At 72.3% G+C, this 115,343-nt stretch carries 85 protein-coding genes and 1 riboswitch (1 of these 86 only partly in view); of the genes, 37 read left to right on the top strand and 48 right to left on the bottom strand.

From position 1 onward, the window contains the following. A protein-coding gene (locus B1759_RS09190) for a ferritin-like domain-containing protein (protein WP_095514712.1) crosses the window boundary here: on the top strand, window positions 1-621 show its 3' portion. It extends 201 nt beyond the left edge of the window; the window shows 621 of its 822 coding nt (coding positions 202-822); the start codon falls outside the window, past its left edge; it ends in the stop codon at window positions 619-621. A 92-nt stretch (window positions 622-713) separates the two neighbouring features. Here the strand turns inward: B1759_RS09190 and B1759_RS09185 are convergent, their stop codons facing one another. The 4 genes from B1759_RS09185 to B1759_RS09170 all read right to left on the bottom strand — a co-directional run bounded on the left by B1759_RS09185 (window position 714) and on the right by B1759_RS09170 (window position 3,728). After that, entirely contained in the window at window positions 714-1,211 is a 498-nt protein-coding gene (locus tag B1759_RS09185; RefSeq protein ID WP_095514711.1) for a DUF4126 family protein, read from the bottom strand. Further along, the gene (locus B1759_RS09180; RefSeq protein ID WP_095514710.1) at window positions 1,211-1,426 is read right to left on the bottom strand and encodes a DUF2945 domain-containing protein; all 216 of its coding nucleotides are present in this window, start codon (window positions 1,424-1,426) and stop codon (window positions 1,211-1,213) included. The genes B1759_RS09185 and B1759_RS09180 overlap by 1 nt, the downstream gene beginning before the upstream one ends. 170 nt (window positions 1,427-1,596) lie before the next feature. Then, entirely contained in the window at window positions 1,597-3,126 is a 1,530-nt protein-coding gene (locus B1759_RS09175; RefSeq protein ID WP_095514709.1) for a S8 family serine peptidase, read from the bottom strand. Between the two features lie 239 nt (window positions 3,127-3,365). Continuing rightward, complete coding sequence (locus tag B1759_RS09170; RefSeq protein ID WP_095514708.1) at window positions 3,366-3,728, bottom strand: hypothetical protein; 363 nt, start codon at window positions 3,726-3,728, stop codon at window positions 3,366-3,368. A 212-nt stretch (window positions 3,729-3,940) separates the two neighbouring features. Between B1759_RS09170 and B1759_RS09165 the strand changes: the two genes are divergently transcribed. Continuing rightward, a complete protein-coding gene (locus B1759_RS09165; RefSeq protein ID WP_095514707.1) occupies window positions 3,941-5,524 on the top strand; it encodes a bifunctional response regulator/alkaline phosphatase family protein in 1,584 nt (527 codons plus the stop codon). Window positions 5,525-5,595: 71 nt separating this feature from the next. Then, window positions 5,596-6,480, top strand: a complete 885-nt coding sequence (locus B1759_RS09160) for an FAD-binding oxidoreductase (protein ID WP_095514706.1) — start codon at window positions 5,596-5,598, stop codon at window positions 6,478-6,480. Between the two features lie 69 nt (window positions 6,481-6,549). Here the strand turns inward: B1759_RS09160 and B1759_RS09155 are convergent, their stop codons facing one another. The 6 genes from B1759_RS09155 to B1759_RS09130 form a co-directional block, all read right to left on the bottom strand. Then, a complete protein-coding gene (locus B1759_RS09155; RefSeq protein ID WP_095514705.1) occupies window positions 6,550-8,361 on the bottom strand; it encodes a potassium/proton antiporter in 1,812 nt (603 codons plus the stop codon). 340 nt (window positions 8,362-8,701) lie between these two features. Next, window positions 8,702-9,574, bottom strand: a complete 873-nt coding sequence (locus B1759_RS09150) for an SdiA-regulated domain-containing protein (protein ID WP_095514704.1) — start codon at window positions 9,572-9,574, stop codon at window positions 8,702-8,704. A gap of 11 nt (window positions 9,575-9,585) precedes the next feature. Then, window positions 9,586-9,912: a PepSY domain-containing protein gene (locus B1759_RS09145; protein WP_095514703.1), complete on the bottom strand. Its 327-nt coding sequence runs from the start codon at window positions 9,910-9,912 to the stop codon at window positions 9,586-9,588. Window positions 9,913-10,045: 133 nt separating this feature from the next. Further along, window positions 10,046-11,476, bottom strand: a complete 1,431-nt coding sequence (locus B1759_RS09140) for an ATP-binding protein (protein WP_143537326.1) — start codon at window positions 11,474-11,476, stop codon at window positions 10,046-10,048. Continuing rightward, window positions 11,457-12,131, bottom strand: a complete 675-nt coding sequence (locus tag B1759_RS09135; RefSeq protein ID WP_095514701.1) for a response regulator transcription factor — start codon at window positions 12,129-12,131, stop codon at window positions 11,457-11,459. Before B1759_RS09135 ends, B1759_RS09140 begins: the two co-directional genes overlap by 20 nt. Window positions 12,132-12,135: 4 nt before the next feature. Next, entirely contained in the window at window positions 12,136-13,290 is a 1,155-nt protein-coding gene (locus B1759_RS09130; RefSeq protein WP_095514700.1) for a porin, read from the bottom strand. A 153-nt stretch (window positions 13,291-13,443) separates the two neighbouring features. On the opposite strand from B1759_RS09130, the gene B1759_RS09125 reads away from it, so the two are divergent. Continuing rightward, window positions 13,444-13,947 carry a hypothetical protein gene (locus B1759_RS09125; protein WP_095514699.1) on the top strand — a complete coding sequence of 168 codons (504 nt, stop codon included), beginning with the start codon at window positions 13,444-13,446 and terminating at the stop codon, window positions 13,945-13,947. 2 nt (window positions 13,948-13,949) lie between these two features. Here the strand turns inward: B1759_RS09125 and B1759_RS09120 are convergent, their stop codons facing one another. Together B1759_RS09120 and B1759_RS19255 are read right to left on the bottom strand one after the other, a co-directional pair. After that, window positions 13,950-15,278: an endonuclease gene (locus B1759_RS09120; RefSeq protein ID WP_143537325.1), complete on the bottom strand. Its 1,329-nt coding sequence runs from the start codon at window positions 15,276-15,278 to the stop codon at window positions 13,950-13,952. 4 nt (window positions 15,279-15,282) lie between these two features. Next, complete coding sequence (locus B1759_RS19255; RefSeq protein ID WP_158225189.1) at window positions 15,283-16,641, bottom strand: DUF2391 domain-containing protein; 1,359 nt, start codon at window positions 16,639-16,641, stop codon at window positions 15,283-15,285. 82 nt (window positions 16,642-16,723) lie between these two features. On the opposite strand from B1759_RS19255, the gene B1759_RS09110 reads away from it, so the two are divergent. Together B1759_RS09110 and B1759_RS09105 are read left to right on the top strand one after the other, a co-directional pair. Next, window positions 16,724-18,097 (top strand): pitrilysin family protein, encoded by a 1,374-nt coding sequence (locus B1759_RS09110; RefSeq protein WP_158225188.1) that lies wholly within the window; start codon window positions 16,724-16,726, stop codon window positions 18,095-18,097. A gap of 64 nt (window positions 18,098-18,161) precedes the next feature. Continuing rightward, a complete protein-coding gene (locus tag B1759_RS09105; RefSeq protein WP_095514695.1) occupies window positions 18,162-19,610 on the top strand; it encodes a pitrilysin family protein in 1,449 nt (482 codons plus the stop codon). Between the two features lie 127 nt (window positions 19,611-19,737). Here B1759_RS09105 and B1759_RS09100 read toward each other — a convergent pair whose 3' ends face one another. Continuing rightward, entirely contained in the window at window positions 19,738-22,536 is a 2,799-nt protein-coding gene (locus tag B1759_RS09100) for a S8 family serine peptidase (RefSeq protein ID WP_143537323.1), read from the bottom strand. Between the two features lie 257 nt (window positions 22,537-22,793). On the opposite strand from B1759_RS09100, the gene B1759_RS09095 reads away from it, so the two are divergent. The 6 genes from B1759_RS09095 to B1759_RS09070 all read left to right on the top strand — a co-directional run bounded on the left by B1759_RS09095 (window position 22,794) and on the right by B1759_RS09070 (window position 29,359). Continuing rightward, window positions 22,794-24,092, top strand: coding sequence for a toll/interleukin-1 receptor domain-containing protein (locus tag B1759_RS09095; protein ID WP_095514694.1), 1,299 nt, complete (start codon window positions 22,794-22,796; stop codon window positions 24,090-24,092). Window positions 24,093-24,219: 127 nt separating this feature from the next. Next, the gene (locus B1759_RS09090; protein ID WP_095514693.1) at window positions 24,220-24,969 is read left to right on the top strand and encodes an electron transfer flavoprotein subunit alpha; all 750 of its coding nucleotides are present in this window, start codon (window positions 24,220-24,222) and stop codon (window positions 24,967-24,969) included. 70 nt (window positions 24,970-25,039) lie between these two features. Beyond that, window positions 25,040-26,026, top strand: a complete 987-nt coding sequence (locus B1759_RS09085; RefSeq protein ID WP_095514692.1) for an electron transfer flavoprotein subunit alpha/FixB family protein — start codon at window positions 25,040-25,042, stop codon at window positions 26,024-26,026. A gap of 145 nt (window positions 26,027-26,171) precedes the next feature. Further along, the gene (locus B1759_RS09080) at window positions 26,172-27,506 is read left to right on the top strand and encodes an FAD-dependent oxidoreductase (RefSeq protein ID WP_095514691.1); all 1,335 of its coding nucleotides are present in this window, start codon (window positions 26,172-26,174) and stop codon (window positions 27,504-27,506) included. A 185-nt stretch (window positions 27,507-27,691) separates the two neighbouring features. Further along, window positions 27,692-28,030 (top strand): ferredoxin family protein, encoded by a 339-nt coding sequence (locus tag B1759_RS09075; RefSeq protein WP_095514690.1) that lies wholly within the window; start codon window positions 27,692-27,694, stop codon window positions 28,028-28,030. 57 nt (window positions 28,031-28,087) lie between these two features. Next, complete coding sequence (locus B1759_RS09070; RefSeq protein ID WP_095514689.1) at window positions 28,088-29,359, top strand: acyl-CoA dehydrogenase; 1,272 nt, start codon at window positions 28,088-28,090, stop codon at window positions 29,357-29,359. A 93-nt stretch (window positions 29,360-29,452) separates the two neighbouring features. Here the strand turns inward: B1759_RS09070 and B1759_RS09065 are convergent, their stop codons facing one another. Beyond that, window positions 29,453-30,700, bottom strand: coding sequence for an amidohydrolase family protein (locus B1759_RS09065; protein WP_095514688.1), 1,248 nt, complete (start codon window positions 30,698-30,700; stop codon window positions 29,453-29,455). 129 nt (window positions 30,701-30,829) lie between these two features. Here B1759_RS09065 and B1759_RS09060 point away from each other — a divergent pair, with 129 nt between their 5' ends. From B1759_RS09060 to B1759_RS09045, 4 genes are all read left to right on the top strand, one after another. Then, a complete protein-coding gene (locus tag B1759_RS09060) occupies window positions 30,830-31,348 on the top strand; it encodes a hypothetical protein (RefSeq protein ID WP_095514687.1) in 519 nt (172 codons plus the stop codon). Between the two features lie 55 nt (window positions 31,349-31,403). After that, window positions 31,404-32,813, top strand: a complete 1,410-nt coding sequence (locus B1759_RS09055) for an MBL fold metallo-hydrolase (RefSeq protein ID WP_095514686.1) — start codon at window positions 31,404-31,406, stop codon at window positions 32,811-32,813. A gap of 34 nt (window positions 32,814-32,847) precedes the next feature. Next, complete coding sequence (locus tag B1759_RS09050) at window positions 32,848-33,192, top strand: hypothetical protein (RefSeq protein ID WP_095514685.1); 345 nt, start codon at window positions 32,848-32,850, stop codon at window positions 33,190-33,192. A 133-nt stretch (window positions 33,193-33,325) separates the two neighbouring features. Further along, entirely contained in the window at window positions 33,326-34,186 is an 861-nt protein-coding gene (locus B1759_RS09045; protein WP_095514684.1) for a hypothetical protein, read from the top strand. A gap of 76 nt (window positions 34,187-34,262) precedes the next feature. Here the strand turns inward: B1759_RS09045 and B1759_RS09040 are convergent, their stop codons facing one another. From B1759_RS09040 to B1759_RS08980, 16 genes are all read right to left on the bottom strand, one after another. Next, window positions 34,263-34,961 (bottom strand): class I SAM-dependent methyltransferase, encoded by a 699-nt coding sequence (locus tag B1759_RS09040; RefSeq protein ID WP_095514683.1) that lies wholly within the window; start codon window positions 34,959-34,961, stop codon window positions 34,263-34,265. A 58-nt stretch (window positions 34,962-35,019) separates the two neighbouring features. Beyond that, window positions 35,020-35,982, bottom strand: a complete 963-nt coding sequence (locus B1759_RS09035; protein ID WP_095514682.1) for an AAA family ATPase — start codon at window positions 35,980-35,982, stop codon at window positions 35,020-35,022. Continuing rightward, window positions 35,969-36,556: a nicotinamide riboside transporter PnuC gene (gene pnuC, locus B1759_RS09030; RefSeq protein WP_095514681.1), complete on the bottom strand. Its 588-nt coding sequence runs from the start codon at window positions 36,554-36,556 to the stop codon at window positions 35,969-35,971. Before pnuC ends, B1759_RS09035 begins: the two co-directional genes overlap by 14 nt. Before the next feature lie 38 nt (window positions 36,557-36,594). Then, window positions 36,595-38,289, bottom strand: coding sequence for an ABC transporter ATP-binding protein (locus tag B1759_RS09025; protein ID WP_095514680.1), 1,695 nt, complete (start codon window positions 38,287-38,289; stop codon window positions 36,595-36,597). After that, the gene (locus tag B1759_RS09020) at window positions 38,286-39,458 is read right to left on the bottom strand and encodes a lanthionine synthetase C family protein (RefSeq protein WP_158225187.1); all 1,173 of its coding nucleotides are present in this window, start codon (window positions 39,456-39,458) and stop codon (window positions 38,286-38,288) included. Before B1759_RS09020 ends, B1759_RS09025 begins: the two co-directional genes overlap by 4 nt. Before the next feature lie 4 nt (window positions 39,459-39,462). Beyond that, window positions 39,463-40,953 carry a hypothetical protein gene (locus B1759_RS09015; RefSeq protein ID WP_095514678.1) on the bottom strand — a complete coding sequence of 497 codons (1,491 nt, stop codon included), beginning with the start codon at window positions 40,951-40,953 and terminating at the stop codon, window positions 39,463-39,465. 179 nt (window positions 40,954-41,132) lie between these two features. Then, on the bottom strand, window positions 41,133-41,249 hold the full coding sequence (locus B1759_RS19980; protein WP_198948800.1) for a class III lanthipeptide: 117 nt from the start codon (window positions 41,247-41,249) through the stop codon (window positions 41,133-41,135). Between the two features lie 128 nt (window positions 41,250-41,377). Further along, a complete protein-coding gene (locus tag B1759_RS19975; protein WP_198948800.1) occupies window positions 41,378-41,494 on the bottom strand; it encodes a class III lanthipeptide in 117 nt (38 codons plus the stop codon). A gap of 123 nt (window positions 41,495-41,617) precedes the next feature. Beyond that, on the bottom strand, window positions 41,618-41,731 hold the full coding sequence (locus B1759_RS19970; protein WP_198948799.1) for a class III lanthipeptide: 114 nt from the start codon (window positions 41,729-41,731) through the stop codon (window positions 41,618-41,620). Between the two features lie 270 nt (window positions 41,732-42,001). Further along, complete coding sequence (locus B1759_RS09010; RefSeq protein ID WP_095514677.1) at window positions 42,002-44,623, bottom strand: DUF5916 domain-containing protein; 2,622 nt, start codon at window positions 44,621-44,623, stop codon at window positions 42,002-42,004. 45 nt (window positions 44,624-44,668) lie between these two features. After that, window positions 44,669-45,412: a hypothetical protein gene (locus B1759_RS09005; RefSeq protein WP_143537322.1), complete on the bottom strand. Its 744-nt coding sequence runs from the start codon at window positions 45,410-45,412 to the stop codon at window positions 44,669-44,671. 315 nt (window positions 45,413-45,727) lie between these two features. Then, window positions 45,728-46,351 (bottom strand): response regulator transcription factor, encoded by a 624-nt coding sequence (locus B1759_RS09000; protein WP_095514675.1) that lies wholly within the window; start codon window positions 46,349-46,351, stop codon window positions 45,728-45,730. Between the two features lie 11 nt (window positions 46,352-46,362). Further along, window positions 46,363-47,433, bottom strand: coding sequence for a sensor histidine kinase (locus tag B1759_RS08995; RefSeq protein WP_143537321.1), 1,071 nt, complete (start codon window positions 47,431-47,433; stop codon window positions 46,363-46,365). Window positions 47,434-47,581: 148 nt separating this feature from the next. Continuing rightward, window positions 47,582-47,872: a hypothetical protein gene (locus B1759_RS08990; RefSeq protein ID WP_198948798.1), complete on the bottom strand. Its 291-nt coding sequence runs from the start codon at window positions 47,870-47,872 to the stop codon at window positions 47,582-47,584. After that, a complete protein-coding gene (locus B1759_RS08985; RefSeq protein WP_095514673.1) occupies window positions 47,869-49,224 on the bottom strand; it encodes a T9SS type A sorting domain-containing protein in 1,356 nt (451 codons plus the stop codon). Before B1759_RS08985 ends, B1759_RS08990 begins: the two co-directional genes overlap by 4 nt. Before the next feature lie 3 nt (window positions 49,225-49,227). Continuing rightward, a complete protein-coding gene (locus tag B1759_RS08980) occupies window positions 49,228-51,183 on the bottom strand; it encodes a TonB-dependent siderophore receptor (RefSeq protein WP_095514672.1) in 1,956 nt (651 codons plus the stop codon). A gap of 94 nt (window positions 51,184-51,277) precedes the next feature. Beyond that, a riboswitch (cobalamin riboswitch) is annotated at window positions 51,278-51,512 on the bottom strand. 371 nt (window positions 51,513-51,883) lie between these two features. On the opposite strand from B1759_RS08980, the gene B1759_RS08975 reads away from it, so the two are divergent. From B1759_RS08975 to B1759_RS08965, 3 genes are all read left to right on the top strand, one after another. Beyond that, the gene (locus B1759_RS08975) at window positions 51,884-53,431 is read left to right on the top strand and encodes a hypothetical protein (protein ID WP_198948797.1); all 1,548 of its coding nucleotides are present in this window, start codon (window positions 51,884-51,886) and stop codon (window positions 53,429-53,431) included. Continuing rightward, the gene (locus tag B1759_RS08970) at window positions 53,428-55,266 is read left to right on the top strand and encodes a multicopper oxidase family protein (RefSeq protein ID WP_095514671.1); all 1,839 of its coding nucleotides are present in this window, start codon (window positions 53,428-53,430) and stop codon (window positions 55,264-55,266) included. Before B1759_RS08975 ends, B1759_RS08970 begins: the two co-directional genes overlap by 4 nt. 99 nt (window positions 55,267-55,365) lie before the next feature. Beyond that, a complete protein-coding gene (locus tag B1759_RS08965) occupies window positions 55,366-56,496 on the top strand; it encodes a hypothetical protein (protein ID WP_095514670.1) in 1,131 nt (376 codons plus the stop codon). Window positions 56,497-56,547: 51 nt separating this feature from the next. Here the strand turns inward: B1759_RS08965 and B1759_RS08960 are convergent, their stop codons facing one another. The 3 genes from B1759_RS08960 to B1759_RS08950 all read right to left on the bottom strand — a co-directional run bounded on the left by B1759_RS08960 (window position 56,548) and on the right by B1759_RS08950 (window position 64,401). Beyond that, entirely contained in the window at window positions 56,548-57,993 is a 1,446-nt protein-coding gene (locus B1759_RS08960; protein ID WP_095514669.1) for a glutamate synthase subunit beta, read from the bottom strand. A gap of 222 nt (window positions 57,994-58,215) precedes the next feature. Continuing rightward, the gene (gene gltB / locus B1759_RS08955; protein ID WP_095514668.1) at window positions 58,216-62,739 is read right to left on the bottom strand and encodes a glutamate synthase large subunit; all 4,524 of its coding nucleotides are present in this window, start codon (window positions 62,737-62,739) and stop codon (window positions 58,216-58,218) included. Window positions 62,740-63,042: 303 nt separating this feature from the next. Then, complete coding sequence (locus B1759_RS08950; protein ID WP_095514667.1) at window positions 63,043-64,401, bottom strand: NAD-dependent succinate-semialdehyde dehydrogenase; 1,359 nt, start codon at window positions 64,399-64,401, stop codon at window positions 63,043-63,045. A 209-nt stretch (window positions 64,402-64,610) separates the two neighbouring features. On the opposite strand from B1759_RS08950, the gene rnc reads away from it, so the two are divergent. Continuing rightward, complete coding sequence (gene rnc / locus B1759_RS08945; RefSeq protein WP_095514666.1) at window positions 64,611-65,435, top strand: ribonuclease III; 825 nt, start codon at window positions 64,611-64,613, stop codon at window positions 65,433-65,435. Window positions 65,436-65,487: 52 nt separating this feature from the next. Here rnc and B1759_RS08940 read toward each other — a convergent pair whose 3' ends face one another. Then, window positions 65,488-70,086 (bottom strand): T9SS type A sorting domain-containing protein, encoded by a 4,599-nt coding sequence (locus B1759_RS08940; protein WP_095514665.1) that lies wholly within the window; start codon window positions 70,084-70,086, stop codon window positions 65,488-65,490. A 429-nt stretch (window positions 70,087-70,515) separates the two neighbouring features. Here B1759_RS08940 and gcvP point away from each other — a divergent pair, with 429 nt between their 5' ends. Further along, window positions 70,516-73,362 carry an aminomethyl-transferring glycine dehydrogenase gene (gene gcvP / locus B1759_RS08935; RefSeq protein WP_095514664.1) on the top strand — a complete coding sequence of 949 codons (2,847 nt, stop codon included), beginning with the start codon at window positions 70,516-70,518 and terminating at the stop codon, window positions 73,360-73,362. A 58-nt stretch (window positions 73,363-73,420) separates the two neighbouring features. Next, a complete protein-coding gene (locus B1759_RS08930; RefSeq protein ID WP_095514663.1) occupies window positions 73,421-74,110 on the top strand; it encodes a hypothetical protein in 690 nt (229 codons plus the stop codon). Window positions 74,111-74,194: 84 nt separating this feature from the next. Here B1759_RS08930 and B1759_RS08925 read toward each other — a convergent pair whose 3' ends face one another. Next, window positions 74,195-76,936 carry an alpha-amylase domain-containing protein gene (locus B1759_RS08925; protein WP_095514662.1) on the bottom strand — a complete coding sequence of 914 codons (2,742 nt, stop codon included), beginning with the start codon at window positions 76,934-76,936 and terminating at the stop codon, window positions 74,195-74,197. 171 nt (window positions 76,937-77,107) lie between these two features. Here B1759_RS08925 and B1759_RS08920 point away from each other — a divergent pair, with 171 nt between their 5' ends. After that, window positions 77,108-78,118, top strand: coding sequence for an LLM class flavin-dependent oxidoreductase (locus B1759_RS08920; RefSeq protein ID WP_095514661.1), 1,011 nt, complete (start codon window positions 77,108-77,110; stop codon window positions 78,116-78,118). 50 nt (window positions 78,119-78,168) lie between these two features. Here B1759_RS08920 and B1759_RS08915 read toward each other — a convergent pair whose 3' ends face one another. Next, window positions 78,169-79,950, bottom strand: a complete 1,782-nt coding sequence (locus B1759_RS08915) for a hypothetical protein (protein WP_095514660.1) — start codon at window positions 79,948-79,950, stop codon at window positions 78,169-78,171. A gap of 118 nt (window positions 79,951-80,068) precedes the next feature. Beyond that, on the bottom strand, window positions 80,069-80,389 hold the full coding sequence (locus B1759_RS08910; protein ID WP_095514659.1) for a hypothetical protein: 321 nt from the start codon (window positions 80,387-80,389) through the stop codon (window positions 80,069-80,071). Window positions 80,390-80,656: 267 nt separating this feature from the next. Between B1759_RS08910 and B1759_RS19250 the strand changes: the two genes are divergently transcribed. After that, a complete protein-coding gene (locus B1759_RS19250; RefSeq protein WP_143537320.1) occupies window positions 80,657-82,081 on the top strand; it encodes an alpha/beta hydrolase in 1,425 nt (474 codons plus the stop codon). 112 nt (window positions 82,082-82,193) lie between these two features. Here B1759_RS19250 and B1759_RS08900 read toward each other — a convergent pair whose 3' ends face one another. The 3 genes from B1759_RS08900 to B1759_RS08890 form a co-directional block, all read right to left on the bottom strand. Continuing rightward, window positions 82,194-83,780 (bottom strand): N-acetylmuramoyl-L-alanine amidase, encoded by a 1,587-nt coding sequence (locus B1759_RS08900; protein ID WP_095514658.1) that lies wholly within the window; start codon window positions 83,778-83,780, stop codon window positions 82,194-82,196. A 38-nt stretch (window positions 83,781-83,818) separates the two neighbouring features. Continuing rightward, complete coding sequence (locus B1759_RS08895; protein WP_095514657.1) at window positions 83,819-84,934, bottom strand: PD40 domain-containing protein; 1,116 nt, start codon at window positions 84,932-84,934, stop codon at window positions 83,819-83,821. A gap of 449 nt (window positions 84,935-85,383) precedes the next feature. After that, window positions 85,384-87,210, bottom strand: coding sequence for a glycoside hydrolase family 13 protein (locus tag B1759_RS08890; protein ID WP_095514656.1), 1,827 nt, complete (start codon window positions 87,208-87,210; stop codon window positions 85,384-85,386). A gap of 83 nt (window positions 87,211-87,293) precedes the next feature. Between B1759_RS08890 and B1759_RS08885 the strand changes: the two genes are divergently transcribed. Continuing rightward, on the top strand, window positions 87,294-87,662 hold the full coding sequence (locus tag B1759_RS08885; protein ID WP_095514655.1) for an FKBP-type peptidyl-prolyl cis-trans isomerase: 369 nt from the start codon (window positions 87,294-87,296) through the stop codon (window positions 87,660-87,662). 42 nt (window positions 87,663-87,704) lie between these two features. Here the strand turns inward: B1759_RS08885 and B1759_RS08880 are convergent, their stop codons facing one another. From B1759_RS08880 to B1759_RS08870, 3 genes are all read right to left on the bottom strand, one after another. After that, window positions 87,705-89,033, bottom strand: a complete 1,329-nt coding sequence (locus B1759_RS08880) for a sugar porter family MFS transporter (RefSeq protein ID WP_233134392.1) — start codon at window positions 89,031-89,033, stop codon at window positions 87,705-87,707. Between the two features lie 136 nt (window positions 89,034-89,169). Continuing rightward, window positions 89,170-90,792: an alpha,alpha-trehalase TreF gene (gene treF, locus B1759_RS08875; protein ID WP_095514653.1), complete on the bottom strand. Its 1,623-nt coding sequence runs from the start codon at window positions 90,790-90,792 to the stop codon at window positions 89,170-89,172. Between the two features lie 114 nt (window positions 90,793-90,906). Continuing rightward, on the bottom strand, window positions 90,907-91,623 hold the full coding sequence (locus B1759_RS08870; protein WP_158225186.1) for a CPBP family intramembrane glutamic endopeptidase: 717 nt from the start codon (window positions 91,621-91,623) through the stop codon (window positions 90,907-90,909). A 70-nt stretch (window positions 91,624-91,693) separates the two neighbouring features. On the opposite strand from B1759_RS08870, the gene B1759_RS08865 reads away from it, so the two are divergent. The 3 genes from B1759_RS08865 (at window position 91,694) to B1759_RS08855 (ending at window position 97,170) form a co-directional block, all read left to right on the top strand. Continuing rightward, window positions 91,694-92,638 carry an MBL fold metallo-hydrolase gene (locus B1759_RS08865; protein WP_095514651.1) on the top strand — a complete coding sequence of 315 codons (945 nt, stop codon included), beginning with the start codon at window positions 91,694-91,696 and terminating at the stop codon, window positions 92,636-92,638. Between the two features lie 233 nt (window positions 92,639-92,871). Then, complete coding sequence (locus B1759_RS08860) at window positions 92,872-95,169, top strand: hypothetical protein (RefSeq protein ID WP_095514650.1); 2,298 nt, start codon at window positions 92,872-92,874, stop codon at window positions 95,167-95,169. Between the two features lie 102 nt (window positions 95,170-95,271). After that, a complete protein-coding gene (locus tag B1759_RS08855) occupies window positions 95,272-97,170 on the top strand; it encodes an ABC transporter ATP-binding protein (RefSeq protein WP_095514649.1) in 1,899 nt (632 codons plus the stop codon). A 39-nt stretch (window positions 97,171-97,209) separates the two neighbouring features. On the opposite strand, the gene B1759_RS08850 is transcribed toward B1759_RS08855, so the two are convergent. Further along, entirely contained in the window at window positions 97,210-97,731 is a 522-nt protein-coding gene (locus B1759_RS08850) for a murein L,D-transpeptidase family protein (RefSeq protein ID WP_095514648.1), read from the bottom strand. A gap of 105 nt (window positions 97,732-97,836) precedes the next feature. On the opposite strand from B1759_RS08850, the gene B1759_RS08845 reads away from it, so the two are divergent. After that, window positions 97,837-99,465 (top strand): alpha-amylase family glycosyl hydrolase, encoded by a 1,629-nt coding sequence (locus B1759_RS08845; RefSeq protein ID WP_095514647.1) that lies wholly within the window; start codon window positions 97,837-97,839, stop codon window positions 99,463-99,465. 103 nt (window positions 99,466-99,568) lie between these two features. Here the strand turns inward: B1759_RS08845 and B1759_RS08840 are convergent, their stop codons facing one another. From B1759_RS08840 to B1759_RS08830, 3 genes are all read right to left on the bottom strand, one after another. Further along, window positions 99,569-100,516, bottom strand: coding sequence for a CAP domain-containing protein (locus B1759_RS08840; protein WP_143537319.1), 948 nt, complete (start codon window positions 100,514-100,516; stop codon window positions 99,569-99,571). Window positions 100,517-100,580: 64 nt separating this feature from the next. After that, window positions 100,581-103,634 (bottom strand): T9SS type A sorting domain-containing protein, encoded by a 3,054-nt coding sequence (locus B1759_RS08835; RefSeq protein ID WP_095514646.1) that lies wholly within the window; start codon window positions 103,632-103,634, stop codon window positions 100,581-100,583. A 322-nt stretch (window positions 103,635-103,956) separates the two neighbouring features. Further along, window positions 103,957-104,775, bottom strand: a complete 819-nt coding sequence (locus B1759_RS08830; RefSeq protein ID WP_143537318.1) for a helix-turn-helix transcriptional regulator — start codon at window positions 104,773-104,775, stop codon at window positions 103,957-103,959. Between the two features lie 109 nt (window positions 104,776-104,884). Here B1759_RS08830 and B1759_RS08825 point away from each other — a divergent pair, with 109 nt between their 5' ends. The 3 genes from B1759_RS08825 (at window position 104,885) to B1759_RS08815 (ending at window position 109,271) form a co-directional block, all read left to right on the top strand. Next, window positions 104,885-105,433, top strand: a complete 549-nt coding sequence (locus tag B1759_RS08825) for an ECF-type sigma factor (RefSeq protein WP_095514644.1) — start codon at window positions 104,885-104,887, stop codon at window positions 105,431-105,433. 6 nt (window positions 105,434-105,439) lie between these two features. Beyond that, window positions 105,440-107,947: a serine/threonine-protein kinase gene (locus B1759_RS08820; RefSeq protein WP_143537317.1), complete on the top strand. Its 2,508-nt coding sequence runs from the start codon at window positions 105,440-105,442 to the stop codon at window positions 107,945-107,947. Between the two features lie 430 nt (window positions 107,948-108,377). Further along, window positions 108,378-109,271: a nuclease gene (locus B1759_RS08815; RefSeq protein ID WP_095514642.1), complete on the top strand. Its 894-nt coding sequence runs from the start codon at window positions 108,378-108,380 to the stop codon at window positions 109,269-109,271. Between the two features lie 42 nt (window positions 109,272-109,313). Here the strand turns inward: B1759_RS08815 and B1759_RS08810 are convergent, their stop codons facing one another. Next, window positions 109,314-110,015: a DUF2993 domain-containing protein gene (locus tag B1759_RS08810; RefSeq protein WP_158225185.1), complete on the bottom strand. Its 702-nt coding sequence runs from the start codon at window positions 110,013-110,015 to the stop codon at window positions 109,314-109,316. Between the two features lie 218 nt (window positions 110,016-110,233). Here B1759_RS08810 and B1759_RS08805 point away from each other — a divergent pair, with 218 nt between their 5' ends. The 5 genes from B1759_RS08805 (at window position 110,234) to B1759_RS08785 (ending at window position 115,138) form a co-directional block, all read left to right on the top strand. Next, complete coding sequence (locus B1759_RS08805) at window positions 110,234-110,878, top strand: ECF-type sigma factor (protein WP_095514640.1); 645 nt, start codon at window positions 110,234-110,236, stop codon at window positions 110,876-110,878. 5 nt (window positions 110,879-110,883) lie between these two features. Beyond that, the gene (locus tag B1759_RS08800) at window positions 110,884-111,837 is read left to right on the top strand and encodes a serine/threonine-protein kinase (RefSeq protein ID WP_095514639.1); all 954 of its coding nucleotides are present in this window, start codon (window positions 110,884-110,886) and stop codon (window positions 111,835-111,837) included. 45 nt (window positions 111,838-111,882) lie between these two features. Beyond that, the gene (locus B1759_RS08795; RefSeq protein WP_095514638.1) at window positions 111,883-113,148 is read left to right on the top strand and encodes an FHA domain-containing protein; all 1,266 of its coding nucleotides are present in this window, start codon (window positions 111,883-111,885) and stop codon (window positions 113,146-113,148) included. Further along, on the top strand, window positions 113,145-113,645 hold the full coding sequence (tssJ, locus tag B1759_RS08790; RefSeq protein WP_095514637.1) for a type VI secretion system lipoprotein TssJ: 501 nt from the start codon (window positions 113,145-113,147) through the stop codon (window positions 113,643-113,645). Before B1759_RS08795 ends, tssJ begins: the two co-directional genes overlap by 4 nt. Before the next feature lie 71 nt (window positions 113,646-113,716). After that, complete coding sequence (locus tag B1759_RS08785; protein ID WP_095514636.1) at window positions 113,717-115,138, top strand: T9SS type A sorting domain-containing protein; 1,422 nt, start codon at window positions 113,717-113,719, stop codon at window positions 115,136-115,138. Window positions 115,139-115,343 lie beyond the last annotated feature (205 nt).

The following is a 115,343-nucleotide window of genomic DNA, read 5'->3' as shown; positions in this document are numbered from 1 at the left end:
ATCCTCAACTACGCGCTCACCCTGGAGTACCTGGAGCGCTCGTTTTACCGCCAGGGGCTCGATCAGGGCTACCTCGGCACCGATCGTCCGCTCATCGAGACGATCGAGCGCGACGAGTCGGCTCACGTGACTGTGCTTCGCACCGCCATCTCTGGCGCGGGCGGCACTCCGGTCGATTACACCGACTCGGACTTCGACTTCGGCACCTTCCTCGACGAGCGGGACGACTTCTTCGCGCTCGCGCAGTCGCTGGAGGACACCGGGGTCCGCGCGTACAAGGGGCAGGCCGCTGCCATCCTCGGCTCGCCGTACCTGACGACGGCGCTCCAGATCCACTCGGTGGAGGGCCGTCACGCCGCCGCCATCCGCCGCATCCGTGGCGAGAAGGGCTGGATTCCCGCCAACCAGGCCAGCGCGCCGGTCCCGGCGGTCTATGGTGCAGGCAACGGCTTCCCGGCGGAGAACAACACCACGCAGGGTGGGGTCTCTCTGACGACGGCGCTCTCGGGCTACACGCCGCAGCAGATCACCGAGGCGTTCGACGAGGGCCTCGACATGACGACCGTTCTCGACATCGCGGGCGGTTTCATCACGGGTTCGGAGGGCGACGGCAACGACTAGTCGCCTTTCCGCTTCGATCCAGACGCCCGGTCTCTCCTCGGAGGGGCCGGGCGTTTTCGGTTGTGCCCGCCTCGGCGCCGAGGCGCATGGGGTCAGCCGGTGGCACTATGGCTCGCTGCCACGCTGATCGCGACCGCCAGCACGTCCTCGACGACGGCCACGGCGGGGTCCGGCACGTCCAGCGCCTCCCCAACTCGCTTCCTGAGGTCCATCATCACGAACGACGAGGCCACCGCGCTGGCAGCGCCGACGAGCGCAGGAAGCACCGGGTTCTGGCGACGGATCGCGGCGACGGTCGCGCCCGCGAGCGCGCCCGACGCGAGCCGACCGAACAGCGCAGGGGGCGAGGTCCGCGGTGGCGCCACGGGCAACTTGTCAGCGGTCAGCTCTCCCGCGGCGGCGACCGTGAGGAGCGTCGCGGCGCGGTCGGTACCGAGTACGCGAGCGGGCTGACGGCGTCGGCGAGCCAGGAGTGGAATGGAGGGCCTCTGGCTGACGAGCGTCCTCGCCAGGACGGCGGGTGGCGTCATGCTGCGCATCCCGGCGGCCCAGCCGAGGCCAGCGGCGAGGAGGGAGGTGGGAGTGCTCATCAGGCTGTGGAGAGCTCGCTCTCGGACTTGAGGACCCGGTCACCGTCCTCCTGCTCAATGAGGTAGGCCGGGTTGTCGGGGTCGGCATCGCGCGTCACCTCGGTGCCGTCGATCGTGCGCGTGACGCGCTCGGTGAAGACCTCCTGGACGGTGCCCGTGCCGGTGCCCGAGCCCCAGTTCCATTCGACCTCGTCGCCTGTCTCGTATGCGGGCATGGTGTGTCCGGTAGGTGAGCGGATCCGACCCTCGCACGCATGGCGAAGGTCCGCCGTGCGGCGGAATCAGGGCCGACCCCATCCGCCTCGGGGCGTCCGCGGAGCGGATAAAACGACGCCGGGCCGACCCCGTGAGGAGCCGGCCCGGCCGAACGGTCTGCCGAGCGGGGTCAGTCGCTCGCCGGGGGCATCGAGGCGCCGGTGCGGTCGGCCGCCATCTGGACCGCCGCCGCCGCGTCGACCACGCCGCCGGTGACGGAGAGCGTCGCGAAGGGCACCAGGTCCTCGGCGCCCGGCCGCGTCGTCTCGACGTCGAGGCGAGCGGACGACGCGAGCAGGATCTGGCGGACCTCCTCGGCCGAGAGGTCGGGGTAGTAGGCCATCACGAGCGCCGCCACGCCCGCCACCACCGGCGAGGCGAACGAGGTGCCGTTGGCCGTCTGGATGCCGCCACCGGGCTTCAGCGACGTGACGTTCTCGCCCGGCGCAAACAGGTCGACGGCCGTCTGGCCGTAGTTGGAGAAGCCGGCCGCGATCGCCGACGCGTCGGACGTGCTCGCGCCGACCTCCAGCCAGCCGTTCGTGACCGTCCCGTCGAGGAGCGTACGCGTCGGGAAGTTGTCCGCCACGTCGATGTCCTCGCCCGAGTTGCCGGACGCGTGCACCAGCAGGACGTTGTTCGCCACGGCGTAGGCCACGGCCTCGTCGACGGCGCCCTTCTGCGGCGAGTAGCTCTTGCCGAAGCTCATGTTGATGACGCGGGCGCCGTTGCCGACGGCGTAGCGGATCGCGTTGGCGATGTCCTTGTCGCGCTCGTCGCCTCCGGGGACGGCGCGCAGCACCATGATGCGAGCGGGCGCGATGCCGTCGATGCCCGTGTCGTTGCCTCGCACGGCCGCGACCAGCCCGGCGACGCCGGTGCCGTGATTCGGGTCCGGCCCGGCCACGTCGGCGTTGCCGTAGAACTGCTCCGTCACGTCCGAATAGTCGTCGCCGACGAGGTCGCGCACGTCGTAGTCCGGGTTGAGGCCGTACTGGAGGCGGCTCTCGACCGACTCGACGTACGTCTTCAGGTCGGAGAGCGACGCGCCCTGCTGGGCGAGGAAGAGGAGCGGGCCCGGGTCGTCGGTGCCGTCGAGGTCCTCCAGCGAGTAGTCGTCGCCGTACTTGACGCGGAGGCGGGCGTCGGCAGCCTCCGCGGCGGCGAGCACCGGCGCGAGCTGGACGGCCTGCTGCGCGAGGGGCGCGCGCTCCTCGTCCAGGGCGGCCTCCAGGGCGTCGCAGTCGGAGTACGTCGCATCCGGCGTGCCCGCGCGGCAGAGCGCCACGAGGCGGGCCAGTTCGTAGGTGTCATGCTCCATGTTGCGGCCGTCCGGACCGCCGAGGAAGCTCCAGCCGTGGACATCGTCCACGTACCCGTTCTCATCGTTGTCGATGCCGTCGCCCGCGATCTCGCCGGGGTTGGTCCAGAGTACCGGCGCGAGGTCGGGGTGCGTGATGTCGACGCCGGAGTCGATGATGGCCACGACCACCTCGGCGGGCGCGCGGTCGGGCAAGGCCGCGTAGGCCGCGGCCAAGCCGATGCCCTCGACGCCGTCGGCGTCACGGTCGAGCAGGTGCCAGTCGGCGGGCGGGCCGTCCTGGGCGAAGGCGGGCGTCGCGAGCACGAGCGCGGCGACGAGCAGAGAGCGGAGGGTCATGGGAGAGGGGGGAGGTCAGGAGTCGGCGTCTGAGGAGACGCCATCGCGATCCCCTCAACGTAGCCGCTGCACGACTGGTGCCGCCGCTCCACGAGCAGTCTGCGAATCCGCGTGTATGCTTCCCACCTCCGCCAGTCTGCGATCTCAGCGAAGCGGCCGGACACGACGCGGCCCGGGCACGGTAACGCGCCAGGGCCGCGAGAGATAGGCAGGGCAGACCTGGCCTCCACGCCCAGTCCCTATCGGGTGAACACGAAGTTGCCAAAATCCTGCCCGGCCGTCGGCCTGCAGTCCAGACTGTCGCCCGTCTCGTCGACGGTGCAACGGAGGCTGACGTCACCGGTGAGCGTCAGCGTGGGGTAGGCGTACGTCGCCGTCTCGATGGCGTCGGGGAAACCGGTCTCGGTGTACGTGAGGGTGAATGTGGCATCCGGGTCGCTCTCCGTGTCGGCGGGGATGATCATCGACACGCGCTGACCCTGGGCCGGGTCGATGCCGGAGTAGGTTCCACCGATGGTCGGGTCGCCGCCACCGAATGCGTCGCAGGCGGGGAGCACCACGAGGGCCGTGGCGAGAGCGAGGAGGAAAGTGAGCTTGTGCATGGGGTAGGGGGGAGTGTGTCATGCAAGCGCAAAACCGCCGCACCGACTGCCACGCTCATCGGCACTTCATCGAACGGGCCGTCGGCGATCTCGCTCGCCTCGGTGCCGAGGCGGGCACTCCCACCGATGTTGTGGCGTTGGGAGGCCACAACGCCCCCGGACCACGCCCGCTCGTCGCTACGCCCCTCCCTTCCGCGCCCCGGCGCTTTCGCATGCCCCGCATCCTCTGGGCCGACGACGAGATCGACCTCCTCAAGCCCCACGTCCTGTTCCTCGAAGCCAAGGGCTACGCCGTCGACACCGTCTCGAATGGCACCGATGCCGTGGACCGCGCCAGCGACGGCGGCTACGACGTCGTCTTCCTCGACGAGCAGATGCCCGGGCTCGGTGGGCTAGACGCGCTCCAGGCCATCAAGAGCCACCGCCCCGAGACGCCGGTCGTGATGATCACGAAGTCGGAGGAGGAGCACATCATGGAGGACGCGATCGGCCGCCAGATCGCCGACTACCTCATCAAGCCGGTCAACCCGAAGCAGATCCTGCTCTCGGTCAAGAAGATCTTGGACGGCGCCCAGATCCGCGGCGAGGCCGTCCAGCGCGACTACCTCCAGGGCTTCGGCGAACTGTCCGGCCGCATCGGCGGCGACCTCGACGTGACCGAGTGGACGGAGGTGTACGAGAAGCTCGTCCGCCACGACCTCGACCTGGAAGGCGCCGACGAGGGCGTCCGCCAGATCCTCGACGACCAGTACCGCGAGGCCAACGACCGCTTCGCGGGGTTCGTCGAGGACCGCTACCCGAAATGGATCCGAGAGGCCATCGCGGGCGAGAAGCCGCGCCGTGACCGCCCGCTGCTGAGCCACGAGATCCTGCCGAGCCGCGTCTTCCCCCACCTCGGCGATGTGGGCGGCAAGCCCGAGCGTCCCGTCGTGTTCCTGCTGGTCGACTGCATGCGGTACGACCAGTGGCTGCTGTTCGAGAAGCACCTCCATGGGCTCTACGACATCGACCGGGGCTGGCACTTCGGGTTGCTGCCGACCGCGACTCCGTTCAGCCGGAATGCCATCTTCGGTGGGCTGTTGCCTATCGATCTCGCCAAGCGGTTCCAGAGCTACACCGTCGACGAGCGCCAGGACGAGTCGTCGCTCAACGCGCACGAGGCGGAGTACCTCGAGGACCTGCTCAAGCGCAAGCACCGCGGCGACATCCGCTTCCGCTACGACAAGCTGGTCTCCCAGTCCGACGGCCTCGGCTTCGCCGACCGCGTGGCGGACTACCTCCAGCACGACCTCTCGGCCGTCGTCGTCAACTTCGTCGACATCCTGGCGCACTCGCGCAGCGACACCAAGATCCTGAAGGAGATCGCGCCCGACGTGCCGGCCTACCGCGCGCTGACGGAGGCGTGGTTCGGCCACAGCTGGCTGCTGGCGGCGCTCCAGGAGCTGGCCCGGCACGACTGCACGGTCGTCATCAGCACCGACCACGGGGCCGTCCGCGCGCTGCACCCGGCCAAGGTGATCGGCGACCGCGAGACGTCGACCAGCCTGCGCTACAAGCACGGCCGCAACCTCAAGGTGGATGCCGACGACGCCATCTTCGTCAAGGAGCCCGAGGAGTACGGCCTGCCGCGCCTGGGCATCAACGAGAACTACATCTTCGCCAAGGGCGACAGCTACTTCGTCTACCCGACCAACTACAACCGCTACGTGAACCAGTACCGGGACACGTTCCAGCACGGCGGCGTGACGATGGAGGAGTGCCTGCTGCCCGTCGTGACGCTGCGGCCGAAGGGGTAGGAAGCCGCCGTCTCATTCCGGGAGGAGCAGCCGTCGGGCGCGTGGTCGTCACGGCTGCCCTACACTGTGGCATGGACGCCCCGCCACCCGGCTATCTCGAGGCGGCCGTCGCGCGTCGCCTCGACGTGACCGACGACCTGGCCGTGTTCTGGCTCCGCCCGGCCGAGCCGCTGTCGTTCGAGCCCGGCCAGTACGTCACGCTGGCCGCGCCCGGCACCCGCGGGTCAATCGTCAAGCGGGCCTACTCCGTCGTCAGCGCGCCCCACGAGCCGCTGGTGGAACTCGTCATCGAGCACGTGGCGGACGGGGCGCTGACGCCGCTCCTGTGGCCGCTCCGCGAGGGCGACGCGGTCTGGGTCCGGAAGAAAGTCGTCGGCCAGTTCGTGCTGGACGTCGAGCGGACGCGGCACGTGATGACCTGCACGGTCACCGGCATCGCGCCCTTCCTGTCGATGATCCGAGCCCACGCCGCGGCGCTCGACACGGGTACGCCCGTGCCAGAGCATCGCTTCCTGGTCATCCATGGCGCCAGCCACGCGGCCGAGCACGGCCCGTACCGCGCCGAGTTGGAACGACTCGCCGAGAGAGGCTGGGTAGAGGCCGTCCCGACGATTAGCCGACCATGGGCAAATCCCGAGTGGGCAGGCGAGGTCGGGCGCGTCGAGGACGTGCTGCGCAAGCACCTCGACCGCCTCGGCTGGGCGGCCGACGAGGTCGCGGGCTATGCTTGCGGCAACCCCAACATGATCGAGGCCGCGCTCGGCATCCTGCGCCGCGCCGGCGTCGACGCGGCGCACCTCCACGAGGAGAAGTACTTCACCATCGGCGAAGCCGGACCGTCTGCCGACGCGGCCTCGTCGTCGACACCGCCGCTGGCCCCACCGCCGGGCAGGCGGTCGTCGGGACGCGGGCCGGGGAGCGTCGTGCTGAAGACTGTCCCCCCAAAGCGTAGCTGATTGCGGGAACGCGCCAGGGCGCAGGCGGTGGAGTCCTGGGAGGCTCGGTGCTACCCCCGCCGCGCACCGTCATCGGCTGAGGAGAGGGGGCAGACCTGGGCCGTATGGAGCCGACTCTTCTGGCTCCACGCCGAGAGCTTCGGGCGCCGGATCGTGTGGGGCGGCATCCGGGTCGGAATCGTCCGCCTCGGTCGCCTCGTCGGTCGCTGCGGCCACAGGGGCGACCGTGAGCCGGGCGAGGTCCGGCTCCGAGCCGGGGGCGAGCATGAACGGCCCGAGGTGAGGTGTGTCGTCGCCGAGGGCGTCGTCCAACGTCCGCTCCGACCACGTCGGGGCGGGCAGCCCGAAAAAGCGGTGGAGCTGGCCGAACGTGGTCGTCCTCACGAACTCGACGGCGAGGTCGGGCGCCAGCGGAGGCGTCCGGGCGTCCGGGTCGAACAGGCGGTCCATGAGAGGCTGGAGGTCCGTCCGCACAGCCATGAACACGTGGTCGCCGGGGCGGAGCGCCGTTGTGCCTCGGGGGACGACGACGGCTTCGCCGCGCACGACCAGCATGACGGCGGCCCCGTCCGGCAGCGCGAGGTCGCGGAGCGTCTGCCCGGCCACACGCGCCGAGGGGGCCACGGTGTAGTCGACGACGTCGCCGTTGAGGTGCCGGAGCGCGTGGACCTCGACGCGGACCGACGGCGGCGGAGCGGCCGGCCGGCCGATGCCCAGCCACCGGGCCACGGCCGAGAGCGACCACCCCTGCGCCAACGCCGACACCAGGACGACGAAGAACACGACGTCGAACAGGAGCGCGGCGCCCTCGACGCCCGCGAGCAACGGGAACGTGGCGAGCGTGATCGGGACGGCCCCCTTCAGCCCGCCCCACGAGAGGAAGGCGATGTCGCGCGTGCTGAACCCGAACGGGAGGACGGACGCGGCGACCGCCAGGGGTCGGGCCACGAACACCAGCACGAGCGCGATCACGAGCCCCTCGGGCGCGACTGCCAGCAGCCGGCTCGGGAAGCTGAGCAGGCCGAGCAGGATGAACAGCGCGATCTGCGACAGCCACGCCGCCGCGTCCAAGACCAGGAGCGTCCCCCGCCGGAACACGAGCCGTCCGTTCCCGAGCACGATCCCGGCGAGGTAGACGGCCAAGAACCCGCTCCCGCCGAGCACGGCCGCGCCCCCGAAGGCGATAAGTCCAAACGCGGCCGCGAGCACGGGGTAGAGCCCGGGCGCGTCGAGTCCGGCCCGCTCGACGGCCCACGACGCCGCGCGTCCCACCCCGAGCCCGACCGCGGCGCCGACGCCAAACTGGAGCGCGAACAGCACGGTGAGCGACCCCGCCGAGTGAGCGGCCCCGGCGGCCAGGCCCGTGAGCCCGACCGTGAGGAAAAGGGCCATCGGGTCGTTCGACCCGCTCTCGACCTCCAGCGTGGCCCCGAGCCGGTCGGGCAGCGTGAGCCCGCTCGACCGCAAGACCGAGAACACGGCCGCCGCGTCGGTCGACCCGACGATGCCGCCCAGGAGCATCCCGTGCAGGAGCGGGAGCCCGAGCACCCAGGCGGCCGCCAGGCCCGTCAGCCCGGCCGTCAGCGCGACGCCGACGGTCGAGAGCGCCAGCGCCGGCCGCCACGCCGCGCGGACCGACGCGAGCGGGGTCTGGAGCCCGCCGTCGAACAGGATGAGCGCGAGGGCGACGGTGCCGACGGCGTTCGCGAGACCATAGTCCTCGAAGGGCACGCCCCCCAGGCCCTCGGACCCCGCTGCCATCCCCACGCCCATGAACAGGACCAGGACGGGCAGCCCGAGGCGGGCCGAGACGCGGCTCGACGCGACCCCGAGGGCGACCAGCGCGCCGACGAGGAGCATTCCGGCGGCGACGGACGGCATGGGTGGGGGGACGTAGAACGGGTCTCCTACGCCGCGCCGCGGTGATGTCTCCCCACCCGGTCTCTTCGCTTCTCGGCCGTCCCGTGAGCGCGCATCGTGCACGGAGCCGAGGGGCGCGAGAGGCGTGGCGATCAGTCAGGGGCCTGCGCGGGGTCACGCTCGGCCCGCCCGCCCGCCTCGGCCTCGGGTGGGGGAGAGGCAGACCTCGGCGAACACCCCTCGTCGCGGGGACGACCGGGGAGGTCCGGCGCGGGGCTCTCCGGCATCGGGCGGGCGGCGTCGACCATCGGGACCTCGTACGAAGTCCCGATGGCAGAGCGGGCGTCGGGGTCGGACGGGCTCACGGGGCGGACCGGTAGGTGAACCGGAGGACCACGGCCGGGCCGTCGGTCCCCTCGCTGGAGACGAGCGCGTCGCCGTTCGGGAGGAACGCCAGCCCCTCCGGCTGTTCGAGGCCCGCCGGGGAGAGGTCCCACACGTCCACGACGGCGCCGTCGGCGTCGAGGACGACCAGGGCCTCCCGCTTCGAGGACAGCACGACGGTGTGGCCGGTGATGGGGTGGACCGCCAGCGCCGACGGACGGAGCTTTTTGTCATCGCCGGGCACGTCGTCCCGGTCGAGCGCCAGGATGGGCGTGGGCACGAGCGCGTTCGCCGCGAGGTCGAAGGCGTAGACGCGGCTGCGGTCGTCGCCGTCGTCCTCCTTGCACGCGATGAGCAGGCGGCCGTCGCGGGCGCCGAGGCCCTCGGCGTCGCAGTCCTTCGCGCCGAGGCCGGTCTCGTACACGGTCGCGCGCGCCTCGGGGCCCGCCCACCCGTCGAGTTCGAGGACGGCCCCGTCGGCGCGGAGCACGAACAGGCGGTCGCCCACGCGTTCGACACCCTCGTAGTCGCCGGGCGGCCCGAACGGGACGACGGCGGTTACCCGGCCGGTCTCGGCCGAGAGCACGTAGAGGTCCCCGTCCTCGTCCTGGACGGCACCGAGGTGGCCGTCGTCCAGGACGGTGAGGGCCGAGATCTCGACAAGGTCGGCGGGCATCTCGAACCGGGCGTCGGGCTGGTCGAAGCGGTACGGGGTGGACGGCTCGGAGACGGCCGACACGGGGGAAGCCGACGGGGCGGACGTGGCGAGCGCGGTGTCGGTGGGCGCCTCGGGACCGCAGGCCGAGAGGGCCAGGCCGAGGCAGGCGGCGAGGAGGGGAGAGACGTTCATGGGATCGGGGGCTAGTCGCGTTCGGAGCACAAGACCTCGCCCGAGCCCGCGTCCACGACCACGTCGAACGCGGCGCGGTCCTGCGCGAGCTCGACCTCGTAGACCAGGAAGCCGTCCTCCTCGTCGAGGTCGACGTCGGTGACGGCGGCGCCGGGCGTGGCCGCGAGGGCGGCCGCACGAGCATCGGCCACCTGGACGCGGGCGAGATCGGCCGTGGCCTGGCCGTCCGCGACCGGGATCGTTCCTGTGATGGGACCGCAGTCCACATCGGGCGACGAGGCGCAGGCGGTTGTGCCGAGGGCGAGGGTGGCGATGGGGAGGAGGGCGGGGAGCTTCATGGGACTGGAGACGTGCAGACGACCCGCACAGGGCCGGGACTCGGTGTACCCTCCTACCCAGGCGCCCTTACCCGTCCCTTGCGAGTCCCTTACAGATCCGACAGCTTTCTCGGGTCCGCTCCTCTCGCGGTGTTCAGGCGGTCGGCAGGCGGAGCGTGAACACGGATCCCTGCCCGGGCACGCTCTCGGCCGTGAGGCTCCCCCCGTGCGCCTCGGCGACGGCGCGGGCGAGCCCGAGGCCGAGTCCGAGGCCGCGCTCGTGGCGCGTCCGCTCGGATCGGTAGAGCCGGTCGAACACGCGGGGGAGCTCAGACGAGTCGATCCCCACGCCCGTGTCGGCGACGGCGACCCACACTGCGGACGCGTCGTGACCGGCCGTGAGCGTCACGCGCCCCCCCGGCGGCGTGTACTTGATGGCGTTGTCGGCCAGGTTGGCGAGGGCGCGGCGGAGGCGCCGCTCGTCGCCCGAGACGGTCCCGGCCCCGCCGGTCTCCACCGTCAGCCCGACGCCCTTCTCGGACGCCGCTGTCTCGTAGAGGTCGACCACGCCCCGGGCGAGGGCGTCCAGCGAGACCGGCGTGAGGTCGAGGGCGAGCGTGCCCGCCTCCGCCTCGGCCGCCTCCATGACCGTGTCGAGCGTGCCCTCGGCGGCCTCCGTCGCCGCGATGACGCGGGCGAGCGCGGCCCGGTAGGCCTCGGGCTCGCGCTCGCGGGAGAGGGCCACCTCGGCCGTGCCCCGGACGGCCGTGAGCGGCGTTCGCAGGTCGTGCGCCACGTCATCGAGTGTGGACCCGAGCTGGACGACGAGCGCCTCGACGCGCCCCAGCGTCTGGTTGAACAGCGCGAACAGGTCGGCCAGTTCGCCCTCGGCCTCCGGTGACGTGACCCGCTGGCGGACGTCGCCGGTCGCCGTCATCGCTTCCAGCGCGCCGACGAGCCGGCGGACGGGGCGGAGCGCCCGGTTCGCCATGAACCACCCGCCCAGGAGCGCCAGCAGCACGAGCGGGACGGCGACGACGGGAAAGACGCGGGGGAGCGCCTCGAGCGTGTCCTCGCGCTCGTCCGAGCTCAGCCCGACCTGGAGCCGCCCGCCTGACGGAAGCCGTCGCGTGAGCACGTCGAGGGTCTGGCCCTCGCGCGCGTTCGCAATCTCGCGCGGGATCGGCGCCTCGGACGGGCCGTCGAGCACGCCGAAGTCGCTCTGCTGCCACGCGTCGGGCAGGACGAGGAGCCGGGCGGCGTTGTCGGCGTCGGCGATCCGGATCAGGACCTCCTCGCCCCGGTCGTCCTCTTGGAGCGCGGCGGCATAGCGGCGGACGCCATCGAGGCCGTCGCGGGCGTAGATCTGCTCGACCGCGCCGAGCTGGTCGCGGAGGTAGGCCGCGTCCTGGCGCACCAAGACGAGCCCGAGCGCGGCGTACGCGATCCCGAGCAGGACGCCCGCGCTGAGCGCGAAGAGGGCCGCGTAGCCGAGCGCCAGGCGGACGCCGAACGGCCGCCGCCGCCACGCCCGCACGACGCCGGGGCGCCCCGGCCGCGGGCGATCAGGGGGTGCGGAGGACATACCCGGCCCCACGGACGGTGTGCACGAGCGCGGGCTCGAACGGCTCGTCGAGCTTCTGCCGGAGCCGGTGAATCAGCACCTCGACCACGTTCGTGGTGGGGTTGAAGTCGAAGTCCCAGACACTCTGGTGGATGGCCGTCTTCGAGACGACACGCCCCGCGTTGCGGACCAGGAGTTCCAGTAGGGCGAACTCCCTTGGCTGGAGGTCGAGCGTCTCGCCCGCCCGCGTGGCCTGGTGCGCCAGCAAGTCGAGCGCGACCGGCCCGGCTACCAGTCGCGTCGGCTCGGCGGTCCCCGTGCTTCGGCGGACGAGCGCCTGCACGCGCGCCAACAGCTCGGCGAACGCGAACGGCTTGGTGAGGTAGTCGTCGCCCCCGGCCTGGAGGCCCGTCACGCGGTCGTCCACGGTCCGCTTCGCGGAGAGGATCAAGACGGGCGTCGCCACGCCAGATCCCCGCATCCGCTCGATGAGCCCCAGCCCGTCGAGGCGGGGGAGCATGAGGTCGACGACCGCCGCGTCGTACGGCTCGTTGACGGAGAGCGCGTAGGCGGCCTCTCCATCGGCGGCGTGGTCGACGGCGTAGCCGGCCTCGCGGAGGCCGGTCGTCACGAAGTCGGCGATGTGAGGGTCGTCCTCGACGACGAGCACGCGCATGGGACTAGAGGTCGAGTTGAGCGCGGAGGGTCACGAACGTCTCGGGCTCCGGGGCGCCTGCTACTCCGAACGGCTCGAACACGGTCCGCTCGGCCGTCAGTCCCAGGCGGGCCTGGGCGACGGGCGACCAGTGGACGGCGACCCCGACCGCGGTCGCACGCCGCGCGCTGGCCGTCGGGGCCAGCGGACCGGCGTCACGATCGAGCGTCAGGCCGTGGACGCGGGCCGAGACCTCCACGGCGCCCGGTCCGCCCTTCGTCACGGAGCGCTGCGGGATCGGCCGGCCGTCGCCCCGGGCGATACCCACGAGCACGACGGACGCCGCGGCCTGCCAGGCCCGGTGCGCGAGCACGGCGGGGCCGTCGGGTGCGTCGAGCCGGTGTCGCGCGAGCGCCCACTCGCCCAGAACGTGGAGCCGCCCGACGTTCAACGTGGCCTGGGGCAGCACGCGGAGACGCGCGCCGTCCGCCCGGACGCCGGGTGCGTACGCGAAGACCGCCCGTCCGCCCGGCGTCTCGTAGTCGTCGAGGGCGGACGCCTCGTCCGTGCCCCGCTCGGTCCCGGCGACGACGGCGAGCCCGAGGCCGAGGCGGACGCCCGTCGCTTCGGAGCCGACCGGGTAGCCGAACACGCGTGCTGCGCCGTCGAGCGTCGTGCTCCCGTCGTCGCCGTCCGCGCTTCCCCCGTCCGCGACGCCGTTGAACACGCCGACCTGGACCTCAGCGCGTGGGGTCTCCCAGGCCAGCATCGCGCCGAGGTCGCGGCGGGGCGAGAGCGCCGTCGGGAGCGCGCGCTCGGCGAAACGGAGGTCCGACGACGACCGGAGCGACTCGTACCCGGCGGGCGTCTTGAACTGGCCGACGCGTGCGGCCAGCGTGCGGCCGAGGTCGGCCTCGACGTAGCCGTCCTTCAACTCCACCTCGCCCTCTCCAAAGTCAGGCTCCAGGACCAGCCGGTACCGGTTGTCGACCTCGGCCGTGACCTCAATGCGGGCGCGGCGGAGGAGGACCCCCGGCGCCTCGCCCACAGGTCCACCGGGGAAGGCGCGGACGTCGGCGTGGACCTTCCCCTCGGCCGAGAGCACGACCGCGGGCGGAGCGGTCTGCGCCGAGACGGACACGACGAGGAGCGTGGAGACGAGGGCGAGGCGGCGGCGCACGACGGGGAGGAGACGTGAACCGGGCGTACGACCCCGGCCTTGCCCGGGCCTTGCCGTTGCCTTACAGTCGCGTAAGGGGGCGAGGCCGTGAACGTCCGACGGCGAGCGGGGACGGCACGTGCGCTACGTTCCTTGCCACCCACTGCTCCGCCCATGCGCGCTCTCCTCGCCCTCGCCCTCCTGCTCCCCGCTGCCTCGGCACAGCCATCGGCCGACCCGGCGGACGTGTCGACGATCGACGGCATCATCGCGGCCTACTACGAGGTCGTCTCCGGCCCGGCGGGCCAGCCGCGCGACTGGGCCCGAGACAGCACGCTCCACCATCCGGCCGCGCTCATCCTGATCCCCGGCACCGGGGCCGACGGCGAGACGACGCTCCAGGCGACGGACCTCGCGGGCTTCCACGCCCAGAGCAACAGTCTGGTCGAGGCGGGCTTCTTCGAGCACGAGATCGCGCGGCGGACCGAGCGGCACGGCGCCGTCGCCCACGTCTGGAGCACCTACGCGTGGCGGCAGACGGAGGACGGGCCCGTCGGCGGGCAGGGCGTCAACAGCATCCAACTGGCGCACGACGGCTCGCGCTGGTGGATCGTGTCGTGGATGTTCGACGGCCGCGCCGATGCGCCGCCGGTCCCCGAACCCTACCTGCCTGAGTGACCTCAGCGCGGGGCGAGCGCCCAGCCGCTCTCGCCCCGGCGCAGCATCCGGCCGACCGGCGTGTCCGAGGCCTCGCTGGCCCCGATGTCGACCGACCGCATCCCCTGCGCCGGGCCGTCCTCGGCGACGAACGCGCCCTCGTAGCTCACGAACTCGGCGACGCGGCCGTCTGGGCCAACGAGGGCGATCCCGTCGGGGTCGCCGTTCTGCAGGCCCGGCGTGTCGGTCCACCGTGTGCCCGAGGGGGGCAGGGTGCCCGAGAGCGAGACCGTGTCGTACACCCGCCCGCCGCTGCCGTTGACGAGCACCAGCCGCCAGCCGTCCAGCGCCGCGCCGGGCGGGCCGAAGACTTCGATCCCCTCGCCGGTGTCCTCGCCCGCGTTGTCGTAGTGGAAGGCCGAGATCCGCAGGTCGTCGGTCGATGACGTGGGAACGGGAGGCGCAGCGGGTGGAACCGGAGGGGGCGCCGACGTGACCGGGCCGCCGCCCCAGATCCGGTCTGCCAGGCGGGGGTCGCGGACGAACGGGTTCTCGGTGCCCTGGAGCGTCGCGATCCACGCGCTCCGGGCGCGCTCGGCGGCGTCGGGCGGATCGGCACGGTTCCAGGCCAGGAGGTCGGCCCGCATCGTCTCGAAAAAGCCCGCCTCGGCGCACTCGGGGTAGACGGCGGCGACGTAGAACACGGCCCGGGCGATGTCGCCCTTCTTCGACTCGGGCGGCTCGAAGCGGCCCTCCCCGCGCTCGGCCCACGCGCCGATGCCGGAGGTCGGCGGGCGCGACTGGCTGTCCGCGTCGCGATACCACGCGTCCGCCCGGTCGTCGCGAACCTCGCCGAAAGGCAGGTTGCCGCGAGACGAGTTGACGGACACGCGCGACGGGAAGAGGTGGTGGAGGTCGCTCTTGAGCGGCTCGGCGCGCGCGCCCCGCGACTGCGGCCAGACGTGCTCGGCGTTGATGTCGAGCGCCATCGCCTGGGTGGACTCGTCGCCCGGCCCGAGCGTCACGCAGAAGTTGGAGTAGACGCCGCACAGCGCACCGTACGTGTCCTGCTCGTAGGCGTAGAGCACGTCGCGGGCGCGCCCGTAGCCGAGCGTCTGGTCCGGCGAGAACTCGCGGTCGATCTCGGCCAGCAGGGCGGCCGCCTCTGACGCCGCGGCGGGCAGTGCGGACTCGTCCACGAACGGCCCCGCGGTCGAGGCGCCACCCTCGTCGAACGCCCCGGCCGTCGATACGCCGTCGCCCCCGCACGCGGAGAGCAGGAGACACAGGACCGCGAGCGACCCGCCACGGGCGATCGCCCTCGTCCCGCGTCCCTGGGCTCTGGTCTTCATCGTCTCACGTCTCCTCATCCACATAGGCCACGTGCCGGAAATAGGTCTGGTCCTCGAACGACGCACCCAGCGCGCCGACGCCGATGCCGAGCGACGACGCGAAGCCCGCGAATGCCATCACCTCCAGCGGACCGACGGAGTGTCCCAGCGATGCTGCCCAGCCGTCCAGGATCGCGCCGTCGAAGAAGAGCAACCGCAGGATGAGGGTGGCCCCGAAGAGGAGCGCCCACGTCGTGGTCATGCCCAGCCCGAGCGCGAGCAGGATCGAGGCCGACTGCACGACCTGCTGCTCGCTCCGCACCTGCCCGTGCCGCCGCGCTAGCAGCCCCTGCTTGCGCACGAGGTAGGCACTCGTCCCGGCCACGGCGACGATCGCGAGCCAGGCGACGTGCCAGAGCGGCTGCCGCGCGCCCAGATCCCACGCCTCCGCCGTGATCACGAGCACGATCAGCGTCGAGGCCGCGGCCGTGGTGAGCTTCGAGAGCTGGAAGGGGAAGCGCCACGGGCGGATCTGGAGCACCGTGTCGGCCACGTCGGACCAGTTGGCGAGCAGCGCGCGGAGGGTGAACGCGAGCGTGCCGAGGCGGGCGACCGACGACATCTCCTCCATGCGCGGGTCGGCCACGTCGGCCACCTCGGCCTCGATCTCGGAGCGGTTGGGCTCGGTGAACGACAGCGACGAGCGGTCGAGGTCGGCGGGCGACTGGGGCGGACACATCACGGCGTCCTCGCGGTCCTCGTGGTCGAGCCCGTTGAGGTGGCCGAAGGCATGGAGCGCGAGCGCCGCGAGCCGGCGGGCGAAGCGCTCCGTGCTCTCCTCGTCGGAGAGGAACGGGTTGCGGGCGCCGGGGTCGAGGCGGGCCAGCGAGAGCGCCGCGACGTCGAGCGCCTGCGAGGGCGTCGCGAGCGTAAACGGTCGGAAGCGGGCGCGCAGGTCGGCGCCGGTCACGACCAGCGCGAAGTCCCACCCCGCCACGCGCCGCTCGGTGGCGCCCGCGTCCAGCAGGTCCACCGGCTCGACCTCCTGGCCGCCCGCGTGCAGGTCCACCCGGCGGATGAGCGGGAACGACCACGCGAAGCCGGGAAGCTCCGCCCGGAGGGACTCCCGGAAGAGCGCCCGCGCCCGGACCAGCGCCGCATTCTGGCTGTCGTCCAGCGGCCCCGCCTGCACCCAGCCGACCACCACCGCAGGCACGTGCGGCGCGATGGGGACCGGCGGGGCGACCGCGTCGGGTGCGGGGAGGGGGGCGTCGCTCGTCTCTGGCATGGCCGCATGGTACGCCCCTGCGCCGACTACCTTCCGCGGGTTCACGACCGGTCCCGCCTCGGCACTGAGGCGGGCGGGCTCGGAGCCTTGAGGCATCCTGCAACCCGACGCGATGAATCGCGTCGCTACGATGCTCCCGATGATGCATCTTCGCCGACCACGGATCACCGACTCCTCCATGCGCCTCCTCGCTGTTCTCGCCCTCGCCCTGCCGCTGGCCGCCTCCGCGCAGGCGCCGCCGATCTCGGTGGAGGTCGAGCGCTTCCAACTCGACAACGGGCTCGACGTGATCCTCCATCGTGACGCCTCCGTGCCAGCGGTCACGGTCAACACGTGGTACCACGTCGGCAGTGGGCACGAGGCGCCGGGGCGGACCGGCTTCGCGCACCTCTTCGAGCACCTCATGTTCGAGGGCTCGGGGCACGTCCCCGAGGGCGCCATCGACACGTGGCTCGAAGAGGCGGGCGGCGGCGCCAACGGCTCCACCACCCGCGACCGCACCAACTACACCACCGACGCGGCGGCCAACGGCCTCGAACTGGCCCTCTACCTCGACGCCGACCGCATGGCCTCGCTCCTCGACGCCATGTCGCCCGAGAGCGTGGACGGGCAGCGCGACGTGGTCAAGAACGAGCGCCGCCAGAGCTACGAGAACCGGCCCTACGGCATGGCCTTCTCAGTCCTCGGCCAGACCCTCTACCCGCCCGGCCACCCCTACCACTGGCCCACCATCGGCTCGATGGACGACCTGACGGCTGCGAGCTTCCAGGACGTGGAGACCTTCTTTCAGACCTACTACACGCCCAACAACGCCAGCCTCGTCGTCGCGGGGGATATCGACCTGACGCAGGCGCGGGCGTGGGTCGAGCAGTGGTATGGTGCCATCCCGCGTGGCCCGGAGCCGCCCATCCAGCCCATCGCCACGCCCGTGCTGGAGCGCGAGCACCGCCTCGTGCTCGAAGATGCCGTCCAACTGCCGCGCCTCTACCTCGCGTGGCACGCCCCGGCCGCCTACGCCCCGGCGGACGCCGCCATGACGGGCCTCGCGGCGGTGCTCGCCGGGGGCAAGAACAGCCGCCTCTACCGTCGCCTCGTGTACGACATGGAGATCGCGCAGGACGTGGCGGCGTTCCAGGACGGCGACCTCCACAGCGGCACCTTCTACATCATCGCGACCGCGCGGCCAGGGCACTCGCTCGACGAGATCGACGCCGTGATCGCGGAGGAACTGGCGGCACTCCGCACCGAGGCGCCTGAGGCGCGCGAACTGCAGCGCGTCGTCAACGGCATCGAGGCATCCTTCCTGGACGGGCTGGAGACCATCGACGGCTTCGCGGGCAAGGCCGACCAGCTCAACGCCTACCTCTTCTTTACCGGCACGCCGGACTTCTTCGAGGAGGACCTCGCCCGCTTCCGTGCGCTCTCGCCCCGGGACCTCTCGGACGCCGCGATGACGTTCCTCGCCGACCGCCGCGTGGCGCTCTCCATCGTCCCCGAGGGAGCGCCCGAGCTGGCGCTGACCGGCTCGGAGACGGCCGTTCCGCTGTTCTAGCCTCGCCCGCCTCGGCCCCGAGGCGGGCCACCCCGACCCGACCCTTCCGATCCGACTTCGACCGATGCGCGCCCTCTTCCTCGCCGTCCTCTTCGCCGGGGCCACCGCGGCGCCCGCCGCCCAGCCGACCGCGCCCGACTGGGGCACCCGCCCGGCGCTGGCCGAGGCGCCCGTGTTCGTGCCGCCCGTCGCCGAGACCCGTGCCCTGTCGAACGGGCTCCGGGTGCTGTTCGTCGAGAAGCCGGGCGTGCCGCTGGCGCAGGTCAACCTGCTCGTGCGCGCGGGCTCCGTGGACGACGGCGCGCAGGACGGTCTCGCGAGCCTCACGGCCGACCTGATGGACGAGGGGGCGGGCGACCTCGACGCCCTGGCCCTGGCCGACGCCATCGACTTCTTGGGCATCGGCCTGAGCGCCGGGGCCGGGCTGCACAGCCTGCAGGTCCGTCTCCACACGCCGCTCTCGAAGCTCGACGACGCCCTCGCGCTGATGGCCGATGTCGCGCTCCGGCCGACGTTCGCACAGGCGGATCTGGACCGCGTCCGCACGAGCCGGGTGACGGCGCTGGAGCAGCGGCGCGACGAAGCCCGCTCCATCGCCTCGGTGGCGTTCGACCGGGCCGTCTTCGGGCCGGACCACCCGTACGGGCGCTCCGGCGACGGCACGCCCGCCAGCCTGGCGGACCTCTCGCGGGACGATCTCGCCGCCTTCCACGACCGGGCGTTCGAGCCCGACAATGCTGCCCTGGTGGTGGTCGGCGCGCTGACGTGGGAGGCGGCCGAGCCCCGGCTGGAGGCGGCGTTCGGCAGCGAGGCGTGGCCTGCGAGGCAGGGCGCGGCCTCGGCCATGGGCATCGCCGAGCCGGCGCAGGTCGGCCCGCGGGCGATCACGTTCGTCGACAAGCCCGGCGCGGCGCAGTCGGTGATCCGCATCGGGCGCATCGGCGCAGCGCGGTCCACACCCGATTACGAGGCGCTCCTCGTCCTCAACACGATCCTGGGGGGCAGCTTCACGAGCCGCCTCAACCAGAACCTCCGCGAGCGCAACGGCTACAGCTACGGCGCCCGCTCGTCGTTCGACTTCCGGACGGTCTCGGGCCCCTTCCTCGCCTACGCCGACGTGCAGACGGACGTGACGGCGCCCGCCCTCACCGAGTTCGTCCACGAGCTGACCGCCATCCGCGAGCCCGTCCCGGCCGACGAACTGGCGAAGGCGCGCGACAACCTCGCGCTGTCGTTCCCCGAGCCGTTCGCCACCGTCGCGGGCACGGCGGCGATGGTCGGCGCGCTGTGGCTGGACGGGCTCCCGCCCGACACCTACGCCACCTACGCCACGGCCGTCCGCGCCGTCACGGCCGACGACCTCGCCCGCGTCGCAGCCCGCTACATCGACCCGGACCGGATGGCGATCGTCGTCGTCGGCGACTGGTCGGTCGTGGGCGACGAGGTCCAGGCTCTCGGCCTCGGTCCTGTCGAGGTGCTGTCCGTCGAGGACGTGCTGGGCCCGATGCCGTAGGGACGGATCGCGTCCGCTCGTCCACCCGCCTCGGGCACCTCAGCGAGGGGGGCGGAGCCGCACAAAAAAGCGCGGGGCGCGACTCGAAAGCCGCGCCCCGCGCCGGGTCCTTCCCCAAGGACGATCGTTAGCGCGTCACGGTCATACGGCCGGTGAGCGCCTCGGTGCCCGCCTGGAGGCGGTACACGTAGGTGCCGGAGGCGAGCGCGCCCGCGTCGAGGCGGACCTCGTGGCGGCCCTCCGCGAGCTGGCCGTCGGCGAGGATGGCGACCTCACGGCCGAGCAGGTCGTAGACCGCGAGACGGGTCGGGCCGGCCTGGGCCAGCGTGAACGCGATCCGCGTGGCACCCGCCGTCGGGTTGGGCGCGGCGCCCTCCAATTCGAGGCCGGACTCGGCGGCCGTGGCCAGCGCGGGGACGCCCGGCAGCACGCTCTCGCCGTCTCCGGCGGAGGCGGCCGACGGGTCGGCGCTGTCGTAGAGGCCGAACAGGCGCACGGCGGCGACGGCGTAGTCGGCGCGGGTCACCGTGGTGGCTGGGCCGAACGTCGCCGTGACGGTCGGCTCCAGGTCGAACGGACCCTGCGTGATGCCGAACTGGGCGTTGAGCAGGCCCGCGTCGAGGGCGAGCTGGACGTAGCCCCGGAGGTCGGCCGGGATGGCGTCCGAGTCGGTCAGCGGGACCCGCTCGCCGTTGAACGTCGCCGAGACGGTGCCGCTGTAGCCGGACGCGACCTCGTGGAGGCCGAGCGCGGCGACGAGCGAGGTTGCCAGCTCGGCGCGGGTCACGGTGCCCGCGGCGTCGAAGGCGCCGTTCCGCAGGCGGATGAGCCCCGGGGCGCTGCCGCGCAGATCCTTGAGCGCCGCGCCCTGCGCCGTGACGGCCTCGGCGAACGGGCGGAGGTCGCCGGTGGCGTCGGCGAAGGCCGGGACGGCGCCCGGCGTGGCCTGGCGGACGCCCGTGCCCATCACGAGGTAGTCGGCCAGGTCGGCCCGCGTCAGCGGGGCGTCCGGCGCGAAGCCCGACGCAGTGGCGCCGTCGGCCAGGCGCTCGATGATGGCCGTCTCGATGAAGCCGCGCGCCGGGTGGCCCGCGATGTCGCCGAGGCCGGCGAAGCCGCCCGTCTCCACGAGCGTGATCCGCGCGGTGACGGTGCCGGGGACGGCGTAGCCGTTCGTCACGCCCAGCGGGTCCACGTCCTGGCCCGACAAGCCGCCGATGCCAGACACCGAGTAGGTCCACGTGCCAGCCTCGCCGGGGGCGGAGACGGACGCGATCTCACCGAGGACGGGCAACGTGATGCCCGAGCCGTACCGCTTGCCGCTCGGCGAGGTCAGCACGATCGCGACGGTGTTCTCGGACACCTGCGCGCGGGCCTTTACAATCGCCACATCCGCACCGACCTCGAAGGGGACCGTCTCCGGCTCGCCGACGGGCACGAAGAAGACGCTCGCGTCGAACGAGGCGCCCTCGACCAGGATGGCGTTGGCGTCGAACGTCCGGAAGCCGTTGACGGTGGCGAGGCTGCCGACCGGCTGGCCCAGCACGTGGGCGACCGCGGCGTGCGCGTTGACGTAGCCAGCGCCGGTCTCCCAGCTCTCGCGACCCGGCATGTTGGTCGCCGTCGTCTGCAGGATCCGGCGGACGTCGTACACGTCGAGCGTCGGGTCGGCCTCCAGCATCAGGGCGACGATGCCGGAGACGTGCGGGCAGGCCATCGACGTGCCGCTGAGCGACGCGTAGAACGGCGCGAAGCCGGGCTCGATGTCGGTCGCAGGCTCCGTGGTGCCCGCCGAGGCCCGCGCTGAGACCACGTCCACGCCGGGCGCGACGACGGTCGGGCGGTCGGACCACTCGAAGGTCTCGCCGCCCACGACGACGGTGCCGCCGTTGTCCTTGAGGCCGCGGCTGGAGAAGCTGGCCAGCGCGCCCAGGTCGTCACCGGCGCCGACCATCACGACCCAGGGGGCCTTCTTGAAGTTGCCCGTCACCGTGCTCTCGCCCGGCCCGGAGTTGCCCGCCGAGAAGACGACGATCACGCCGCGATCGGCGAGCGCCTTCGTCGCCACGTTGGTCGGGTCGTTGGGGTCGAAGTCGGTCCCGATGTCGCCCGTGTTGCCGAACGAGTTCGAGATGACGCGGATGTTGTACTGGAACTGGTGGGTGAGGGCGTAATCGAAGCCGCCGATCGTGTCCAGGATGAACAGCCCGGCGCCCGAGCCGTAGCCGATGATGTCGGCCCCGGGGGCGACGCCCTCGTACGTGCCGGCGCTCTGCGCACCGTTCCCGCCGATGATGCCCGCGACGTGCGTGCCGTGGCCGCCGCCGATGTCGGTGTTGGCCACGCCCTCGGTGTAGGTCACCGGGAGGAGGTCGGAGAGCGAGTGCAAGTTGGTCTGCGCGAGCACGTTCTGGACGACGTGGTCCGGGTACTTGATGTCCGGGTGCGTCCCGTCGATGCCCGAGTCGTTGACCAGCACGCCGATGCCGCGGCCAGAGTACGGCATCCCGAGCGCGTTCCGGAGGCTGGCGTCCGTCCGCAGGCGGTCGACGCCGGTGAGGGCCGTCGGGCCGTCGTTCTCGTACTGGAGCGCGTCGTTGTGCCAGACGGAGCGCACGCCCGGCAGGCCGACGATCTGGCTGATCTGGGCCGGGGTGGCAACCACACCCGCGATGGGCAGGTTGTTCATCAGCACGCCGCCCAGCCCGAGGCCGCTCAGCGCGGCGCGTTGCTGGACCGTCAGCGGGCCCTCGCCCTCGAACGTCACGATGACCTCCAGAAGGTCGGCGGGGGCGGCGACCGAGAGCGCGTTCTGGAGCGACCGCCCGAGCTGCTGCGCGTTGGCGGCGGTCGCCAGCGCGACGACGGCCAGGGTGAGGAAGAGGGCGCGGCCCAGACGGCGGGCGCGGGAGTAGAGAGAGTCCATCGGGGTGAGCGTGTGGGAGGCGAGAGGGAGTGAGCCCAAGAACCAGGGTCTCGGGCCCGCCGACCATCGGTCAACCCGACCGCTCTCGCGTCGGAGCCCGACCACGCGCCACCGTGGGGGATGTCCTACAGTCGTAGCACGTTGGCCGACGCCGCCCGCCACCCTGTCCGCCTCGGCGGACTCGTGGATGGCCGCACCGGCTAGATTCGCTTTGCCCCCTGGGCTGATTCGATTTCGTCTCTCTCCTCTCCGACGCCATGCCGCACGATGTCTTCGTCAGCCACGCCTCTGCTGACAAAGAAGCCGCGGCGGTGGTCGTCTCCGGCCTCGAGTCGGCGGGCGTCCGGTGCTGGGTCGCGCCGCGAGATGTCCCGGTCGGGGCCAACTACCAGGGGGCCATCGTCCGAGCCGTTCGAGACGCCGGCCTCCTCGTTCTCATCTACTCGGCCCGTGCGGACGCCTCCCGCCATGTGCTCCGCGAACTCCAACTCGCCGACGACTCGGGCAAGGCCGTCCTGCCTCTGCGGATCGAGGACGCGCCGATGGGAGACGACATGGCGTATTACCTCGGGACGCCCCACTGGCTCGACGCGCTTAGCGCTCCTCTGGCGCCGCACGTGGACCGGCTCGCGCGAGCCGTCCAGAAGCGTCTCGGTCTGCAGGGGCCCCGCGAGGTGCCTCCTGTGTCGGAGCCGCCCCCCGGTGCCTCTCTGGTCGCGCAGGCGGAGACAGCCTTCCGACTGCGTCAGGACACGGAGGCCGAGCGGCTCTGGAGACGCGCGGCCGACATGGGAAACCCGGAGGCTCAGACTCGCCTTGGAGACTTGTACTACAGCCGGTTCGCGGAGCGGGACCCCTTCGCGTACCTCGAAGACCCGACAGCTCCGGAGCGAAGCGCCCAACTCGCCATCGAGTCCGTCCGCTGGTACGAGAAGGCCGTCGCGCAAGGAGACGTCGTGGCGATGTGCAATGTGGCTGCTGTCTACCGCGACTCCGACTACTGCAGGTACAAGCGCGACGATGCAGTGGGAGGCGACGAGGCGGCAGCGGCGATGTACGCCGAGGCCTGCAATCGTGGGAGCATGGACGGGTGCTTTCGCCTCGCGACGATGTACCTGACCGGCGTCCGGCAGTGGGAGAACCCGAGCGAGGCCGAGCGTCTCCTGCGAGTAGGCGCTGAGCAGGGGCACGAGCCATCCAGGAAGCAGCTGACGAGCCTCTACCTGGACGGGGTGTTCGGAGTGGACCCGCGACCGGCGATGGCCCTCCCCTACCTCACGGCGACGGCCGAGACGGGCGACGTCGAGGCTCAATGGCAACTGGCACACCTGTACGAGACGGGCTACGGGATGTCGGTTGACCTTGAGGCAGCGGCGCGGTGGTACGAGAAGGCCGCGAGCCGGGGAGATGCGTCCGCCCAGTACGCCCTGGGTCGGCTGGCGGAAGCCGGTCAAGGCACCTCCCGTGACCTCGAAAAGGCGCGCGAGCTGTTCCGCCTGGCAGCGGGTCAGGGCCACGAGAAGGCGGTGGCGGCTTGCGCGCGGCTCGGCGGCTGAGCCGGTCGGCCTGCCTCTCCCTGGAGAGGAACGGAGGTCCGCCTCGGCGCCGAGGTGGCGGAGGTTGGGTTTTCGTGGCGGCTCCGCCGCGCACGGCGCTACCATCCGAGCCCCCCCGTGCTCTGCCATGCGATTCAGCGTCTGCATCAACCAGGTCCCCGACGTCGCCGCGCCGTCCCAGGTGCGCGACGGCCAGCTCATCCTCGACGCCGGACGCGTCGTGCTCGACGCCTACGCGGCCTCGGCCGTCGAGGCCGCGCTCGTGCTCCAGGAAGCTCACGGCGGAGAGGTCGAGGTCGTGCTGGTCGGGCCCGCCAAGGCCTCCGAGACCATCCGCAAGGCCCTCGCGATGGGCGCCGACACCGGCGTCCACCTGCTCGTGGCGGACGACGCGGCGCTCGACTCAGGTACCGTCACGGCGCTCCTGGCCGACCACCTCCGGGACGCCACGCCCGACGTGGTGCTCCTCGGCAAGCAGTCCCAGGACACCGACGCCGGACTCGTGGGCGGGATGCTCGCCGAGGCGCTCGGACGGCCCTATGCGACCAACGCTGTCGCGCTGGCTCAGGAGGGCGACGCGCTCGTGGTGACGCGCCAGGGCGACCGCGGGCAGGAGGTGATCCACCTCCCCGCGCCGTGCCTGGTGACGTGCTCGAACGACATGAACGACCCGCGCATCCCGAAGCTCAAGAACATCATGGCGTCGAAGAAGAAGCCGGTCGAGACGCGTGAGGTGATGCCCGGAGCGCCCGCGCTGCGGACCGTGGCCTACGAGATGCCGCCCGCCCGCGAGCCCGGCCGCACGATCCCCGGCGAGCCCGCCGACGCCGCCCGCGACCTCGTCCGCCTCCTCGCCGACGAGGCCCGCGCGATCTAACCCGTCGTGCGTGGGACGTCGGTTCGTGGGATTCCCACGTCCCACGCTCCACGTTCTACGCCCCTGCCCCATGCCCTCCATCCTGACCTTCCTCCCCGTCGCCGACGGGCAGCCGAGCCGGACCGGCCTCGAAGCCCTCGCGCGTGCCCGCCAGATCGCGACCGCCCAGGGCTGGACCTGCGCCGCCGTGGCGCTCGCGCCCGACGCCACCGCCGTCGCCGAGACGCTCGGCCGCTACGGCGCCGAGACCGTCTACGCCGTCTCCGACCCCGCCTTCGCGGAGCCGCTCAACGCGCCCGTCGTCGAGGCGCTGGCGACCGTGATCGCGGAGGCCGGGCCGTCGGTCGTCGTCTTCCCGTCGAGCGAGGGCGTCAAGGACGCGCTCGGGGCGCTCGCCCAGCGGCTCTCCGCGCCGACGCTGCCCGACGTGGCGGCGTTCGACGTGGCCGGCTCCACCGTCGAGGCGGTGCGCCCGGTGATGGCGGCCAAGTTCCGCGCCCGCGTCCAGGCGGACCTCGCCGACGGCACGCCGGTGCTGGTGTCGCTCCGCGCCGGGTCGGCCACGGCTGAGGAGGCGCCGGTGACGCCCGAGGTGATCGAGGTCGCGCTGGCGATGGATGCGGGCTCGCTCCGGCAGACGCTGCGCGAGATCGTCAAGGCCGCCGGCGGGGCGGTCGACCTGAGCGAGGCCCAGGTCGTCGTGGCCGCGGGCCGCGGCGTCCGCGACGAGGCGAGCAAGGCGCTCGTCGAGGAGCTCGCCGACGTGCTCGGCGCGGCGATCGGCGCCAGCCGCGCGGTCGTGGAGCTCGGCCTGTTCCCGCCGGAGGCGCAGATCGGGCAGACCGGCAAGGTGGTCGCGCCCGACCTCTACGTCGCCGTCGGCATCTCGGGCGCCATCCAGCACGTCGCCGGCATGACGGGCAGCCGCACCATCGTCGCCATCAACAAGGACGCCGACGCGCCCATCTTCGACGTGGCGACCTACGGCATCGTGGGCGACCTGACCCAGGTGCTGCCGCCGCTGATCGCGGCACTCCGCGAAGCGAAGGCGGCCTAGGCCAGCGGGAAAGGCCAGTGTGTGGGGGCCAGTCGCCAGTGGCACGCGACTCCCTCTGCCTCGGCGCCGAGGCGGAGGGAAAGCGCTTCCGGGTGTTCGGCGACGGTAACTTTCGGCCCCCCGCGATCGCCCCCGACGGCCCGACATGGACGACGACGACCTCTTCGACTGCATCATCGTCGGCGGCGGCATCGCTGGGCTCTCGGCCGCGATGACGCTGGCGCGCGGCGGTGCCAAGTTTTTGCTCGCCGAGCGTGGCGAGTGGAGCGGCGCCAAGAACGTCTCCGGCGGCGTCCTCTGGGGCACCGACCTGAACCGGCTCGTCCCCGAGTACTGGACCGAGGAGGACGGCGGCTGGGAGCGGTTCGTCAACCACCGGCGCCTCTCGCTGATGGACCCCGGCGCGTCGTTCTCGCTCGACTTCAAGAGCGACCACTTCGACACGCCGCCCTACACCGGCGTCACCGTCCTGCGCTCGCGCTTCGACGCGTGGCTGGCCGGCAAGGTGGACGAGGCCATCGCCGAGAGCCCGCACCCGGACGAGTCGTTCCTGGCGACCGACGTGCTCGTCGAGCGCATCCTGCTCGACGACGCCGGGCGGGCCGTCGGCATCCAGGCGGGCGGCGAGGACTTCCACGCCCGGTGCGTGATCCTGGCCGAGGGCGTCAACAACCTGCTCACGCGGCAGGTCGGGCTGGAGAAGGACTACGTCCCGGCCGACCACGTGGCGGTCGGCGTCAAGGAGGTCATCCGCCTGGGGCGCGAGACCGTCGAGGACCGCTTCCAACTCCGCGGCCGGAGCGGGCTCACCAACGAGTTCGTCGGCGCGGCGACCGACGGCATCGACGGCGGCGGCTTCTTGTACACGAACCTGGAGAGCCTGTCCGTGGGCCTGGTGATCGGCATGAAGGCGCTCCGCGAGTCCGGGCGGACGCCCTACGACCTGCTCAACCAGTTCAAGGCCCACCCCGCCGTGGCTGACATGGTGCGCGGCGGCGAGGTCGTCGAGTACAGCGCGAAGGTGGTCTCGACGGGCGATATCCGCGGCGTGCCCAAAGACCTGACGATGGACGGGCTGATGATCGCCGGCGAGGCCGCCCACCTCGTCCTCAACGCGGGCCGCGCCATCCAGGGCATGGACTACGCCATGCGGACCGGCATCCTGTCGGCCGAGACGGCGCTCGCCGCCGTCGCCGCGGGCGACACCTCGAAGGCCGGGCTCTCCGGCTACCGGGACGCGCTCGACGCCAGCTACGTGATGCAGGACATGACCGGCTTCCAGAACGCCGTCCACCTGCTCCACTCGCCCCACATGACCGGCGCGCTCCCGCGCATGGCCTGCGACTTCGGCCGGGAGTTCTTCACCGTCGACAACCGCCCCACGCGCAAGGCGACCGCCATCCTGCGCGACGTCCGCAAGAAGCACATCGGCCTGCTGGACTTCCTCAAGCTCGGCGCGAAAGCCGGGCGGAGTCTCTAAACCCACACCTTGTCATCCTGAGTGGAGGCCGCAGGCCGGAATCGAAGGATCTCTGCCGGGCACACCGCTCCATTCGCGCTTGTGTCGTCGATCCAAGACACCGTCCCACCAGAGATCCTTCGACTCGCTCCGCTCGCTCAGGATGACACGAGTGAGCCCTGTGCTCCCTCATACTTCTCGCTCCGATGACGCCCGATCCGACCGCCAGTCCCGTCCACCCCGTCGAGACCCTCAGCCTCGCCGAGCGGCTGGGCCGCGTCGCGTACCGCAACCAGGGCCGCAGCGAGGCCGAGCCCCACATCGTGGTCGACACCGCGATCTGCAACTCGGTCTGCCCGCACAAGTGCACGACCTACGTGTGCCCGGCCAACTGCTACACCCTCGACGAGATGCAGCAGGTGCACTTCCAGTTCGAGGACTGCATCGAGTGCGGCACGTGCCTCTACGCCTGCGACCAGGGCGCCGTCGCCTGGTCCTACCCCGACCCCGAGGCGGGCCGAGGCGTCAACTGGCAGCGTGGCTGACCCCTCGGGCCACGTGCCTACCTTCCTCCACTGACTCAAAACTGAACCCCGACCGACATGGCCAAGCAGCCCTTCAACCTCGACGACGCCTTCCTTTTCGAGTCCATGCTCGGTGAGGAGGAGCGCCTCATCATGGAGTCCGCCCGGGAGTACGCGCAGGCGAGCCTGGAGCCGCGCGCGCTGGAGGGCAACCAGGACGAGGTGTTCCACCCCGAGATCCCGCAGGAGATGGGCGAGATGGGCCTGCTCGGCATCACCTGTGCCGAGGAGCACGGCGGCGCGGGCGCCAGCGCGACCGCCTACGGGCTCGTGGCCCGCGAGCTGGAGCGCGTCGACTCGGCGTACCGCTCGTTCGCCTCCGTGCAGTCGTCGCTGGTGATGTACCCCATCGAGACGTTCGGCACCGAGGAGCAGAAGCAGCGCTTCCTGCCCAAGCTGGCGACCGCCGAGATGATCGGCTGCTTCGGCCTCACCGAGCCCGACCACGGCTCCGACCCCGGCTCGATGGTCACGACGGCCCTCCGTGCCGACGGCGGCTGGGTGCTCAACGGCGCCAAGATGTGGATCACCAACTCGCCCGTGGCGGACGTGGCGGTGGTCTGGGCCAAGGCCAAGGAGACGCGCGACGACCCCGGCGTCATCCGCGGCTTCCTGGTCGAGAAGGGCATGGAGGGCTTCTCGGCGCCCAAGACGCACAACAAGATGTCGCTCCGCGCGAGCATCACCGGCGAGATCGTGCTGGAGGACTGCTTCGTGCCCGAGGCCAACGTCTTCCCCGAGATCCGCGGGCTGAAGGGACCGTTCATGTGCCTCAACAGCGCCCGCTACGGCATCGCCTGGGGCGCCGTCGGCGCGGCCGAGGACTGCTTCCAGCGCGCCCGCCAGTACGTGATGGAGCGGAAGCAGTTCGGCCACGCCCTCGGCTCGATGCAGCTCGTCCAGACCAAGCTGGCCAACATGCTCACCGACATCACCCAGATGCAGCTCCTCGCGTGGCGCCTGGGCACCCTCAAGGACGAGGGCCGCCTGCACCCGTCGATGGTGTCGCTGGCCAAGCGCGCCAACGTCGGCAAGGCGCTGGAGATCGCGCGCGTGGCGCGCGACATGATGGGCGGCAACGGCATCACGGGCGAGTACCGCGTGATCCACCACATGGTCAACCTGGAGTCGGTCAACACCTACGAGGGGACCTACGACATCCACGGCCTGATCCTGGGCCGCGAGCTGACGGGCATCCAGGCGTTCACGCCGCTGGGCAACGACCTGCCCTCGGGCGACGGCGCGGCCACGGCCCCGCCGCAGGTGGCCAAGGAGGTCGGCTCGAACTGACCCCGCCCGCCTCGGTGTCTCTGCGGAGGTGCCGAGGCAGAGCGTCTCGCGCCCCGTCGGCTTCGGTCGGCGGGGCGCCGTCGTGTCTGGGGACTACCGCATCACCCGCCCGCCCTGCACCACGCGCCGGACCTGCCGCAACGCCGCCATGTCCACCGACGGGTCGCCCTCCACCACCACCAGGTCGGCCAGCATCCCGACGCGGACCGACCCGATCCGGTCCTCCAGCCGCAGCATGGCCGCATTGCCGCTGGTCGCGGCCCGCAGCACGTCGAGCGGCGCCATGCCGTAGCCCACCATCAGCTCCGCCTCGACGGCCTGGTCGCCGTGGTCGAACACGCCCACGTCCGAGCCGACGCACATCGGGACGCCCGCGGCCAGCGCGGCGGTGAACTGCCGCCGCTTGACGGCGATGCGGCCGGGCGCGGGGTCTGAGCCGTCCCACCCCTGGTAGCGCGAGATCGCGTCGACGGCACCCAGCGTCGGGCAGAGCCAGGTGCCGCGCCTTGCCATCTCGGCCCACACCTCCGGCGTCCCGGCGTCGCCGTGCTCGATGGAGCGGACGCCCGCGCGGACGGCCCGCAGCATCCCCTCGGCCGTGCTCGCGTGCGCCACCACGTCGCGCCCTGACGACGCAGCGGTCTCGACGACGGTCCGGATCTCCTCCTCCGAGAACGTCGGCCGGGCCTCGCCGTTGGGGCCCCAGCGGTAGTCGGCGTAGAGCTTCACCCAGTCGGCCCCGCCGCCGATCTGCTCGCGCGTGACGCGGACGAGGTCGGCGCCGTCGGCCTCCTGGGCGCCCAGCGGCACCTCCATGTCGGGGCGGAAGCCCTTGGGTCCGTACGAGCCGGTCGCCACGATGGCGGGCCCGGCTACCAGGAGCCGCGGACCCGGAATGACGCCCTTGTCGATGGCATCGCGCAGGCCCACGTCGGCGTAGCCCGCGCCCTCGGAGCCCAGGTCGCGCGTCGTCGTCCAGCCCGCCATCAGCCCCGCCTCGGCGTGGACAACCCCCCGCGCGACGCGCTCGGCGACGGACTCGTTGAGCACCTGCTCGGTCCAGCCGGTCTCGTCGTACGGGTGGAGGAGCAGGTGGCTGTGGCCCTCGATCAGGCCCGGCAGCAGCGTCGTGCCGGGCATCTCCATCGTCTGCGCGCCGCGCACGTCGCCCAGCGTGCCGGGCGGCCCGACCGCCGCGATCGTGTCGGCGCGCACGAGGACCGCCCATCCCTCGTGCATCGCCTCGCCGTCGAACACGCGGTCGGGGACGAGCAGCAGGCCCCGCTCCTGCGCCGAGGCGGGCAGGGCGAGCAGAAGGAGGGCGGCAGCGAGGAGGCGCATCGGGGCGTGGAAGGGGGCGCAGACAGGGTACCCGTTCGCGGTCGGATCTGCACGACGAGATCCCCGGTGCGGGGGAGGTGGTGCCGGTCTCGGGGCGGTCACCTTGCGGCCCCTCTCTCCCCGTCCCCGATGCGCCTGGTTCTCTGTCTCGCCGCCTTGCTCCTGGCCCCGTCGGCCGCTGCCCAGGGCGTCATGGTCGACTACGGCATCGGCGAGGCGGGCAACCTCGCCGACCTCACCAACCCGTTCACCGGCGACGACGGCGCCTCGCATGGGCGCCACGAGTCCATCTCGCTGCTGCTCGGCGTCCCGATGGACAGCGGGACGGCGGGCATCCGCATCGACTACACGCGCGTGACGGACGACAGCACCGGCGACGTGCAGCAGTTCCCGGGGCTCTTCCTCTACGCGGTCGGTGCGCCCCGCGACGGCAAGAACCTCGACCTCGTGTTCATGGGTGACATCGGCTACGGCATGTACAACCGCGAGGCGCTGACGTGGCTGGCGTGGCTGCCGACGGTCGGCGTCGGGGTAGGGCCGGCCGTCAACGTCGGGCCGATCCAGGGGACGGTCCTCTTGGGCGGGCAGCTCACGTCCATCGGGCAGGGGCTGGCGATCTACCTGCGCGGCGTCGTGACGGTGCGCTGAGCCGAGGCGTAGGGGCCGGCGGGAGTACGTTGGGGCTTCTCCAGCCCGCTTTCTGATGACTCTCACCTTCTGGGGCGCTGCCCAGACCGTCACCGGCTCTCTCCACTTCCTGGAACTGGACGACGCCGGGCCGGGTGGCCGGCCGACGCGTCTCTTCCTCGACTGCGGCCTCTTCCAGGGCCGCCGCTCCGAGTCGCGCGCGCGCAACCAGGACTGGCCCTGCGAGCCGTCCACCGTCGACGCCGTCCTGCTGTCGCACGCCCACATCGACCACGCGGGCCTGCTGCCCAAGCTCTACCGCGACGGCTTCCGGGGGACCGTCTATGCGACCCACGCGACCGTCGACCTGTGCGGGCTGATGCTGCGTGACAGCGCCTACATCCAGGAGAAGGACGCCGAGTTCTTCAACCGCAAGATCCGCGACAAAGGGGAGCCCGAGGTCGAGCCGCTCTACGACATGGCCGACGCCGAGGGCGTAATGGGCCTGTTCCACGGCGTCCCGTACGACCGCACGTTCCAGGTGCCCGGCGGCATCGACGTGGTCTACCGCGACGCGGGCCACATCCTGGGCTCGGCGTCGATGACGCTGGACCTGCCCGGCGGCAAGCGCCTCGGCTTCACCGGCGACCTCGGCAACCCCGGCCGCCCCATCCTGCGCGACCCGACCCCGATGCCGCCGGTCGACTGGCTGATCTGCGAGAGCACGTACGGCGGCAAGACGCACGAGCCGGCCGACCTGACCAAGGACCGCCTCGCGGCCATCGTCACGGAGACCGCCGCCCGGGGCGGGCGCGTCGTCATCCCCGCCTTCGCCGTCGGGCGGACCCAGGAGATCGTTCACACCCTCGACCAGCTGTGGAACGCGGACCGCCTGCCCGCCATCCCGGTCTTCGTCGACAGCCCGCTGGCGGTCAACGCGACGGCGGTCTTTCAGACGCACCCCGAGTGCTACGACGCCGACCTGCTGGCGTACCTGATGACCGACCCGAGCCCGTTCGGCTTCGAGCGGCTGGAGTACGTCCGCGAGGCGAAGCGGTCGAAGGAGTTGAACGGGCTGCGCGTGCCGTTCGTGGTGATCTCGGCGAGCGGGATGTGCGAGGCGGGGCGCATCCTCCACCACCTGCGCAACACCATCGAGGACGACAAGAACACCGTGCTGATTGTCGGCTACCAGGCCGAGCACACGCTGGGGCGGCGCATCGTGGAGCGGCGTGACACGGTCAAGATCTTCGGCCGCCCGCACACGCTCCGCGCCCGCGTCGAGGTCATGAACACGTTCTCGGCCCACGCCGACGAGCCTGGCCTCGTGCACTTCGTCGGCTCCCTCGACCGGGACCGGTTGAAGACCGTCTTTCTCGTCCACGGTGACCCGGACCGCCAAGCCCTCCTCATCGACGCCTTCGCCGAGGCGGGCCTCGCGGCCGACGTGGAGGCGCCCGCGCGCGGCGACGGCGTCACGCTGTAGCGGCGTACGTTCCAGCCGTACCGCCCTCGCCGTCATGGACCCCGGAACGCTCGCCCTGCTGATCCCCATCGTCGCCATCCTGGCCGGGGCCTACCAGCGCGTCACCAAGATCAAGGCCGACACGGCCGCCTCGCTCAAGGACGCCACCGGCCACCTCGACGACGAACTCGCCGACGCCCGGGCTGACCGCGACCGCCTCCGCCGGCGTGTCGAGGCGCTGGAGGCCATCGTCACGAGCGAGGGCTTCGACCTGGAGCGCGAGGCCCGTCGCGCGGGCATCACCGACGCCGCCGGACGCATCGACCCGGCCCTCCTCCGCGACGACCCCGAGGGCTTCGGCGCCGAGGCCGACCGCGCCGACCGTCGCCGCACCCGATGACGCGACGCCGCACTCGACTGAATCGGAGCGCCGAAACGGAACGAGGACGGCCCATCGCCTGAATCGCGACAACTCCGACACACGAATCGCCGGGCGGCGGCCCACCTTGCGGCACGCTTCCCTCCCTGAGCCCATGTCCCGACTGCTTCCTCTCGCCGCCCTCGTCCTCGCCCTCGCGGCCTGCGACGCCTCCGCGCCCGAGCCCCAGCTCGCCACCGCCGACCTCGATGACGCGGCCGTCACGCTCGCCAGCGCCGTCGCCTTCGACGCGGGCGGTCTGCTCGAAGACGCCGCCGCCAGCGCCGCCCTCGCCACGTCGTTCTCCGGCGCCGCCCGCACGTCCGCCCTCGACCGCCCCGGCTGCCGCGCCGACCGCACCTACGACGCCGCCACCGGCGCCTGGACCGCCGTCGCCGACTGCGAGCGCGGCGACCCCGACGGCCGCTTCTACGTCGCCTTCGCGCGCACCTCGACGTACCGCTTCCTCGACGGCGACGGCCAGCCGCAGGAGACCCGCCAGGGCGCCGTCACCGCCGAGCACGCCGTCCTCTCCGGCTCCAGCACGTTCCGCTCGCCCTTCGGCGTCCACGTCCTCCAGTCGCTCACGACCGACCTGACCGTGTCGGACCTCGACGCCGAGTTGGTCACCATCGACGGGACCGTCCAGCGGGCGGCCACCGACACGCTCCGCGGCCCGCGCGGCGAGCGCACGCTGGCCTACGAACTCGACGCCACGCTCGACGGCATCCAGGGCCCGCGCGGCCTCGCCAAGCGCTGGCGCCGCGCCGTCGACGGCACCATCACGGGCACCCTGCGCGCCACCCTCACGCGGACGCCCCGCGACGGCGAGACCTCGCTCGTGGAGATCGATGAGGCGTTCACCATCGAGTTTCCCGTCACCGGCTCCGGCGACCGCGTCGCCGAGATCCTGCTCGGCGGGCGCCGCTACCGCGCCGACATCGACACAGGCGAGATCGGCGGCCTGGCGCTCTAACCTTCCCGCCTCGGCCCCGAGGCGGACAGGCCGACGGCCGTCTCCAGCGCGGGGCGGCCGTCGCTGTGTCGCCCGGCTATCGCGCCCGCTTCGCGCACCACGCGTGGAGAAGCCCGGCCTGGAAGACCTGAACAGGAGGCTCGAACCCGCCGGACACGATGATGGACGCCACCTCTGCCGGAGGCAGGACCGCCACGTCGCGTGCGTATGCCGCCCGCGCGTTCTCCATCCGCTCCGGCGACACCTCCGGTCCAGCCATCAGCACCAGCCAGGCATGGAGCAAGGCGTCGAAATCCGCTGGGTTTGCCCCTGATGCCAGGTCCGCGCTCGCCAGCAGGCCGTCCGGCCGCAGGCGCTCCGCGATCCCGTGGAAGAACGCCGCCCGGTCCGCCCGGTCGAGAATGAACTGGGACACCAGGAAGCACGTGGCCGCGTGGTACGGCTCGCTCGCGGGCAGCGAGTCCAGGTAGCCCTCGTGGAAGACGCATCGGGAGGCGACGCCTTCGCGCTCCGCCCGCTGGCGGCACACGTCGAGCATCGGCCCCGAGGGCTCGACCGCCGTCACGTGCCAGCCAGGAAACCGGTGGGCCAGATGCGTCACTTCCGCCCCCGTCCCCGCGCCGACACAGAGCACGCGAGCGTCGTCGGGCAGGTCCGCGAAGGACCCCGTCACGAGGAGGTAGAGCCCGGCGCGAATCGGCGCCATCGCCTCCCACTGTGCGTCGTAGCGCGCCGCCTGCTGGTCGAAAGCGGCCCGGAGTTCGTCGTCGGTCATGGATGTGGAGGCTGGCGAGCCGCTACGATACCCCGCCTCGGCGCCGAGGCGGGCCTCCTCACGCCCCTAGGGCCGCCCGCACCGCGGCCACCCGCTCCGCCAGCGTCCCGCCCACCACGGTGTACGGAATCCCGCGGATCGTCAGGTCGTTGCGGATCGCCCCGTCCATGTACTGCTGCACCTGCGGATGCACCCGCGTCCCGTCCTGGTCGAACGGGATGTCCGCCGCGCAGACGAACACGTGCGTGTAGCGCTCCCGGCACCGGTCGGCATACGCCTGGACCTCCGGGGGACACGTGCCGAAGAAGAAGAACGCGTACTGCTGGGTCGTGATGGCGTTCGTGTCCACGAACACGAACCGCCGCGCCCGCTCCGCCGCCGCGTCCTCCAGGGCCACGTGCTCGCGGCAGATCGTGACGTAGTCCGCCAGCGGCAGGTCGCCGTCGGCCGCCACCCAGAGCGTCCGCCCGACTTCTTCGACGTACGGCTCGTCCAGCGCCTCGGCCACCGCCTGCGCCAGCGTGCTCTTGCCTGTCGACTCGGCGCCGAGGAAGACGACCCGCTCGACGAAGTGGGCGCGGACGACGGGATCGAGGTGCTCCATGTGGCCCGGAAGATCGGCCCGGATCTGCGTCCCCGACAACGGCACCCGCTCCCGGGCCGGGTCGACGGAAACGTGCACGGCGCCGAGGTGCGCCGCCAGCGCCTCGCCGTAGGCCTCGCTCGTGAACACCGCGTCGACGGGATGCGGAAGGCGGGACGCTGTGAAGGCCCGCTGCACCGCGTCCGGCGCGTCGTCCGGCGGGCACTCGGCCGCCTCGAACGCGAGCACCTCCACGTCCGGGTAGAGCCGCCGCACCCACCCCGCGCGCACCGAGGTGGGCATGGTCGCGATGTCGGGGTTCGCCCACGTCATCACCGTCACCCGGTCGCACGCCGCCCGCGCCGTCTCGATCACGAGCTGGTGCCCCGGGTGCAGCGGCGCGAACGAGCCGACGACGAGGCCGCTAGCGTACCGCATCTGCCGGGGCGATGCCCTGCGCCGCGTAGAGCCGCCGCCACTCCACGACGCCCTGCACGCACAGCACCAGCAGCACGCCGTACACCGCCGAGGTCAGGTACAACCCCTTCAGCGCGTACACCCCGATGGCGACCCCGTCGACCGTGATCCAGATCCACCAGTGGTCCCGCTTGCGGCGCATCATCAGCAGTTGCGCGACGACGCTGCCGCCGAGGATGTACGAGTCGGCGTAGGGCAGCGCCGCGTCCGTGAACTGCCCGAACATCGTCCCGAAGAAGAGCGCCGCGCCGAGCACCGCCGCCCCGGCGATCCACCGCTGGCGGTCCGTGAGGTCCGAGATCGGCAGCTCCCCGCCGCCCGCGCCACCGTGGAGCCACTGCCGCCACCCGACGACGCACGTCCCGAAGAAGAACACCTGCAGCACCACGTCGGCGTAGAGCTTGACGCCGAAGAACATGACGCCGTAGAGCGAGACCGCCACGAGCCCCGTCCACCACGTGTGGACGCTGTTGCGGCGGGCGAGGGTTACCGACGCCAGCGTGAACACGTTGCCGGCGACTTCGAGAGGCTCCATGCGCCGAAGCTACCCCGCCTCGGCGCCGAGGCGGGAGATCAGGCGGACTCCGAGGGCGTCCGCACGCGCCGGGCCCGGGTGCCGCCGCCCCACGCCGCCGGGCGGTCGGCCTCGCCCGCATACGTCGCCGTCTCGCGGACGGCTCCGCCGTCGATGGCGAGGTGGCGCTCGAACGCCGCGTGGTAGCGGTCGCCGCCGTGCAGGATCACCAGCAGCGCCGCGCCCTCGGTCTCCTCCAGGATCGTGTCCATCAGCAGGTCGCGGCCGCGGGCGTCTACGTTGGAGAGGGGCTCGTCGAACACGTAGAGGGCCGCGCGCTTCGTGAGGGCCAGCAGCACCTGGACGCGTCGCTTCTCGCCCTGGGAGAGCCCATCCGGGTCGCGGTCCAGGAAAGGGTCCAGCCCGAGCCGCGACGCGAGGCGCAGGATGCGTGCCTGCTCGACGCCGGACCGCTCGTCCAGCTGGAGGTACTCGCGGACCGTGCCCGGCGGGAAACCGAACGGCAGCAGCACCGAGCTGATCGACGCCAGCGGCGGCACGATCGCGTGGCCCGCCGTCGGGGCGAGCGCGCCGACCAGCAGCCGCGCCAGCGTCGACTTGCCCGACCCGTTCGGGCCGGAGATCAGCACCCGCTCGCCGGGGCGGACGGCGAGGTCGAGGTGCTCGAACAGGGCATCGGCGCCGTGTCCGAACGAGACGTCGCGGAGCAGCGTGACCGGCGTGTCGGCCTCGTGGAAGGGGCTCGGCGCCTCGCTCGCTGCGTCGGTCGTGTACGCGAGGTAGCGCTCCACCTGCCCCTTCGCCGTCGCCACCTCGGGCAGCAGGTCCACCAGCTTGCGCGTCGCCCCGACGACGTGCCAGAACGCCTTCGTGAAGCCGAACAGGCCGCCCACCGTCAGGGCGCCGCGCAGCACCTGGATGCCCGCGCCGACGAGCACGAGGTTCTCGGCGTAGGACAGGAAGAGGGCGCTCGCCGACCGCAGCCGCGAGGCCTCGCGCGTCCGCCGGTAGCGCGTCGCCAGGAGCCGGTCGAGCGCGCCGCCCACGTAGCGCTTCACCACCGCCCCCAGCCCGAACGTCTGCGTGGCCACGTGGCCGCGCACCGAACGGCCCACGTGGGACCGGAGCGTCGCCTCCTCCTCATCGCCCCGGACGGTCTCGGCCGCCACGCGGCCCCCGTACCGACGCGACAGCGCGACGAGCACCGGCACCACCACGGCCAGGCCCAGCGCGACCTCCCACGCGAGGTACAGGCACAGCCCCAGCGCGCCGACCGCCAGCAGCGCGCTCCGCACGATCGACGTCGCCACGCGGACCGTCTCGGCCACGCGGCGCGGCTCGTCGAAGATGCGCGAGAGGTGGTAGCCGGGCTCGTGGGCCGCGACCTTCGCCGGGGCCCGCTCCGAGAACGACTCGAACGCATTTCCCACAAGGTCGGCCGTGAGCGCGTTCGTCAGCTTCCGGTGGACCACCGACGAGACGTAGGTCAGCCCGCGCAGCACGGTCGAGACCACGACCGCGGCCACGATCAGGCGCACGAACAGGCCCGTCGCGCCGTCGGTCAGGCTCTCCACGATCCCCGCCATCAGGAGGGGGTCCACGATGCCCGCCGTGGCCGCCGCCAGCGCCTCGACCGTCAGCACGACGGCGAGGAGGCCCTTGTGCGGGGCCAGGTGGCGCGCCGCCCAGCGGGCGAGGTCGCGGGTGGACAGCGAGGGGGGAGTCGGGCTCACGGGAGGTCGAGGAGGTCGCGGGGGGTGTCGGTGGCGACGCGGTGCAGGAACAGCCCGCACCCGGCGGCGCCGGTGGAGAGGTCGTTGGAGAGGCGGCGGAGGTGGCGGCTCGGGAAGGCGAGCCCCTCGGGCCGCTCCACGCGGTAGCAGAGCACGCCGTCGGCCGCAGCGCAGGCGCGCTCCCGGTAGACCGCCTCGCCCGTCGCGTGGGCCAGGTCGAGCAGGAACTCGCCGATGCCGGAGAGCCCCCACATGCGCCCGTGCGTGGGCGTCAGAAGCGCGCGGGTCCCGTCCGCCGCGCGGCGGGCGGCGTCGAGGTAGGCTGGCTCGTCCAACTCCCGGGCAGCGTGGACGAGGACCTGCCCCACGCCTGCGGTCCCGCCGAACCAGTACGGGCGCGACCCGGCGTACTCGACGTCGCTGCCCCACCGCAGCGCGCCGTCGACCGACGTGGCGTGGGCCAGCTCGAAGTCGAGCGCGTTGCGCGCCGCCTCGCCGTAGCGGACGGCGTCGGTGGCGCGGGCGAGGGCGAGGAAGAACAGCGCCGGGCCGCTGGCGCCGAGGCCCAGCCCCAGCGGCGTCGGGACCGGCCCCTCGGGGCCGTCGGGCGAGGGCCAGCTCCAGCCGTCGTCCGACCGCTCGGCGCGGTCGATCAGGCGCTCCGCGGCGTCAACGGCGCGCTGGAGGGCGTCGCCGTGTCCAGTGCGAGTGTGGTGCACCACGTTCGCCCAGCCCCAGCCCGCGAGCCCCTGGAAGAGGCTCGGGTCGTCGAGGACCGCGGCGGCGGGGGCGGCTCGGGCGAGCAGGCGCTCCGCCTCGGCGCCCTCCCCGAGGCGGGCGAGGACATGGGCGACGCCCGCCGCGCCCGTGTAGAGGCCCGGCGGCAGCGACACCTCGCGGACGCGGTCGAGCATCCAGCTCCGAGCGGCGTCCGGAACGCGCCCGGTCACCTCGTCGAGAAACAGGGCGATGCCTGCCGCGCCGTAGACGAGGTTGAGCGGGTTCGTGTCGTAGACCCGCGCGTCGGCGGGCCACAGGCGGTCCGTACGGTCCGGGTCGGCGGTGGCGAGCACGAAGTCGACCGTGCGGCCGACGGCGTCGGGCAACGCGGGGACCGGGTCGGGCGTGGCGCGGGTGAGGGGGCTGGGAGGGGCGGAGGCGACGGGCATCGGTTCAGGCATACGAGGGGACAGAGAGCGTGGGCGCCCAGGTGTCGAGGAGGTCGCTCGCGCGGTCGGCGTCACCGGCGGCCAGCGCCGCGATCACGTCGCGGACCTCCTCGGGCAAGCCCGCCGCCACGAACCGGTCGATGAAGCGCGGGGCGGCCTCGGGGTGGAGGCGGAAGAAGTGCTGGACGGGCATCACGAGGCTGTAGAGGGCCATCCCGGCCGCGTACAGGTCGTCGGCGGGGGTGACGGCGCGGCGGCCGGCTTCGTCGAGCGGACGGAAGCCGGGCGTGTACCAGCCTCGCGCCAGCGTCGCCACGCGGTCGTCGGGCCGGTGCGCGCTCTCCACGTCGATCAACGTCACGCCCAGCGTGTCCGCGTCGACCATGATGTTGTTCGGCGACAGGTCGCCGATCACGTAGCCCGCCTCGTGGACAGCGCGGACAGCGGCGAGCAGCCCACGGGCGACAGTGTGGAACACGCCGCAGAACTGGCCGACCCGCTCGGGGTCGTCCATGTGGGTCGTCAGGATGATCTCGGGGCGCCCGCGGAACGACCGGAGGGGCTCGCCCGGGGCGAACGACTGGGCCAGGAACGTGTGCTCCCAGGCGCGGTGCAGCCCGAGCGGCTGGACCGTCACGCCGGTCCCGGCGAGGTCGGTCAGCACGGCGTGCTCGTGCTCCAGCATCCCGACGGCGTCGAGGTAGCCGTCCTGCATCGACCACGAGCTGGTGTGCGGGCGGGCTTCCTTGAGCACCGCGTCCGCGCCGGTCGCGAGGTCGGTGGCGAGGTACACGCCGCCGGTGTTGCTGAACGCGAGCGCCTCCCGGATCTCGAATCGGTCGCCGATACGGAGGTCGCCCCCGCTGGCGGCGTCCTCGGGCGGGAAGGGGTCCGCGATGCCCTCGGGGAGGGCGAAGAAGGGCTGCCGCCGGTCGGGCAGGTCCGAGCCGTCGACGCCGCGGATGAGGTACTCGCGCGTCCCGTCGGGGCGCATCCGCGAGCGGCGCGAGAACCCGCCGTAGCGGTAGAACACGCACCGGCTGCCGGGGACGCGCCGGTCGGACAGGATGTAGGGCCCGTCGAACTCCGCCGTCGCCTCGGCGAGGCGCGCGGCCAGTCCTTCGAAGGCGTGGTCGGACTCCGGGTAGAGGGTCATGAACTTGCCCGACGAGCCTCGGCTGGCGCGCTTCGAGTTGATGTGGCTCAGCAGACGCGGGTCGGCGGCGCACTTGAACTCGGTGGCCGTCTCGCCACAGATCATGGCGACGCGGCGAAGGATCTCTTCGGCGTCGTCGGGGACGGCCGAGACGTGGAGCTTGAAGCCCTGGTCCGGGTACCGTCGCCAGGGCGGCCGGGCGGCCATCCAGACGCCGCTCCGCTCGACGGACCAACTCTCGAGGAGCACGTCGGTCAGGACGCGCTCGAACTCGGGCGAGTGGGCGTACCGGCCGATGGGCTCGTGGTAGAGAGGGTCGACGAAGGGAAAGGCGCTCATGGGGCAGAGAGAGAAAGAAGGGGGCCTGCGACGGGCGCGGGGCGAGTGCCGGGGGGCGAGGAAGGATCCTGGCCCCCCGGCACCCGCCCCACACGCGGCTATGAAAAGGCGCGGTGGGGCGAGAGCGGCCGACGGACAGCGGCGCGGGAGCGCCGGGCGTCCGGTGGCCTCGGGGCGTCTTAGCGTCCCACCTCAGCCTCGGCCTTGGTGTTGTTGCAGTTGACGCTGACGGTGCTCCAGCCGGCGTCTTCGTCGGTGTCGATGGCGAGGCGCTGGAGGTCGAGAATGTTGCTCATGGTGTAGAGGGGGTTGATTGAAGGGTGGCCGTCCCGGCGAATCCGGGAGACCGGTCTGGACAGGCAGTCGCCCGTCACAGGGGGGGTGGCGATGGCGCCCGGAGTGGGCGCCCGCCAGTCAGGGCGCCTTACCGGCCCACCTCGGCCTCAGCCTTGGTGTTGTTGCAGTTGACGCTGACAGTGCTCCAGCCGGCGTCTTCGTCGGTGTCGATGGCGAGGCGCTGGAGGTCGAGAATGTTGCTCATGGTGTAGAGGGGTTGATTGAAGGGTGGCCGTTCCGGCGAATCCGGTGGGCCGATCTGGGCGATCACTCGCCGCAGGAGGGGTGGCGATGGCGCCCGGGATGGGCGCCCGCCAGTCGAGGGGGTCTACTGACCGATCTCCTCGGCCTTGGTGTTGTTGCAGTTGACGCTGACGGTGCTCCAGCCGGCGTCTTCGTCGGTGTCGATGGCGAGGCGCTGGAGGTCGAGAATGTTGCTCATGGTGTAGAGGGGTTGATTGAAGGGTGGCCGTCCCGGCGAATCCGGGGGACCAGTCTGGACAGGCAGTCGCCCGTCACAGGAGGAGGCGCGGAGGGAAGGCCCTCTGCGCACGAGGGGGGTTAGTAGCGCGTGCAGGTCTCGGTGCAGCCGATGCTGACGTCGCTCCACACGGCGGTAGAGGTGTCGGTGTCGAGGACGAGGCGCTGGAGGTCGAGGACGTGGGTCATGGAATCGAGAGTGGAGAGGAGGGGGGACGAGAGGGGCGGTGGGTCAGCCGCCGAACCAGTAGCTGAGTTTGAGGAGGACGGTGTCGCGAGGCTCGGCCAGGAACAGGTCCGGGAAGCCGTTGAGGGGGTCGAGGGTGCCCGAGGGGTCGAACTGCGACTGCCCGCGGCTCCAGACCAGGAAGAGGGCCGAGCCGGGCCGGTACTGCCAGCGGAGGACGGCATTGGTGTTCATCTCCGCGACGGAAAAGTCGGGGCGTCCGATGGCGTAGTCGGCCGTGCCATCCGCGTCGGCGTCGACGGCGTAGGCCGCGCCGTCCGTGTCCAGGGTGGCGTCGAGGGCGCGGTAGCGGTCCTCGGGGCGCCGGGCGCCGGGGTCGGCGACCCGGGCGAATCGGTCGTAGCGGCCCGCAGCGAGGAACGGCTGCGCGTAGAGCTGCACCGTCAGGTCGGGCGTGAGGGCGATGTCGCCGCGGAGCGTGACCGAAACCGAGGACTGGTCCAACTGGCCGACGACGTAGTCGAGAGCGCTCGCCCGGCTCCGGGTGGTCACGTACTGGTCTGGGCGGGACACGTGCGCGCCACTCAGGCGGAGTGAGAGGGTCGCGTTCGGGGCGGGGCGGTACGAGGCCTCCAACCCGGCCGAGAGCGACCGGCCGGTCGTCCCGAGGCGCCAGTCAGCGGCACCATCGGCGATGAGGCGGAGCGGGCGGCGGCGGTCGGTCGCCACGGAGCCCGAGACGCCCACCGAAGGGTCTGTGCGGAGGGCCGGGCCGCCGCGCAGCGCGGCCACGTCGAGGGCGCCGGTGCGGAAGTCGCCGCTGATGGCCGCGCTCCACAGCGAGGAGAAGGTGGTCGAGACCGAGGGCGCGAGGCGGAGCAGCGTCTGCTCGCCGCCCCACGTCCAGCCTGCGCTCTGGTAGAGCGCGAGGCGGAGGTAGCGGACCGCCGGGCTCGGCTGCGTCAGGGTGTAGGCGACCGACGCCTCCTGGGCGATCTGGTCGGCCTGGCGGAGGTAGCCGATGTCGTTGAGCTCGAAGCCCGGCGACGTCCCGAGCACGAGGCCGCTGTAGGTGAACGCGCCCCGGATCTTCGAGACGCCCGCCAGCGCGCTGACGCCGGAGAGGCGGGTGCGCTCGGGGTCGTACGCGAGGTGGTCGGCGTCGGGACGCTGGTAGTAGCGGGCCGAGGCGCGCTGCAGTCGGGCGATGGACGCGGCCGAGCCGCTGACGGAGCTGCCGAAGGCGGCGGCGAAGGCCTGGTAGGTGCCCTGGCCGAAGCGGTGGTTGACGTCGACCCCGCCGGCGACGGCGTCGCCCGGCAAGCGGTCGGCGAGGGACGGCGTGTCGAGCTGCATCCGGTGGACGCCCGTCCCGATCGCGCCGACCGTGGTGGCGCCGTCGCGGAAGCGCCGCTGGGCGCGGACGACGTTGTAGGAGGTCGCGGGCTCGACCGCTGCGACGCCCTCGACGCCCGCCCCCGTCACGAACGGGGCCGACTCGCGGGCCGTCAGCGCGGAGAGCGCGCCGACGCTCCAGTCGCCGACCTGGCCGGAGAGCTTCGTCGCCCCCAGGATGGTCGACGCCTCCGGGGCGTCGAGGTAGCGCGCCTCGGGCACGATGGCGGAGGGCTCGCGTCCGATGCGCCGCGAGTAGAAGAGCGTCGCGCCCGTCGTCTGGAAGATGTCGGTGCCCTCCTGGAAGAACGGGCGGCGCTCCGAGAAGAAGGTCTCGTAGGCCGAGAGGTTGACCTCCGAGGGGTCGGCCTCGACCTGCCCGAAGTCTGGGTTCACCGTCGCGGTCACCGTCAGGCCGGAGCCTAGCTGGTAGGTCAGGTCGGCGCCGACGGAGCTGGCAAGGGCGGCCCGCTCGTCGAACGGGTTGCCCTCCACGACCGGCGCCCGGGTGGCGCGGGTGACGGCGTACGGCCGGACTTCGAGGCCGCGACCGGGCTCGGCGGTGGCCACGCCCGCCAGGGTGCCGAAGAGCGACACGTAGCGGTCGTCCTGGACCGAGAGCGGGCTCCACGAGCTCGTCTCGCCGAGGCGGGCCGTCCGGCGGGTGAAGTTGATGCCCCACTCGGGCGTGCCGCTCTGGAAGCGGATCTGAGAGAGCGGGATGCGGATCTCGGCCACCCAGCCGTCGGCGTGGACCGCGGCGGCGCCGTCCCAGACGGCGTCCCAGTCGTCGTCCTGCTGGGTGTCGTTGGAGAGGAGGTAGTCGCGGCGGACGCCCCGCGGGTTGAGGGCGAACGCGAAGGCCGAGCGGTCGTCGTCGTAGCTGTCGATCTGGACCGTGAACCAATCGGAGTAGCCGTTCGTGTCGCGGCGGAAGAGGCGGGCGACCACCGAGTCCGGGGCGCTGTCGTGCATCCGGGCACCGACGTAGAGCGCGTCGGCGTCGCGGACGACGCGGACCTCGGTCTGAAACGCGGGCGCCGCGCCGGGCTGGGGCGTCTGCTGTCGGAAGCCATCGGCCGGACGGGCGGCGGCCCAGGCAGCGTCGTCGAGGCGCCCGTCCAGGGTGGGGGCGACGTCGACACGGGGGGCGCGGACCACGAGCGACCCGTCGTCCGCTCGCACGGCCTCCGCCGCGGAGGGCGCAGGCGCCTGGGCGGTCACGCCGAGGGCGAGGAGGAAGGAGAGGGAGAGGAGGAGGGCGCGGGTCATGGTCGAGGGGCGGTCAGAGGCAGAGGAGGCAGGTGGGGACAGCGTTTAGCGAGCGCGAGACAGGACCCGGTGGGTGTCCAGGCGCCGCGCGGACCCGTCGTCCAGCTGCACCTCGTCCCAGCCGGTACCGCTCAGTCGGAGGGCGGGGCGGTCGAGGGGGGGCACGGCGGCGTCGAGGCGGACGCGGATCTCTGTACACCGCTCGACGGGCGTGCCGCCGGGCGTCGTGACCGAGGCGGGCTCGTCGGCCGTGAAGTCGTAGACGATCACGTAGACGTCGCCGTCGCGGTAGTAGTGGACCGACTCGGTGGAGTCGTCGGACTCACCGAACGAGGCGGAGTCGGCGTCCACGTGGCGCTCGGTCTGGACGACGCGGCCCTCGACGACGTACTCGACCGTCAGGTCGGTCCGGGTCGGTGGCAGGAAGTGGAGGTCGTGTCCGGTGTCGGTCGGGGTCTGGCGGAGACGCACGGCCCGGCGGTCCGGGCGGTCGGCGTCGACCAGGTCCAGGTCGAGGACGCCCTCGGCGCGAAGGGCCACGTCGAAGTAGGCGTCGAACGTCCCGCGGCGGGCGGCGTCGAGGACGACGGGCAGGCCGCCGCTCCGGCGGACCGTCAGACGCGCCGGGGGCGCATCGGCGGTCGTCTCCTGACTCCGAACGACGATGTCTCCGACCTGGGCGGGTCGCGCCTCACTCGGACCCATCGGAGAGGTGCCGCACGCGGCGAGCACGAGTCCTGCGAGCAGGAGGGAAAGCGAGGCAGGAGAGCGTCGGCGGGGGGCAGTCATGCGGGGCGTGCTGGAGGGGGTGGCGTGGGGACACCCTCAACAAACCGACCTGCAGGACCTCAAAACAGGGCGGTATCGGCATCGCCCCCTCAGCGTCATGCCCCATGCGGACTAGTCGGATTCTCCTGGTTCCCAGCGTGGAGCTCGATTCTTTGCTCGTGCTATGAATTCGTGCAGGTCAAGTCGGCACTTCAGATATCAGGTGTGCCGTGTTTGCCACTGCCCCTGGCCGCAGGTCGAGGCATGGGCGGCGTCCTGTGACGCGTCCCGATGCGAGAGGCGTGGCTGTGTCTCTGCTGCCCGGCTCGGGCTCGTCTATTTCTCGCCGATCCCGTGTTTCCAGGCCCAGGCGACGGCCTCGCGCGACGACGTCAGGTCGAGCTTCTCGTAGACGTTCGTGAGGTGGTTGCGGACGGTGTGTTCGGAGATGTCCAGCTCGTCGGCGATCTCGGTATTGGAGCGTCCGCCCGCGAGCGACCGGAGGACCTCGGCCTCGCGGTCGGTCAGCTCGGCGAGGGCGTCCTCGGGGGGCATCACGAACCAGCGGGTCTCGCCCCGCGAGACGGCCCGGACCGCCTCGGCGATCACGGCGGCAGGCTTCTCCTTGGTCAGGAAGCCCGCGACTCCGCATGACTGGAGGCTGTGGAGGTAGGCGGCATCGTCGTAGGCGGACAGGACGAGGACCCGAGTCGGGAGGGCCTCCTCGTGGATCGCCCGCGCGAGGTCGACGCCGGACATGGCCGGGAGGTCGAGGTCGGTCACGACGACGTTCGGGCTCAGGCTGCGCACGAGGTCGAGGCCCCGCTCGGCCGTCCCGGCCTCGCCGACGATCTCGACGGCCCAGCCGCCGCGCTCGGCCTCGCGCTCGATGAGGGCCCGAATGCCGGAGCGCATCGGCGGATGATCGTCGACGAGGACGACGCGGATGGAAGCGAGCATGGGGGGGGGAGTCAGGCGGGGCGGGGCGTGCCGTCGAGGCGGAGGCGGGTGCCGTGGCCGGGGCGAGAGGCGACCGTGAGGCGGGCGTCGACCGCCTCGGCACGCTCACGCATCCCGAGGAGGCCGAAGTGGCTGCGGTCGTCGTCGGGGTGGCGCTCCGGGTCGAACCCGGCGCCGTCGTCGCCGACGGTCAGGGCGTACCGGTCGGCACGGGCGTCGAAGGCGATCTCGACGTGGTGCGCTCGGGCGTGAGCCCCGATGTTGTTGAGTGCCTCCTGTGTGAGCCGGTAGAGGGTCAGGCGAAGCTCGTCCGAGTAGGCGTCCACGGCGTCTGAGTCGGCGGCGAGCGTCGCATCGACCTCGATGCCGGGGTTGTGGCGCTCGAACCGGCGGATGAGGGAGCGGAGGGCGTCGGCGAGCGAGTACCGGTCGAGCGCGGGGGGACGCAGGTTCTCGACAACCCGCCGCAACTCGCGGACGATCTCCAGAAGGTCCTGCTCGAAGGCCGTGTGGCCGTCCGCCTCCAGGAGGCGGCGGAGGGCGTGGAGGGCCTGGAGGGGGCCGTCGTGGATCTCGCGCGCGATGCGGAGCCGCTCGCGCTCGCGGGCGGCGGCGAGCGTCTGGCGGTACATCTGGAGTTCGGTCTTGCGGCGGTCGTCGCGGGCGATCCGCCGGAGCGCCCAGACCGCGAAGGCGATCCCTCCCAGAGTGAGGAGGCCGAACACGCCGAGCGCCACCGGGACCGGGATGCGGCGCGCGTAGTAGAGCGACAGGTCCCCGCCGTCGATGTCGACGCCGCTCCGGACCTCGGCGCCCGAGCCGGTGAGGTCGCCTCCGTAGGCCGCCGAGATGCGTCGAAGGGCCGACGGCTCGATGCGGAGCGAGTCGCCCCGGCTGGAGCGGATCAGGACCGACGAGTCGGGACGGGTCTCGAACTCGTACAGGAGTCCGCTGCTGACCTCCCCCACTGCGCCCCGCGTCGGGAGGTCCGTCGGCTGGGCGGCCGGCGCGGCGGCGAGCAGGCCGAGCGCCAGCCACAGGCCGAGTCCGGGCGCGTGCAGAAAGGGAGAGAAGCGGGGCACCATCGGGTCGCCTGGGGAGCGAGGCCGCATACACCCCTAATGAACAGCGATGTATGCGGCGGACATCGTGCGTCGAAGAGCACGGGGCTCCGATGCAGACTCCCCGTGCTCACGGATGATCCCTCGCACGCGCGGGCCTGCGGTGCCGTCACCGATGCGTCGGTGCTCGCGTTCCGGGGCGGCACGCCGGCGTGCCGCCCTTCACCTCGGCGCCGAGGCGGGGGGCGGCTTCTGGCTCGTCGGCCTCGGTTACGATCTCGTGGAAGACCGTCTGGCCGGTCCGCAGCATCCGCCGGGCATACGGGTGGCACAGCTTGCACTTCTGCCCGAACGTGGCGCAGGCCTGCAACTGGGGCACCGTCTCGGCGCCCGTCGCGTCGGCGACCTCCGCCAGCGCGGCGAAGGTCGTGTCGAAGCAGAAGCAGCGGTCGATCCTCATCGGGCGACCGTCAGCGGCAGCGTCACCACGCCCGCCTCGGTGGCCGCGCGGACGAGGTAGGTGCCCGGCGCGAGGCCGCTCGCGTCCACGCTCAGGCGGTGCGTGCCTGCGCCGAAGCCGCCGTCGGCCAGCCGGGCGACGGGGCGGCCGAGCACGTCGAAGAGCTCGACCCGGACGTCGGCGTTGCGGTCGAGCGTCAGCGCCAGCGCGGTCCGCGTGTGGGCCGGGTTGGGGCCGTCCAGCGCGAGCCCGAGGCCGGAGGCGTCGACGGTCTCGACGGTCGTGCCGAAGCCGTTGGGGCTCGTGGCGACGTACGACGGAAAGACGCCTGCCGCGAACGTCTCGACGAGGGTCCCATCGTCGCGGTGCAGCGTGACCGTCCCGTTCGCGCCGAACGGGTTGTCCGGGTCCGGCCTGCCGAGGATGAAGCCGCTGCCGTCGGCCGAGGCCGCCAGCGCCGTGATCGGCAGCGTGTCCGCGTCGTCGATCTCCACGAGCCGGTAGTCGCCGTCGGAGCTGGTGAGCACGATCACGCCCCGCTCCGACGAGATGGCTGCGAAGGCGCCGTCTCGTGTGAGGCCGCGACGGGTAAGGATGCCCGGCATCGAGGCCGCGTCCTGCCCGATGCCGTTGGGGTCGCCGATCTCGAACCCGAACGCGATCCGGCGCGTGACCGTCCGCGTGGCCGGGTCCACCAGGACCGCCTCGTCGGTGTCGGTGCAGACCGCCCACGCCGACGGCGACACCCCCACCACGAACCGCGCCGCACACTCGATGTCGATGTAGCCGGTCAGCGTGTCCGTGGCCGGGTCCAGGACCGCGAGCGAGTCTTTGCCTCCGAACGCGCCCAGTGCGACGATGGCGTACGTCGCAGTCCCCACCGAGACCGTCGTCACGTCCTCCGGCGTGCCCTCCACCGGGATCGGCGTCCCGGCCGTGTTGGTCGCCAGGTTGAGGGGCGTCACGAACGACGCGCCGCCGCTGTAGTCCTGGTTCGTGACGTAGGCCTTGTCCGTGCCCACCTCGGCCAGGTAGCGCGGGTTCTGGACGTTCTGCGTGATCTGCCCGACGAGCGCGCCCGTCCCGAGGTCCAGCACGTCGACGCGGCTGGTGCCCGAGAACGAGTCGCCCGCGGTCAGGTAGAGGTGGTCGCCGATGATCTCGGCGCCCTGCGTGTAGATCCGCCCGCCGGCGAGCGTGGAGGACGACGGCGGCGCGAACACGCCTGAGACCCGCACGACGGAGCTGTTGTTGGCGCCGAACGCGCCCTGACTGAGGACGAGGCCTTCGAACTCCTGTGCCCACGCGGGCGCGGCGAGGAGGACGAGGAGGAGGAGAAGCGAACGAGACATGGTCTAGAGAGAGGAGAGGGTGAGCCGCACGCGGACGTGCCGCGGCGGCATGGGGTACTGGCGGACGAGCGCGTACCGCGCGTCCAGGAGGTTTTCGAGGCGCACCGCCAGCACGGCGGCGGCGGGGCCGACGCGCAGGCGGCCCGACAGCCCGGCGTCCACGACGGTCGCGGGCGGAAGGCGGGCCGTGCCGTCTGCGGCGGTGGCGCGCGTGCCGGTGTGCTCCAGCCCGGCGTCGAGGCGGAGCGGCCCGGCGCCCAGCGCGAGGTCGGCGCGGACGAGGCGGGCGGGTACGTACAGCAGGCGCTGGTCGAAGGACGACGCCTCGGGGTCGGTGCGGTCGCGGGCGTCGGTCCACGTCATCAGCCCGCCCACCTCGGCGAAGCGGCGGGCGGTGCCGAGGCGGAGGCGGGCCGACAACTCGGCGCCGCGCGTCCGGGTCTGGCCGATGTTCTGGGGCGCCCAGTAGAAGCCGTCGTCGAACCGGCCGGGCCTCCAGACGATCTGGTCGGCCAGCGCGCTCGCGAAGACGGTCGCCTCGGCGGTGGCGGCGAGCGGACCGAGGTGGGCCTCGGCGGCCGCGCCTGCGTCGGCCGTCCAGCCGCGCTCGGGGCGCAGGGCGGGGTCGCCGCCGGGCATCCAGAAGCGGTCGTTGAACGTCGGCGCGCGGAAGGCGCGGCCCGCGCTCGCCTTCAGCCACAGCCTGCGCACGACGTGCAGGTTGACGCCGGCCTGCGGGCTGAGCGCCGTCAGCGTCTCGCCAGTCGGCGCGGCGACGCGGTCCAGGCGGAGGGCCGGGTAGAGGTGGAGCGGCCCGTGCTGGCCGACCGCGCTCGCGAAGACGGCCTGCGCGGTTTCCTGCGCGTCCTCGGTCAGGCTCGGGTGCTCGGCCCGTCCGCCGCGCGCCTCGACGCCCGCCGCGAGGTGCCAGCGTCCGCTTCCGAGGCGGACCGCCCGGTCGGCCTCGATGCGAAGCGACGCGGCCTCGGTCTGCCCCGTCTCGTCGAGGCCCGACGCCGGGCTGAGGTAGCGGAGCGACGACCGCTGCGCCAGCCCGCCGACCCGCACCCGCGTACCGCCGAGGCGGAGCGCGTGGTCGGTCCAGACGCGCAGCGCGCGGTCGGTTTGGCGGGCCTGCGAGACGCCCGAGAAGGCGAAGATCCCCCGCTCGGCGTCGGTCGCCAGCAGGCCCGCCGTGCCTCGCCACCGGCCGATCTCGGACGACACGCGTCCGAACAGAGCGTCCCGCTGCACATCGGCGTTGGCGCGCGGCGCCGTCACGCCGACGGTCTGGGTGGCCGGGTCGAAGCGCGTCGAGTCGACGTAGAGGTAGTCGCCGGTGGCCTCGTCGTGGTCGAGGGCGAGGACGGCCGAGAGGCGCGCCGAGCCACCCGAGAGCAGGAGCGCGCCGCCGCGCTCACCCCAGGCGCCGGTCCGCAGGTCGAGCCGGGCGCGGGGCTCGCCGGGGGCGGGCGTCCGGACCTGCACCACGCCGCCGACGCCGTCGGTCCCGTACAGCGCCGACGCCGCCCCGTGGGCGACCTCCACGGCCTCGACGACCCCGGCCGGGAGCAAGCCGAGGTCGAGCTGCCCGAGCTGCGGGTCGGCGATGCGGTGGCCGTCGAGGAGCACCAGCGTCTGGGCCGCGCCCGTGCCCCGCAGCGACAGGCTCGCGAGCCCGCCCGGCCCGTAGCGCTTCACGAACACGGCGGTGCGTGCTTCGAGCGCGTCGGCGACGGTGGTGGCCCCGGCGGCGTCGAGCGCGTCGCGGCCGAGGACGGTCACGCGGGACGCGGCCTCGCGCGTGGCGACGGCCTCGCGGGCGGCCGTCACCGTGACGGCGCCGAGCGTCGAGTCGGGCGCGGCCGTCGGTGCGGACGGTTGCGCGGCGACGGCCGACGGCAGGAGGAGCGAGAAGAGGAGGGCGCGGAGGCGCCCCGCAAGCGGGCCTTGCAGCATCAAAAAACCCCGCGCCTCAAGCAGGCACGGGGTCACACGCGCGCGGGCCGGTCGGTCCGCGTCGGGCACACCGCACCTCTGGTCCCGGAGGCGGTAGGGAGCGTCGCGCTCGGGCAGGTCTCCTGGCTCACGGCCCGGTCCCGCCATGCGGGACGTGCGTCTGGCTCGGCCCCGACCTTCCCCTCCCGAGGGAGAGTGGTCGCGGGCGTCGTCGCCGACGGCGGGCCGCCTACAGTTGCGGGGACAGCTCCGGAGTGGCCGCGAGGCGGCGTCACCGGATTCCCTTTTCATCCGCGCCGACGCGCGGAACCCGAGGCGGGGTGAAAGAGCAGGCTCCAAGGTAGGTCTGTCCGTCCGCCAGCGACCGGCCCCCCATCGGATTCACACGCATCCCCGTACGGAGTCGATGCCTGCGCGCCCCGCTCTGATCGTCGCCCGTGTCCTCCCGAGCGGTAGAGGACCTCGGCCCCGGCCACGAGCCCGTCCTGCCGCCGGTCGTGAACGGGAGGGCGACGCAGGGGGGGGGCGCCAGACCCGGGGTGACACGCGCGAGGTCGCGAGGACTCGTTGTCGATGCGGTACGCTCTAATCGTGTAGTCCCCCGACGCATGATTGGGGTGTGGGTGCGGTATTGGAGGCATCCGTTCGCCCGACAGGTCGTCTCGGCGGAACGGTCCTGTTCCTCACCCGCAGGTAGCCCATGTCGCTCGTCTCTCGCCGCTCCTCCGCCCTGGTGCGGAGTGTCCTCGCCGCCTCCGCGCTCCTTCTGGTCGCCACCGGCTGTGACCGGGACACTCCCGCCCCCACGCCCGATACCGACCTCGACGCGTCGGTGTTCGCCTTCGCCGACGCCGTCGGGGAGGCGCCGGAGGGGTGGACGGGCCCCGTCTTCGAACTCAGCCACGACTACCCGACCGCCGACCCCGGTCCCTGTGCCCCGGCCGACTGCCCCTGGCTCGGTCTGACTGCCGCCACCGACTTCGAGTCCCAGAGCGACTCGTCGATGGCGCCGGGCGCCTGGGAGAACTCGATCTGGCCGGAGTGGATGGAGACGGTCAAGACCGTCATCCGCCAGGGGCAGGACGACCAGCTCTCCAACGAGGCGGGCTTCCGCAGCACCGTGAACGGCCAGACGGCGTGGTACCACGTCCCCTGGATGGCCTACGACCCGACGGTCGGGCGGGAGTTCATCCACGGCACCACCAACGAACGGACGGCCCACCTCTCGGACCTGCTCGGCGCGAGCGCGCGCATCGCGGTCCACGAACTGCCCCCCTCGGTCGCGACCCGGGACGGGAGCCCGGGCCAGGACCCCATCGGGGCCGATGACTGCCCCGAGGCGAACGCGGCGGGCTTCGAGACCTGGGCTGTGGGGATGTACAACACCTACGGCGGCTACGCGCTCGGGCAGGCGTTCCCCGCCAGCGGCGAGGCCCAGGTGGTACAGGTCGACGGGCGGCCCGCGCCCGCCGGGCTCCCGTTCCCGACCGGGACGCTGGTGACCAAGTTCCTCTTCACGACCGCCCCCACCTCCTGCGTCCCCTACCTCGAAGGCGCGCCCGAGTGGACAGTCGACCGCCACACGCTCGACGAGAGCGACTCGACGTTCGCGTGCCGCCGGACGCCCCAGACGGTCCGCCTGGTGCAGGTCGACGTGGCCGCGGTGGACCCGAAGTCGCCGACGCGCTGGATCTATGGCACGTTCGCGTACAACGGTCTGCTGCCCGGCGACACGATCTGGGACCGTCTCCAGCCGGTCGGCATCCAGTGGGGCAGCGACCCCGACACGTTCCCAGCGGTCGAGGAGGCCGACAGCGTGCCCGCGCGCCAGGGCGTCCTGAACGTGGCGATGACCGAGGACTCGACGGCCATCTACGAGCACTTCGGGTGCCGAGGTCGGCTGGCCGGGCCAGTCGACAACAAGCTATCGTCTTGCATGTCGTGCCACGCGTCGGCGTACGCGGCGGCCTCGGGCATCTCCGAGATGGGCACCAACGTGCCGCCGTCGTTCGGCTACTCGGGCATCTGCGAGGAGTACTCGGCCGAGAACGCGGACTACTTCTTCAACAACCTCTTCCCGGACGCCTACCACGGCGGCCAGTACCCCGACGCGCTGAACCTCGACACGTCGATGCAGCTGTCGGTGGCCTTCACCCAGTACCAGACGTTCACCGTGAATCAGGAGCCGAAGGGCTGCACGCTGGACGGTGGTGCCACCCCGACGGTCGCGTCGGCCTGGCGTCCATGAGCCGCTACTCCCGCCGCTCGTTCCTGAGCACCGTCGGCGGGGCCGCTGCGGCCGCCCCGCTCCTGCCGCTCGCCGGCTGCCAGGCCGTCGAGGCGGCCACCGCGCCCACCTCGGGCGACGGCTCGGCCGGCGCCGCCCCCGAGGTCGTCCGCTCCGGGCGCGTCGTGGACGTGACGCTGACGGCCGAGCGCGTCGAGCGCACGTTCGAGGCCAGCACGGGCACCGAGACCCGGGCCCGCCTCCGCGCCTACAACGGCCAGATCCCCGGGCCGCTGCTCGAACTCCGCCCCGGCGACCACCTCCGCGTCAGGCTGGAGAACCGCCTCCCGCCGACCGACTCGGCGGGGTGGACGGGCGACCACAACGTGCCGCACGCGCTCGACACGACCAACCTGCACTTCCACGGGCTGAGCGTCATCCCGCACCTGTTCCAGCCCGTCGGCACGAGCGACCCGACGGCGGAGATGATCGCGGTGCGGCCCGGCGAGGACCTCGTCTACGAGATCCCGATTCCGGACGACCAGCCGGACGGGCTCTACTGGTATCACCCCCACCACCACGGCTCGACGGTGGTGCAGGCGGTGACCGGCATGGCGGGGGGCATCGTGGTCCGCGGGCCGGTCGACGAGGTGCCCGAGGTGGCCGCGGCCGCCGAGCACTTCCTCGTGTTCAACGACATCGGCCTGTTCCCCAGCGAGGACGGGTCGGACGTGTGGGAGTACGAGCCCAAGCAAAACAGCCTGTGGGACACGCTGGGCAACCAGGTCGAGATCTGGGATCCGTCCACCGAGACCATGATCCCGGCGCCCGACCTCAAGGGCGGGTTCTCGACGGGCGACTACAAGCGGCGCTACTACCTCGTCAACGGGGAGCCGTTCTTCCGCGAGGACCACAACTTTGGGACCGGTCCCAAGGTGACGCCGCCCGGCTGCCCGCCGACCGTCCAGTTCGACCCGGCGGCGATGCCGCTGGGCACGCAACTCGCGGTCCCGCGCATCACGATGCGGCCGGGCGAGGTGGCGCGCTTCCGGCTGCTGAACGCGATGTCGGACAACGTCATGCCGATCGCGGTGGAGGGGCACGACCTACAGGTGATCGAACTCGACGGCGTCAACTTCCCGACGCCGCAGCTGCGGCCCGCGGTGCCGATCACGAACGCCTACCCGGACCAGCAGCTCCTGCTGGCCCCGGCCAACCGCGCCAGCTTCATGCTGCGCGCGAACGCCACGCCGGGCGTCTACAAGGTGATGCAACTCGCGCAGTGCGCGCAGTTCCTCTACAGCAGCCCGCGCGTGCTGGCCGAGATCGAGGTCGCGGGCGACCCGGTGACGATGGCGATGCCGACGGCGCTCCCGGTCCCGACGCGGGAGTACCCGCTGATCTCGCCCGACGAGGTCAAGCGCGTCCGCAACGTGGTCTTCAGCATGCAGTTCGAGGGAGGACTGAACCCGCTCATCAAGCTGGACTTCATGATCAACAACGCCGTCTACGACGAGCGCTCGGTGCAGGCGGTCGTGAACGTGGGCGACGTGGAGGAGTGGCACCTGACCGTGCCCAGCATGATGGAGGGCGGCTCGGAGGGCCACCCGTTCCACATCCACGTCAACTCGTTCGAGGTGATCTCGATCAAGAACCTGTCGACGGGGGTGGTGACACCGTTCGCGCCGGGCACCATCCAGGACACGATCTGGATTCCGGCCGACCACACCGTGGTCATCCGGTCCAAGTTCAAGCAGTGGACGGGCAAGGCGGTGTACCACTGCCACATCCTGCCGCACGAGGACACGGGCATGATGCAAAACTTCCTCATCCTCCCCGAGCACTCCGGTCACTGACCTCATCCACCTCGGTGGCTGTCGGGTCGGCGTGGGGCGTGCTAAGGACACGCGCCGCGGCCCGCGCCCCCGTGGCTCGTTCCTCTTTCTCCCTCTCCAATGGCCCGCTCCGCTCCCCACCCGTCGAAGAAAGCCTCCGACTCCGGCTCGTTCTACCCGCCCGAGGACGGCCTGCCGACGCTCCCGGCCATCGACTGGGGCAGCATCGGGGCGACGGCGCCGACGGTTTTCCCCGCCTCGGGCGACGCGCTCCCCGAGGCGGACGTGGTGGTGATCACCTGGGCCGAGGCCGAGTGGGCGGCGCTCCAGCACGTCTTCGTGAGCAGCGGCGAGGCCATGACGCACGACCAGTCCAAGGACGACCACGAGTGGACCCAGTGGACTCGGTACGACAAGGGCATGCCGCCGTACTCGGGGCACGACGCGGAGTCGTGGACCTACTGGGGCCTGTACTGCCTGGTGCAGATGGGCTCGACGCGGGTGCTGCTGTTCAAGTCCAACACGCACCTCGACTGGCCGGGCGCGGCCTACCTCGGCTCCATGATCGAGCAGATCGTCAAGGAGTCGAGCCCGTCGATGCTGTTCTCGATCGGGACGGCGGGCGGATCGCGGCTGACGGACCACCTGGGCGCGGTCAACGTGGTCAACGCGGGAACGCTCTACAGCGCGTCGGACCCGACGAGCGACTGGCCGACCTACGCGAGCGACTACACGCCGGACTGGACCACGATCTCCAAGAGCGGCTTCGATGCGCTGCTGGTGGACATCCCGGCGACGGAGGACCGGCTCCAGGCCCTCGCCGATGCCTTCAACGCGCACTACGGGACGGACACTCCACTCCACGGCACAGACCCCGACACGCCCAGTTTCGACCCGCTGGACCTGTGCACGCCGACGAGCCCGGTGGCGCTGAACGATCTCGTCACGCCGACCAACGTCCCGCTGCTGACGACGGCCACGTTCGTGGTGGGCACGACGGACGGGCAGTACGCGGACTACGCGGTGATCGAGATGGACGACGCCGTGATCGGGAAGGTGTGCCAGGAGAAGGGCGTGGCGTTCGGGTTCGTCCGCAACGTGTCGGACCCGGCGCAGAACGCGGTGCTGCCGTCGGAGGTGCAGGGCAACTGGGGGAGCGCGGTGTACGAAACGTTCGGGCTCTACACGAGCGTCAACGGCGCGCTGGCGACGTGGGCGCTGATCGACGCGATGGCGTCCAGCGATGCGTGACCCCGTTCCACCTCGGGGACTCGGTCGGCCGGGCGCCCGAGGTGGGAGGTCTCAGGCGCGCGGTAGGTCCCCCTCGCCCTTGAGCGGCAGCGGCGAGGCGCCCCGGAGGTACACGTCCACGGCCTGGGCGGCCTCGCGGCCCTCGGTGAGCGCCCACACCACGAGCGAGGCGCCGCGCTGGGCGTCGCCCGCCACGAACACGCCCGCGTCGGCGGTCGCGTACTGCGTCGCCTGGACGCGCCCGCGCGGGTCGAGCGTCACGGCGGTCTGCTCCACCAGCGCCTCGGTCTCCGGTCCGGCGTAGCCGATCGCCATCACCACCAGGTCGGCGTCCCAGACGCGCTCGGTGCCCTCGATCACCTCGACGTGGAAGCCCCGCGACAGGTCCACGGTCGCGTCGAGGGTATGGACCTGCTGGACGTGGCCCTCGCCGGAGAACGCCTGGGTGGCGACGGACCAGACGCGGTCGCCGCCCTCCTGGTGGGACGACGAGGTGGACAGGGCCGGGCTGCGGAAGGGCCACGCGGCGCCCTGCGGCACGCGCTCAGGGGGCTGCTCGGTGATCTGGAAGCTGACGACCGACGCTGCGCCCTGCCGGTGCGCCACGCCGATGCAGTCGGACGCCGTGTCGCCGCCGCCGATGACGAGGACCCGCTTGCCCGCCGCGTCGATGGTGGGTGCCTCCGCGTCGCCCGCGGCGACCCGGGCGTGGCTCGTGAGGAAGTCCCAGGCCGTGTGGATGCCGCCCAGCTCGCGGCCGGGAACGGGCAGGTCGTGGGCGCGCGTGGCCCCGGTCGCGATCACGACCGCGTCGTGCCGGGCGCGGAGGTCGGCATAGCTCAGGTCGCGGCCGATCTCGACGCCGCACGCGAAGGCGATGCCCGAGGCGCGCATCACGTCGAGTCGCCGGTCGACGACGCCCTTGGCGAGCTTGAAATCGGGGACGCCGTAGCGGAGGAGGCCGCCCGGCTTGTCGTCGCGCTCGTAGACCGTGACCGCGTGGCCGACAGTCGCCAGCTGGGCCGCCGCCGCCAGCCCGGCCGGTCCGCTCCCGACGACCGCGACGCTGTGGCCCGTCGGCGGGACGCCCACGATGGGCTGCACCCAGCCCTCCTCGAACGCGCGCTCGCCGATGGTCCGCTCGATCTGCTCGATGGTCACCGGCTCGGCCAGCAGCCCGAGCACACAGGCCGACTCGCACGGCGCGGGGCAGATCCGCCCGGTGAACTCGGGGAAGTTGTTGGTGGCGCTCAGCAGGTCGTACGCCTCCCGCCAGCGTCCCTCCCGGACGGCCTCGTTGAAGTCGGGGATCGGGTTGCCGAGCGGGCAGCCAGACTGACAGAACGGGACGCCGCAGTCCATGCAGCGCCGCGCCTGCACGGTCACCTCGGGGGCGAGGAGCGGCAGCTCGACGGGCAGGTTGTCGGCGATGCGCTCGGCGACGGGCCGGTAGGGAGCCGTTCGGCGGGGGAGGGCGAGGAAGTCGAAGGTGGACATGAGGCGTAGAGCGTCGTGTGTCGTGCGGACTCGGTGTCCGGTTCATGTCATCCTGAGCGGAGGTCGCAGGCCGGAGTCGAAGGATCTCTGGTACGACGGGGTCTCGTCTCGTTGGCGAGAGCGTTGGTCAGCGCTCGTGCTCGTCAGAGATCCTTCGACTCGCTCCGCTCGCTCAGGATGACACGGTGGAGAGGCGTGCCGAGGCGGGGGAGGTCGGGGGCGTCAGGCGGCGCGGGGCGTGCCGTTGAGGACGAGCGCCTCGGCGTGCTCGGCGGGGCGGTCGGGGGCGTGGTCGAGGGGCGTCCCGGCCTCGGCGGCGAGGGCGCGGCGGTACTCGGTGGGGAAGACGAGCACGAAGCGGCGGAGCGCGGCGGGCCAGTCGTCCAGGAGGAGGCGGGCGAGCTCGCTGCCCGTCTCGGCGGCGTGCGCCTCGATGAGGTGGCGCAGTTCTTCGGCCTCGGCGGAGGCACGCGACACCGGCAGCAGGTCCACGGTCTCCGGGTTGACGTGGTGGCTCACGAAGCGGCCGTCCACGTCGAGCACGTAGGCGCGGCCGCCGCTCATGCCCGCGGCCACGTTGCGGCCGGTCGGCCCGAGGATGACGACGCGTCCGCCCGTCATGTATTCGAGCGCGTGGTCGCCGGTGCCCTCGACCACGGCCGTGGCGCCGCTGTTGCGGACGGCGAACCGCTCGCCCGCGCGCCCGGCGGCGAAGAGAGCGCCCGAGATCGCGCCGTAGAGGGCCACGTTCCCGATCAGCACCTGCTCACTCGGCACGAAGGTCGACTCGCGCGGCGGCACCACCACCAGCCGCGCGCCCGAGAGCCCCTTGCCGACGTAGTCGTTCGCGTCGCCCTCCAGGCGGATCGTCAAGCCCTGCGCGCCGAAGGCGCCGAGGCTCTGGCCCGCCGACCCGCGGGCGCGGACGGTCACGGTGTCGTCGGCGAGGGGGGGCGCCCCAGCGACGGTGCGCCGCGCGATCTCGCCGCTGATGCGGGTGCCGAAGGCGCGGTCCGAGTTCCTCACGTCCAGGGCCGCCTCGGTGCGCTCCCCGGCGTCGAGCGCGTCCAGGATGGAGCGCCGCGCCTGCTGGCGGACCGCCGGCGATACCGGTCCGGCCTTCGAGTGGCCGGTGAACGGCTGGAGCAACGCGGGCGTGGGCACGTCCGAGAGGACCGCCTCCAGGTCGAGCCCCGCCTCGGCGGCCGCGTCGGCCGCGCGGAGGAGGTCGACCCGGCCGCGCGCCTCGGCCAGCGAGGCCAGCCCGAGGCGGGCGAGGAGCGCGCGCGTCTCCTCGGCGACGGCGTGGAAGTACTCGACCACGTTCTCGGCCGTCCCCCGGAAGTGGGAGCGCAGCGTCGCGTCCTGCGTCGCGATGCCGACCGGGCACGCGTTGAGGTGGCACTTGCGCATCATGATGCAGCCCATCGCCACGAGGGGGGCGGTCGCGAAGCCGAACTCGTCGGCCCCGAGGAGGGCGCCCACGACCACGTCGCGGCCCGTCTTCAGGTGGCCGTCCACCTCCAGGCGCACCCGCTCGCGGAGGCCGGTGGCGAGGAGGGCCTGCTGCACCTCGGCCAGTCCGAGCTCCCACGGGAGCCCGGCGTGGGCGATGGAAGTCTGCACCGCGGCTCCCGTCCCGCCGTCCGAGCCCGCCACCAGGATCGTATCCGCCCCGGCCTTCGCCACGCCCGCCGCGATGGTCCCGATGCCTGCCTCGGAGACCAGCTTGACGCTGATGCGTGCGTCCGGGTTGACCGTCTTGAGGTCGAAGATGAGCTGGGCGAGGTCCTCGATAGAGTAGATGTCGTGGTGGGGGGGCGGCGAGATCAGCCCGACGCCCGGCGTGGCGTGGCGCGTGACCGCGATGTCGCCGACGACCTTGAAGCCGGGCAGCTGCCCGCCCTCGCCCGGCTTGGCACCCTGCGCCATCTTGATCTGGATCTCGTCGGCCGTAGCCAGATACTCCGCCGTGACGCCGAAGCGGCCCGAGGCGATCTGCTTGATGCGGCTCCGCGCCGGGTGGCTCGCCGCGTGCCGCTCCGGCGCCTCGCCGCCCTCGCCCGTGTTGCTCTTGCCGCCGAGCCGGTTCATGGCCACCGCCAGCGTCTCGTGGGCCTCCTTCGAGATGGACCCGTAGGACATGGCGCCGGTCTTGAACCGCGTCACGATGTCGGTCCACGGCTCCACCGAGGCGAGGTCGGCGGGCGTCTCGGCCTCCACGAGGTCGAGCAGGCTGCGGAGCGTCGAGCGCCGCCGCGACAGGTCGTCGACCTCGGCGGAGAAGGCGGCGAACGAGGCGAAGCGCTGGTCCGGCGACGCGCCCGCGCGGACGGCTTTCTGGAGGTGGACGATGGCGCCGGGGCCCCACGCGTGGCGCTCGCCGCCGCGCCGCCACTGGTAGCGCCCGCCGACGAGCAGCGCGCCGTCGACGGCGGCCAGCCGGTCGCGCGCCTCGGCCTCCAGGTCGGCGAACGTGGCGCCGCCGATGCGCGAGGGCGTCCCGGCGAAGGCGGCCTCCACGACCTCGTCGGCCAGGCCCAGGGCCTCGAACACCTGCGCGCCCTGGTAGCTGCGGAGCGTCGAGATGCCCATCTTGGAGAGCACCTTCAGCAACCCCTGGCCGAGCGCCTTGACCGTGTAGGCGACAGCCGACTCAGGCGACACGTCCACTACGCCCGTCGCCGCGAGGTGGCGGACCACCTCGACCAGCACGGTCGGGCAGATGGCGGCGGCGCCGTAGCCGATGAGCGCGGCCATGTGGTGCACCTCGCGCGCCTCGCCGGTCTCGACCACGATCTCGGCGAACGTCCGCGTGCCGCGGCGGATCAGGCCGTGGTGGACGGCGCCGGTCGCCAGCAGCGACGGGATCGGTGCGCGGCCGGCCGCGGCCGCGGCGTCGGAGACGATCAGGATGGTGGCCCGCCCCTCGATGGCCTCGGCCGCCTCGGTCGCGAGGCGGGCGGTCGCGTCGGCCAGCGACTCGTCGGGGTCGAGCGTGGCGTCGAGGGTGGCGGTGCGGAAGGCGGGGTCGGCCTCGCCGAAGGCGCGGATGCGCGCGAGGTCGGCGGGCGTCAGGATGGGCTGCTCCAGGCGCAGGCGGCGGCACATCTCGGGCCCGGGCTCCAGCACGTTCTGCGCCTCGCCGAGGTGCGTGAGGAGCGACGTCACCAGCTCCTCGCGGATGGCGTCGAGCGGCGGGTTCGTGACCTGCGCGAAGCGCTGGCGGAAGCGGTCGAACAGAAGCCGCGGGCGCTCCGACAGCGCCGCGATCGGCGTGTCGTCGCCCATCGAGCCGATGGCTTCCTTGCCGCCCATCATGGGCGGGATCAGCAGGCCCAGGTCCTCGTGGGTGTAGCCGAACAGCCGGAGCCGCGCCTCCAGGTCCATCTCGGCGGGCGTCTCGGGGGCGTCCGCCTCGGGCAGGTCGTCGAGGCGGACGAGGTTGCGGGTCAGCCACGCGTCGTACGGGTGGTCGGTGGCGAGGCCCGCCTTCAACTCGGCGTCGGGGACGATGCGGCCCTCGCCGAGGTCGAGCAGGAACATCCGCCCGGGCTGGAGCCGCCCTTTCTCGATGACGGTCGCCGGGTCGAGGTCGAGTACGCCGGTCTCGGACGCCAGCACCACCAGCCCGTCCGACGTGACGAGGTAGCGCGACGGGCGCAGGCCGTTGCGGTCGAGGACCGCGCCGATCACCTCGCCGTCGGTGAACTGGAGCGTCGCGGGGCCGTCCCACGGTTCGAGGGCGCAGGCGAAGGCTTCGTAGAAGGCCCGCCGCGCGGGGTCCATGTCGGGCGCGTGCTCCCAGGCCTCGGGCACGAGCGCCATCACGGCCTGCGGCAGCGGCCAGCCCGCGTGGACGAGCAGTTCGAGGGCGCCGTCGAGCGACTTCGAGTCGCTGTCGCCCGCCTGGAGCGTCGGCAGGACTTCTTTGAGGCGGCGGCCGAAGGCGGACGAGAAGAAGGCGGCCTCGCGGGCCCGCCACGCGTTGCGGTTGCCGAGGACGGTGTTGATCTCGCCGTTGTGGCAGAGCGTGCGGAACGGCTGCGCCAGCGGCCACTGGGGCAGCGTGTTGGTCGAGAACCGCGAGTGGACCATCGCGAGGGCGCTCTTGAAGCGCGGGTCGCGGAGGTCGGGGTAGAAGGCCGCCAGCTGCTCGGGCGTCAGCATGCCCTTGTACGTGGTCGTCCGCGACGAGAAGGCGACCACCTGGAACGGGTCGCCCAGGCCGATCTCGCGCTCGACCCGTCGGCGCGCGAGGTAGAGCGCCCGCTCGAAGGCCGCCCCGCGCTCGGCGCCATCGGGCCGCGCGACGACGATCTGGACGACCGCCGGCTGCGACTGGCGCGCGATGGGGCCGGGCACGTCCGCCTCGGTGGGCACGTCACGCCACCAGAGCAGCGGGATGCGCTCCTCGCGCAGGATGCGCTCGATGACGGCGCGGCCGTGGGCCACGGCGTCGGCGGGCAGAAAGACCATACCGAGCGCGTAGTCGCCCTGGGCCGGCAGCTCGACGCCCGCCTCCTCGGCGACGGCCGAGAGGAAGGCATCCGGGAGCTGGACCGTGATGCCGCAGCCGTCGCCCGTCGCGCCGTCCGCCCCGATGGCGCCGCGGTGGTCGAGGCGGACCAGGATCTCCAGCCCTCGCGTCACGATGTCGTGCGCCGGGCGGTTGGTCAGCGTGGCGATGAAGCCGACCCCACAGGCGTCGTGATGGTCGGCGGAGGAGAAGAGAGAGCGGGGCATGGCGGCGGGGGCAGGGCGCCCGCACGGCTCCACGACGGCTGCCAGGAGGTGACGACAGACCGATCGTGAAGCGCGTGCGAACGCAACCCCTCAAGAAGTCGCCGGAATGGCCGCAACGCCACAAAATGAAGGGCCGGAAGCGCTTCTCTCGAATCGGAAGCGCTTTTATTCACTTATGGCCTTCTGTTTGTTAGGCTTCATTCATCGATGGCCTTCTGTTAAGACGGCGTGGAGCGTCTACCCGGGGAGACAGCGTGCGTGTGGGGTGCACCCACGCGTGCCCTGTCTGCCCCTCGGCTCGGATCAGTCCACCCAGATCGTCTTCGCGTTGACGAACGCGCGGACGCCGTGGCGGGCCAGCTCGCGCCCGTAGCCCGACGCCCCGATGCCGCCGAACGGCAGGTTGGGGTGGCTCTTCGTCATCTCGTTGACGAAGACGGCGCCGGACCGGATCGCGCGGGCCAGCCGCTCCCCCTTCGCCGCGTCCTGCGTCCAGACGCTGCCGCCGAGGCCGAAGCGCGTGTCGTTGGCGAGCCGCACCGCGTGGTCGGCGTCGTCGGCGACGATGAGCGAGGCGACGGGCCCGAAGATCTCCTCCTCGAACGCGACCGTGCCCGCCTCGACGCCGCCGAGGACGGTCGGCGGGTAGTAGTAGCCGGTGCCGTCCGGGATGGCGCCGCCGGTCAGGATCTCGGCGCCGTCGGCCACGGCGCGCTCGACCTGGTCCTGGATGTCCTCGCGGAGGTCCTTCCGTGCGAGCGGTCCCAGGTCCACGTCCGTCATCGGGTCGCCGACGGTGAGCGCCTCCATGCGGGCGACGAAGCGGCGCGTGTACGCCTCCGCGATGGGCCGCTCCAGGATGAACCGCTTGGCCGCGATGCACGACTGGCCGTTGTTCTGGGTGCGCGCCTGGACACCCGTCTCCACGGCCGCGTCGAGGTCAGCGTCGGCCAGGACCACGAAGGCGTCGGTGCCGCCGAGTTCGAGGACGCACGGCTTGAGCGCCTCGCCCGCCTGCTTGCCGATGCTGCGCCCGGCGCCCTCGCTGCCCGTCAGCGTGACCGCGCGGATGCGGTCGTCGGCGATGGCGGCGGCCGTCTGGTCGTGGTCGATGATGAGGTGCTGGAAGACGCCCTCCGCGAAGCCCGCCTCGGCGAACAGCCGGGCCATGGCGTCGCCGGAACCGAGCACGTTGGCGGCGTGCTTGAGGACGCCCACGCCGCCCGCCATGACCGTCGGCGCGGCGAAGCGGAAGGCCTGCCAGAGGGGGAAGTTCCACGGCATCACGGCCAGCACCGGCCCGAGCGGTTCGTAGGCGACGAAGCTCTTCTGCGCCTCGGTCTCGCGCGGCTCGTCGGCCAGCATGGCCTCGGCGTGGTCGGCGTAGTAGCGGCACACCCAGGCGCACTTTTCCGCTTCCGCCACCGCCTGGTCGAGCGGCTTCCCCATCTCCTCGGTCATGAGGCGCCCGAGGTCGTCCTTCTGGGCGTCGAGCCGGTCGGCGAGCGTGCGCATGCGGTCCGCACGGTCGGCGAAGCTCGTCTGGCGGTGCGCCTCGAAGGCGTCGGCGGCGCGGTCGAGGGCGGCGTCGAGGCCGTCGTCGGAGAGGGCGTCGTAGGAGGCGATCTCGGCCTCGGTGGCCGGGTTGAGGGTCGTGGGCATCGGAGAGGGGCGGTAGGCAGGGGGCGAGTGGACGAGCGAGCCGTGCGATTGGCTCCGGGCCGCAGGGGTGCGCTCGGGCCAGGCTCTCGCTCACCTCTTCATCCTCGGGTCGCGCGCAGACCCGATCTGCAGTCCGGCGTGAAACCCCGGCGCCCCGGTTGCGGCAGACGCCGGGGATAGGGAGATTGGCGGCTCACCTCGTACGTCGTATGTCCTCTTCGGGTACTCTGCGCCGCAGCGCTCGTCTCGTCCGATCCTGGCTCGGCGCGCTTCGGCCGCCGGCGGATGGCAGTCCGCCGCCCGTCGTCGACGAGGTGACCGAGCGGGGAGTCTCCCGGCGCGACATCGAGGCGCTCGTGGGGATGCCCATCGGCGACCTCGACCTGTACGAGCACGCCCTCCGCCACCGCTCGCTGTTCCGCGGCGTGGCCACCGACGGCACGGAGTCCAACGAGCGCCTGGAGTTCCTCGGCGACGCCGTGCTGGGCGCCGTCGTCGCGGAGATCATGTACACCCGTTTCGCCGACCGCGCCGAGGGCCTCCTCACGCGGACGCGCGCGACCATCGTCAACGGCAAGGCGCTCGCGGGCTACGCCGAGGCCATCGGCCTGGGGGCGCTCATCCTGATGAGCGAGAACATGGACAGCTCCGAGGGGCGCTCCAACCAGACCATCCTCGCGGACGCGTTCGAGGCCATCGTCGGGGCGGTCTACCTGGATCTCGGCTTCTCGGCCGCGCGGCGGTTCGTGTGCGCCGTGCTCGACCAGTGCGTCAGCCTGGAGGAGGCCGCGGCGGACAAGAGCAACCACAAGAGCCGCCTGCTGGAATACGTCCAGGGCCTCGGCCTGGAGCAGCCCGTCTACGAGATGCTCTCCGAGGAGGGCCCGAGCCACGACCGGACGTTCACCGTCGCCGCCGTCGTCCAGGGCGAGCGCCTCGGCGAGGGCGTGGACCGGTCCAAGAAGGGCGCCGAGCAGAAGGCCGCCGAGGCGGCCCTGCGGACGCTCCGCCAGCGCGAGACGGCGCAGGCGTAGCGTCGCGCACGGGCGACCCGAGGCGGGGAGACCGGCGAGGCGGGCGGGGCGGCTAGCGCACGACGGTGACGACCGCGCTGCGGGCGCCCGTCGGTGCGGAGAGGCGGACGACGTAGACGCCGGGCGCGAGGCGGGGGAGTGGCACCTCCGTCACACCCGCCGGCACCGCGCCGTCCCGGAGCACGGCCACCTGACGGCCCAGCGCGTCATGCACGGTCGCCCGGACCACCCCCGAGGTGGGGATGGCCAGCCGAACCGTCGCGGTCCCCCGCGAGGGGTTGGGGAAGGCCACGACCGCGAGCGCCTCGGGTCCTGCTTCCGGCTCGGGCTCATTCGGGACCGGGTTCTCGGTCTGCAGCGCTCCGATCCCGATCTCGCCCCATCCCGTGAGTCCCGTGGCGCACAGGCGGGACCCCTCCCGCGTGGTGGCGTACGGCGTCCACGGGTGGCCTGTCGTTTCGCGGCGGAGCACCACCAGCCGATCCGGATTCTGAATGCCGTCCACGTCGGCGGCGTCAAGGCACAGGCCGTACGTCACGCCCGAGAGCCCGTCGGCGCGGAGGTCCCAGTAGCGGTCGGAGGCGACCGCGTCGGGCGTCACCGTGGACCCGTCGGGGGCCGTCGCGCTGCCCTCGAAGGGGCCGGGCTGGGGCGCGAGCCGGGGGCCGTAGCGCAGGGCGTAGAGCGTGCCGCCAGTGCTGACTGCACGCCGCGCGAGGCTGGGGTTGTCGGTAATCGTCACCTGGACGTCCACTTCGTCCAGCACCTCGCCGGTTTCGCCGTCGGCCACCACGGCCTCGGCCACGCTCTCCTCATCCACGATGCGGACGCACGTGCTGAACGCGCTCGTCGTCCCGTCGTCGCCGGGCGTCGTCACCGTCGCGGCGACGTAGGCCGTAAGGATCGGCGCGGCGATGGTGATGGGGACGACGACCGTGCTCAGGCCGGAGGAGCCCGCGACCCGCGTCATGGGCTCGCCGTCGGCGTGGCCTGCCGCACAGTCGGGCGAGGCGAAGATCTCGGCCTCGCCGGTCACCCCGGCCCGGAAGCGGACGGTCGCGCTCTGGCCGGTCGCGACGGCGGTGTAGACGGCGGGCGGCTGCGGCGCGAACGGGGGGTAGGCGTCGCCCTCGTTCGTGAGCACGATGGACGGCCCGGCGTTGCGCTGGAAGGAGGCCCCCCGTACCCGATTCCCGACGGAGGTCGCGTCGTCCAGCCGGAAGGTGACGCCCGCGCCGCCGTTGTCCTCGAACGTGTTGCCGACGGGCTCGCCATCGGGTTCCAGCGGGAGCGCCGTGAGCAGGGTGTGGTCGGCGTCGGACACGAAGACGCCCGCGGTCTGGGTCGCGCGGAAGGTGTTGCCTGCCAGCGCCGTCTCGCCCGGCGCCTCCGCCTCGGCCGTGCCGCCGACGAAGACGCCGAAGAGCCCCCCCGCCACGGCATTGCCGAGCAGCCGGTTGCCGCGTCCGTCCTGGACGAGCACGCCCGCGGCCCCGTTGCCGAGGGCCGCGCCCGAGAGGGTCTCGCCGATCCGGTTGGCCTCCACGAGATTGTTGGTGGCCCCATCGCCGGCGCGCGGGTGGCCCTCCTCCCCCGACGCCCTCGCGGGGCTCGCCGCCAGCCGGGCCAGCGACGTGCTGTCCGGCGCGGCGAGGTGCACCCGGGCGCGGTCGCTGCGGCCCGTCAGGAAGGGGCCGCTCTGGAACGCGACGGTCGGGCCGATGAGCAGCCCGATGGAGGCATTGCCCGAGATCACGTTGCCCGCGCCCGCCTCGCCGATCACGTTGTCATTGCCCAGCGCGACAGGGTCCCCGAGGCCGGTCGCCTCGCGCGGGATGACGATGCCGATGTCGTTGGCGCGCGAGACGGAGCCCCCCTCGTTCGTCCCGATGCGGTTGCGCGTGAGCACGTTCGCGTTGCTGGCCAGGACGATCCCGCGCTCGAACCCCGCCACGACGTTCCCGTCCAGCGTGACCTCGTTGGCCAGGAGCAGGGTGATGCCGTCCGCGGCGTCGTCTCGCGCGAGCAGCCCGTTGGCGAGCAGCCCGAGCACGTTGTTCGAGACCGTGGCCTGCGACGTTCGCCCACCGACGAGGAACAGGCCGGTCTCGGCGGCGATCCGGTTCCCGGCCGCGCCCGAGCCGCCGATCGTGACGTCCTCCACGCCCCGGTTGGTCTCGTTCCCGCCCACGCGGATGCCGTCGGACACGTCGCCGAGCACGGCCGTTCCGCCGAGGCTCATCCCGATGGTGTTGCCCGCCACGGTGAGGCCGTCCGGCGCGCCGAGGTCGGCGCCGAGGTCGATGGCCGCCACGGCCACGTCGCGGTCGGTGACGATGACGTTGCCGCCGCCCGCCTGGCCGATCTGCGCGTTCCGCACGAGCCCGCGGAGGAGGATGCCCTCCTCGCCCACGGGGATCGCCGCGGTCCCGCTGCCGTCGGTGCCGACGAGGTTGCCGAGGACGCGGAGGTCGTCGGCGGGGCCTTTGTCCGGGTCGTCCTCGCCAAGGACCGCGATGCCATTGGAGAAGGGCGCGCTGGCGACGATGGCGTTGCCCGGTGCCCGTCCCGGCACGTCCGTCGGTCCACCGATCGTGACGCCGCTCGCGTACTCGACGAGGATGCCGGTGAACGCCTCGGGGTCCAACTCGGCCGAGCCGTCGGCGGAGAGGTTGATGCGGTTGCCCTGGATGCGGGCCCCGTCGGCACCGGGGCCTTCGATGTGGATGCCGCCCAGGATGACGTTGCCCTCGACGGCCGTCTCGCCGCCGATGACGGCACCCGGCGCGCCGTCCACCACCACGCCCGTCGTCGTGGAGCCGCCGTTGGGGAGGGCCACGGTCCCCGTGGCGTCCGTCCCGATGGTGTTGCCCGCGACGGTCACGCCGCTGGCGCCCTCGCCCAGGATGCGGACGCCGAAGAACCCGTTGCCCGAGATCACGTTGCGCTCCGCCTCGGTGGCGCCGCCGAGGCGGGCCCCCGGGGCCCCCTCCACGCGAACGCCCTCGGCGCCGTTGCCGAGCGCCGTGCTGCCGTCGGCGGTGGTGCCGATGCGGTTGCCGCTGACGACCACCCCCGAGGCTCCGGCGCCCACGATGAGCACGCCCTGCTCGGTGTTGCCCGAGATCACGTTGCCCGCCCCCGTCGTCGCCCCCCCGATCACGTGGTCCGGCGAGCCGTCCACGACGATGCCCGTGCCGTTGGGTCTCGCGGCGTCCCCCACCAGCCCGATGTGGCTCGCTTCGACGCGATTCCCACCCGGCCCGCTCATCCGCACGCCCGCGTCGGAAAACCCGCCGATGGCAAGCCCTCGGAGGGTGGTTTCTCCGACCGCGAGCGTGAAGCCGGTCTCATGCGCACCCGTGATCACCAGGAGGGGCGACCCGGCGTAGCTCGACTGGGTCGTCGCGTCGAGGACGAGGGGCTCGGTGATCTCGGGGAGCGGGGTGGCGAGCGCGACCGTGTGGACTCCGGGGGCCGCGATGTCGACGGAGATGGAGTCCCGGCCGGTTCGCGCATTGGCCGTCTGGATCGCCGCGCGGAGGGTGCACTCGGGCACCTCGTCGCCGTCTGCATCCGTGACGGTCTGGCCTGTGTCACAGCGACTCACCCCCGGGTTCTGAGGGCGATCCGCGACCGAGTTGACGGCGATGTCATCCGAGAGCCCCAGCCCCACCCACTCGAACGTCGTCTGCACGATCGGCCGCGACGCACTCCGCTGTGAACCGAGCATGGTGTAGACCGTCCGCAGCGGCCCGCCGGTGACGGGCATCAGAGACAACGAAAACCGGATCTCCTGTGGCTCCACCCCGGTGTGAGAGAACGCGAGCTGCTCCCCGTCCAGGCTGAACTCGATGCCACTGGCTCCCCCGACACCCGTCCTGAATACGTCGCTCATGTCGATGGTGCGCGTCTCCCCGCCCCCGATGATCGGGACCACGACGACCTGCCCGACGTAGTCCGGGAAGGGGCCGGGGCTGTTGACGGTGGGGTACAATCGGTAGACGGCGACGGAGCGACCGTCGGGCGCCCAATCGGCATGGAGGTCGTTGTTGTCCATGTTCACGGCGTCCTCCGGAGGGACGGTCAGCTGGACTTCTTCTCCCGAGCCGTCCGTCGAGACCATGAAGGTCAGTTCCTGACTGCCACTCAGGCTCCGCACGTAGATGAGGCGTTCGCCATTCGGAGACCACTCCAGAAAGTCCCGTTTGATGGAGTTACCGCCTCCGACCGGAAGCGCCGTCTCGATGCCCGTCTCGATGTCCACCACCTTGATCCCCGCCTGATCGGTGTACGCGATGCGATCCGCTCCCGGCGAGAGGGAATAGCGTTGGGGGACGGTCGAGAACGCGACGCTCTGTGGGTCGCTTCCATCGAGGTCGCTGACCACAAAGGCCTCTTGGTCGAAATCGATTCTCGCCAGCCGGTCCCCCCCCGGGGAGATCGCGTACGTAGTGAACGCCGTCGTCCGACTCGGGTCCGTCTGTGGCGGCGCCTCGATGCTCACGAACTCCTGCCGTTCCGGGTCGAAGACGCAGAGCTGGTAGGACGGGCCACCGATGTAGCATCGCAAGTAAATAGAGTTCTCCTGCGCGAGCGCGGGTCCAGCGATGAGGACCACCAGCGCAGCGATGATCGAGGGGCGGAGCATGAGGGAGCACGGTGACGTACCCATCCCAAGCGAGATCCCGCCTCGCACCGGCTCATTCGGTCCGACACGGACCGCCTCGGTGCCTCAACGGACGCCCCGAGGCGGGACGGGACGAGTCAGGATGGCCACACTTCCGCGCCAGGAAGGGCGCGGATCGGTCCAAGAAAGGCGCCGAGCAGAAGGCCGCCGAGGCGGCCCTGCGGACGCTCCGCCAGCGCGAGACGGCGCAGGCGTAGGGGGCCGTAGCCGAGGGACTGCAGAACGAGCCCTCGGGCTGTGCCCGGCGTCTGGTGCGAGACCGACGCACCGGAATCCGGCTCTGCCACGGGCTCGTTCCCACGCGTCCCGGCCTCCCTTAGAAGTCCCTGTGAGGCGGACCGCCGGTCGCAGATCGGGCGTACCGTTCGGCCAAACCCAACCCCGGCCCCGATGGAGACGCTCGTCCGCACCGCTGCCCACCCCGACGTGTTCGCCGACCGCCACCTCGGGCCCACCGAGGCCGAGCGGGCTGCCATGCTGGAGACGCTCGGCTTCGACTCGCTCGATGCCCTCGCCGACGCCGCCGTCCCGGCCGACATCCGCTTCGACCGCCCGCTCGACCTGCCCGACGCCCGCTCGGAGCGCGAACTGCTCGACGAGCTGTCGGCCCTGGCGAGCCTCAACGAGACCGCCCGCAGCTACATCGGCATGGGCTACCACGGGACGCTGCTCCCGCCGGTCATCCAGCGCAACGTGCTCGAGAATCCGGGCTGGTACACGCAGTACACGCCCTACCAGGCCGAGATCGCGCAGGGACGCCTGGAGGCGCTGCTCAACTTCCAGACGGTCGTGTCCGACCTGACCGGCCTGCCGGTCGCCAACGCGAGCCTCCTCGACGAGGGCACCGCCGCGGCCGAGGCCATGTCGATGTTCTGGGGTGCCCACCGCGGCAAACGCTCCACGTTCGTGGTCGACGCGCGGTGCCACCCGCAGACGATCGCGGTCGTCCAGATGCGGGCCGAGCCGATCGGCATCGAGGTCGTCGTGGCCGACGTGGCGGGCTACACGCCGACCGACGACCTGATCGGCGCGCTCGTCCAGTACCCGACGACCGACGGCGAGGTCATCGACTACGGCGCCGTGGCCGCGGCCGTGCACGGCGTCAAGGGCTACCTCGCGGTCGCCACCGACCTGCTGGCGCTCACGCTCATCGAGGCGCCCGGCGGCTGGGGCGCAGACGTGGCGCTCGGCTCCAGCCAGCGCTTCGGCGTGCCGATGGGCTTCGGCGGCCCGCACGCGGCCTTCTTCGCGACCACGGACACGTTCGCCCGCAAGATCCCCGGCCGCATCATCGGCGTCAGCCAGGACCGGCACGGCGACACGGCGCTCCGGATGGCGTTGCAGACGCGCGAGCAGCACATCCGCCGCGAGAAGGCGACCTCCAACATCTGCACGGCGCAGGTCCTGCTCGCCAACATCGCGGGCTTCTACGCCGTCTATCACGGGCCGGACGGGCTCCAAAAAATCGCCGAGTATGTCCACGGCCAGACGCGGCGGCTCGCCCAGGCGCTCACGGCGGCGGGCCACGAGGTGGTCCACAGCGCATTCTTCGACACCCTGCGTGTGCGTCCGGCCGACGACCTGGACGCGGTCGCGGTGGCGCGCGACGAGTACGGCATCAACCTGCGCCGCTACGACGACGGCACGGTCGGCATCGCGCTCGACGAGACCGTCACCGACGCCGACCTCGCCGACCTCGTGGACGCCTTCGCCGGGACGGTCATGCCCGAGGCGGACGACGAGGCCTACGCGGGTCCGCTCGCGCGGACGACCGGCTTCCTGGATCACCCGACGTTCGCGCGGTACCGGACCGAGCACGAGATGCTCCGCTACCTCAAGAAGCTGGAGAACCGCGACCTGTCGCTCGTCCACAGCATGATCCCGCTGGGGTCGTGCACGATGAAGCTCAACGCGACCGCCGAGATGATGCCGGTCACGTTCCCCGGCTTCGCCAACGTCCACCCGTTCGCGCCCGAGGCCGACTCCGAGGGCTACGAGGAGATCGTCGACACGCTGGAGGAGTGGCTGGCCGAGATCACGGGCTTCGACGCCGTCTCGCTCCAGCCCAACTCGGGCGCGATGGGCGAGTACACGGGCCTGCTCACGATCCGCGCCTACCACCTCTCGCGCGGCGACGACCAGCGCACGGTCTGCCTGATCCCGACCTCCGCGCACGGCACCAACCCCGCCTCGGCAGTGATGGCGGGCATGGACGTGGTCGCGGTCAAGGTCACCGAGGCGGGCGAGGTGGACATGGACGACCTCAAGGCCAAGGCCGAGCAGCACGCCGACCGGCTCGCGGCGCTCATGATCACCTACCCGTCCACGCACGGCGTCTTCGAGCGGACGATCCAGGAGATCGCGGACATCGTCCACGCCAACGGCGGGATGGTCTACATGGACGGCGCCAACCTGAACGCGATGGTCGGCCTGTGCCGCCCGGGCGACTTCGGGATGGACGTGTGCCACCTCAACCTACACAAGACGTTCGCCATCCCGCACGGCGGCGGCGGCCCGGGCATGGGCCCGATCGGCGTCGTCGAGGCGCTCGCGCCCTTCCTGCCCGGCCACCCGGTCGTGCCGACGGGCGGCGACTCGGCGATCGGGCCGGTCGCAGCGGCGCCCTACGGCAGCGCGCTCGTGCTGCTCATCTCGTGGGCCTACATCGCCATGATGGGGGCCGAGGGGCTGAAGAAGGCGTCTCAGACGGCCATCCTGAACGCCAACTACATGGCCAAGCGCCTGGAGGGCCACTACGACGTGCTCTACCGCGGGCCGAATGGCTACGTCGCCCACGAGTTCATCCTCGACGTGCGCCCGTTCACGAAGTCGGGCGTCTCGGCCGAGGACATCGCCAAGCGGCTCATCGACTACGGCTTCCACGCGCCGACGATGTCGTGGCCGGTGACGGGCACGCTGATGGTGGAGCCGACCGAGTCGGAGTCGAAGGCGGAGCTGGACCGCTTCTGCGACGCCATGATCGCGATCCGCACCGAGATCCAGGAGATCGAACTGGGCACCGCCGACGCCGACGACAACGTGCTCAAGATGGCGCCCCACACGGTCGCCGAGGTGACCGCCGATGAGTGGGCGCACCCCTACACCCGCCAGCAGGCGGCCTTCCCCGTGGAGGGCCTCCGCGACGCCAAGCTCTGGCCGACCGTCGCCCGCGTGGACAACGCCTACGGCGACCGCAACCTGGTCTGCTCGTGCCCGCCCATGGAGGCCTATGCCTAGGGGCGGTCCGGCCTCCTCCCCCAGGTCCCTCCGCCTCGCCGCCGAGGTGGCGAGGCCCGTGGCTCGGCTCGCCCTGCTGTCGCTGGCGCTCGGCGTAGCGGTCGCCGCGAGCGCGCAGGTGCCGGACGCCCTGCGCGGCACCTGGGACTCGGCCGACGGCCTCGAATCGGTCGCTGAGGGAGACGCGGGCTCCCTGGAGGTCCTCTACACCGCGACGACCTTCACCGACTCCGAGGTGATCTGGACGACGGTCTCGCGATGGGAGGACGCATGGATGGGCTGGCGCGAGACCATGGCGGCCCGCGTGAAGGGCGACCGGCTGGTCCTGGCCGACACCCTCGACACGCGCTACCGTCTGGCGGGCGACACGCTGACGATCGACTACGAGCAGCTGGACGACACCGTGGTCACGACGGTCCTCCAGCGATCCGACTCGCCGACGGTGCCGTCCGGCCTCGCCGGAGCGTGGAGTGCCGGGTACGTGAACGACGGGGCCGGCATCATGGTCGAGGTCGGGATCCGCTTCCTGCCCGATGGGACGGTGCAGACGGTCCCCGGGAGCGCTCGTCCGCAGCGCTATGCCCAGACCGGCCCCTATCTCCTGATGTGGGAGAAGCTCTCCCCGGAGCGGAGCGCGCAGGGCGAGGTCCCGCACTATGATGCGTACCGACTGGCGCTCGACGGAGACCAGCTGACGCTGTCGCGGCCGAGCGAGACGCTCCAACTGGAGCGCTACCCGCAGAACTGACGCAGCCCGCGCCCTCTCGGGTATCGGGGAGAGCGGGGCGTTGCCCGCCCCCGGCCCCCGAACGGGGCCGAGGGGGGCGAAGGCTTATCGCACGACCACCAGCCGCTGCGTCTGGCGGACGGCACCGGCGCGGATCACGACGAGGTAGGCGCCCGGCGCCAGGTCGTCCGTGTCGACGGTCGCCGTGTGCCAGCCGGCCGGGTATGCGCCGTCGGCCAGCCGCGCCACCTCCTGACCCAGCACCGACACCACGACCACCTCGACGGGGCCGTCGGCGGGGACGCCGAAGCGGAGCGTCGCCGAGGAACGGCTCGGATTGGGGAACGGCGCCGCGAGCGTCAGGGCCTCGGGGAGGGCGGTCGCCGCGGTCGACAGGCGCGTCGCGGGGCCGCCCGCGCGTTCCGCCGGGGCAGGCGGGCGGGCGGTCAGGTTGCCGCCCGCGAGCGCCGACATCTCGCCATAGGACGCGCTGGGGAGGTTGTCGTAGAGGACGCTGCCGTCGGCGTGCCAGACCTGGATGCGGAGCCGGTCGCCCTCGTTGCCGACCGTCTCGCCGTCCCGTGCCGTGATCAGGAACGTCACCGGGTCGGCGCCGATGGTGGTGGCGGTGCCGCGGACGCTCGCGTCCCGCCCGTCGATGACGATCCAGTCGAGCGCCGTCGACGTGAACGAGTACGGGGCCCCTCGCGTGCGGAGGGTCACCTCGCCGGTCGCCTGCCCGGCCTCGTAGCGAAGGTCGAGCGCCACGCGCGAGCGAGACGGCCGCGCGGGGGCCGCGGGATAGCTGCCCGGGGGCGACTCCACGCGGCCGCCCCCGTCAAAGGAACCGGCGCCGGGGTCGAACACGACGGCCTCCGCCGACGGGTTGCGGGCGTCGTTCCAGAACCCGCCCAGGCCGACGGTGCGCGCCGGCTGTCCGTCGTAGCTGACACGTGCGGCGAGGTCCACCACCCCGACGGGGAGCGTGAGGGACGCCTCGAAGCGATCCGACGGTCCGGCCTCGCCGGTGTAGCTGGCGGCCTGCCAGTCGGTCCACGTCGCCGGGTCGGTGCCGGGCGTCCCCCAGCCGATCTCGGCCACGACGCCGGGCGCCGCGCCCACCGCGTTGGTCTTGCCGTGCACGTAGGCCGTGACGCCGACCGAGATCGGCGTGCCCACCGTGACCACGCTGGCGGCCGGGGCGTCGAGCGACGAGGCGTCGATGCCGAAGTAGGACGGCGCGTCGGAGGCGGGTACGGGGCCTGCGTCCGGCAGCGTGTAGCTGGTCGGCACCCAGACGGTGTACGACTGCGGCGGGGCCCAGAGGCGGACCCGGTTGTCGCCGAAGACCTCCGTGGTACCGCCGCCCGCGTTGCCGGTCAGGTCCTTCAGCACCTGGCCCGTCCAGGCGCCGTTCTGCTGCGTGACGAAGACCTCCGCCCACTGGTCGGGGTGCTTGTTGATGGCGACGATGAGCCCGCGGCCCGGCCCGTCGCCGTTCCGTTGCCCGACGTAGAGCGACTCCCACGGGTTGGGCGGGTTGGACGTCGGCCAGAACGGGCCGCCCGTCGAGCCCCGCGTGAGCGCGTAGTAGGCGCCCGAGGCGAAGGCCTTCCGGATGGCGACGAGTTCGTCGATCGGGCCGGCGAGGTTGTAGTGGTAGTAGTCGCGCCACCAGACCGACGCCATGCCCGGGTGCGTGAGCATGTGGGCGTAGGCCAGCATCTTGTTGTTCACGACCGGGGCGTGCCCGTCGATCGTGACCTGCCCTTCGTAGTTGGTCCGGTCGAAGTCGTGGTTGTCGACGAATGTGACGATCTGGTCGAACGGGACGCCGAACTGGTTGTGGAGCCCGGTGTCGTGCCAGGTGAAGATGGGGGCTCCGTTGTCGAGCACGTCGCGGTAGGCGAAGCGCTGGTTGAAGTCGAACACGGCCGGGGCGCGGACCGAGCCCGCGAGCTGCCCGAGGTAGGTCTGGAGGCGGCCGAGGTCGCCGTCGTAGAGCTCGTGGACGTGGAACTTGCCCTGCATGGCGGGCGCGTCGACGAACCGCCGGAGGTAGTCCGGGTGGAGACCCTTGACGAAGTCGAACCGGTAGCCGTCGAGGCCGAGCTCGGTGGTCAGCCACTCGCCCCAGGCGATGAGGCTATCGCCGAGGGCGAGGTTGGCGCCGCTCCCGTCGTGGAGCGCGTTGTCGTAGGCGAACGAGTTGACGTAGAGCTGGTGGAAGCCAGCCAGCTGGCTGTCGGAGTAGAAGTCGAACGTGTTGTCGGGGTTGTTGGCCCCGTTGGGGAAGAAGAACTCGTCGCCGTCGGTCCAGGCCACGCGGCCGGAGCCGTTCGTGAGCGGGAAGGCGGTGTACGTCCGTCCGTCCTCACTGTAGAGAGATCCGCCGCCGGTGTAGTAGTTGCCGTAGACGTTGTCTTCGAGGGTGCCGCCCGAGCGGTGGTTGAGGACCACGTCGGCGTAGACCTCCAGGCCGTGCCCCTGGAGCGTGGCGATGGCCTCGCGGAGTCCCGCCTCGGTGCCGTAGCGGGTGGGGAGGCAACTCCCGGTGCCCTCCGTGTAGTCGCCGCCGCAGCTGTCGTAGCCCCCGAGGTCGTAGTAGTCGTAGGGCGTGTAGCCGACGTCGGAGCCACTCGCGGCGCCCTTGGTGGGCGGCGGCAGCCAGATGGCGTCGAACCCGGCCCACCCCAGGCGGGAGGCCTGCGTGGTCAGCGAGTCGTACCAGACGCCGCCGGGCTGGGCGTCCCAGTAGAAGCCCTGCATGAGGACCCGGTCCTGGGCGTCGGCGGGAGCCGCCAGCGCGGCCAGCAGGAGGGCGAAGAGAACGAGGCGTCCGCGCATGGGCTATGGAAGCGGTTACATGGAGTGAGAAGGTCTCTACAGGAGGCGGTTCTGTCAACTGGGCGTCACCCCGCTCGCCTCGGCGCCGAGGCGGGCGCGCTCGTGAAGACGGCGGGGCGGGCGGACCGGGACCTCGGCGCGCTGCGTTTCAGGCGAAACGACACCGCTCCCATGTCCCTCTCGCTCTCCGTCCTCGACCTCGTCCCCATCACGTCCGGCGGGACGGCCTCCGAGGCCCTCCGTCGCACCGTCGACCTCGCACAGTTGGCCGACCGCCTCGGCTACGCGCGCGTCTGGTACGCCGAGCACCACGGGATGCCCAGCATCGCGAGTTCGGCGCCCGAGATCATCATCGGGCACGTCGCCTCGCAGACCGAGCGCATCCGCGTCGGGTCGGGCGGGGTGATGCTGCCGAACCACGCGCCCCTGCTCGTCGCCGAGCGGTTCCACACGCTGGCGGCGCTCTTCCCGGACCGCATCGACCTGGGGCTGGGCCGCGCGCCGGGCACCGACCCGACCCACATCCGCGCGCTCCGCTCGTTCGACGCTGAGCAGTTCCCGCACCAGCTCGCCGAGCTGGTCACGCTGTCGCGCGGCGGCTTCCCAGCAGACCACCCGTTCGCGGGGGTCCGCGTGACGCCGGTGGGCGTGGACTTGCCGCCGATCTGGCTGCTGGGGTCGAGCGGAGCGAGCGCCCAGTTCGCCGGGTCCAACGGTCTGGGCTACGCCTTCGCGAGCCACTTCTCGCCGACGCCCGCCGAGCCGGCCTTCCGGGCCTACCGCGATGCGTTCGAGCCGTCGGCGGCGTTCCCCGTGCCACACGCCATCCTGGCCGCGACCGTCGTCTGCGCCGAGACCGATGCCGAGGCGCGCCGCTTGGCGAGCACGATGGAGCTGGCCTGGGCGCGCATCCGCACGGGCCGCTTCGAGCCGCTGCCGTCGCCCGAGGAGGCGCTCGCCCACGACTACTCGCCCGCCGAGGCGCAGGCGGTCGCGCTGTACCGCCAGATGGCCGTCGTCGGCGACCCGGAGACGGTGCGCGCCGAACTCACCCGTCGCGCCGAGGCCGCCGGCGCCGACGAGGTCATGCTGACCACGAACGTGTTCGACCCAGACGCGCGGCTGCGCTCGTTCGAACTGGTCGCCGAGGCGTTCGGCATCGAGGCCGAGGTCGCCGCGTAGCCCCGGCCGCCTCGGCGACTCGCTCGACCAGGAAGTCGAGGGGGGACGGGTCAGCGCATGATCGTCACCGGCAGGCTCCGGACGCCATCGGCGCCCTGCACGCGGACGAGGTAGGTCCCCGGCGCGAGGCCGTCGGGCAGGCGCACCTCGACGGTCCCGCTGCCCGGTGTCGTGCCTGCGAAAAGCGCCGCCACGCGTCGGCCGAGCGCATCGATCAGGACCCCGTCGAGCCGCTCGCCGGGTGCGGCCCGCGCGCGGAGCATCGCGCCGCCCGCCGACGGGTTGGGGCGGACCGAGACGTCCAACGGCTTGGCCTCCGGACTGATCTCGGTGGGCACGACGAGGTGGAGTGGGTAGGCCGCCACGAAGGTGTCCGTGCCGCCGTTGGTGCGCCGAAGCTCCTCGCCCGGTCCGGGGTCGAAGTCCACGAACACGCCCGCGGCGAAGGTGGTGAAGACCCCCGCGACCACCACGTCGTCGGTGCCGATGGCGACCGCCGTCGCCCGCTCGTTGCCCGTCCCACTGAGCAGGTCTGCCTGGACGAAGGCCCCCGTCGCCGGCACGTATGCGGCGATGAACGCGTCGTCGAACCCGGCCGCTCCAGCCTCTGCAGTCCCCGGTCCCGCGTCGAAGTCGGCCGTGCCGACGATCTGCCCGGCGGCGTAGAGGTACGGCCCTACGACGGCGACGGCCGCCGCCGATTCGCTGCCGGAGCCCGGGGCGGTCGAGGCGATGGGGTTGGCCCACAGGAAGGCGCCCGTGGGAGCGCGGTACGCCGCGATGAAGGGGTCGAACACGTCGCCCTGGCTCTGGTCGACGGTGTGCTCCTCGACGCCCGCGCCCGGGTCGAAGTCCACCGTCCCGGCCACTCGCCCGCCGACGTAGACGCGCGTGCCGTCGGAGGCGATGGCGTTGCCGTACTGGTTGTTCGGGCCGCCAAGCGCGCCGGCCCACAGGAAGGCGCCGTTGGTGCGACGGTACGCCGCGAGGTAGGCGTCCTGTGGCTGCGAGGTGCTCGCGTCCGTGCTGGTCAGCTCGGCCACCCCCGGGCCTGCGTCGAAGTCGGTCGTCCCCGCGAACTGCCCCGTCGTGTACACGCGGACGCCGTCGACGGCGAGGCCGAGGGGGAACGAGAGGGTCGTGGTCGCGATGGGGGCGATGCCCCACTGGTAGGCGCCGTCGCTGGCGCGATAGGACCCCACGAGGAGCCCGTACCGGAACGCCTGCCCGACGATCGCCTCCCCTGCGGAGGGGTCCAGGTCCACGATGCCTTCGAGGAGGCCGCCCACGAACACGTCCCCGTCGTCGAGGGCGACCGAGCGGAGCACGTCGAGATCCGGACCGCCGAGGGGGAAGGCCCACAGGTAGTCACCGTCGGTGGTGTAGGCGGCCACGAACCCGTCCGTTTCTCCGGACCGCGCGATGGTCGCCGTGCCCGGTCCGGGGTCGGCGTCGAACTCGGCGCTCCGGAACTGGCCGACCACCACGACGCGCTCGCCGTCCGTGGCGACACCGTTGACGGCGTCCACGCTCGTTCCGCTCAGCGGGATCGCCCAGCGGAAGGCGCCGTCGGCGGCGTAGCTGGCGAGGTACCCGTCGGAGGTGTTGCCCGCTGCCGTGAACGTGTCCTCGGCGTCATTCGGGTCTGCCGGGTCGAAGTCGACGGTCCGCTCGAAGGCGCCCGCCACGTAGACGGTGCCGTCCGGCGCGAGGGCGACCGAGGTCGGCACGTCGTCGTCAGAGCCACCGACGGTCGTGACAAAGGTCGGCTGCGCGGATGCGGAGAGGGCGAGCAGGAGCCCGAGAGCGAGAAGGCGAGGAGCAAGCGGCATCCGTGTCGAGAGGAAGAGGTACCCTCACAAGCGGAAGGCCGCGTGTGGCGGGCTCACAGCCCCATAGAAAAAGGGCGGCGCCCTCTCGGACGCCGCCCCAGAAACGGGCGCTGGTCGCTCAGTTGGAGCCCTGAACGGGCTCGCTCATGGCGTGCAGCGTGAGCGTGCTGTTGGTGTTCATCGTGTCGTCCCAGGCGCTGCCGCGCGAGGTGACCTGCTGCATGATGCGCACCATCGCGCCGTTCGCGTCGTACTCGTAGCGGACGCCGTTCAGGTACGGGTTGGCGTCGTCGCCGTACTGGACGGTCTTGGTCTCGCCCGCATCGAGCGACACGTCGACGTTGGTGAGGTGGTCCTTCGGGTCGCTACCCTTGCGGACGTCGAGGATGACCTGGACCGGGTAGCCGGTTTCGTTTCGGAGGGTTTTGCTTCCAGACATAAGAGTGTTCGGGCTGATTTGAGGAGGGGTGTCTGGTGACGAGGCCGCGGTTCCTGTTCACGAGATGGCATCAGGGTAGGAGTTTTGTGGCGATATACAAGGATCCTTGGCGTGATTCGTGAGATTGCACGAGATGGGTGAACGCGAGGGCGGCGCGAGGTGGCGAGCCGGGTCCGCGCGCGCTCCAGGGCGACGATGCCCCCCGTCCGGTGTCTCAGAGGGGCCTGTGCACCGCGCGTAGGTTGCCCTCCACTCGCCGATCGACCGATGCGCGTCCTCTCTCGCTGTGCCCTGCTCGCTGTCCTCGTGCCTGTCGCCGCCGCTCAGGGCTCGGCCACGCTCCGCGCCACACTGGACCTCCGGGAAGCGGTCGCGGCGGGCTGGCTCGACCCCACGACCGAGACCGTCGGCCTCCGGGGGAGCACGGCGCCGCTGTCCTGGAGCGCGACCACGCCCGCGCTCGACCCCGACGGCGACGGCCTCTACACGCTCGCCGTCCCGTTCGAGGTGTCCGGCGACAGCGTCCGCGTCGACCTCAAGATCAAGGTGGACGATGGCGACGGCGACGCGCCCAACGGGGGATGGCAGGAGGGGCCGAACCACGGCGTCACCCTGCGCCCCGGCGTCGGCGCCGACCTCGTGCTCGCCTGGGGCGACCGTCCAGTACTCCCTCCGCCGACGCTCACGGGCCACGTCGAGACCCTCGCGGGCGTCGAGGGCGCCGGGCTGGCGGCGCGCGACGTCCACGTGTACCTGCCGCCGGGCTATGCCGAGGGCGACCGCCGCTACCCGGTGCTCTACCTCCACGACGGCGCGAGCGTGTTCGGCACCGAGGCCGGGGCCGAGTGGGGCATGGACGAGGCCGCGCAGGCGCTCATCGAGGCGGGCGAGATCGAGCCCCTGATCATCGTCGGGGTGGCCAACACGGACCGGCGCATCGACGAGTACACGCCCACCGTCCAGGTGTGGCGCCGTGTCCTGACCCGCGTCGCGCCGCCCACCGGTACAGGCCGCCTCGGGGCGCTCACGGGCACCTTCGTCGACGACGGTGACACGCTGGGAGTCCGGGCCGACGCCGGCGGCTTGATCGTGGACGTGCCGGGCGAGGGCAGTCACCAGCGGCTGGAGGCGCTCGACGACGGACGGTTCTTCCTCCCCCAGGCGGGCATCACGTTCGCGTTCGAGCGCGACGCCTCCGGCGCCGTCCCGCAGATCGTCGCCACGAAGCCGTCGCAGGGCGGCCTGGGAGACACCTACGGCGCGCTCCTCGTCGACACCGTCAAGCCGATGATCGACGCCCGCTACCGGACGATCCCGGACGCGGCCCACACGGGCCTGGGCGGGTCCTCGCTGGGCGGCCTCATCACGATGCACCTCGGCCTCACGCGTCCCGACGTGTTCGGGCGGTTGCTCGTCGCGTCGCCGTCGGTCTGGTGGGACGGCCGGACGCTGCTCGCGACCGTCGCCGCGGCCACGCCGCCGCTCGGCCAGCGCGTCTGGGTCGACATCGGGACCGAGGAGACCGACACGATGGTGCCCGATGCGCGGCGACTGGCGGCGCTGCTCGTCGAGACCGGCTGGGACGAGGCGCTCGTCCGCTACGTCGAGGCCGAGGGGGCCGGGCACGAGACGCGCGCGTGGCAGGCCCGCGCGCCCGACATGCTGCGCTTCCTCTTCCCCCCGGAGGAGTAAACGCGCAGAGGCCTGGAGGGGAGGAAGGCTGTACGCCCTCGTCTCCTCCAGGCCTCGCCACCGTCGGCCCTCCCCCGCCTCGGCGCCGAGGCGGGGGAGATGGCGACGTCCGCTACCGGATCCGAACGGCGTCCGCGATGACGACCGAGCCGGACGTGGTCCAGCGCGAGAGGACCACGCGGTTCCAGCCCGCCGTGAAGGAGTACGTCCCGAGCGTGTTCCACTTGCCGCCGTTCGACTTCATGTTGGCGCTCGTCGAGCCCACCTGGCTGCCCCCGGCGTTGTACATCAGGAAGGGCGCCGTCGAGGAGCGGTTGGTGCCCGCCACCCACCACGCGTCGATGGTCTTGGTGGCGGCCGTCGGGAGGTAGAACCAGAACGTGGCGCCGTCCGAGACGGCGGCCGTCTGCGCCCACCAGTAGCCCGTCTCGTAGTCGGTGCTGTGGCTCGACGAGGACCAGTTGCTCGACTGCGAGATGTAGCCCACGTTGGTGTCGTTGAGCGAGTTGTTGCTGTCCACGATGATGGTGCCCGACGGCGGCGGGGTCGAGCCGCAGGCCGTGTTGATCCGGTTCAGGTAGTCCGTCCACGGCCAGTTGGCGCCCGGGTCGGTCCGGTTGTAGGGCTGGAGCTGCCCGTGGCCCACGAAGTGGTTGATGTCGCGCGGGATGCTCCAGTCGTCGCTGATGTCGCAGCTCAGGTCTGCCGAGGCCTGCAGCAGGCCCGCGCTCCAGGACGACTGCGAGGCGTAGCCCGCGTGCTCGATGCCGATCGTGAAGTGGTTGCTGGAGGCGCCGTTCAGGTTGCAGTCGGTGTTGCCGTTCAGCGAGCAGTTGTAGCTCGCGCCGATGTGCCAGGCGCGGTTCGCCTCGGTGACGAGCTGCGAGATCTCGCTGCCGCTCTCGTTGACGACGTAGTGGGCACTCGTGCCCGCCTGCGAGTTGGTCAGCCAGCCCCAGCATCCGGCGTAGCCGCCCTCACACGTGTGGATGATCACCATGCCCGGCGTGTAGCCCGACGGCCGCGAGTTGTAGTTCGGCGACGCGCGCCAGATGGCCGGGCCGTAGTCCGCGCTCATCGTGCGGGCCTCCGCGAGCCGCGGGACGCCTCGCAACTCGGTGCCCACCGCAGTCGCCTGGATGCGGCCGAGCACCTGGCCGTCGGCCTTCTCGACGACCGTGCCGGACCGGAGGACGCCGTACACGTCGCTGCGGACGTAGGCGGCCTGCGCCGCCGGGGTCTCGATGCCGCTGTAGCGCGCCACGACCGTGCCCCAGGCTTCGAGGTCGGTCCGGTCGATGCCCTCCTCGTCGGCCCAACGGCTCAGCAGCGCTGCCGCCGCTCGGATGTTGGCCGCGGGCTCCGTGCGGACCGCCTCGGCGGAGGCGCCGGCGAGGCGGGCCCCTTCGGTGACGCGCTCGCCGCGGAGCGCCATGATGCCGGACGCGGCGGGCATGCCCTCGAACTCCTCGTGGCCGACCACCATCTCCCAGCGCGTCTCGGTGTAGCCGATGGCCTGGAGGAGGGACGCCGGAACGCCGAACTCGGCGCCCGCGCGGGCGAACAGGGTGTCGAGGGGCGCCGCGTTGGAGACGGGGGGCGGCGTGTCGGAGGGCGAGAACGGGCTGTCGGAACAGCCCGCAGCGACGATCAGCAGGAGGGCCACGGGCAGCCCGAGGCGGAGGGAGCGAAGGGACATGGGGGTGAGGGTGGGTGGGTGGGGGGACGAGGGGGGGCTCACGGGGAAGACGGCACCCAGAGGGGCATCCAGTCTTCGGCGGGCGAAGTCGTGAGGCGGGTCGGGCCGGAGCCGTCCGCGCGCATGACGTAGAGCTCGCCGTCGCCGTCACGGTCGGACACGAAGGCGAGGTAGCGACCGTCGGGCGACCACACGGGCGCGCCGTTGGTGGCGGTCGAGTCGGTGAGCGCGTGGTGCTGTCCGTCGGCGAGGTCGAGGCGCCAGATCTGACCGGCGCCGGTGCGACTGCGCGTGGAGTAGGCGAGGGAGCGGCCGTCGGGCGACCATGCGGGCTCGGCTTCGAGGACCTCGGCCGCGCCCGCGTCCGGGCGGCTGGCGTTGAGGCGCCGACGGCCCACGCCGTCGGCGTCCATCAGGTAGAGCTCGTCGCGCCCGCGCTCGTTGCTGAGCACCACCACATGCTGCCCGTCGGGGGACCAGCGCGCCCGCCATTCGTCGCGGGGCGACGCAGGAAGGCGGGTCTGCGTGGCGCCGTCGGCCTGCATCCGGTAGATCTCGGCCTGCTGGTCGCGGCTGGAGGCGAACAGGATGGCCGCGCCGTCCGGCGAGACCGTCGGCTCGAAGTTGCCCTCCGGGTCGTCGGTCAGCCGCGTCAGGGGGCCGCCCGCGCGGTCGACGCGGTACACGTCGCTGAACGCGTCCAGGTCGGACTCGAACACGATCCACCGGCCGTCGGGGCTCCAGGCCGGGTGCCGGGCGCGCCGCCGAGGCGGGGTGAGCGGACGCGCCGTGCCGTCTTCCAGCAGGACCAGCTGCTCCAGCGCGCCGCCCTCGACCGGGACTGCCCGCCCGACCACCAGCGCGGCGCCGTCGGGGGAGACCGCCAGCGGCACCTCGTCGGCATCCGGTGCGCTCAGGCGGACCGCCTCGCCGCCGAAGTCGAGCCGGTAGACGCCGCGCGTGGCGGCGCGCTCGGAGGCGAAGACGAGCGAGCCGGGCAGGGCCGCCAGTTCGTCTGCGGGGAGGGGGGCGTCGGTGGTCGTGCAGCCACCCAGGGTGGCGAGCAGCAGGGCCGCCCCGGCCACCGTCCGCGCCCGCAGGCGACCCGGTGATGGGCGCCGCGAGGCGGGGGGAAGCAGAAGACCTGAGATCACCTCATCACGAAGAGTTCACGCAAAGGGTAGTCGCAGGAGGCTTGGGGCGCAATCGTTACCCTTCTGAAAAGGATTGCACGGAGCAACTAGGGGATTGGATGTCATCCTTTGTCCTACGCCTCTGGTGTCTCTGGCCCGGCTGGCCGGTCGGGATCGACAGAAAATGCGGCCATGTGCGCTGTTTTGGCCGCTTTTGTGGTCGCAAGGCCGATCGGTGCAGGGTGTGAGTCCAGGCCGATCCTGCTCAGGATCCATGCACTATCGGCCTCCGACTCAGGGGCTACACGCCCTGGGGCAGGACGGGGCACCGGGGTGCGGACCACCGGTTCCGCACGTCACCGCCGACGCTTCGCCGAGGCGGGTGGGAGCATCGCCGAGGTCGGGCGCGCCGCGCCACGGCCGAGCCCTCCCTGAGGCTCTCGGCGCTCGACCTTCGCCCTCGGATGAGGCTACCGGTCCAGTTCCAGCACCATCGGCGTGCGCGCGGGCACCGCCAGCGTCTCGCCGAGGCGAACCGTCGCGCCCGTCAGCACGTCGCGGCCGGACGTGTGATCGAGGATTCGCTCCGCGAACCGGTCGAGGGCCAGCGTCCGCGCCTCCTCGGCCGTGTTGAGGATCACCATGACGGTGTCCTCCTCGTCCCAGCGGAAGAACACGTAGACGTCGTCGCGGGGAATGAACTGGGTCAGGCGGCCGTGGTGGATCACGTCGGCCGTCTGGCGCCACGTCGCCAGGGCGCGTGTGAACCCGAAGGCCGCCTGCTCGACCTCCGTGCGGCCCGCCTCGGTGAACGCGTCGCGCGGGTCGCTCGGCCAGCCGCCGGGCATGTCGAGGCGCTTGTAGCCGTCGCCGCCGGTCTGCGGGCCATTGGGCAGCGCGATCTCAGTGCCGTAGTAGAGCTGCGGGATGCCGCGCGTGGTCAGCTGGAGCGCCAGCCCGAGGCGGAGCGCGTCGAGGTCTTGGCCGAAGGCGCGGGACAGGTCGTGGTTGTCGAAGAACGTCACCATGGCGTTCGGGTCCGGGTAGACGTGGTCCTGCGCCAGCGTCTCGTAGAACCGGAAGAGCTGGCCGGCGGGCGCGTCGCGCATCGCGAAGGCGAGCGGGAAGTCGGTGACGCTGGGCAGGTTCGAGTCGTAGCCGTCGCCCGGCGCCGCGAAGCCGTCCTGCCAGTAGGCCTCGTGGGGGACGTTCGTCACCCAGCTCTCGCCGACGATGTTGAACGTCGGGTACTCGGTCATCACGTGGTCTGCCCAGCGGGCCATGTAGGCCTTGTCCGGGTAGAGGTAGGTGTCCATCCGGATGCCGTCGACGCCGGTGTGCTCGATCCACCAGACGGTGTTCTGCAGCAGGTACTGCGCCAGGAGCGGGTTGCGCTGGTCGAGGTCCGGCATCTCGCGCACGAACCAGCCGTCGACCAACTGGCGGCGGTCGGCGTCGGACGCGTACGGGTCGATGGCCGCCTGGCCGGTGTAGTTGGTCTGCCCGACCGCCTCCCAGTCGTGGACCCAGTCGGGCGTCGGGAGGTCGGCCATCCACCAGTGCTGGTCGCCGATGTGGTTGTGGATCATGTCCATGATCACCGTCATGCCGCGGGCGTGGACGGCGTCGACCAGCCCGATGAACTCGTCCATCGTGCCGAAGCGCGGGTCGGTGGCGTACATGTCGGTCGCCGCGTAGCCGTGGTAGGCGCCGTAGGCCGGCGTCATGTCGTTCTCGAAGATCGGCGTGAACCAGATGGCGGTCATGCCCAGGTCGTCGAGGTAGCCCAGGCGCTGCTGGACGCCGGCGAAGTCGCCGCCGTGGCGGCCGTTCGGGTTCGAGCGGTCGGCGGGTTCCAGGAGCCCCGCGATGGTGTCGTTGGACGGGTCGCCGTTGGCGAAGCGGTCCGGCATCATCAGGTAGATGACGTCCTCGGACGAGAAGCCCTGCGCGTACGTCCCCGGCTCGCGCGTGCGCGGTCTCAGCTCGTAGTCGAGCGTCGTCGTCCCGTCCGGCCCGGCGAGCGTGAAGGCCAGCGTGCCCGCCTCGGCGGCGTCGCCGACGGTGAGGTCGAGGAAGAGGTAGTTGGGGCTGTCGACCGCCGTGACGCGGTCCAGCGTGACGCCTGCGTGAGGCGCCATCGTCACGCGGGCAGTGCCTACGCCCGCGCCGTAGAGCATCACCTGGAGCTCGTCGTGGACCATGCCGGTCCACCAGAACGCGGGCTCGACGCGGTCGACGGTCTGGGCGGTGGCCGCCAGCGGGAGGAGAGCGAGAAGGAGCAGCAGGCGGTGCATCGGCGTCAGGAGGGCGTCAGGGCCAAGTAACGACGCGTCGGGAGCGGGCGGTGCTAGGTTCGGGGCTTCCTCCACGCCGACCCATGCGCACCGTCTCGTCCCTGCTGCTCGTCCTCGCCCTCGCGGCCTGCGAGCCCGCCGACCCTCCGGGCGCTCCCGAGGCTGCCGTCGCGGTCGACACGACGCGCGTCGCCGAGCCCACCAGCAGGGTCGTCGTCGCCTACAAGGGGCGCCTGGAGGACGGGTCCGTGTTCGACGAGAGCGAGCGGGCCACGTTCAACCTGGATCAGGTGATCCAGGGCTTCCAGAGCGGCATCACGGGGATGCACGTCGGCGAGACGAAGTCGCTGTCGGTGCCGCCGGAGGAGGGCTACGGCGCCGACCCGCCGCCCGGCATCCCGCCGAACGCGACCCTGAACTTCCAGGTCACGCTGCTCGACATCGTCGAGTAGCACGCGGCGACGTCCTCCGCCTCGGCACCGAGGTGGGCGGGGTCAGTCCGCGATCAGCTCGTGCTCCAGCGATTCCAGCGACGTGTTCTTCGTCTCTGGCATCACGAACCACACGAACACCAGCTGGAGCACCATCATGCCGCAGAAGACGGCGAACACTGGCCCGCCGCCGAAGCGCCCCGCGATCACCGGGAACACGTTGGCGACGACGGCCGCGAGGATCCAGTGGGTGAAGCTGCCCAGGGCCTGCCCGCCCGCGCGGACCTGGTTCGGGAAGATCTCCGAGATGAACACCCAGATCACGGCCCCCTGCGAGAGCGCGAAGAACGCGATGTAGAGGAACAGCAGCGGCGGCACGACGGCGAACGTCTCGGTCGTGAACGCCCACGCGACCGTCGCCAGCGCCGCGATCAGGCCGACCGAGCCGACCAGCATCAGGCTCCGCCGCCCGAACCGGTCGATCACCACCAGCCCCAGCATCGTAAACACGAGGTTGACCAGGCCGACGCCCGCGCTCGACAGCAGCGCCGCGGCCTCGCCGAGGCCGGTCATCTCGAAGATGCGCGGCGCGTAGTAGATGATCGCGTTGATGCCCGAGAGCTGGTTGAAGAACGCGAACAGCACCGCCAGCATCACCGGCCGCCGGAACTGGGGCGCGAAGAGCCCGGCCTGCTTCCCCGCCGCCTCGCCGATCACGGAGCCCCGGATGTCGGCCACGAGGCCGTCCACCTCGGTCCGGCTCCAGCCGACGCGGTCGAGCATGGCGCGGGCCTCGGCCTCCAGGTCGCGCTTCACGATCAGCCAGCGCGGGCTGCGCGGCACGCGGGCCACGAGGACGGCGAACGCGAGGGCGGGGAGGGCCTCGACGCCCATCATCCAGCGCCAGCCCAGCCCGGCCGTGCCGAGGAGGACGTTCGAGACGTAGGCTACCAGGATGCCCAGCACGATGTTGAACTGGAACAGCGCCACCAGCCGTCCGCGCCGGTCCGGGGGCGCGATCTCGGAGATGTACATCGGCGCCGCCACCGACGACGCGCCCACGCCCAGCCCGCCCAGGAAGCGGAACGCCATGAACGACACCACCTCGGGTGCCAGCGCCGACCCCACCGCCGAGACGAGGTACAGCACGCCGATGCCCACCAGCGTCGCCCGACGCCCCAGCCGGTCCGACGGGATGCCGCCCAGCAGCGCCCCGATCACGGTCCCGTACAGCGCGATGGCGACGGCGAGGCCGTGCAGTGCATCGCTGAGACCCCACAGCGCCTGGATCTCCTGCTCGGCCCCCGAGATGACGGCCGTGTCGAAGCCGAAGAGGAAGCCGCCGAGGGCGACGGTGAGCGACCAGCCGATCAGGCGACGTTGGGAAACCATGCGAGGGGATGGGTCGTGAGTCCGTCGTGGCGCGGCCGCCTCGGTCGAGGTGCCGAGGCGGTCAGGAGCAGCGGTTGGCGGGGCGTGCCGTGAAGGGGCCGGGTGGGCGCGTACGGAGAGTGAGGTCGGCCCGTGCCTACTCCTGCGCGCTGAAGGTGAGCGCGACGCCGTTCGTCCAGCCGAAGCCGTCTTGATTCGGGTACTCGCCGCCGCCCGCGGGTCGGGTGATGTCCACCACGTCGTACTTCTCGGTCATCTTGCCGGTGGCCTGGTAGACGCGGCGGTTCTGGGCGAGCCAGCGGGCGCGCGCCGTGTCGGCGAGGTCGGCGCGGCCGTAGCGGCGGGCGCCCTCGGCGCCGAGCCACTGGAGCGGCGGCCAGCCGTTCGGGGCATCCCACTGCTGGCCCGACGGGATGAGCGTCGTCACGAAGCCGCCGGGCTGGAGGAAGTCGCGTTCCAGCATCCTCGCCGTCCTCGTGCCCTCTTCGGCGCTGGCAACCTCGAAGTAGAGAGGTGCAGCCATCGCCATCGTCGGGCGGTCGGTGACGCGCTCGCCGGTGCGCCAGCGAACGTCGAAGAAGGCGCCCATCTCGTCGTCGAAGGCGACCCGGCGGAGCGCCTCGCTCCGGGTCGCGGCCCTCGCAGCCCAGCGGGCGGCCTCGGCGGCGTCGCCGTTCAGCGCGTGGAGGCGGCCGATCGTCCGCTCGGCGTGGACGAGCAGGCTGTTGAGGTCGACCGGCACCAGGTCGACGGTCTCCAGCGTCCGCAGGTCGCTCGGGTCACGCATCCAACGGCTGGAGAAGTCCCAGCCGCTCTCGGCGGCGGCGCGAAGGTTGCGGTAGAGCGCGGCGCGCTGGCCCACCGGGAGCGTCTGCGCCAGCTCGACGTCCTCGCGGTAGGACTCGGGCCGCGGCGCGGGCACGTCGTCCCAGTAGCGGTTCAGGACCGTGCCGTCGGCCAGCATCACCACGCGGCGGTGGGCGGTGCCGGGCGCGAGGGCGTCGGCGCCCTCCATCCAAAAGGCGTGCTCGGCCTCCAGCGCGTCGAGGTAGTGGAGCGCCTGCGTCGAGTCGGTGGCGGTCGCGTAGAGGCCGACCATCGCCGCGAAGTAGGGCGGCTGGCTGCGGCCGAGGTAGTACGTCCGGTTGCCGTTCGGCACGTGGCCGACGGTCTCGATGAGGTGCGCGAAGTTGTCGAGCACGCTGCGCATCAGGGCCGTCTCGCCGCTCTCGGCCAGGCCGAGGAAGGTGAAGTACGAGTCCCAGTAATAGACCTCTCGGAAGCGCCCGCCGGGGACGACGTACGAGTTGGGCAATGGAATCAGCGACGTGATGCGCGCCGGGTCGTCCGGGGGCCGGGTGAGGACGGGCCAGAGCGCGCGGATGTGCTGCTCCATCGTCTGCGACCGGTCGGCCTGGTACCCCTCGCCGACGGCACCGGGGGCCTCGAAGTGATCCGCTACGAAGGCCGCGAGGTCGAAGCCGGGCGCGTCCTTCGCCTCGGCGTAGGCGACCACGATGTCGGCCGGGGGCACCAGGGGCCGGGCGTCGGCAAACGTTTTGGAGTCCTCGAACACGCGCGCCAGCTGGACGGCCTGGAAGAGCGGCCCCAGGTCCCGCTCGGGGAGATAGAGCCCATCCGCGGAGACCGACGGCGACGTCGCGGCCGGGCGGAGGGCGGTCGGCTGGCAGCCGACGAGCACCAGGGCGAGGGCGAGCGAGGCGTACGGGAGGCGCCCCGCGTACGGGATCCGGGACATGGGCAGCGGAGAGGGTCCTCGAACCTACACCCGACGAAAGCGCTTGCCCCACAGGGCTTCCGCGCCTGCCTCGGGCACGGCGCCGGCCCGGTCGGCCGGGATGCCGAGGCGGGGCTACTCACGGCCGGTAAACTCGGCCCACGGGTCGCGGTCCAGGACCCACACGTAGAACAGTGTCCCCAGCGCGCCGTGCGCGACGCCGAGCGGCCAGACGTTCCCATCCCGCAGGTAGAGGCCCGCGAAGGCCCCGCCGAGGGTGGTCGTGGCCGCGGTCAGCGGCAGGTTCGGCAGGTGCACCGACCCGAAGGTGGCGGCCGAGAGCGGGACGACGGCGACCGCGGGGAGCCCCGCGGCGTCGAGGTGTCGCGTCACGAAGCCCTGCACGAGGAGTTGCTGCGTGAGCCCCCACGCGGGGTAGAGGACCAGCAGCGGGACGAGCGAGGGCTCGACACGGAGCGAGCCGTTGACGGCCCCGTAGGCGCCCATCGCGACGACGGCGCCCGCCGAGAGGAGCGCCGTGTCCCGAGCCGACCGGCCGAGGGCCTCGCCGGTCAGCCCGAGGTCGGCCAGAAACCGGGGCTCGGTCGCGGCCCTCGCCCCCAGGTAGCCGCCCCAGCCCACGATCACGACGGGCACGTACCAGTTCGATACGCCCGCCTGCGACGCCGCGAGGTGCCCCACGCCCGTCAGCGCGACGGCGGTCATCTCGGCGACGGCGCGCGCGTCCAGCCCGGCGCGGACCGGACCGCCTCGGTCGAGCGGGATCGCGAGGCGGACCGTCTGGGCGTGAGCCGCGGGGACGAGGAACAGGACGACCCACACAAGGCGCATGCCGCAGGCTATCCGCCGCCGGGCGCCCCGGCCTGATGCAGATGGACCAGCGGTCGGGTAGGTTGCTGCCATGTCGAAGATCCCGCTCGCGGGGCCCCGCCTCGGCCTCCTCGTCGCCTTGCTCATGGCCTCCGCCTCCGCCCAGCCCGCCGAGGCGCCGTTCGTCGTCGTGCTCGGGATCGGGCAGGACGGCGGCGTGCCGCAGACCGGCGACCTCGACGCGCCGGGCTGGTCCGACCCCGCGTACCGGCGGCTCGTCGTCAGCCTGGGGCTGGTGGACCCCGCCAGCGGCGGGCGCTGGCTGTTCGAGGCCACACCCGACCTGCCCGAGCAGCTGGTCCGCCTGGACGCCGTCGCGCCCCGCACCGAGGGGCCTGCGGTCGACGGCGTCTTCCTCACGCACGCCCACATCGGCCACTACACCGGGCTGATGTTCCTCGGCCACGAGTCGCTCGGCGCGCGCGGCGTCCCCGTCCACGCGATGCCGCGCATGGCCGCGTTTCTGCGGACGAACGGCCCGTGGAGCCAGCTCGTCCGCTACGAGAACGTCGCGATTCGGGAGCTGGCCGACGGCGTCCCCGTGCCGCTGGCCGGCGGGCTGTCTGTGACGCCGCTCCTCGTGCCGCACCGACAGGAGTTCTCCGAGGTCGTCGGCTACCGCATCGACGGGCCTGACCGGTCGGCGCTCTTCATCCCCGACATCGACAGCTGGCACGAGTGGGACGACGCCGGGACGCGCCTCGAAGACGTGCTCGCGACGGTCGACGTGGCCTACCTCGACGCGACGTTCTTCGCCGACGGCGAGATCCCCGGTCGCGACATGTCGGGCTTCCCACACCCGTTCATCACGACGACGATGGACCGGCTGGCGGACCTCCCGGCGCGGGAGCGGGCGAAGGTGCGGTTCATCCACCTCAACCACACCAACCCGGCGCTGTGGCCCGGGGCGGCCCGCGAGGCCGTCGAGGCAGCGGGGATGCGGGTGGCGGAGGAGGGCGAGATGGTGCGGCTCTAACCCGTCGTGCCGTTCGGTGCGGGGCGGAGCGCAAGTGCGGCGCAGAGCGCCTCCAGGGGGCGGCCCGGTCGCGCGCGGGAGATGCGAGAAGGGAAGCACTCGTGTGATTCCGGGAGATCGGAGTTCAGGAGTCCGATTGGGGTGATCACGCGAGAAGAGGTCGATGTGTCGCGTCTAGTGTTGGGCGTGAGGCTTCTCCAAAGTCTCCTCTTCTCGCCCATACCCCGTTTCTCATGTCCGTCTCTCTTCCGTTTACGTTCAAGCCATCGGCCCCGGGAAGCCAGCACTCCGGCAACGGGGGCAGCCTCGCGCTTCAGGGGAGCACGCTGGTGTACTTCATGTCCGACGCGAACAACAACCTGCAGTTCGTCACCCTCGACGTGTCGGGCCTCCAGGAGGGCGACCCGACCAGCGTCGCCACCAACGGCAACTGGGCCGAGACGAGCGCCTCTAGCCGCATCTCTACGAAGAACGGCGCGTCTCTGAAGGCCAGGTATGGCACTGCGGCTGTCGAGCTGGGCGGCAAGGTGTACTGCTTCTGGGTCGACGGCACGAGCAACTCGGACGATGTCTACGCGATGATCCGCAATGCGGATGGGACGTACGAGACCTCCGCGTGGAAGGTGAGAGCGGGCAGCAGCGACTACAGCTCCAGCTCGTCGCTCGCGGCGACCGTCACGCCGGACGGCAGCCGGATCGTGCTGCTGCGGTTCGGGACCTCCTCCATGAACCTCCACAGCCTCGTCCTGGACCCGAACGACCTGTCGATGACCGGCAGCACCTGGACCGGTGCAGAGGGCACCGACCTCGACGTGCAGTCCTACAACTCCAACATCGACGGAGGCTACAGCCAGATGAGCGCGGAGTGGTTCCCGCAGGCGGGCGGCGTCAACTGGATGCTGGCGTCGTTCTACTCGAACACCGACGGCAAGGCCCGCTTCATCCTCTACAAGATCGGAGACGACGGGACGCCGGTCTCGACAGGCTCGTCCGACGTGATGAAGATCCAGACGCTCGCTGGCGTCACGGCCGGGTGCTCGATCACCCGCGATCCGGCTGGCCGGCTCTACGTCCTCTATTCCAACAGCGACCGGGACTTCCGGCAGCGGACGTTCGATACGAACACTCCGCCGACCAGCCAGTTCGAGTGGCCGGATAGCACGCTGCCGTACGGTGCGACCGAGTCCACGGACGTGATGGGCGTGCCCATCTTCATCGCTGCCAATCAGGTCTCGGACCAGTCGGTCTCGGGCACGCAGGACGGGACCTCGCTGTCGTTCACCGACACGACCACGATGGCCCAGTACGGGCTCATCCTCTACGACGATTCCATCCGCGTGATGGTGGGCCTCTACGGGCAGTCGGTGATGGTGCCGTCGGTCTCGCGGATGACGCCGACGAACCCCTCGTCGCGGCTGCTGTCGACGCTGATGGACAGCTTCCCCTTCCCCAACGAGAACCTCGGCTCGTTGGCGCCCTCCCAGTTCAACAGCCCCATCATCGCGTACACGTATGGCGCGTCGAGCCAGACCTCGAACCAGGTCGGGATGAAGGAGACGCTCCAGTTCGGCATCAAGACCGAGGTGGACGCGGGCGTGGCCGAGGAGACGGAGTTCCGTGCAGGGCCGGTCGGCGAGGCCACCGCGACCCAGACCGTCAAGACGACGTCCGGCTTCACGGTGTACACGACCCCTGTTCAGGACCCACCGGACTCTGGCACCGCCCGGATCGGGGCGACGGGCGAGTACTACGGGGCCAGCCCGCCGGACATCGTCGAGATGGCGACGCTCTTCATCGACGCCAGCGGGGTGATCCCGAACGGCGTCGACGCGCCGCTCTTCAGCGCCTTCCGGACGGTCAAGGACATCAACACGCACCGGGTGAGTGGCCAGTTCGCGGCCTACGCCTACACGCCCGGCGACATCGACACGTACCAGGCCTCAGAGATCGACGCCAGGATGCGGGCGCTCTACGACGGGTTGTCGGCGTCGGAGCAGGCGAACCTGGACCCCGGGTATGCGAGCGGCTACATGGAGAACATCGTCCGCCCGAACGCGATGGACCTGGGCGGCGACGGCTACCTCGAGTTCACGGTTGACGGGGCAGGAGGCTCGGCGTCCGAGTACGAGCAGATCGACGAGGTGATGGCTCTCGTCGGGCTGAGCATCCAGGGCAGCGAGTACATCGGCGAGAGCACCGAGACGACGGTCTCGGCGGTGTTCGTCGAGGAGACGTTCTCGGAGAAGGCGCTCGTCGGGATGGACTTCTCGGTCGAGCTGACCGCCCAGTCGACCCAGACGAACTCCTGGGGCATCTCGTTTTCGGCCAACGCGCCGCAGTCGGTCTCCGGCTCGACGGCCTACACGGTCCGCATGTACGTGCTCAAGCCCAGCAACATGTGGGCGCGCGAGCTCCAGTACTTCGGGTCGGGCTCGACCGTGCAGAGCTACGACAGCATCGACTTCGTGACCTCGCAGCCGACCAAGATCGTGTTCGAGGTGCTCGACCCGCAGCCGACCATCGCGTCGTAGCGGATCGAGGTCGGTGTCTCTGTCATCGGCCCGTCCCCGTTCGCAGGGGGCGGGCCGGTTGGCATCGGCGAACCCGGCGCGGCGCAGCGCGTGTGAGCGGCCATGGCGACCAATCCATCACGCGGCGGCGGCAGGCCTCCGAAGGGACAGCGCGGCGCGGCCGCTGCCGGCAAGAACCTCTCGATCAAGGAGCGGGTCGGCGCGCTGAGCAACGTGCCGCCGCTGTTCCGGCTCGTCTGGCAGACCAGCCCGTCGCTGTTCGCGGCCAGCCTGGCGCTGCGGCTCGTCCGCGCGCTGCTGCCGGTGTCGATGCTCTACGTCGGCAAGCTGATCGTGGACGAGGTGGTGCGGCTGGCGGGCGCGTCCCTCACGCTCGACGGGCTGGCGGCCTGGGGCGACGAGCTGAACGGGCTCCTGTGGCTGATCTCCATCGAGTTCGGGCTGGCGGTGCTCTCCGAACTGCTCGCCCGCGCGACCGCCCTCGTGGACTCGCTCCTGGGCGACCTGTTCACGAACGAGACGAGCGTCCGCCTGATGCGCCACGCGGCGGCCCTCGACCTCGCCCACTTCGAGGACGCCGACTTCTACGACCACCTGGAGCGCGCCCGGCGGCAGACGACCGGCCGGATCACGCTGCTGAGCCAGATCCTGGGGCAGGCGCAGGACGCCGTCACCATCGCCACGCTGGCCATCGGTCTGGCGGCCTACGCGCCGCTGCTGCTGCTGCTGCTGATCGTGGCGCTCATCCCGGCCTTCCTGGGTGAGGCCCACTTCAACGCCCAGAGCTACTCGCTGGCCTACTCGTGGACCGCCGAGCGGCGCGAGCTGGACTACCTCCGCTACGTCGGCGCGAGCGACGAGACGGCCAAGGAGGTCAAGGTGTTCGGCCTCAACGACTACCTCGCTCAGCGCTACCACGACCTCGCCGACGCCTACTACCGCGCCAACCGGACGCTCGCCATCCGCCGGGCGTCGTGGGGCGGGCTCCTCTCGATGGTCGGCAGCCTGGGCTACTACGTCGCCTACGCGTTCATCGTCTACCGGACGGCGGCGGGCGCCTTCTCCATCGGCGACCTGACGTTCCTGGCGGGCTCGTTCGGGCGGATGCGCAACCTGCTCCAGAGCATGCTCCAGACGTTCTCGACCGTCAGCGGGCAGGCGCTCTACCTCGCCGACTTGTTCTCGTTCTTCGACATCGTCCCGACCGTCGTCTCGAAGCCGGACGCGCGGCCGGTGCCGGAGGTGATCCAGGAGGGCTTCCGGTTCGAAGGCGTCGGCTTCCGGTACCCCGGCTCGGACCACTGGGCCGTCCGCGACCTGTCGTTCACGCTGCGCGCGGGCGAGGCGCTGGCCCTCGTCGGCGAGAACGGCGCGGGCAAGACGACGCTCGTCAAGCTGCTCGCGCGCCTCTACGATCCCGACGAGGGCCGCGTGCTGCTCGACGGAGTCGACCTGCGGGACTACGACCTCGACAGCCTGCGGTCGGCGGTTGGCGTCATCTTCCAAGACTTCGTCCGCTACCATCTCTCGGCGGCCGAGAACATCGCCGTCGGGCGCATCGAGGAGCGGGCCGACCGACCGCGCATCGAGACGGCCGCCGAACGCTCCCTCGCCGACGCCGTCATCGCGTCCCTGCCGGAGGGCTACGACCAGACGCTCGGGCGCCGCTTCAAGACGGGGACGGAACTCTCGGGCGGCCAGTGGCAGAAGGTGGCGCTCGGCCGTGCCTACATGCGCGACGCCCAGCTCCTGATTCTGGACGAGCCGACGGCCGCGCTCGACGCCCGCGCCGAGTACGAGGTCTTTGAGCGTTTCAAGGACCTCACGCAGGGCAAGACGGCCGTGCTCATCTCGCACCGCTTCTCGACCGTCCGCATGGCGGACCGGATTCTGGTCCTCGAACAAGGCCGCATCGAGGAGGTCGGCACGCACGAGGAGCTGCTGGCGAACGGGCAGCGCTACGCGGAGCTGTTCGAGCTGCAGGCGCAGGGGTACCGGTAGGACGGCGAGTCGTCCGCCTCGGCACCGAGGCGGGCGGGGTCACGGGCGGATCTCGATGGGCGTGCCGTCGGCGACGGCGTCCCAGATCTGGTCCATCTCCGCGTTCGTGACCCCGATGCAGCCGTCGGTCCAGTCGGCCAGGAGATGGAGGCGGCCGAGCCAGCCGAGGCCGTTCGTGATGCCGTGGACCATGATCTGGCCGCCCGGCGCGACGCCTGCGGCCTCGGCGCGCGCGACATCGTCGGCGTCGGGGTACGAGACGTGGATCGAGCGGTGGGCGATGCTCTCGGCGTTGCGCCAGTCGAGGACGTAGGTGCCCTCGGGCGTCCGCTCGTCGCCCTCCCGCTGTTTGTGGCCGACGGGCGCGGCGCCCAGCGAGACCGGGTAGGTCGCCAGGACGGTGCCGTCGCGCAGGAGCGTCAGGGTGCGGTCGCTCTTGTCGACCACGACGCGGTCGGCCTCGGTGCCGGGCGGGAGCGGGGCCGGCGGTCGGTTGGCGGCGACGAGACCGAGGGCGACCCCCGTGAGGGCCGTGAGCAAGAAGAGCAGGCGGCGAGACATGGGCGCGGAGCAGGGCCGTCGTCGGACGGAGCCTCGGTCGCGAGGTTGCCCGCCTCGGCGCCGAGGCGGTTGCATCTTTCCTGCCACCCTGACCCCTGTACCCGCATGTCTCGTCCGTGGTGGCAGACGGCCGTCGTCTACCAGATCTACCCCCGCTCCTTCCAAGACTCGACCGGCTCCGGCTTGGGCGACCTGCCCGGCATCACCGCGCGGCTTCCGTACCTCGCCGACCTCGGCGTCGGCGCGGTCTGGCTGAGCCCGTTCTACCCGTCCCCGCAGGCCGACTTCGGGTACGACGTGTCGGACTACCGCGACGTGGACCCGCCCTACGGCACGCTGGCCGACTTCGACCGGCTGGCGGAGACGGCGCACGGGCTCGGGCTGAAGCTGATCGTCGACTTCGTGCCCAACCACACCTCGGAGCAGCACGCGTGGTTCGTCGAGAGCCGCGCCTCGCGCGACAACCCCAAGCGCGACTGGTACGTCTGGCGTGACCCGGCGCCCGACGGCGGGCCGCCCAACAACTGGGTCAGCTACTTCGGCGGCCCGGCCTGGACGCTGGACGAGACCACGGGCCAGTACTACCTCCACTCGTTCCTGCGCGAGCAGCCGGACCTCAACTGGCGTACCCCGGCCGTCGTCGACGAGATGATGGACACGCTGCGCTTCTGGATGGCGCGCGGGGTGGACGGCTTCCGGATCGACGTGGCGCACCAGATCGCGAAGGACCCGGCCTACCGTGACAACCCGCTCGCCGAGAGGACCGGCCAGATGCACAAGGCGATGGGCATCTACGACACGCTCGTCCACGTCCACGACAAGGGCCACCCGGACGTCCACGACTGGTTCGCGCGCATCCGCCAGACCGTCGACTCCTTCGACGACGCCGAGCGCGTCACGATCGGCGAGATCCACGACTTCGACGACCTCGGCCGCTGGGCCGGCTACTACGGCACACCGACCGCCGGGGGCTCGCTCAGCGGGCTCCACATGCCGTTCAACTTCGGCCTCCTCCCGACGCCCTGGACAGCGGCGGACGTGCGCGCCCACGTCGACGCCATCGAAGCCGTGCTGCCGGAGGGCGCGTGGCCGAACTACGTCCTCGGCAACCACGACGAGCGGCGCCTGGCGACCCGGCTCGGCCCCGCGTCGGTCCGCCTGGCCGGGCTGTTGCTGCTCACGTTGCGCGGCGCGCCGACGCTCTACTACGGTGACGAACTGGGCCTGGAAGAAGTCGATGTGCCGCTGGACCAGCGCCGCGACCCGTGGGCCTTCCGCAGCGGCATCCCGGCGCTGAGCCGCGACGGCTGCCGCACGCCGATGGCGTGGGACGCCTCGCCCGGCGCGGGCTTCTCGGACGCCGAGCCGTCGGCCTTCTGGCTCCCGCTCCACCCGGACCACGCGACGGTCAACGTCGCCACCCAGTCGGCCGACCCGGACTCGCCCCTCGCGTTCTACAGGCGCGCGTTGGCGGTACGTGCCAGTTCGGCGTCGCTCCAGTCCGGCGACTACGCCCCGCTGGACGACGTGCCCGACGACGTGTTCGCGTTCACGCGCGGCGGCGACACCCTCGTCCTGCTCCACCTCGGCGACGGGGCGGCCGAGGTGACAGTCCCGCCAGCGTTCCGCGGCGGGACGGTCCGGCTGGCGACCGACCGTGCCGACGAGAGCACCGAGGTGGGCGGAACGGTGGTGCTCGGGCCGTGGGCGGGAGTGGTGCTGGTCCCCGCCTGACGACCACGCCGCGCGGGCGATGATCGTCAGGAAACGCGGAACGCGAGCGGGTCCGCTCCCGGAGGAGGCGGACCCGCGGCGTGCCGTCCCTGGCCGTTCCTGTCTACTCGCAGAGGAGTTGCGTGGCCCGGTACATCTGCGCCTCGGCGTCCCAGGCGACCCCGATCGCGTGACGGTGGTGGTCGGGGTTGAGGAGGTTCCGCCGGTGCGGCGGGCTGTTCATCCACGAGACGACGGGGGCCGCGCCGACCTCGCGCTGGGGCAGCCACTCGACGGACACCACCTCGTCGGCGTCGTTGACGTATTCGAGGCCGACCGCGTGGGCCCCGGCGATGTTCTCGGCCCGACGGCCCGAGCAGTCCAGGCTGGCGGCCTCCATCCGGTCCGAGAACGTCAGGCCCTCGGGCGTGTCGTGCGCGACGTAGCCCCGGCGGACCATGTCCTCGCTGTGGGCTCGGGCGACGGCGGCGAACGCGTCGGACCACGCGAGAGGGCCGAGGCCGGCCGCCTCGCGCGCCCGGTTCGCCTCGTCGTGTGCGAGCCGCTCGATGCACGCGATGTAGGCCACGTAGGCCGGTGTCGCGCCGGGGGGCAGCATCCCGCCTGCGGCGTCCTCGACCGGCGCGCAGCCCTCGACCGGGCGGAGCGCGCCGGTCCGAGCCGACCAGACCGGACCGGCCTCGGTGACGATCTGGAGGTCGCCGTCGGCCGAGATCGTGAGGGCGGCACCGGGGCCGGGCGCGTCCGCGAGCGCCGACCAGAGGCGCGCGCCGTCGGCGGCATAGACGGCGAGGGTGCCGTCGGGCTGCATCGCGGCGCGGTCGGCGCCCTGGACCGCGACGCCCATCCCACCCAGCCCCCAGACGATCTGGCCGTCGGTGTCGACCACGACGAGGTCTCCGTCGGGGCGGAAGAGGAGGAAGTGGCTTCCGCTCGGCGAGAGGTAGAGGTGGTCGCGAATCAACTCCGCGTTCGATACCGGGAGGGGGGTCTGTGCCCGCGCGGGAAGCGCGGCGAAGGCAACGAGGAGGAGCAGAAGGAAGCGGGTCATGGCGGGATCGGGGGCAGAGCAGGCCGCGCCTCGGCCGACGGCAGCACCGAGGCGCGGCATGGGACTAGCGGACGACCGTGAGCGTCCGCGCGGAGACGGCGCCGTCGGCCCGCACCCGGACCACGTAGACGCCCGTCGCCAGCGCGGCCACGTCGAGCGTCACCTCGTGGTCGCCCGCTGCGCGAAGGCCCTCGGCGGCCACGGCGACCCGGCGGCCGAGCGCGTCGAACACGGCCACCTCGACCTCGCCCGCCTCGGCGAGCGCGAACGCCACGCGCGCCCGGCTGGCGGTCGGGTTCGGCCACACCGCCAGCGCCAGCGCGCCCGCCTCGGGGGCGGTCTCGGACGCGACCGGCCCGGCGCCCGACCCGACGCCCGTCAGCGTGATCTGGTAGGCGCCCGACTGGCCCGTGAACACCGGGAACGCGGCGACGGTGAAGTCGCCGTTCGGGGCCGAGGCGGAGCGGACGGCCTCAAATTCTTGGTTCTGGACAGCGATGATCTGCTCGCCCGCCGCGTTGGTCGGGTTGGCGCCCGCGACCGTCACGCACAGCCGGTAGGTGCCGGCCTCCAGGCCGCGGCCGTCGAGGGCACCGGCGGGGATGCGGGACTGCAACGTGCCGTCGGCGTCGTCGTTGGCCACCACGGCGACGTTGCCGTCGGTGAACAGGATGAGGTCGGTGTCGACGGTGGTGCCGCCCAGCGTGGAGGCGCTGAACGCGCTCACGTCGGTGACCTCGACGGCGTAGCAGTCGGCCGACTCGGGGTCGTCGATCTCACCGGTGATCGTCGTCGCGCCCCTCGCGTCCTGGGGCGCGTCGGGCAGCGCCGGGGCGTCGCCCTGCTCGGCGACCGTGATCGGGCCGCCTGCGTCGTCGCCGACGCGGAGGATGCGGCCGCCGCCGAACTCGGCGATCAAGACGCTCCCGTTGGCAAGGCGCGCGAGCCCGGTCGGTCCGTCGAGGCCGGTCACGAAGTCGATCTGGACGCCGTCGGGGGTGAGGGTAGAGACGCGACCGGCGCCGACCTCGGCAACGAGCACGTTGCCATCGGGAAGGGTGAGCAGCCCGCGGGGGTCTCCGAGCCCGGCGGCGAACGAGGTGAGCTGGGCGCCGTCGAACACCGAGACCCGGTTCCGGCCCGCCTCAGCGATGAGGAGCTGCCCATCCGAGTTGATGCTGAGCCCGTAGGGCCGGTCGAGGCCGGTGGCGTAGTCGGTCCGGTTGCCCTGGGCATCCAGGATCGAGACCCGGTCGCCGTCGACCTCGGAAACGAAGACGCCGCCGCCGAAGGCCGAGAACGGGATCAGCGCGTAGGGGGCTTGGAGGCCGGTCGCGAAGTCGGTCCGGGCGCCGGTGGCAAGGTCGATCGAGGAGACGCGACCGCCCTGGGTCTCGGCCACCAGGAGGCGGCCGTCGAAGAGCGCGAGCCCGGCCGGACGGCTGAGCCCGGTGGCGAGCGGCGTGACGGTCCCGTCGGGGTTGACGAACGAGACCCGGCCACCGTCGACCTCGGAAACCACGATGCGGCCGTCGGGGAGGGCGAGGACGGTCTCGGGCTGGCCGAGGTCCTCGGCGACGACGACCGGCCCCTCGGGCTCGACCTCCACCTGCCCGATCACCGTGACCTGGCCGGTGCCGACCTCAGCGACCAAGACGCGGCCGTCGGCGAGCACCGCGAGGCCGGACGGCCCGTCGGGCCCGGTGGCGAAGTCGGTCCGCTCGCCCTCGGGCGAGAGCGCCGAGACCCGGTCTGCGAAGCGCTCGGAGACGAGGACGCGGCCATCGGCGAGCACCGCGAGGCTGTTCGGCCCGTCGGGCCCGGTGGCGAAGTCGGTCCGCTCGCCCTCGGGCGAGAGCGCCGAGACCCGGTCGGCGTTGGACTCGGTGACGAGGACGCGGCCGTCGGGGAGCACCGCGAGGCCCTCCGGCCCGTCGAGCCCGGTGGCGAAGACGGTCCGCTCGCCCGTGGGCGAGAGCGCCGAGACCCGGCCAGCGAAGCGCTCGGAGACGAGGACGCGGCCATCGGCGAGCACCGCGAGGTCCTCCGGCCCGTCGAGCCCGGTGGCGAAGTCGGTCCGCTCGCCCTCGGGCGAGAGCGCCGAGACCCGGCTGGCGAAGGCCTCGGCGACGAGGACGCGGCCGTCGGGGAGCACCGCGAGGCCCTCCGGCGTGTTGAGCCCGGTGGCGAAGTCGGTCCGCTCGCCCGAGGGCGAGAGCGCCGAGACCCGGCCGGCGAAGTACTCGGCGACGAGGACGCGGCCGTCGGTAAGCTCCGCGAGGCCGGCCGGCCCTTCGAGCCCGGTGGCGAAGACGGTCGGGCCGGGGTCCACCTGCCCGATCACCGAGACCCGGCCGGCGTTGAACTCGGCGACGAGGACGCGGCCGTCGGCGAGCACCGCGAGGGCGAACGGCCCTTCGAGCCCGGTGGCGAAGTCGGTCCGCGCGCCTTCGGGCGAGAGCGCCAAGACCCGGCTGAAGTTGAACTCGGCGACGAGGACGCGGCCGTCGGCGAGCACCGCGAGGCCGATCGGCTGGCCGAGCCCGGTGGCGAAGTCGGTCCGCTCGCCCTCGGGCGAGAGCGCCAAGACCCGGCCGGCGGAGGGCTCGGAGACGAGGACGCGGCCGTCGGCGAGCACCGCGAGGCCGTTCGGCGCGGAGAGCCCGGTGGCGAAGTCGGTCCGCTCGCCCTCGGGCGAGAGCGCCGAGACCCGGCCGGCGTTGGACTCGGCGACGAGGATGCGGCCGTCGGCGAGCACCGCGAGGCCTCTCGGCGAGTTGAGCCCGGCGGCGAAGTCGGTCCGCGCGCCCTCGGGCGAGAGCGCCGAGACTCGGCCGGCGTCAGCCTCGGAGACCAAGACGCGGCCGTCGGCGAGCACCGCGAGGTCGCTCGGCCCGGAGAGCCCGGTGGCGAAGTCGGTCCGCGCGCCCTCGGGCGAGAGCGCCGAGACCCGGTCGGCGTCGCGCTCGGCGACCAAGACGCGGCCGTCGGCCAGCACGGCGAGGGCGGTCGGCGAGTCAAGCCCGGTGGCGTAGGCCGTATTCTGGGCCGCGGCGGAAGGTGCGAGGGCGAGGGCGGCGAGGGCCGCCAGCGCGAGGAGGGTGGAGCGAAGGGTCATGGAGGGTGTCGGTGGGACGGGGCGGCGCAGCGTGGGCGTTCGGTCGCGCTGCGTTGCCAAAGAGGGTGTCAGTCCGATAGCGAGAAATCGAGGCCCCGACTGCCACGGCCGCGTCACGTCGGGCGGCGGGAGCGCGCGGAGGGCCGGAACCAGGGCGGCCTCTCGCTACACACGTGAGTAGATGTGGGGACCGGACAACCTCCCGTCCGCCCGGCTCCATGGCCCGGCATAAACCGCTGGGAATCGGACGAAAGCCGCCGGATTCCGGACGTCGGTTCGGTGTTCGGCCCCGGTGTCTTATGGGAGACCTGCGGGCACCGGGTCAGCCGTCGGGCGCGGGGCCCTCGAACGCGGAGGGCGCGACGCCGAACGCCGCGCGGAAGGCGGCCCGGAACCCCGACACGCTCCGGAACCCGACCCGGTGGGCCACCTCCTTCACGCACCGGGTGCCGCCGGCCAGGAGCGCTGCGGCGTGCTCCAGGCGGAGCCGGCGGAGAAACGCGCCGGGCGTCTCGCCGGTGGCGTCGCGCACCCGCCGCCGCAGCTGGCGCGGGCTGAGCCCGACGGCCCGGGCGAGCTCGACGGCCCCGAACGCCGGGTCGCCCAGCCGCTCGCGCGCGACCCCCACCATGTCCGCGATGAGGTGGGGGAGGTCGGGCGGGGTGGGGCGGCCTCGGGCGAGCGCCACGACGAGCCGGTCGTGGCAGGCCCGAGGCGAGAGTAGCACGACCGGCACGTCGCGCGTTCGGGGATCGGCCTCGAGCGCCGCCGTGAGCGCCAGGCCGTCCGCGTCGGGGAGCCGGAGGGCCGAGACGACCAGGCCGGGCACGTCGGCGGCCACGGCGGCCTGGGCCGCCTCGGCGGTCGGCGTGAGCACGACGGCGAACGCGTCGGCCAGCGCGGGCGCCAGTCGCCGGGCCTCGCCGACGAGCACGGCGACCGGCTTGCCGGCGGTCGGCCCGTCGGCGCGGGCGTCCGGGGCGGTCGCCCGAACCGAGGGGGGCTCGCTCCCCGGGTCGGCCGCCCGAGTCGTCGCGCGCCCGTCGCGGCCCGGCACCCCCGCGTTGGCCTGGGGGGACCACGGAGCGGGGCTGGGGCGGAGCAGGCGGGGGAAGGCGGTGTCGGGCGACCGGGAGAGCATGGGGGAAGGGTGAGCCACCCCGTAAGCGGAATCCTGGCGCGTCGACTGCCACCGTGCCTGAGAAAAGTGGCGGCCCGAATAAAAACCCGTTACCATCGAGGCCGCTCCCATGCTTCGTGCCGAGACCACCGCCCTCTTCCAGGCCGCCCGCGAGGGCGACGCACGTGCGGCGGACGCGCTGTTTCCCCACGTCTACGGCGAGCTCCGGCGGCTGGCTCAGGCCCGGATCGCCGGCGAGTCCGGCGTGGTGACCGTCTCGGCGACCGGCCTTGTCCATGAGGCGTACCTCAAGCTGGTCGAGGGGGGCGACTGGTCCGACCGGGCCCACTTTGCGGCCGTCGCGGCACGTGCGATGCGGCAGATCCTGACCGACCGCGCCCGGGCGCGCAACGCAGCCAAGCGGGGGGGCGCCGCCCGCGCGGTCACGCTCGACGCCGACCTGGCCGGCCTCGCGGAGACAACCTCCGAGCAGGTCCTCGCGGTGGACGACGCCCTCGAACAGCTCGCCGCCCGCGACGCCCGCCTGGCCGAGCTGGTCGAACTCCGCTTCTTCGGCGGCCTGGAGGTGGCCGAGGCCGCCGAGGCGCTCGGCATCTCCGTGCGCACGGCCGCCCGCGACTGGGCCCGTGCCAAGGCCCATCTCCACGACATCCTCTGACCGGGCATGGACTCCCAACGCTGGAGCGTCATCGACGCCGAACTCGCCCGCGCCCTCGACCTCGAGGAGGACGAGCGAGCCGCCCACCTCGCGACGCTCGACGACGACCTGCGCGCCGACGTCGAGCGCCTGCTGGCGGTGGCCCTCGCTGACGACCCACTCCTCGATCACCCCGAACGGGTCGTCGAGACCCTCGCCGACGACGGGGGGGGCGTGGTGGAGGGCGAGCGGGTCGGGCCGTACCGGATCGAGGCGCTCGTGGGGGAAGGGGGGATGGGACGGGTGTACCGTGCCCACCGGGCCGACGGCGCCTTCGACCAGACCGTCGCCGTCAAGGTTGTCCGCCAGTCGCTGACGCTGGCCGGGTCCGACGTGGCCGCCCGGCTCCGCCGCGAGCGCGAGCTCCTGGCCACGCTGGACCACCCCGGCATCGCGCGCCTCCTTGACGGCGGCGAGACCGACGACGGCGTGCCGTACCTCGTCACCGAGTTCGTCGACGGCGAGCCGCTCACGACCTGGGCCGACGCGCGCGACCTCGGCCTGCGCGACCGCGTGCGGCTGATGGCCGAGGTGGCGCGGGCCGTCGACCACGCGCACCGCCGGTTCGTGGTCCACCGCGACCTCAAGCCGTCCAACGTGCTCGTGACCGAGCGCGACGGCGCGGCGCGGCCGGTGGTCCTAGACTTCGGCATCGCCAAGCTGATGGAAGCGGCCGGGGACGATGGCACCGGCGCGTTCCCGCTCACGCGGACCGGCATGCGGATGCTGACGCCGGCCTACGCGGCGCCCGAACTCTACGAGCCGACGACGACGGTCACGACGGCAGCCGACGTGTACGGCCTCGGCGCGCTCCTCTACGAACTGATCACGGGGCGCCGCCCGCACGACGACCACTCGGCGACGGGCCCGCCGACGACCGAGCCGACCCGGCCCTCGCGCGTGGTCACGGAGCCGACCGACGCGCCGCTGGCGGAGCCGACTACGCGCTCCCGCATGCTCCGCGGCGACCTCGACACGATCTGCCTCAAGGCGCTCCACCCGGACCCCGCCCGGCGCTACGCCTCTGCCGCCGACCTCGCCGACGACCTCGCCCGCCACCTCGACGGCCGCCCCGTCGAGGCCCGGCCGGACTCGCTGGCGTACGTCGCCAGCCGTTTCGTGCGCCGCAACCGGGTGCCCGTCGTCGCAGCGGCCGTCGCCGTGCTTGCGCTCGTCGGCGGGCTCGGGTTTTCGCTGCTCTCTCTCTCAGCGGAGCGCGAGGCGCTTGCTGAGTCGGAGGCGCAAGCGCATCGCGCCGAGCGCTCGGCGGAGCAGGCCACCACGGCGGCGCAGGTGCTCCTGGACATCTTCGAGAGCGCCAATCCAGACGTGACGGATGGCCGCGTGCTCACAGCCCGCGAGGCGCTTGACCTCGGTCTGGAACGCGTCGGTGCTCTGGAATCCGATCCGCTTCGCGGCTTCCTTCTCGCCATGCTCGGGGAGACCTATCTCAACCTGGGCGATGCCGCTCTCGCAGACTCCCTCCTGACCGCGAGCGTCAGCCTTCTCGACTCGACCACGACCCCGCCCTTGGAACTCGGGCAGGCCTACAACGCCCTCGCACGGCTCCGCGGTGCCGAAGGAGATCTCCGCTCCGCGCTCAGCTACATCGACCTTGCGCACACCTTCGCGTCTCGTGCTGTGCGGGAAGGAGGACCAGAACTCACCCCACTGGATGACAGGAATCTCCTCCTCTTCAGCGTGATGCGGGACTACTCGTGGCTCCACACGGAGAACGGGGACACCGGTGCGGCGGTGGACTGGGCAACCCGCGCCGTCGAGATGGCACGGGGAGGGGGCGCTGCCGAGCGAAACTGGGGGCATGCGTACCAGGCCCTCGGCGACGCGCTGAGTGCGGACGGGCGCCACGGCGACGCTGTGGAGGCACTCCGCGAGTCCGTACGCCTCACGGAACAGTCAGAAAAGCCTGACTCCAGCGCGCTGTTCTACAACCGGAATGCCCTCGCGCTGGCGTTGGCAAAAGACGGGCAGGGTCGCGAGGCGGTGGGTATTTCGCGCGGAGCGGTGGAAGGCATCCGTCAGCTTTTCGGAATCTCCAGTCTCCGGGGTGGAGAGGCGTTGGGGATCCTCGGCACGATCTACCTCTTGGATGGTCAGAACCGAGCCGCAACGGCGTACCTGGACTCGGCGCGCGTGGTGCTGGGAGGGGTGGGGCTGGGCGAGATCGTGTGGACCGGACAGCGGATCGCCGAACTCGCCTGGGCGCGGAACCGGCTCGGCGAGTCGGCTGCCGCCGAGGCTGCCGCCCGCGACGCGCTCCGGATCGCCGAGGCCAACGACGACGACGCGCTGCGGGCGCTGGGCCGAGCGCAACTCGGGCTCGCGCTCGTCGCCCAGGGCCGCCGCGCGGACGGCCGCGCCGAGCTCCGGGCCGCCGAGGCCGCGCTGGCCCCCGACGACCCGGCCACGAGACCGCTCCTCGGCGAGGTCCGCCGCGCGCTCGCGGACGCCTGAGGCGCGCGCGGGAGGTCACGCCGAAGGCTACGGCGTCCGCGGCGGCAGCGTGCCCTGTGGCCGCGGCTGCGCCGCCGCCACTCGCGGTAGGCCGCGACCTGCGTCTCGGTCAGGACGGCCTCGATCTGGCGGTCTGTCTCGCCAGGCTTGGTGTCGCGGTCTCCGTCCCGAGGCGAGCCGACCTGTCCACCCGGCCCGCGGCGGCAGCGTCGGGGTCGCAGGCAGCCAGGTGGGCGACGAACGGCAGGGTCGGGGCCCGTTGTTCAGACGGTGTTCAGGTTTCGTCCCGATCCCTCGTCACTCGCGCCAGGGAGGTGCGACGGCGTAGTCGCGACGCCGATGGGAGACGAAGAGGGACGGGGCCTCCGAATCGTCACACCGGACCGGCCCCGGGCGGCGTTACCCTCCCCGCTCCACGACCGCCTTCCCCGTGACCCGCGTCCTGCTCCTCGTCCTCGCCTTTGCCGCCTCGGCCTCCGCGTCCACCGACCCGCCCACGCCGCGCTGGGGCGAGCACGGCCACCGCCTCATCGGCCGCGCCGCCACCGACGCCCTCCCGGACGCCATGCCGTCGTTCTTCCGCGACGCCGCCGAGCAGCTGTCCTACCTCAACCCCGAGCCCGACCGCTGGCGCTCCCGCACCGAGGGCGACCTCGACCGCGCCCTCGGCAACGCCGGCGCCGCCGAGCACTACATCGACCTGGAACTGGTCCCGGATAGCGCCCTCCATGCCACCGACCGCCTCGCCTTCGCCGACTCGCTCGTCGCCCACGGCGAGCGCTCCGGGAAGGTGGGCCTGTTGCCCTACGTCATTCTCGAACTGACCCAGCGCATCCGCATCGGCTTCCGCCTGTGGCGTGCGGCCGAGACCGACCAGGAGCGCGCCTGGATCGAGGCCCGCATCCTCAACGACGCCGGCATCCTCGGCCACTACGTCGCCGACGGCGCCAACCCCCACCACACCACCATCCACTTCAACGGGTGGGCGGGGGACGACGGCCGCTTCGCCACCCTGGAGCGCGGCATCCACTACCGGTTCGAGAGCGCCTACGTGGAGTCCCACATCGCCCTCCCGGAGGTCGAGGCCGCGCTCACCGCGCCGACTCGGGACCTCGGGCCTCTGCGCCCCGCCATCTGGGACTACGTCGCCACCACCCACGAGCTCGTCGTGCCGCTCTACGAGCTCGACGAGGCCGAGTCGTTCGGGCCTGAGACGACCGGCGAGGCCCACCGCGCCTTCGCCGTCGACCGCCTCGCCGCGGGGGCCGCGATGCTCCGCGACCTCTGGTGGACCGCCTGGGTCACCAGCGACGACGAGGAGTAGTCCCCGGTCCGGGCAGTGTGAGGAGGTGTTGGCCGTCGGCGCTCAGCGCGCCCGCCGGAGTTCCATCCCGGTCGGGTCACCGGTCGCTTCCATCACGAGCGCCCCTTCCGCCACGCGGACGCTCGTCACCCGGAGCGGCAGGTCCTCGTCCGTCAGGTCCACCACGGGGTTGATCTGCTGGGAGACCGCCCGCGCCAGCGTCCCGCCCAGCCCGATCCCGGCCGCGCGGACACTCTCGACCTCCAGGTCCACCACGCCGCCGCGGGCCACGAGCCGCCCCCGCACCTCCGCCCCCACGGGGATGCGGACGCCCTGGAGCGTGCCCTCCAGCCGGATCGTCATGCGGTCCGGCGCGGCCAGCGTCAGGCGCGCGTCCGCGACGCCGCGCTGGGTGCCGAGGTAGGCCGACAGGTCGGACGGGAGGAGGCGGGCCGTTCCGCGGGCGCTCTCGACGCGTGTCAGCCGCCGCGTGCTGCGGTCGAAGGCCACGCCCCGCAGGTCGATGTCGAGGCGGTCCACGACCGGCGCGTCCTCGCGCGCCACCCGTCGCCCGACCACCTGCACCGCCTCGGCTGTCCCGTCTCCGAGGCGGAGGCCCTCGACGGTGGCGTCGTAGGAGTCGGCCGGGCCCAGCGCCTCCGGGAGCGCCGCTTCGATCTCGGCCTCGACGCGACCCGAGAGGTCGCAGCCGGTCAGGAGGACGGCCGCCAGCGCGGCCACGAGGAGGGGGGAGAGCAGGCGCATGGGCGGTGGATGATCGGTTCTCGGCGAGGTTCCTGCGTTCAGAGGTGAGCCCGTCCGGTCCACGCCGCTTCGGTTGGCGTTCGGATGATCCTCTCTATACTCAGACGACGTATGAACAGGGGGTTGGCCGAACGCCCCGGAGGACGGCATCGCAGTCCGTTCGGCCTTCCCGCGCTCACACTGGAGTGCGTCGGCGTGTGTTTCCCTGGCCCTACCCCATGACTGCTACCCTGCCCCTCCCCGCAGAGGCGCCCCCGGCGCTTCCGGTCCCGTCCGCCCCTCCCGACGGGATCGACGACGAGACGCTCGACATCGACGTCGCCCGCCTGCTCGACGTCGTCGGCCACCGCCCGGACGCGCCCGAGAACGGCGCCCGCGTCTACGAGCAGCTTCGCCGGATGGCGAGCGTCCACCGGCTCCGCTACATGGGCACGCCGTCGGTCTGCACGACCGCGCTCGTCCACGAGGCGTACCTCAAGCTGGCCCGCTCCTCGATGGCCTTCCGGAGCCGCGCCCACTACATGATGACGCTCTCGCGCGCCATGCGGCAGGTGCTCCTGACGTACGCCGAGGCGCGCTGCACGCAGAAGCGCGGCGGCGGGCGGCGGCCGCTGTCGCTCGACGAGACGGCCGCGGTCGTGGTCACCGACACCGAGGCCGCCGAGATCGCGGGCATCGGCGAGGCGTTGAAGCGACTCGAACGGGTCGACGCCCGCGGCGCTCGCGTGGTCGAGTGCCGCTTCTTCGCGGGCCTCACCGTCGATGAGACCGCCGCCACGCTCGGCCTCTCGCCCGCCACCGTGACCCGCTGCTGGCGGTCGGTGCGCGTCTGGCTGTACCGCGAACTGACGGCCGAGGCCTGACCGTGATGGCCGCCCCACCAGACCCGGCCGACCTCCCCGACGACGCGCCCGAGGCCGAGCAGGCCGAGGCGCTGTTCGACCGACTCCTCGCCGGCCCCCTCCACCTCGCCGGGGCCGACGGTCTGGAGGCGCCGACCCACGCCGGACCCTGGGTCCTCGGCGCGCGGATCGGCACGGGCGGCCTGAGCACCGTCTACGTCGCCATCCGCCCGACGGCCGCCGGGCCGCAGCGTGCGGCCGTCAAGCTGGCCAAGCGCTCCGGCGACGAGACGGCCGCCCTGTTCGCCCACGAGGCCCGCCTCCTGCAACGCCTGCCGACCCCCGCCGTCGCCCACCTCCTCGACGCGGGCGAGAGCGCCGACGGCCGGGCCTACCTCGCCCTGGAGCGCATCGAGGGGCGGTCCGTGAGCGCCGTCGCGCGCGACCAGACCGTCTGGGAGCGGCTCCTGCTGCTGTGGCGCGTCTGCCGCGCCGTCGACGGCCTCCACCAGCAGGAGGTGGTCCACGGCGACCTCAAGCCCGACCACCTCGTCCTCCGCCCGGACGGGACCGTCGTGGTGCTCGACCTCGGGCTGGCGCGCGACCTCCGCGACCCGGCGGCGCCCGCGAGCGGCCGGCGGCTCGGCCTCACGCCCGAGTTCGCCGCGCCCGAGCAGATCCTCGGCGAGCCCGTCGGCACCGCGGCCGACGTGTACGCGCTGGGGCTCGTGATCCGCGAGGTGCTGGAGGGCCGCCGCACGCACGTCCCCTGGGCCGTCGGCGGCGAGACGGACGCGGAGATCGACCTCTCGGAGGCCGCCCCCGGTGCGTCGGGCGCCCTCATCGGGCGTTACGTTGGGGAGGTTCTCCGGACGGCCCTCCAGACCGACCCGGCACGGCGGTACCCCACGGCCGGCGTCCTCGCCTGCGCCCTGGACGACGTGCTCGACGCGGTCGCCGAGGCGCCCCGTCTCGCGTGAGTCCTCGCGAGACGCCTCCGGTCCCTTCCGTCGCGTCCCCCCGATATGAGAGTCAAGCTGATCGTCGTCCACTCCGAGCGCGGCGGCGAGCCGCGGTCCTACGTGCTGGACCAGGACGCGATCGTGATCGGCCGGGCAGGCACCTGCGACCTGCCCCTCGACGACCCCGACCGCGTCGTCAGCAAGCAGCATGCCGAGCTGCGCGTCGAAGGCGACGCCCTGCGCGCGGTCGACCTGGGCAGCAAGAACCACACGTTCGTGGACGGCGAGCGCGTCGGCATGAACGGCCTGCCCGTCCGCGACGGCGCCGTGCTCACGATGGGCCCCTTCCAGGTGACCGTCCAGATCGAACGCGACGTGATGGTGGCCGACGACCTCGACCGGACCGTCTTCGGGGCCGCCTTCAACCCGGTCGGCGAGGAGGCCGAGGCGCTCGCCTCCGCCCTCGGCGACCTCCGCCGTGCCTTCGGCGGCCTCGCCCAGCCCGACCGCGCCGACGCCCTCCGGATGGCCCTCCGCGGCGCCCTCGGCCCCGGCCCCGACGCCGACGTGCTGGCCGCGCTCGTGGCCCCCGGCGACCCGCTCGCGCCCGCCGTCCCCGCACCGTCGCCGCTGGCCGCGCCGCCGCCCATCGACCCGCCGCCCGGCTGGCCGGACGCCGCGCCTCCTGCCGACGACATCTTCGGCGGCCCCATCCCCGGCGGCGACCCGTTCGGCGACCCGGTCTCGGACCCGTTCGCCGTGCCGCCTCCCGCCTCGGCGACGCCGCCAGCGCCCGCACCGCCCCCGGTGCCAGACGGCCCCGACGACCTGCACCGCGCGTTGGCGGCCGTGGTGGTCCGCCTGATCAGCATCCCCGGCAAGTTCCGGCACGAGTTCCTGGGCCACACCGTCATCCACGCCCCCGAGACGGCATTCCTCTTCGACGCCGACGAGGCCGCGCTCCTGCGCCACCTCACCACCGACGACCCGGCTCTCCGCGCCGACCGCCTCCGCCTGCTCGACGATGCCGCCGAGGCGGTCCTCCAGCACCACCAGAGCCTGCTGGAGGGCTACCGCGCCGCTGCCAAGGAGGGCGCTGCCGTTCTCGTCAACGGCCTCGACCCCGACGTGATCGGCGACCAGGCCAAGGCGGGCGGCCTGCTCCAGGGGAAGGAGCGCGCCATCCTCGACCTCGTCCGCGAGCGCTGCGCGATGATGCGCGGCGAGGACTTCGCCGCCGCCGAGCGCCGCGTCTACCGTCCGATCTTCTCCCGCGCCTACCTCGACACCCTGGCGCACGCCCGCGCCGCGTCCTCCTCGACCCCATGACCCGTCTCCCGCTCGCCCTCGTCGCCGTCCTCGCGCTCGCCTCCGGCGGATGCGGCCTGTTGGGAGGGGGCGGAGGGCCCGTCGTCGCGGACACCCCACCGGATGCGCCCGCGGCCCTGCCGCCGGGCCCGACCGCCTTCACGCTCGTCGGCGAGGCCGAGATGAACGCGGGCGGCAACGCGGCGCGCCTCTACCTGTACCCGCTCGTGAGCGACGCCACGTTCCTCGCGACGCCCATCCAGGTCTTCTGGGCCGACCCCGAGGCCGCCCTCGCCGATGACCTGAGCGGGCCCGTTCGCGACGCGACCGTGCGGCCGGGCAGCACGGCCTCGCTGGAGGAGGTGACGCTCGACGGCGCCCCCTTCCTCGGCATCGCCGCCGACCTGCGGGCGCCCAGCGGCGACGCGTGGCGGGCCGTCCTCCCGGCCTCGCAGGTGCGCGGGAAGACGATCCGCGTGACGGTGACGGAGGGCGGCCTGGTGGTGACCTCGCAGTAGCCCCGCCTCGGCACCGAAGCAGACGAAGTCGAGGAGGAGTGAGCCTATCCTTCGACGCTCACTCCGTCCCGATGCTGCGTCTGCATTCCGTCTGCCTCCTCGTGCTCGCCCTCACGCTGGGGGCGAGCGCCAACGCCCAGGGCGCGCTCGACGACACGACCGCCTGGGAACCCCTCGGCGACGCCCGGCAGCAACTCCAGGCGTTCACCTTCTCCGGCGATCCCGACCACCCCACCATCTGGGGTGGGGACTCTGGCGTCTACCGCCTCGACCAGATCGACGGGGCATGGGAGCAGGTCTTCTTCTTCCCACAGGGCGGGCCGATGTTGTTCTTGGGCGATCCCTTCGGCGAGCCCCCTCCCGACACGCTCTTCGTCGGACGAGGCCTCTACCGTTCCGTCGATGGCGGCGAGACCTTCGATCGAGTCGAGAGCCCGGCCGGTGGGTCGGACGGACGCATCAGCCCGGGTGGCGCCCTTGACCAGTTCCCGCCCGACTCGCCCTACCCCGGCCGCCTCGTCTCCGGCGACCCGCCCACAACCGTCTACTCCGATGATGGCGGCGACACCTGGACCCGCGCTGAGACCACGCCTTACTTCCAGGCCTTCCGCCTCCACACCTTCCGCTCTGGCCGCGTCGTCGCGGCGGGGTTCTACGGCGCCATTCTCTCGCGTGACGGCGGGCAGACCTACGAGCCTGTGCCCGCGCTCTACGACACGACGCGGATCGGCTTTGATCTCACGGAGATGGTGATGCTCGACGGCTTCGTGACGGGCCGCCCGGGCGAATCCGGGGAGGGGCGCCTGCTGGTGGTCGGCACGCAGGCGGGCCGTCCGAGCACGTATGTATGGGCCTCGGACGACGAGGGCGAGACGTGGCGTGAGATCTACGCCTTCGAGTACAGCGGCTCGCTCTCGATCACCGACCTGCCGGCCTTGGGGGGGGGCGGCCCGGGCTGGGCGGTGGCCTCCGACGCGTTCGCGGGCCGGGTTTGGGCGACGACCGACGGCGGGGAGACGTGGCGGCGGATCGGGAAGGTGCCGGGGGTGGGGAGCAACGACACGGTCTCGGAGGTGGTGGAGGTGGGCCCGGATGGCCGGTTGTACGCGGGGACGGTGCGGATCGGGAATCTGGCATCGTGGTCGTACCGGTCGCGAGGCCGGGTGGCGGAGGCGATGCAGCCGGTAGCGCGCGAGGTGGAGCCCGGGGTGCCCGTCTCGGTGGGCGTGTCGGTCTGGCCGAACCCGACGGGCGGGGCGGTGACGGTGGGGCTGTCGCTGGTGTCGCCGCAGGCGGTGCGGGTGAGCGTGCTCGACGCGCTGGGCCGCGAGGTGGCGGTCGTCCACGATGGCGCGGCGACGGACGGCCAGCGGCTCCGGCTGGACACGGAGGGCTGGCCGGTGGGCGCCTACACAGTCCGCGTCACCACCGAGGCCGCAGGTCCCGGGCGCGGGGCGGGGCAGGCGAGCGCAGGGCTGACGGTCGTGCGATAGAGACGCAGAACAGCAACGAACCACCCTCTTGTCATCCTGAGCGAAGCGAGCGCTAGCGAGCGCAGTCGAAGGATCTCTGCCGAGCACGAGGTCCCGAGTCGATAGAGATCCTTCGACTCCGGCCGAAGACGGCCTCCGCTCAGGATGACAGGGCCAAGGGTCGTGGTCGATCTGACGAGTGCGAGCGTCGATCTGACGAGTGCGA

Source organism: Rubrivirga sp. SAORIC476 (assembly GCF_002283555.1).
GTDB lineage: Bacteria > Bacteroidota > Rhodothermia > Rhodothermales > Rubricoccaceae > Rubrivirga.
This window is presented reverse-complemented; position numbering and strand designations above follow the sequence as displayed.

What these genes read in the sequence shown, in the direction of transcription:
- B1759_RS09185 (WP_095514711.1), bottom strand. Translation starts at nt 1,211, where the DNA reads ATGAGCACTCCCACCTCCCTCCTCGCCGCTGGCCTCGGCTGGGCCGCC.
- B1759_RS09180 (WP_095514710.1), bottom strand. Translation starts at nt 1,426, where the DNA reads ATGCCCGCATACGAGACAGGCGACGAGGTCGAATGGAACTGGGGCTCG.
- B1759_RS09175 (WP_095514709.1), bottom strand. Translation starts at nt 3,126, where the DNA reads ATGACCCTCCGCTCTCTGCTCGTCGCCGCGCTCGTGCTCGCGACGCCC.
- B1759_RS09170 (WP_095514708.1), bottom strand. Translation starts at nt 3,728, where the DNA reads ATGCACAAGCTCACTTTCCTCCTCGCTCTCGCCACGGCCCTCGTGGTG.
- B1759_RS09165 (WP_095514707.1), top strand. Translation starts at nt 3,941, where the DNA reads ATGCCCCGCATCCTCTGGGCCGACGACGAGATCGACCTCCTCAAGCCC.
- B1759_RS09160 (WP_095514706.1), top strand. Translation starts at nt 5,596, where the DNA reads ATGGACGCCCCGCCACCCGGCTATCTCGAGGCGGCCGTCGCGCGTCGC.
- B1759_RS09155 (WP_095514705.1), bottom strand. Translation starts at nt 8,361, where the DNA reads ATGCCGTCCGTCGCCGCCGGAATGCTCCTCGTCGGCGCGCTGGTCGCC.
- B1759_RS09150 (WP_095514704.1), bottom strand. Translation starts at nt 9,574, where the DNA reads ATGAACGTCTCTCCCCTCCTCGCCGCCTGCCTCGGCCTGGCCCTCTCG.
- B1759_RS09145 (WP_095514703.1), bottom strand. Translation starts at nt 9,912, where the DNA reads ATGAAGCTCCCCGCCCTCCTCCCCATCGCCACCCTCGCCCTCGGCACA.
- B1759_RS09140 (WP_143537326.1), bottom strand. Translation starts at nt 11,476, where the DNA reads ATGTCCTCCGCACCCCCTGATCGCCCGCGGCCGGGGCGCCCCGGCGTC.
- B1759_RS09135 (WP_095514701.1), bottom strand. Translation starts at nt 12,131, where the DNA reads ATGCGCGTGCTCGTCGTCGAGGACGACCCTCACATCGCCGACTTCGTG.
- B1759_RS09125 (WP_095514699.1), top strand. Translation starts at nt 13,444, where the DNA reads ATGCGCGCTCTCCTCGCCCTCGCCCTCCTGCTCCCCGCTGCCTCGGCA.
- B1759_RS09120 (WP_143537325.1), bottom strand. Translation starts at nt 15,278, where the DNA reads ATGAAGACCAGAGCCCAGGGACGCGGGACGAGGGCGATCGCCCGTGGC.
- B1759_RS19255 (WP_158225189.1), bottom strand. Translation starts at nt 16,641, where the DNA reads ATGCCTCAAGGCTCCGAGCCCGCCCGCCTCAGTGCCGAGGCGGGACCG.
- B1759_RS09110 (WP_158225188.1), top strand. Translation starts at nt 16,724, where the DNA reads ATGCGCCTCCTCGCTGTTCTCGCCCTCGCCCTGCCGCTGGCCGCCTCC.
- B1759_RS09105 (WP_095514695.1), top strand. Translation starts at nt 18,162, where the DNA reads ATGCGCGCCCTCTTCCTCGCCGTCCTCTTCGCCGGGGCCACCGCGGCG.
- B1759_RS09100 (WP_143537323.1), bottom strand. Translation starts at nt 22,536, where the DNA reads ATGGACTCTCTCTACTCCCGCGCCCGCCGTCTGGGCCGCGCCCTCTTC.
- B1759_RS09095 (WP_095514694.1), top strand. Translation starts at nt 22,794, where the DNA reads ATGCCGCACGATGTCTTCGTCAGCCACGCCTCTGCTGACAAAGAAGCC.
- B1759_RS09090 (WP_095514693.1), top strand. Translation starts at nt 24,220, where the DNA reads ATGCGATTCAGCGTCTGCATCAACCAGGTCCCCGACGTCGCCGCGCCG.
- B1759_RS09085 (WP_095514692.1), top strand. Translation starts at nt 25,040, where the DNA reads ATGCCCTCCATCCTGACCTTCCTCCCCGTCGCCGACGGGCAGCCGAGC.
- B1759_RS09080 (WP_095514691.1), top strand. Translation starts at nt 26,172, where the DNA reads ATGGACGACGACGACCTCTTCGACTGCATCATCGTCGGCGGCGGCATC.
- B1759_RS09075 (WP_095514690.1), top strand. Translation starts at nt 27,692, where the DNA reads ATGACGCCCGATCCGACCGCCAGTCCCGTCCACCCCGTCGAGACCCTC.
- B1759_RS09070 (WP_095514689.1), top strand. Translation starts at nt 28,088, where the DNA reads ATGGCCAAGCAGCCCTTCAACCTCGACGACGCCTTCCTTTTCGAGTCC.
- B1759_RS09065 (WP_095514688.1), bottom strand. Translation starts at nt 30,700, where the DNA reads ATGCGCCTCCTCGCTGCCGCCCTCCTTCTGCTCGCCCTGCCCGCCTCG.
- B1759_RS09060 (WP_095514687.1), top strand. Translation starts at nt 30,830, where the DNA reads ATGCGCCTGGTTCTCTGTCTCGCCGCCTTGCTCCTGGCCCCGTCGGCC.
- B1759_RS09055 (WP_095514686.1), top strand. Translation starts at nt 31,404, where the DNA reads ATGACTCTCACCTTCTGGGGCGCTGCCCAGACCGTCACCGGCTCTCTC.
- B1759_RS09050 (WP_095514685.1), top strand. Translation starts at nt 32,848, where the DNA reads ATGGACCCCGGAACGCTCGCCCTGCTGATCCCCATCGTCGCCATCCTG.
- B1759_RS09045 (WP_095514684.1), top strand. Translation starts at nt 33,326, where the DNA reads ATGTCCCGACTGCTTCCTCTCGCCGCCCTCGTCCTCGCCCTCGCGGCC.
- B1759_RS09040 (WP_095514683.1), bottom strand. Translation starts at nt 34,961, where the DNA reads ATGACCGACGACGAACTCCGGGCCGCTTTCGACCAGCAGGCGGCGCGC.
- B1759_RS09035 (WP_095514682.1), bottom strand. Translation starts at nt 35,982, where the DNA reads ATGCGGTACGCTAGCGGCCTCGTCGTCGGCTCGTTCGCGCCGCTGCAC.
- pnuC (WP_095514681.1), bottom strand. Translation starts at nt 36,556, where the DNA reads ATGGAGCCTCTCGAAGTCGCCGGCAACGTGTTCACGCTGGCGTCGGTA.
- B1759_RS09020 (WP_158225187.1), bottom strand. Translation starts at nt 39,458, where the DNA reads ATGCCCGTCGCCTCCGCCCCTCCCAGCCCCCTCACCCGCGCCACGCCC.
- B1759_RS09015 (WP_095514678.1), bottom strand. Translation starts at nt 40,953, where the DNA reads ATGAGCGCCTTTCCCTTCGTCGACCCTCTCTACCACGAGCCCATCGGC.
- B1759_RS19980 (WP_198948800.1), bottom strand. Translation starts at nt 41,249, where the DNA reads ATGAGCAACATTCTCGACCTCCAGCGCCTCGCCATCGACACCGACGAA.
- B1759_RS19975 (WP_198948800.1), bottom strand. Translation starts at nt 41,494, where the DNA reads ATGAGCAACATTCTCGACCTCCAGCGCCTCGCCATCGACACCGACGAA.
- B1759_RS19970 (WP_198948799.1), bottom strand. Translation starts at nt 41,731, where the DNA reads ATGAGCAACATTCTCGACCTCCAGCGCCTCGCCATCGACACCGACGAA.
- B1759_RS09010 (WP_095514677.1), bottom strand. Translation starts at nt 44,623, where the DNA reads ATGACCCGCGCCCTCCTCCTCTCCCTCTCCTTCCTCCTCGCCCTCGGC.
- B1759_RS09005 (WP_143537322.1), bottom strand. Translation starts at nt 45,412, where the DNA reads ATGACTGCCCCCCGCCGACGCTCTCCTGCCTCGCTTTCCCTCCTGCTC.
- B1759_RS09000 (WP_095514675.1), bottom strand. Translation starts at nt 46,351, where the DNA reads ATGCTCGCTTCCATCCGCGTCGTCCTCGTCGACGATCATCCGCCGATG.
- B1759_RS08990 (WP_198948798.1), bottom strand. Translation starts at nt 47,872, where the DNA reads ATGAGGATCGACCGCTGCTTCTGCTTCGACACGACCTTCGCCGCGCTG.
- B1759_RS08985 (WP_095514673.1), bottom strand. Translation starts at nt 49,224, where the DNA reads ATGTCTCGTTCGCTTCTCCTCCTCCTCGTCCTCCTCGCCGCGCCCGCG.
- B1759_RS08980 (WP_095514672.1), bottom strand. Translation starts at nt 51,183, where the DNA reads ATGCTGCAAGGCCCGCTTGCGGGGCGCCTCCGCGCCCTCCTCTTCTCG.
- B1759_RS08975 (WP_198948797.1), top strand. Translation starts at nt 51,884, where the DNA reads ATGTCGCTCGTCTCTCGCCGCTCCTCCGCCCTGGTGCGGAGTGTCCTC.
- B1759_RS08970 (WP_095514671.1), top strand. Translation starts at nt 53,428, where the DNA reads ATGAGCCGCTACTCCCGCCGCTCGTTCCTGAGCACCGTCGGCGGGGCC.
- B1759_RS08965 (WP_095514670.1), top strand. Translation starts at nt 55,366, where the DNA reads ATGGCCCGCTCCGCTCCCCACCCGTCGAAGAAAGCCTCCGACTCCGGC.
- B1759_RS08960 (WP_095514669.1), bottom strand. Translation starts at nt 57,993, where the DNA reads ATGTCCACCTTCGACTTCCTCGCCCTCCCCCGCCGAACGGCTCCCTAC.
- gltB (WP_095514668.1), bottom strand. Translation starts at nt 62,739, where the DNA reads ATGCCCCGCTCTCTCTTCTCCTCCGCCGACCATCACGACGCCTGTGGG.
- B1759_RS08950 (WP_095514667.1), bottom strand. Translation starts at nt 64,401, where the DNA reads ATGCCCACGACCCTCAACCCGGCCACCGAGGCCGAGATCGCCTCCTAC.
- rnc (WP_095514666.1), top strand. Translation starts at nt 64,611, where the DNA reads ATGTCCTCTTCGGGTACTCTGCGCCGCAGCGCTCGTCTCGTCCGATCC.
- B1759_RS08940 (WP_095514665.1), bottom strand. Translation starts at nt 70,086, where the DNA reads ATGCTCCGCCCCTCGATCATCGCTGCGCTGGTGGTCCTCATCGCTGGA.
- gcvP (WP_095514664.1), top strand. Translation starts at nt 70,516, where the DNA reads ATGGAGACGCTCGTCCGCACCGCTGCCCACCCCGACGTGTTCGCCGAC.
- B1759_RS08925 (WP_095514662.1), bottom strand. Translation starts at nt 76,936, where the DNA reads ATGCGCGGACGCCTCGTTCTCTTCGCCCTCCTGCTGGCCGCGCTGGCG.
- B1759_RS08920 (WP_095514661.1), top strand. Translation starts at nt 77,108, where the DNA reads ATGTCCCTCTCGCTCTCCGTCCTCGACCTCGTCCCCATCACGTCCGGC.
- B1759_RS08915 (WP_095514660.1), bottom strand. Translation starts at nt 79,950, where the DNA reads ATGCCGCTTGCTCCTCGCCTTCTCGCTCTCGGGCTCCTGCTCGCCCTC.
- B1759_RS08910 (WP_095514659.1), bottom strand. Translation starts at nt 80,389, where the DNA reads ATGTCTGGAAGCAAAACCCTCCGAAACGAAACCGGCTACCCGGTCCAG.
- B1759_RS19250 (WP_143537320.1), top strand. Translation starts at nt 80,657, where the DNA reads ATGCGCGTCCTCTCTCGCTGTGCCCTGCTCGCTGTCCTCGTGCCTGTC.
- B1759_RS08900 (WP_095514658.1), bottom strand. Translation starts at nt 83,780, where the DNA reads ATGTCCCTTCGCTCCCTCCGCCTCGGGCTGCCCGTGGCCCTCCTGCTG.
- B1759_RS08890 (WP_095514656.1), bottom strand. Translation starts at nt 87,210, where the DNA reads ATGCACCGCCTGCTGCTCCTTCTCGCTCTCCTCCCGCTGGCGGCCACC.
- B1759_RS08885 (WP_095514655.1), top strand. Translation starts at nt 87,294, where the DNA reads ATGCGCACCGTCTCGTCCCTGCTGCTCGTCCTCGCCCTCGCGGCCTGC.
- B1759_RS08880 (WP_233134392.1), bottom strand. Translation starts at nt 89,033, where the DNA reads ATGGTTTCCCAACGTCGCCTGATCGGCTGGTCGCTCACCGTCGCCCTC.
- treF (WP_095514653.1), bottom strand. Translation starts at nt 90,792, where the DNA reads ATGTCCCGGATCCCGTACGCGGGGCGCCTCCCGTACGCCTCGCTCGCC.
- B1759_RS08870 (WP_158225186.1), bottom strand. Translation starts at nt 91,623, where the DNA reads ATGCGCCTTGTGTGGGTCGTCCTGTTCCTCGTCCCCGCGGCTCACGCC.
- B1759_RS08865 (WP_095514651.1), top strand. Translation starts at nt 91,694, where the DNA reads ATGTCGAAGATCCCGCTCGCGGGGCCCCGCCTCGGCCTCCTCGTCGCC.
- B1759_RS08860 (WP_095514650.1), top strand. Translation starts at nt 92,872, where the DNA reads ATGTCCGTCTCTCTTCCGTTTACGTTCAAGCCATCGGCCCCGGGAAGC.
- B1759_RS08855 (WP_095514649.1), top strand. Translation starts at nt 95,272, where the DNA reads ATGGCGACCAATCCATCACGCGGCGGCGGCAGGCCTCCGAAGGGACAG.
- B1759_RS08850 (WP_095514648.1), bottom strand. Translation starts at nt 97,731, where the DNA reads ATGTCTCGCCGCCTGCTCTTCTTGCTCACGGCCCTCACGGGGGTCGCC.
- B1759_RS08845 (WP_095514647.1), top strand. Translation starts at nt 97,837, where the DNA reads ATGTCTCGTCCGTGGTGGCAGACGGCCGTCGTCTACCAGATCTACCCC.
- B1759_RS08840 (WP_143537319.1), bottom strand. Translation starts at nt 100,516, where the DNA reads ATGACCCGCTTCCTTCTGCTCCTCCTCGTTGCCTTCGCCGCGCTTCCC.
- B1759_RS08835 (WP_095514646.1), bottom strand. Translation starts at nt 103,634, where the DNA reads ATGACCCTTCGCTCCACCCTCCTCGCGCTGGCGGCCCTCGCCGCCCTC.
- B1759_RS08830 (WP_143537318.1), bottom strand. Translation starts at nt 104,775, where the DNA reads ATGCTCTCCCGGTCGCCCGACACCGCCTTCCCCCGCCTGCTCCGCCCC.
- B1759_RS08825 (WP_095514644.1), top strand. Translation starts at nt 104,885, where the DNA reads ATGCTTCGTGCCGAGACCACCGCCCTCTTCCAGGCCGCCCGCGAGGGC.
- B1759_RS08820 (WP_143537317.1), top strand. Translation starts at nt 105,440, where the DNA reads ATGGACTCCCAACGCTGGAGCGTCATCGACGCCGAACTCGCCCGCGCC.
- B1759_RS08810 (WP_158225185.1), bottom strand. Translation starts at nt 110,015, where the DNA reads ATGCGCCTGCTCTCCCCCCTCCTCGTGGCCGCGCTGGCGGCCGTCCTC.
- B1759_RS08805 (WP_095514640.1), top strand. Translation starts at nt 110,234, where the DNA reads ATGACTGCTACCCTGCCCCTCCCCGCAGAGGCGCCCCCGGCGCTTCCG.
- B1759_RS08800 (WP_095514639.1), top strand. Translation starts at nt 110,884, where the DNA reads ATGGCCGCCCCACCAGACCCGGCCGACCTCCCCGACGACGCGCCCGAG.
- B1759_RS08795 (WP_095514638.1), top strand. Translation starts at nt 111,883, where the DNA reads ATGAGAGTCAAGCTGATCGTCGTCCACTCCGAGCGCGGCGGCGAGCCG.
- tssJ (WP_095514637.1), top strand. Translation starts at nt 113,145, where the DNA reads ATGACCCGTCTCCCGCTCGCCCTCGTCGCCGTCCTCGCGCTCGCCTCC.
- B1759_RS08785 (WP_095514636.1), top strand. Translation starts at nt 113,717, where the DNA reads ATGCTGCGTCTGCATTCCGTCTGCCTCCTCGTGCTCGCCCTCACGCTG.